We start from the raw sequence: 114,481 nt of genomic DNA on the forward strand, positions 1-114,481 counted from the left end.
CGTCATGGCGTCGTAGCCCTGCTCGCCGAACAGCCGCGCCGTGGCCTGGAGGATCGCCAGCCGGGCCGTCTCGGAGCGCACGGGCCCGCTGCGGGTCGAGGTCATGTCGTCGGGGGTCCTTTCGTGCGTGTTCCGGCCGTCACCATAGGCGGCCGAGCGTTGACGAGACGAAACGTCTCGTCTTAGCCTAGCCGAGGTCGCCCGCGTGCAGCGGGCTTTCGCATGTCGACACGGAGGAGCAGGGCGCACATGGCCGGATGGCTGTACGGGGTAGGGACGTTCGCCGCACGGCACGCCAAGGCGGTGCTCGGCGCCTGGCTGGCCGTGCTCGTGCTCGCCGGAGGGGCGTTCGCCGCCTTCGCCGGCACCCTCACCGGCTCCTTCGACATCCCCGACACCGCGTCGTCCGAGGTGATCGCCGAGCTCGAGGAGGAGCTGCCCGACCAGAGCGGCGCGACCGGGACGGTCGTCCTCCGCTCCGAGGACGGCTCCTTCACCGACGAGCAGATCGCGGCCGTCGCCGACCTCGGCGCCGACATCGAGGAGCAGGACGACGTCGCCGCCGTCGTCGACCCGTTCGTCACCCAGGGCGAGCTCGAGGGGCAGGCGGCCGAGCTCGAGACCGGCGCCACGGACCTCGAGACGGGACAGGCCGAGCTGGACGCCGGTGCGGCCGAGCTCGAGGAGGGGCAGGCGCTCCTGGACGAGGGCCGCGCCGCCCTGGACCAGGAGCAGGCGAGCCTCGACGAGGCGCGCGAGCAGGCCGAGGCGGCCGGCGCACCGACCGAGGAGATCGAGGCGGGCCAGGCCGAGATCGACGCCGGTCGCGCCGAGCTGGACGCCGAGCAGGAGCGGATCGACGAGGGCCGGGCCGAGCTCGAGTCCGGCCAGGCCGAGCTCGACGCCGGCCGCACCGAGCTCGAGCTGGGCACCGAGCTCCTCCAGCACGCCGAGGGCATCGGCGTCGTCTCGGACGACGCCTCCACCGCGCGCCTGACCGTGTCCTTCACCGAGCCGATGCTCGAGCTCGACGACGCCTCCCGCGAGGCGGTGGTCGACGTGGTCGAGGCCGCCGAGATCGAGGGCGTGGAGATCGTCCCGGCCTCCGACCTGTCGATGACCGTCCCCGAGGTCCTCGGCGTCGGCGAGGTGATCGGCGTCGTCATCGCCGCGATCGTGCTCGTCGTGGTGCTGGCCTCCGCGCTGGCCGCCGCCTTCCCCATCGTCACCGCGATCACCGGGGTCGGGATCGGCTCCCTCACCACCCTCGCCTTCTCCGGCGTCATCCAGATGTCGTCGGTGACGCCGGTCTTCGGCGTGATGCTCGGCCTCGCGGTCGGCATCGACTACGCGCTGTTCCTCATCAACCGGCACCGCACCCAGCTGCTCGAGGGCACCGAGGTGCGCCGGTCCATCGCGCTCGCGACCGGCACCGCCGGCACCGCGGTCGTCTTCGCCGGGTCGACGGTCGTGCTCGCGCTGCTCGCCCTCAACGTCGTCGGGATCCCGTTCCTCGGCGTCATGGGCACCGCCGGCGCGGTGAGCATCGTCGTCGCCGTGCTGCTCGCCGTCACCGCGACGCCGGCGCTCCTCTCGCTGGCCGGCACCCGCATGCTCGGCCGCAAGGGTCGCGAGCGCCGCGAGGCGGCGCTCGCGGCGGCGGCCGACACCGCGGCCGGCGCCTCCCCGGCCTCGACCACGCCCGGGCAGGAGCCCGCGCGCCCGATGTCGACGGGCTCCGCGATCGCGCGGGTGCTGGTCGGAGTCGTCGCGCTGCTCGTCGTCGCGATCCCGGCGCTCGACATGCGCCTCGGCCTGCCCACCGGCGAGAACGAGCCGCAGGAGTCCGACGCCTACCGCGCGCACCAGATCGTCTCCGAGGAGTTCGGCGAGGGGGCGAACGGGCCGCTGCTCGTCACCGCGGACCTGCCGGGCGACCTGGACGAGACCGAGCTGCTCCAGGCGCAGCTCGAGGTCGTGCGCGAGATCGCGGACCAGGAGGCGGTCGTCGCCGTCGCACCGATCGCGGTCTCCGAGGACGGCACGCTCGCCTCGTTCCAGGTCCTGCCGGAGGAGGACCCCAACGGCGAGTCGACGGCCGACCTCGTCCACGACCTGCGCTCCCTGCCGCCCGTGAACGGCGAGTACGAGCTCGGCGTCGCCGGGCAGTCCGCCATCAACATCGACATCTCCGAGGGCCTGTCCGACGCGCTGCCGGTCTACCTCGCCGTCGTCGTCGGGCTGTCGTTCCTCATCATGGTCACCGTCTTCCGGTCGATCCTCGTGCCGCTCGTGGCCACGGCCGGGTTCGTCCTGTCGCTGTTCGCCACCTACGGCGTGGCCACCGCGGTGTTCCAGTGGGGCTGGCTCGCCGAGCTCATCGGCGTCCACTCGACGGGGCCGATCCTCAGCTTCCTGCCGGTGATAGTGGTCGGCGTGCTGTTCGGCCTGGCGATGGACTACCAGCTCTTCCTCACCACGGGCATGCGGGAGGCGTACGTCCACGGCGCGTCCGCGCGGGTCGCCGTCGCCGAGGGGTTCCGCGCCGGGCGCCGCGTCGTCACGGCCGCCGCGCTCATCATGATCGCGGTCTTCGCCGGCTTCATCAGCTCGGACTCGGTGATGATCAAGTCCTTCGGCGTGGGGCTCGCGGTCGGCGTCCTGTTCGACGCGTTCGTCGTGCGCATGCTCATCGTCCCCGCGACCCTGCACCTGCTCGGCCGGTCGGCCTGGTGGCTGCCGAGGTGGCTCGACAAGGTCGTCCCGAACGTCGACGTCGAGGGTGCCGCGCTCGTCGAGCAGCAGCCCGCGCCGGCCGGTGGAGGGTCGACCGGCGGCAGGCACGCCGCGGGCGAGCCGGTGCACGAGGAGCAGCCGACGTCGTCGGGCTCCGGGCGGCACACCCGCTGACCGGCGGGCGCCGGGCTACGGCGTCAGCGCGTCCGGGATCTCCGCGCGCAGCCAGGCCCCGACCGCGTCGACGAGGGCGTCCACGGCGCCCGTGACGGAGCCGGGGTCGGCCGCGGCGGTGAGCACCGCGCCCGTCCGCTCGGCGAAGCCGGCCGGCAGCGACCCGCACAGCGCCGGCACGAGGGTGCCGAGCCGCTTCTCGCCGGGGTGGGTGCGGCGGTTGACCGCGAGCACCAGGTCGTGGACCATCGCGAGGAGCTCGGCGACGCGGTGGTTGAGGGCCACGAGGTCGCCCCGGGCCGCGGCGGTGGCGATCTGGGCCGGGAAGCTCGTGATCGTGCCGCGCAGCAACGGCCACCCGTGGGCGACGATCGCCGCGCGCAGCTCCTCGGGGTAGTCCGCCTGGGCCCGGCCCCGGAGGCGAGTGACGTGGCCGGCCGGGTCGGCCACCGGCAGCCAGTGCCGCACCGTGTGCCAGTGCGCCGTGGAGTAGCCGACGGACGGCTCGTGGCGCGTGAGGACGGCGTCGAGCCGGTCGGCGACCCAGGCCGTGTCCCAGTACATGACGTCGAGGTCCAGCCCGGAGGCGTGGGTCCACATGTCGGTGGTGTCCCAGTACCGCTGGTCGAGGTCGAGCCGTCGCGCGCCGCCCAGCGCGTCGACGACGGCGGCCCGGGTGGGCACGGGCGGGGGTGCGCCGTCGGACAGGACGTAGAGGTCGACGTCGGAACGGGCGTCCTCCTGGCCCGTGGCCAGCGAGCCGCCCGCGGCGACCCCGACCACCCCCGGCAGCGCCGCGTACGCCCGCGCGGCGGCGAGGACGAGCCGGGTGGTGGGGCCCAGGCCGTCGTCGGTCGGGCCGGCGTCTCCGGTGGCCCCGGCGCCGCCCGCGGTCCCGTCCGCCCCGGTCACAGCAGCATCCCCAGCACGCCGCTGCCGAGCGTGAGGCGTTCGATGCGCATCGGCGAGCGCTCCATCCGGTCCTCCAGCCCGGCTCGGTCGGAGGCGCGGGCGAGGTCGATCCCGACGAGCGCCGGGCCGGTCTCCCGGTTGTTCTTCTTCGTGTACTCGAAGTGGATGATGTCCTCGTCCCCGGACAGGGTGTCCTCGAGGAAGCTGCGCAGCGCGCCGGGCTCCTGAGGGAACGTGACGAGGAAGTAGTGGCGCAGACCCTCGTGGATCGCGGAGCGCTCGACGATCTCGGCGTACCTCGAGACGTCGTTGTTCCCGCCCGAGACGAGGCAGACGGCCGGCCCGCCGTCGCCGATCTCGACCACTCCGGAGGAGACCGCGGCCGTCGCGAGGGCGCCGGCGGGCTCGGCGATGATCCCGTCGGTCTGGTACATGGCGAGCATCTCGGTGCACACCGCGCCGGTGGGGACGGAGACCACCTCGTCGACGAGGTCCCGGACGATCTCGAAGGGGACGCGCCCCGCCCGTGCGACCGCGGCGCCGTCGACGAACGCGTCGACCTCGGGCAGCCGCACGGGACCGCCGGCCGCGAGGGCGGCCTGCATCGAGGCGGCGCCCTCGGGCTCGACGCCGACGATCCGCACCCCGGGTACCCGGTTCTTCAGGGCGAGGGCGACGCCGGCGAGCAGACCGCCACCCCCCACGGGCACGACGACGACTCCCGGCTTCTCGCCGTGCTCGGCACTCTGCTCGGCGATCTCGACCCCCACGCTGCCCTGGCCGGCGATCGTCAGCGGGTGGTCGAACGGGTGCACGTAGGTCAGGCCCTGCTCGGCGGCGAGCTCGCGGGCACGCGTGTCGGCGTCCTCGAACGGGCCGTCGACGACGACGGTGGTCACCCAGGGTCCGCCGATCTCGTCGATGCGGGCGCGCTTCTGACGGGGCGTCGTCCCCGGCAGCACGACCGTGCCGTGGATGGACAGGCGGGAGCACGCCAGGGCGACACCCTGCGCGTGGTTGCCTGCCGAGGCGCAGACGACCCCCGCGCCGCGCTCCTCCTCGCCGAGGGCCGCCATCACCGTGTAGGCGCCGCGGACCTTGTAGGACCGCGTGAGCTGCAGGTCCTCGCGCTTGAGGAGCACCCGGTGGTCGGCCCGCTCGGACAGCCGGGGGTTCGACTCGAGCGGCGTGCGGCGGACGACGGGCCGCAGCAGGTGCGCGGCGCGGCTGACCGCGGTGGCGGTGGGAGTCTCCATCCCCCCATCGTGGCACCGCCGCATCCGCACCGCGGCCGATGATCAGACCGTGCGACACGCCTCGGCGCGGGGCGAGGTGGGCCCGTCGCACGGGCCGGACCGCGCGACGTGCGACGGGTCCCGCGTCCCTGGACCCGTCTCAGACGGTGGCGTCGCCGTCGTCCTCGCCGCGGCCCTTGCCGTCCGCGCCGTCGCCGCGGTTGCGGACCGCGACGAACCACACGGCCGCGCCCGCCGCGACGACCAGGGCGATGCCGCCGATGAGCCATGCGTTGCGGCTGCCGGGCAGCCACGAGTCATCGTCGGACCCGGTGTCGTCCTCCGACGCGGCGGCGTCGTCGGCCCCGTCGTCGGACGTGCCGTCCTCGTCGGACGCGTCCGTCCCGTCGCCGGCGCCCTCGGCGGTGTCGTCCGTCGTCGCGTCGTCGTCGGAGCCGGCGGCCCCGGCGTCGTCGGTCGCGGCGCCCTCGGCGGTGTCCTCCGTCGTCGCGTCGTCGTCGGTACCGGACGTCCCGGCGTCGTCGCTCTGCGTCTCGTCGTCGCCGGAGGTCGTCACCGTGAACGGGATCTCGCCCTCGATGCGGTGGCCGTCGGAGGAGATGACCGACCAGACGAGGGTCTGCTCGCCGTCCTCGATCTCGGGAAGCTCCCAGATGGCGTCGCGCCCGTCGTAGGTGGGCTCGTCGAGCTCGGTCTCCTCGCCGTCGGGGCCCTGCAGCACGGCGACGCCGCCGCTCGGCGTGAGCTCGGCGGAGTACGTGAGGACCGCTTCCGTCGGTGCCTCCTCGAGGGTGTCCCCGTCCGCGGGGTCGGACTCGACGAGCGTGTCGTGCGCCAGGGCCGGGGTCGCGGTGAGCGCGAGGCCGAGCGAGGCGAGCACGGCCACCGCCGTGGCGCGTGCGCGCACGGCGGGCCGCCGGGCGGATGCGTCCCGGCGTCCGGCGCGCGGTGCGGTCCGGGCGATCAGGCGTGACATCGGTGGGGTACCTCCTCGACGACCCGGGCCCGGTCCTCCGGGCGGTGCCACCCACCATAGGACGGGTGCGCGCGGGCGCGGCTGCGCCGTTCAGTCCCGAGGACCGACCAGCGCGGCGACGGCGTACCCGTCCTCGTCCTGCACCACCTCGAAGTCCCACCCGGGGAACTCGCGCTCGGCGACGACCTCGACGTCCTGGTCGCCGGGCTCGCGACGCCACGTGTCGAGCACGACGGCGTCGGGCACCGGGTTGCCGTCGTTGCCGATCCAGTGCACGCGCGTGGTCGGGACCAGCTGGGCGAGCAGGAAGATGTCGGCGGCGACGACCGGCTCGTCGCCGTCGCGGGGCCGGACGGCGCTCGCGGCCGCGACGGCGTCGTGCGCAGCCTCGATGCGCGGGCTCGGCCGGGGTGCGCCGTCGGCGAAGGTCGTCACCAGCGGCAGGGTGGGCCACACGGCGAGCGTGCTCGTGACCGAGACCCCGACGGCGACGGCCCGGGCGAGCCGGGGACGCGCGGGCGACCGCACGACGTCGACGAGCGCGGCCACCACCACCGGCATGAGGATCGCCGAGTAGTGCCACTCCCACCCCCAGTAGTAGGGGACGTTCCCGACGAACCGCCAGGCCAGCGTGGGCAGCAGGAGCCACATCAGCGGGGAGCGGACGCCCAGGAGCCCGGCGGTGAGCGCGAGCAGGGCGAGTGTGACGACCTTGACGGGCGGCCACAGGATCGTCACCGCGGTGGCGAACCAGTCGGCGTGCTCCTCGCCGATGCGGTCGACGTAGTCGTAGGAGCCGCCCGGGTTGAGCAGCGGCAGGATGACCACGACGGCGAGGAAGACCCACACCACGCCCCACGCGGCCAGCGCGGCCCCGATCCGGCCCGCCCTCGTGGCGAGCGCCTCTCGCCACAGGGGTCCGGTCGGGAGGGTCTCCGCGGGCGCCAGGCCACCTGCGGGCGCGTGGTTGCCGGCGGTGGCCCGGGCCGGTGTCCTGGTGCGTGCCGGCGCGGCGCGCCAGACCATGACCACCCCGAGCGCCGCGACGGTGAGCCCCAGGTCCTCCTTGACGAGGACGAGGGGCGCCGCCCACAGCGCGGCCGCCAGCGGGCGGTCGCGCAGGAACGCGGCGAGCGACAGGGCGAGCAGCGGCACGGCGAACGCGATCTCGTGGAACTGGGCGAGCACCGCGCCCTGCAGGCCCCACGAGAACGCGTAGCCGACGCCGAGGACCGTCCCGGCGGCCCGCCCGATCATCTGCCGGGCGACCGACGTGATCGGCACCGCGCTGAGCGCGAGCAGCACCGCCTGCGTGACGAGCAGCGTCCAGCCCGACGGGTGCAGCCGGTACAGCGGCCCGAGGGCGACGAGGATCGGATGGAAGTGGTCGCCGAGCAGGTTGAACCCGGGCCCCTTGATGTCGACGACCGGTGGCCCGCCCTCGCTGTACGCGCGGGCGAGCTGGGTGAAGATGCCCAGGTCCCACGACGGCGTCGCGACGTCCCGCCAGCCCGGCCAGGCGAGCGCGACGTACGCGATCCCGGCGACGGCCGCCACGAGCCACGGCACGAGCAGGTCGTCCCAGCGGCGCGGGCGACCCGTCCCTGTGCGCCGCCGCCTTGCGCGTCGAGGTCGTGCCTCGGATGGCGAGATCGTGCCTCGCACGCACGACCTCGACGCGTCGGGCACGACCTCGACGCGCGGCCGAGGGTCCGGCCTCGTCACACGAGGTTCTTCCGGCGCAGGTAGGTCAGAGCCGCCCAGCCGATCGGTACGCGGCCCCACATCGTCAGCAGCCGGTAGAGCAGCGCGACGGACAGCGCGGTGGCCGGCGAGACGCCCGCGACCGTCAGGCCGCCGGTGAGGGCCGCCTCGACCGGGCCGATACCGCCGGGCGAGGGGACGAGCGCGCCCACGGAGTTCGACACGAGGTAGGTCAGCGCGAGCGTCGTCAGCGGCAGGGACTCTCCGTACGCGGCGAGGCAGAGCCCGAAGGTCGCGACGTAGAACGCGGTGAGCAGCAGGTTGCCGGAGACGCCGACGATCAGTCGCTGCGGGCTCGAGACGAGCCACATGATGCGCGGCCCGATCTGCCTGAGGGTCGGCGCGGCCTTGGACCACACCCAGCGGCGCACGGGCCGCACGGCGAGCGCGACCGCCACGACGACGACCACGGCGGCCGCCACCCACATGACCGTCCCGCTGGGCAGGCTCAGCGAGCCGACGGACCCGGTGGTCAGGCCGACGATGACCAGCAGCAGGATCGTCGCGACGAACTGGAAGACCTGGACGAGGGCGACGGAGGCGACCGCGAGCGGGGTGGCCACCTTGTGCTTGGCCAGGAACCGCATGTTGACGGCGGCCGGGCCGATGCCGGCGGGTGCGACGAGCGCGACGATCGCCCCCGCAGCCTGGGCGAGCACGGTCTGCCCGAACGGCAGGCGCGCCGGGGAGAACGCCATGAGCGACATCGCGGCGCCGATGTAGGTGGCGAGCCCGAACACGTAGGCGATCGCCATGAGCGTCGGGTCCGCCGAGGTCAGGGTGGTCCAGACCTCCTGGAAGTTGAGCGAGGTGATGAGGACGTAGACGACGACGAGGAGCAGCGTCGTCATCACCACGCGCGAGACCGAGAACCGGGCGAGGGGGATCGGGGGGACGTCCGCCGTCGGGACGAGGGCGACGAGCGTGTCCCGCAGCGACCCGAGGAGCTGGGGGCTGCGTCGGACGGCCTGCCGGGTGGACACCGGCAGCGCCACCCGCTGGAGGACGGGTGCGATCGCCGCCATCTGCTCGCGGGTGAGCGCCCGACCGGCCGACGCGAGCGAGCGCTCCGCGCCGGCGACGACACCGAGCAGCGCGAGCGTCTGGGCGAGGTCCATCCGCCGCGAGAGCTCGGTGGCGGCGACCTCGCCGCTCTCCCAGCCGACGAGCCACACCGCTCCGGACCCGTCGACGAGGACGTTGGCGGTGGTGAGGTCGCGGTGCGTGAGACCGGCGGCGTGGGCACGACGGAGCTGGCGCCACACGTCGTCGAGCACGTCGTCCTGGAGGTCCTCCGCCGGCACCTCGTCGATCGGGACGAGGTCGTCGACGTGGTCCTCGACGACGAGCACGGAGGCGCGCGCCGTCGTCACCGAGGACATGGCCGGCGTGCGTACGCCCGCGGCCGTGGCGGCCAGCGACATGAGCGACGTGCGGGCCGCCGCGTCCTTCAGCGAGGTCACCGGGCGGCGGTCGATCCCGCGCAGGCGGATGGCCTCCCAGATCGAGGAGAGCAGGCCGACGACCTGCCGGTCGCCGTCGAGGAGCCTGAGGTCGCGGCGCTCGCCCGCCGCGTCCCACACGGCGTACAGGCGCCCGGGCGCGGCCTCGCCGGGGTCGTCGGGGTGCGCGGCCGAGCCCACGCGGGCCAGCAGGGCGGGGACGTCGGTCACCGGGTCGGGCCGGATCGTGTCGCTCCCGGCCGCGTCGACCGCGGCCATGAGCGACTCGGCGCTGGGCGGCTCGTCTGCGTCGAGCATGCTGCCCGTGGCCGCGGACGGGTCGTCGTCACCTCGCGACGCCGGGGGCAGGTCCACGCCGGTGCGGCGCGGGCCGGCAGGCTCGATGTATCCCAGCGGCGCCTCGGTGGTCACGGTGTAGGCCACCACGGCGGAGCGGTTGGGCCGGTCCATGCGCACCACCGAGACGGCGTCGATCCCGGCGCGCCGCAGCCCGCGCACGAGCGAGGTGCCGTCCGCGCGGTCGTGCACGACGCCGTCCACGTACCGCACCGCGTAGCCGGCGATCGCGCCGAGCAGGACCGCGATGATCGCGCCGGGCAGCGTCTGGGCGCCCTGGATGATCTCGAGGGCGAGGACCACCCACAGCAGGTTCCACGACCAGCGGGCCACCCGGTTGGCCGTCGCGGGCCCGACGGCCGTGAGCACGCCGGCGAGGCCCGCGATGAACGGGGACATGACGACCGTGGCCCGACCGACGCTGGTGATCGTCAGCGAGGTGAACAGCTCGGAGCCCGTCAGCGCGTCGAGCGCCTCCAGCGAGCCGAGGGCGAGGCCCACCCCGAGCGCGCCGGCGGCCAGGCCCTGCGACGCGGAGCGCCATCGTCGCTGCCAGGCCCGCTCGACGAGCACGGCGATCGGGACGACGAACGTGAGCAGGCTGCCCAGCGCTGTGACGGGGAGCTGGAACAGCTGGCGGAAGAATCCCGTGACGGCGTCCTGGACGTCCTCGGTGACGGCGAGGGTCGTGCCCCGCGCGTAGACGGCGAGCAGCAGCACGAGGGCCAGGCCCAGGACGGCGGTGAGGAGCCGGACGAGGTCGACCGGTCGGCGGACCCGCTTCTCGAGGGCGTCGACGAGGAGTACCTCGCGGCGAGGCGCGCGCGCCGCGGGGAGCGGCAGGGGCGTGCGCGGGTAGATCGTGCGGCCGCTGACCGGGTCGACCTGCGGACCGTCGTCCGCCTCCTCGGGCGTGACCGCGGTGATCGCGGTGCGGTCGCGTCCGCCGTCCGCGGGGCCGGGGAGCACGACCTCGGCGGGGTCGGGACCCGAGGTGCCGGCGGAGGTGCCGGTCCCGGCGGGGGTGGGACGGGCCGCCTCCTCGGGCACAGGGGTGCCCGGCTCGTCGGCCCGTCCGGTCATGCGGGGAGTCTAGGGCTCACCTGCCACGACGGTCCGGCCCGGCCGGTCACGACGACCGACCGCGACCGTTCTCACCCGTGGAGCGCACGTCGTCGATGTCCACCCCGACCCTGCGCTCGTCCGCCTGCCGCTCGTCCCCGGACCGGCCGGACAGCACGGACTGCGCGACGGCGGCCATGTCGTCCAGATCGCCCCGGTCGGGGGCGGTCCGGCCGGTCGCCCGGTCGGTGCGCGCGGCCCGCCGTCCGCCGTCGTCCATGCCCGGCAGGATCTGCGCGAGGAGCAGCGTCGAGAGCGCGGAGGTGTCCGTCGAGGCCCCGTCCGTGCGCACGATGACCGGCCGCGGCGCGTGCGAGGTGAGCTCGGAGCCGACCTCGAGGCGACGCCGGGCCAGCTCGTAGCCGAGGACGGCACGGTTGTCGCGGTAGGACGTGGCGAGTTGCTCCTGCGCGCGGGCCTCACCCTGCGCGGCCACGAGGTTCGTCCGGCCCTTGGTCTCGATCTCCCACTTGACCTTCTGCGCCTCGGTCTCCTGCTCCTCGAGCTTCTGGGCCACGTTCTTGCGGGCCTCGTTGAGGGAGGCGTTGACCTCGACGACCTTCGCGTCGCGGACCTTCTTCGACCGCTCGATGTCCATCAGCAGGGTGTCGATCCGCCGCTTGCGCGTCAGGTCCCACTCCTTCTCGTACGCCTGCAGCTCCTTGGAGACCCGCTCGCGGGTGGCGATGTGCTGCTGGTACTGCTCGGGCAGCCGGACGTCGGGGATGTTGCAGCCCATGATCTGCACGCCGTAGCGGGCGAGCTGACGGTTGAGCAGCGCCTGCATGTCGGCGACGTCGGAGCCGCGCAGGTCGTGCGCCCGCTCCGTGCGCACGAGCCGCGAGCGCTGCCGGATCGCGTCCTGGACCGCGTTGGACAGCACGAGGTCGAAGTTGCCGGCGCCGATCGTGCGGACGAACTGCACGGCGTCGTGGATGCGGAACTTGAGGAAGAACTCGATCGAGCGCAGCGGGACCGACTCGGCGGTCGGGCAGGCGAGCACCGGCGCCGTGTAGGGGATCTCGGTGCTGACGTCGACGACGTAGTCCACGCGGGTCCACGGGTGCCACAGGTAGTGGCGCCCGGGCTTGAGCGGTGCGGACGTGATGGCACCGAACCTCGAGCGGACACCGACGGTGCCCTCCTCGATCTCGATGATCGAGGTCCGCCACCACCACACGGCGGACAGCGCGACGACGAGGCCCCCGACGATCCACAGCCACATCGCGCGCGTGCCGTGGCCGTCGGCAGCGGTGAGCACGCCGCCGACGATCAGCCACAGGCCGATCCCGGCCAGGAACAGCCAGCGCAGGCCGCGCTGGTCCCGGGGGATGACGACGGGCACGAGCGACCCGCCGTCGCCGCCGCGCAGCAGCTGTGCGACGTCGCTCCACGAGGCCAGGGACTCCTTGATCGACGACATCGACCGGGCGATGGGTGCCTCAGACATCGCGGTTCTCCTCGGTGGTCGGGTGCGGCGGGAGGTGGGTCATGTCCGGCGGCGGGTCCGCCGGGGCGTCGGCCGGTTCGGCGGGTGCGGTCGGCTCGGTGGTCGGCTCGCCGGGTGCGGTCGGCGCCGGCTCGGCCGGTGCGGTGTGTGCCCCCCGGGCCGCGGGCGCGGCGGGGTCAGCGGGTGCGGCGGGCTCCGCGGGGGCCGAGGGTGCGGCGTGCGCGCCGGGCGTGGTTCCGGCGTCGTCGTCGATCTCCTGGGCCACGGAGCGGCGGATCTCCTCGAGTCGGTCGGCGCCGGGGAGCTCGTCCTCGTCCGACGGCGCCACGATCGCGACCTCGGTCTCCTCGGGCGGCTCGAGCAGCTCGGCGATGCGGTCCTGCCGCTCGGCGACCCGGGTCTCGATGGCCGCGGCGCGCTCGCGGATCTGGCTGAGCTCGGACTCGGAGAACAGCTCGAGGTCGGTCCCGCCGACCAGCTCGGAGGCGATGCGCAGGAAGTCGACGCCGCCGCCCTGCTCGCCGACCTGCACGATCTGGGGCAGCGACTCGGCGACCTGCTCGAGCCGGTCGAGGAGGTCCTGCTGATAGCGGAACGAGAGGATCTCGGGGGCGTTGGCGGCCGAGAGCGCCCGGATGTCCAGCGCCTGGGCCTCGAGCAGGGCGGCGTTGGCGTGCGCCGTGGACTCCGACTCGACGAAGCGCTGGCGGGCCATGGCGTCGGCCCGGTTCGTCTCGCGCTCCAGGGCGGTGTCCATCTGCGCCTGGTACTTGGCGATGTCCGCCTGGATCGAGCTCAGCGTCTCGCGCAGCGAGGCGAGGTCCTTGTTGAGGTCACCCTCGTTCTGCTCCTTCTTCAGCTGGAGCTCGTACTCGTAGGTGTAGGCCTCCTTGGCCACGCGGATCATCTCGGGCGCGCCGAGGTCCGCGCGGTACTCGTCGCTGGAGGGCTCGGCATGGGTGATGTTCGCGTGCGTGAGCTCCACCGCGGGCCGGAACTGCTCGTTCAGCTGGTCGAGCAGGACCTGCGTGGACTCGCCGACGAGGTCGTAGATGTCCGCCGCCTCCTGCTCGTAGATGAGCGAGCGGGTGGTCTCAGAGATGGCGTTGTTCAGCTTGTCCTGGAAGCCCTGGACGGCGCCGAGGACGAAGATGAACTCGCGCGGGTCGTCGATGCGGAACTGGAGGAACAGGTCGACCGAGGCCTGGACGCCGGAGCGTGTGGGCGCCTCGTGGATGGGCGCGTTGAACGGGTACTCGCGCGTGGTGTTGACGATGTAGGAGACCCGGCGCCACGGGTTGAGCAGCGTGACGAGGCCGGGCCCGACGACGCGCTCGACCTTCCCGAACCTCGAGATCAGCGCCTGGCAGCCGTCCGGGACCATGACCATCCCGGCCCGCCACCACAGGAAGCCGGCGAGCACGAGCAGCAGCACCCAGTAGTGCACGCCGAACAGGGCGGTGGCCAGGCCGCCGGTGAGGCCGCCGTCGCCGGCGATCCGGGTGACGTCGACGACGTTGGTCGCCGAGAGGATCCAGTAGCCGACGGCGCCGACGATCGCGAGGATCACGACGGGGATCAGCGCACGGACGCGGCCGCCGCTCGGCATGACCATCGGCGTGATCACGTGGACCGGGCCGTCGGAGCCGTTCTCGTACTCGGAGCGGTTGAGCTTCTGGCCGGCGTCGCTCAGCGAGGAGCGCTGGGCGACGATGCGGGTGCCGACACCGCCCGTGCTCTTCGCCGTGCTGAACGCCGCCACGTCCACCCTGAACGCGTCCGAGCCGTCGCCGACCGACCCGCCGCGCAGGTCGTCGATCGTCTCGAGACCCTGCTGGGCCTTCTGGGCCAGGCCTCGGGCACGCCCGACCCAGCCGGTGTCCTGTGACATGGGGTACCTCTCGATGGGGGAGTGGCGGCCGAGACGTCGGCGACCGCGCGGCCAGTGTCCCAGGTGACGGGCGACACGGAGAAGTTCCCGGCGGGGAGTTGAGCCCTCCCCGGCCCCGAGCACGCCCGATTCGTCGAGCGTGCGGTTCTCGGACCTCGAGCGTGCGGAGCGGCCCCCGGTCGTCGAGCGTGCGGAGCGGCCCCCGGTCGTCGAGCGTGCGGTTCTCGGACCTCGAGCGTGCGGGCGGCCTGTCCGTCAGCCCGCCGAGCGCAGGCGCAGCGAGTTGAGCACGACGATGACCGAGCTCGCCGCCATCGCGGCCGCGGCGATCCCTGGGTTGAGCAGGCCGGCGGCCGCGAGCGGGATCGCCGCCACGTTGTAGGCGAACGCCCAGAACAGGTTCTGCTTGATGACCCGCAGCGTGGCGCGCGAGATGCGCACGGAGGTGGGGACGGCGTCCAGCTCGGTGCGCACGAGCGTGAGGTCCGCGGCCTCGATGGCGATGTCGGTCCCGGTGCCCATCGCGAGCCCGAGGTCCGCCTGGGCGAGGGCGGCGGCGTCGTTCACGCCGTCGCCGACCATCGCGACGACGCGCCCGCCCGCCTGCAGCCGCTCGACGACCGTGACCTTGTCCGCGGGCAGTACCCCGGCGGTGACGTTCTCGGTGGCGATGCCGACCGTGGCGGCCGCCTGGCGTGCCGCCGCGTCGTTGTCCCCGGTCAGCAGGTGGGCCGTCAGGCCGAGCCCGCGCAGCTTGGCGACCGCCTCGGCGGCGTCGGGGCGCACGGTGTCCCGTACGGACAGCACGCCCCTGGCGGACCCGTCCCAGGCCACGACGACGGCGGTCGCCCCGGTCTCCTCGGCAGCCGCGTGGGCGGCGGCGTGCTCGCCGAGGTCGACGCCCTGCTCGGCGAGCCAGCTAGGCCGACCGACGAGCGCGGTGACGACGTCGGCGTCCGGCGCGGTGGCGCGGCCGGCGTCCGCCGGAGCCGCACTCTCGAGGTCCGGGAACCGCACGCTCGACGAATCAGCGGAGGTGCCCGGGGACGCGGGGGCGACGCGGGCGCTGACTCCGCGGCCCGCGTGGTTCTCGAAGTCCTCGACCGCGGGCAGCGCCGCCCCCTGCTCGGCGGCGGCCTCGGTGATCGCGCGCGCCACGGGGTGCTCGGAGCCGGCCTCGACGGCGGCGGCCACGGCGAGCGCGTCCGGCTCGCCGGAGACGTCGACCAGCGCGATGCGCCCGGCCGTCACGGTGCCCGTCTTGTCCAGCACCACGGTGTCGATGCGGCGCGTCGACTCGAGGATCTCCGGCCCCTTGATGAGCACGCCGAGGTTCGCGGCGCGCCCGGTCCCGACGAGCAGCGCGGTCGGGGTGGCCAGGCCGAGCGCGCACGGGCACGCGATGACGAGGACCGCCACGGCGGCGGTGAACGCCTGCTCGACGCTCCCGCCCGCGAGCAGCCAGCCCGCGAGGACGGCGATCGCGATGCCGATGACGACGGGGACGAACACCGCCGAGACGCGGTCGGCGAGCCGCTGGACGGGTGCCTTGCCGGTCTGCGCGCGCGTGACGAGCCGGCCGATCTGGGCGAGCGTCGTCTCCTCGCCGACCCGGGTGGCGCGCACGAGCAGCGAGCCGGAGGTGCTGATCGTCGCGCCGGTGACCGCGTCGCCGGGGCCGACCTCGACGGGGAGGGATTCCCCGGTCAGCAGCGCGGCGTCGACGGCGGAGGCCCCCTCGACGACGACGCCGTCGGTCGCGATCTTCTCGCCCGGGCGGACGACGAACAGCTCGTCCACGGCGAGCCGCTCAACCGGGACGCGCTCCTCGGTGCGCGTGCCGTCGTCGGCGATGTGCACGCGCGCCACGTCCTTCGCACCCAGCTCGAGCAGGGATCGCAGGGAGTCCCCGGCCCGGTGGCGGGAGCGGGCCTCGAGGTAGCGGCCGAGCAGGAGGAAGACGACGATGAGCACCGCAGTCTCGAAGTACAGGTGCGGGGGCGCGTGGCCGCCGTCGTGGCCGCCGGCGGCCGGCCACAGCGTCATCTCCATCCGCATGCCGATCTCGCCGGCGCCGCCCAGCGTGATCGCCCACAGCGACCAGAGGGTCGAGGCCACGACGCCGAGCGAGACGAGGGTGTCCATCGTCGACGCGCCGTGCCGGGCCGCGCGGACGGCGGCGGTGTGGAACGGCCAGGCGCACCACGTGGCGATCGGCAGGGCGAGCACCATCACGACCCACTGCCAGCCCGCGAACTGCAGCGGCGGGACCATCGACAGCACGCCGACGGGGACACCGAGCACGAGCGCGACGAGGAGCCGGCGGCGCAGGTCCGCGGCGCGGCGCTGGGTGGGCGTCGAGGTGTCGTAGGTGTCGGAGTCGTCGCCGAGCGGGGAGTGGTCGTGCCCGCCGTGACCCGCGGCGTCGTGCTCCGCGTGGCCGCTCGCGTCGTGGTGCGCGTGCTCACCCGAGTCCCGGACCGGCTCGGGCGCGCCGAGGCGGGTACGGGAGGTGACCTGCCCGTCGTACCCGGCGGCCCGCAGGGCGGCGACCAGGGTGTCGTCGTCGACGTCGGCGCTCAGCTCGACGTGCGCGGAGTCGGTGGCGAGGTTGACGGTCGCGGCGACGCCCTCTACCGCGTTGAGCTTCTTCTCCACGCGGCGCACGCAGCTGGCGCAGGTCATGCCCTCGACCTCGAGCTCGGCCTCGCCGAGCAGGTCGGTGGCGTCGATCAGGTCCGTGGGGGCGCGCCGGGAGTTCTTGTCGTCGGGTCGTGCGGAGGTGGTCATCGTGGGCCCTTCTTCCGGATCGGTGGGGCCGCGGGGGTGGGTGCGTCGCGTGGCGCGATCGGGTCGCGGGACGACGACGTCGCGCCGAGCGGTCGTACGGGTCGTGCAGGTTGTGCGGTGACGCTGCGTGCGCGGGGCGGGTCGTGCGGTGACGGTGCCCGGGGAGGCCGTGCGGCGTCGTCGGGGCCGCGTCAGGCGCGGATCGCGGCGACCTCGTAGCCGGCCTCGTCGATCGCCGCGCGGAGCGCCGACTCCTCGAGCGGGGCGTCGGAGGTCACGGTGACCGGCGAGGTGCCGCCGGCGTCGAGCGCGACGTCGACGTCGGTGACGCCGGCGATGGCGGAGAGCTCGGAGGTGACGGCCTGCGCGCAGTGGCCGCAGGTCATGCCGGTGACGTCGAGGACGGTGGTGGTCATGGGTGCTCCTTCGTGGTGGCTGAGGTGGTGCTTCGGGCGGCTCGGGTGCCGGTGCGGTCAGACGCGCAGCAGGCGGGCGGCGGCGGTGGTGGCCTCGGCGACCTTGGCCTCGCCCTCCTCGGGGGAGGACTGGGCGGCCTGCACGACGCAGTGGCCGACGTGGTCCTCGACCAGCGTGAGGCCGACGGTCTGGAGGGCCTTGGTCACCGCGGAGATCTGGGTGAGGACGTCGATGCAGTACGTGTCCTCGTCGACCATGCGGGCGATGCCGCGGACCTGGCCCTCGATGCGGCGCAGGCGCCGGGCGATCGCCTCCTTGTCCTTGGCGTATCCGTGCACATCGGCCTCCTGGTGGTGCGTGCTCACGACGCGACTCTACCCCCTGGGGGTATCACGGCGATACCCCCAGGGGGTGATATGCCGCACCGCGGCCGGCCCGGCCCGCTCAGTCGGTCGTCAGGTGCTCGCGCCACCAGTCCGGGATGTTCTCCGGCGCGCGCGGGTGCCGCTGGAGCTCGACGGTGTAGTCCTTCTCGGCCGGCTTCTTGCGCCACGTGGGCTGGATGTCGTGGTCGGTGGCGAGCTTGACCGACCCGGCGGGCTCCACGCTGATGACCGCAGTCAGCCAGGCGCCCTTGCCGCCGTTGTCCGCCGAGTCCGCGCGCAGCTTCGCCACCGCCTGCGCGACCTCCTTGCCCAGGCCCTGGAGGGTGACCTCGGTGCCGTCCGCCGTCGTCGCGCCGGCGCGGATCTCCCCGCGGGTGCCGAGCATGACGGCGACGAGCCGGGCGCGGGTCCAGTCGGCGGGCACGACGTCGACCATGCCGCGCACGATCGCCTGCAGCTCCTCGCGGTGCTTCACGGCCGGGTGGGACTCGTCGGCGCCCTCGGGCGTGCCGAGCGAGAGCGTGGCGCCCGAGCGGTTGGCCGTGTGCGGGGCGGGCGCGGTCGTGGTGCCGTCGGCGCGCGAGCGCTGGTACTCCTCGCCCTTGGCCAGCTGCTCCTCGGTGGCCCACTGCTTGGGCACGCGCTGGGCGTAGACGACGTCGCTCAGCTCCTCCCACAGGACCGTCTTCTCGTAGACGCCGGCGTCGATCTTGTCCATCTTGTGCCGCTCGTTGACGTTGGCGTCGCGGGCGATCGAGAAGATTCTGGCGCGGCGGGTGCCCTGGGGGTCCATCTGGTCGTCGACGACCCGCACGGGCACGCCGTTCCAGCGGGCGGTGCAGTGCATGGCGAACAGCTCGTCGATCTCGGAGCGGACGACCTGCTTGGCCCAGGTGCCGGCCTCGGTCATCGTGAAGCCCTGGCTCTCGGAGTCCTTGCTCGGGGAGACCAGGGTGATGAGCGAGGGGCGACCGTCGTCGTCGAGGCGGACGTCCGCCGCCCACGTGGCGCCGTCCGTCTTGGCCACGTAGCCCACGAGCTTCGAGGGCACCGCGGTGGCGAAGAGGTCGCCGGCCGCGTGGTTCTGCCAGCCGTACGCGGGGCCGTGGTAGGTCCCCAGGTGCTCGGGCTCGGCCTGGCCCGGCAGGAAGCGCCACAGGCGTGCGCCGACGGTGAGCCGGTCGTGCTCGATCCAGGCGAGCGGCGCACGGACGTCGCCGACCTGGCTGAACCCGGACCCGTCGAAGGGCTCGCGGTCGAGGATGTTGCCCTTGACCTTGGCGCGCTCGGCCTCGGTGCGGCCGCCGGTCGCGGGGACCATCTGCCAGGTGGGGGACAGCGGGACGTGCAGGACGTCGATCGGCTGGTCCGGTGCGAACGGGGTGCCGGTGAAGCTCAGGCCGTGCAGCTTGTAGAGCTCCTCGGTGGTGCCGAGCGTGGCGACCTCGGCGGCGGGGACGACGTAGCCGCTCACCCGGTCCAGGCCCTTCTCGAGGTAGACCTTCGCCATCGCGGGGGTGACGGCCTTCTGCAGGACGAGCTGGGACATGGGGGCCTTCCGGGTCGGGATCCTGACGCCAACGGTACGTGAGTCGGCGAGGGCCGCTCGGGGCGTGGCGGCGGCGGGGCTCGCGGGGACGGTCGGGGAGGTGGGTGCTGATGCGTCGGTCACGTCCTGGGGGCCCAGCGCATCAGCTCTCGCATATATCACCACTAAGTGATAGGAATGTGCCCGTGGACACCTTCGCCCTCGTCGCCGACCCGGTCCGACGCCGGATCGTCGAGGCGCTCGCCGACGGCGAAAGGGCGGCCGGCGACGTCGGCGCGCTCGTCCAGGGCGAGTTCGGGATCAGCCAGCCGGCCGTGTCCAACCAGCTGCGTGTGCTGCGGGAGTCGGGGGCCGTCGAGGTCGAGGCCCGTGGGTCGCGTCGGATCTACCGGCTCCGCCCCGGCGCCCTCGACGAGGTGGACGCCTGGGTCGAGCGGTACGCGCGCCTGTGGCCCCAGCGCCTCGACGCGCTCGAGTCCGAGCTCGCGCGGGGGAGGCGGGCGGCGCGGGACGCGACCCCTGAGGGCTCCGTCGGCCGGACCGCCGCGCCCCGTCGATCACCCGTCCCCCGGACCGCACGCACCGCGAAGGAGACCGAGCATGGACGCCACGATCGTCAGGGCACTGACCGGACCGCGTGACCACCCCGTCCTCAGCATCGTCCGGGTCTACCGCGCGGAGGTGGCCGACCAGCGCGACGCCTGCACGGACACCGCCCGGCTCGCACGCTGGTTCGGCACGGTGACCGGCGACCCCGCCCGGGTCGGTGACACCTTCGGGGCCGCGCTCTCCGACGACCCGGACGACCGTGCGACCGGCCGCGTGCTGCGGTGCGCGGATGACGAGGTCGCCGTCGAGTGGTCGTGGCAGGGCGAGGCGACGAGCGTGATCTCCGCCCGCTTCCGACCGGTCGACGACAACCGCACCGAGCTCACGCTGCGGCACGAGCTGGCGGAGCCGGATCACGCCGTCGGGTACGGCGGCGGCTGGGAGCAGGTCCTCCAGTCGCTCGCCCGCGCGCTCGGCGCCGCGAGTCCGGACGCGCCGGGTGACGAGGACAGCGAGGGGGGCGCCGCCGAGGTCTGGCTGACGATCACGCGCGCCCCGCTCGAGCTCGAACGCACCCTCGACGCTGACGCTCAGCGGGTGTGGGCGGCGCTGGCCACCGAGGAAGGACTGCGGTCGTGGTGGTGGAAGCACTGGGACGACGTGACGATCGAGGCCGACGTGCGCCGCGGTGGCGCCTACCGGATCGAGGCGCCCGGCGCGGGCATCGTGCTCGACGGTCGGTACCTCGACGTCGTCCCCCCGGCCGGCGGCCGGGCCGGCCGGCTGTCGATGACGTGGCGCTGGAGCGACGCCGACGGGACCAGCGCGGACGAGGCCGTCGACATCCACGTGCACACCGGTGGCGGAGCGGCCGACGACGCGCCGGGCGCCGGCGCTGCGAGCGGGACGCGCGTCGTCGTGCGGCACTCGGGACCGTGGGCCGACGACGCCCCGGCCGAGAGCTACCGCCAGGGCTGGGAGTTCACGCTCGGCGCGCTCGGCGACGCACTCTGATCGGCGCACCCCCCATGGACGCACTCTGATCGGCGCACCCCCCATGGACGCACTCTGATCGGCGCGGTCCGACCGGCCGCTCGCGAGCCCTGGGGCGCCGGCGCCGTGGTGTGTTGGGTCACGTCGGGACGCTACGGTGTGCGGATGCGCCTGGGAGTTCTCGACGTCGGGTCCAACACCGTGCACCTCGTGGTGCTCGACGCCGTGCGGGACGCCCGCCCGGACCCGGAGTCCTCCGACCGGTCGACCGTCCGGCTCATGCAGTACCTCACCGACGACGGCACGATCGACGACGACGGCGTCAAGGCACTGAAGAAGGCCGTCAAGCGCGCGAGGAAGGCTGCGGAGAAGTTCGGCTGCGAGGAGCTCGTCGGCATGGCGACCTCCGCCATCCGGGAGGCGCGGAACGGTCCGGAGGTCGTGGCCAAGCTCGAGAAGGCCGCCGGCGTCCCGCTGCGGGTGCTCAGCGGCGACCAGGAGGCCGAGCTGACGTTCCTGGCGGCCAGGCGCTGGCACGGCTGGGCGTCGGGCCGCCTCCTCGTGCTCGACATCGGCGGCGGCTCGCTGGAGGTCGCGCTCGGCATCGACGAGTCGCCCGAGTTCCGGGTGTCCCTCCCTCTGGGGGCCGGTCGGCTCACCCGGCACTTTCTCACCTCCGACCCGCCCGAGAAGAATCAGATGGCCACGCTCCAGCGGCGCGTGGACAAGCTCCTCGCGCCGGTCGCGAAGGAACTGGCCGACCTCCCGAGCCCGGACCACGTGGTCGTCACGTCGAAGACCTTCCGCTCGCTGGCCCGCCTGGCCGGGCACTCGCAGGCCGTCATCGGGCCCGAGGAGCGGCGCCGGATGGCACTGCGGGATCTCCAGGACTGGGTGCCCCGGCTTGCGCGCATCCCCGCGGAGCAGCGCATGGAGCTGCCGGGTATCACGCCGGAGCGCACGCACCAGATCGTGGCGGGTGCCGTCGTCGCGGAGTCGGCGATGCGGCACCTCGGTGTGGACCGGGTCGAGGTCTGCCCGTGGGCGCTGCGCGAGGGCGCGATCCTGCGCCGCATCGACCACATGTCCGGCCCGGACAACGGGGACAACCTCGCACCCGTCGGCGCCGGGGCCCCGGCGGGCGGCCCGCCCGGGGGCGCGCTGCGCTCGTCGTTCGTCTGAGGTTCGTCTGAGCCCTGCGCGTTCGAGTCGGCTGCGTGGGGCGGCTGCTCGCCCGGAGGGCTCGTCGAGTGGCAGAGGGACCCATCGAAGGCGCGGTGTGCGTGCCGAAGACGCGGTGGCCGCGCCGAGTGGAGGGTCGGCGGCTGTCCTCTCTGCGATAGACCGCGCCCTCGACGACAACCCGCACCCTCGACGCGCGCTGGGCTGCCGTCGGCGACGGCTCAGTCCTCGCGAGCAGGCTCCTCGGCCCCGCGGGCCGGGCGGAGCAGGCCCCAGAACTCCGGCAGCCCGTCGGCCCTCTCGTGCGCCACGACCTCGAATCCGAACCGCTCGTAGATCGCCACGTTCCGTTCGGCGTTCGTCTCGAGCCACACCGGCGCGCCGGTGCGGTCGGCGCGCGCCAGACCGTGCCGCAGCAGGGCCCCCGCGTGCCCCTGGCCCTGGTGCTCCGGGTCGACGGCGAGGAACGCGAGGTACCAGGCGGCGGACTCCGGGTCGTGGTGCCGGTGGGCGGCCTGGGCCTGCCGCTCGGCTGCGGCGAGCCGGCGCACGTCGCCCGGGCGCAGGCGCAGCAGTGCCCCGAGGGCGCCGCCGCGCAGCTGGTCGAGCATCCGCGGGGTGTGGCCGGGCGCGTACCAGACGGCGACCGACCCGCCGTCGACTGTGTCGACGACGCCGTGCGCCAGACCAGTCCGCACGCTGGCGACCGCCCAGGCGGGCAGGCGCCGGTGCCGGCGCTCCCGGTCGGGCACGGCCCAGGTGAACAGCGGGTCGTCGTCGAAGGCGGTCGCGATGAGGGCGCCGAGCCCGGTGATCTGGTCCTCGCGCGCGGAGGAGACCTCGGGGGCGGTCACAACGCGGGGTCCGTGGTCGAGGTCGGGCCGCGCCCGTCGTCGGAGGTGGAGCCCGCGCGACGGGTCGGTCGTGCGTCTCCGGAGGCGGCCGCGTCCTGCTGGGTGGGGCGGGTGTCGTCGATGGTCGCCGGGCGTGCGGATGCGCCGTCGCCACCGGCCGCGCCACTCTCGCCACCGGCCTCGGTGCCGGCGGCGGCGCGCGCGCGACGCTTGCGCAGGTGCGCGACGACGAACCAGACGAGCAGGAGGAGCACCGCGGCGATGACGACGTACTGCAGCCAGCTCGTGTACTCCTCGACGACGTCCCAGTTCTCGCCCAGGTAGTAGCCGGCGAGGATGAGGACGGTGTTCCAGACGAGGGAGCCGATCGTCGTGAGCAGGCCGAACATGAGCAGCGACATCCGCGTGATGCCCGCGGGGATCGAGATGAGGGAACGGAAGATCGGCAGGCACCGCCCGAGCAGGACGGTCCAGTGGCCGTGCTTGTCGAACCAGTTCTCGGTCTTGGTCACGTCCTCGACGTCGACGAGCGGCAGCCAGTTCATGATCGCCCGGGTGCGCTCGCGGCCGAGCAGCGCGCCCACGCCGTAGAGCGCGTAGGCGCCGAACACCGAGCCGGCCGTGCACCAGATGATCACCTCGACGAGCCCGAACGTCTGCCCCTGGGAGGCCGTGAACCCGGCGAGCGGAAGGATGATCTCCGACGGGATCGGCGGGAACAGGTTCTCGATCGCGATGAGCAGCGCCGCCCCGAACCCGCCGAGGGACTCCATCATCGACACGGCCCAGCCGGCGATGCCGGTCAGCCCCTCGTCGGGGACGGAGGCTGCGATCGGGGCGCCGGGGGCGTGGGCCGCGGCGGTCGCGTGGGCGAGGGCTGAGGTCGTCACCGCACCAACCTATGGGGCGGTGGACGAACGCGGGCGGCGGCGTGTCCGTGAGATGCCCGACGACGCCGGGCCCCCTCCCGGTCAGCCCTCGGCCTCGACGGTACGGGCCAGCTGTGCGGACAGCCCCGTGTAGGTCGCGGGGGTCAGGGCGATCAGCCGCTCCTCGACGTCGGCGGGGAGCCCGAGCGAACCGATGAACTCGCGCATTGCCGGCCCGTCGACCTTGCGGCCGCGCGTGAGTTCCTTGAGCCGCTCGTAGGGGTCCTCCATGCCCCTGGCGCCCGCGACCGAGGCGGCGCGCATCGCCTGCTGGACGGCCTCGCCGAGGACCTCCCAGGCGTCGTCGAGGTCGCGGGCCATCGCCTCGGCGTCGACGTCGAGGCCCGCGAGCCCCCGGCTCACGTTGTCGATCGCGAGCAGCGAGTGCCCGAACGCGGTGCCGATGTTGCGCTGCGTCGTCGAGTCGGTGAGGTCGCGCTGCAGGCGGGAGGTGACGAGCGTCGAGGCGAGGGTGTCGAGCAGGGCGCAGCTGATTTCGAGGTTCGCCTCGGCGTTCTCGAACCGGATCGGGTTGACCTTGTGCGGCATCGTCGAGGAGCCGGTCGAGCCCTGCGCCGAGAGCCGCTGGGTGAAGTAGCCGAGCGAGATGTACGTCCACACGTCGGTCGCGAGGTTGTGCAGGATCCGGTTGAACCGGGCGACGTCGGAGTAGAGTTCCGCCTGCCAGTCGTGCGCCTCGATCTGCGTGGTCAGCGGGTTGAAGGAGAGTCCGAGGCCGGTGACGAAGCGCTCCGCGACCGCCGGCCAGTCGGTGCCCGGGACGGCGACGCTGTGCGCGCCGTAGGTGCCGGTCGCGCCGTTGATCTTGCCGCGGTACTCGGTCGACGCGACCCGGTCGAGCTGGCGGCGCAGGCGCGCGACCGTTACGGCGAGCTCCTTGCCGAGCGTGACGGGCGTGGCCGTCTGACCGTGCGTGCGGGCGAGCATGGGGACCTCGGCGTGGGCGAGCGCGAGCTCGGCGAGCTGGTCGGTGACCGCCGTTGCTGCGGGCAGCCACACGTCGACGACGGCGGCGCGCACCGTGAGCGCGTAGGAGAGGTTGTTGACGTCCTCCGACGTGCAGAAGATGTGGACGATCTCGTGCGCGCCCGGCAGCGACGTGTCCGGGCCGAGGGCGTCCGCGGCGGCGTCCAGGCGGCGCTTGAGCAGGTACTCCACGGCCTTGACGTCGTGCCGGGTCTCGGCCTCGATGGCGGCGTGCTCGGCGATGTCGTCGGCGCCGAAGCTGTCGACGACGCCGCGCAGGTAGGCGCGCTCCGCGTCGGTGAGGGTCGGCGCGCCGGGCAGAGACCCGGTGTCGCACAGGTGGATGAGCCACTCGACCTCGACCTGGAGTCGCGCCCGGTTGAGCGCGGCCTCGCTGAGGTGGTCGACGAGCGGGGCGACCGCGGACCGGTAGCGGCCGTCGAGCGCCCCGAGGGCGATGGGCGGGGTGATCGTCGAGAGGTCGGTGCGCGCAGTCACGGGGACGATTCTCCCCCAGGTCGCGGCGACCGCGGTCAGCCGGCCGGCGGCGCCGCTTCCGCCGCCACGCGGGCCGCCGACGGCAGGGCGTCGACCACCCGGGCGAGAGCCTCGTCGTCGTGGGCCGCGGTGAGGAACCATGCCTCGAACGCGCTCGGCGGCAGCAGCACGCCGGCCGCCGCCATGGCGCGGAAGAACGCCGGGTACCGCCAGGTCTCGGAGGCCTTGGCCCCCGCGTAGTCGCGCACGCCGCCCGCCGCGGACTCGCCGAGGAAGACCGAGAACAGGTTCCCCGCCCGGCTCACCGTGTGCGCCAGCCCGACGGCGTCGAGCGCCTCGCCCGTGGCCGTGGCAACGGCGTCGGCGGCGGCGTCGACCGCGGAGTACACGGCGTCGTCGGCGAGGCGCAGCGTGGCGAGCCCGGCGGCGGTCGCCAGCGGGTTCCCGGACAGCGTGCCCGCCTGATAGACGGGACCGCTCGGGGCGAGCTCGTCCATCACAGCCGCCCGACCGCCGAGGGCGGCGAGCGGCATCCCGCCGCCGAGCACCTTGCCGAACGTGAAGAGGTCGGGCGCCCAGCCCTCGGTCGCCCCCTCGAGGCCCCACCAGCCGCCCGGTCCGACGCGGAAGCCGGTGAGCACCTCGTCGAGGACGAGCAGTGCGCCGTGGCGTCTCGTCAGCTCGCGCAGCGCCCGGTTGTACCCGGGCTCGGGCGCGACGACGCCCATGTTCGCGGCGGCGCCCTCGACGATCACGGCCGCCACCCGGTCGCCATGGGCGCCCATGACGGCCTCCATCGCCGGCAGGTCGTTGTACGGCACGACGACGGTGAACGCGGCGATCTCCTCGGGCACCCCGGGCGTGCCGGGGATGCCGAGCGTGGCCACGCCGGAGCCCGCGTCCACCAGGAGCGAGTCGGAGTGCCCGTGGTAGTGGCCGGCGATCTTGACGATCAGGGGCCGACCCGTCACGCCGCGGGCGAGGCGGACGGCGGTCATCGTCGCCTCGGTGCCCGAGCTGACGAACCGCACGCGTTCGGCCGGGGCCACCCGGGCGGTGACGGCCTCGGCGAGCTCGGTCTCGGCGACCGTCGGTGCGCCGAAGCTGAGGCCGGACGCGGCCGCCTCTCGGACCGCGCCCACCACCTCCGGGTGGGCGTGCCCGAGCAGCGCGGGCCCCCACGACGCGACGAGGTCGACGTACTCGCGCCCGTCGACGTCGGTGACGTACGGGCCGCGGGCCGAGGCGAGGAACCGGGGCGTGCCGCCCACGGACCCGTAGGCCCGGACGGGGGAGTCCACCCCGCCGGGGATCGCCGCCCGCGCGGCCTCGAACGCCGCCTCGCTCGCCGGGCCCGCGGACCAGCTGCCGGGTGACGCCGTTCCGGGAGATGCCATGGCTGTCGTGTCGCCGGAGGAAGCCGCCGTACCCGGCGCGGATGCGTCTCGTTCGTCGCTGCTCGACGATCCTGCTCCAGTCGATCCGTTCACCTGCGTCATCGCCTCTCTCACCTCTCCCGCAGCCAGCCGGCCGCCTCGGTCGCCCAGTACGTCGCCACGATCCCCGCCCCGGCCCGGCGCACCGACAGCAGGGTCTCGAGGATCGTCCGCCGCCGGTCGATCCAGCCGCGCTCCGCGGCGGCCTCGACCATCGCCATCTCGCCCGACACGTGGTAGGCCGCCACCGGCACGTCGACGGCCTCCGCGACGTCGCCGAGGACGTCGAGGTAGAGCGTGGCCGGCTTGACCATGACGACGTCGGCACCCTCCTCGACATCGAGGAGCGTCTCGCGCAGCCCCTCCCGACGGTTGGCCGGATCCATCTGGTAGGTCCGCCGGTCGCCCGTGAGCTGCGAGTCGACGGCCTCGCGGAACGGCCCGTACATGGCCGACGCGTACTTCGCCGCATAGGCGAGCGTGCCGACGTCGGTGCGTCCGGCGTCGTCCAGGGCCGCGCGCACGGCCCCGACCTGGCCGTCCATCATCCCCGACAGCCCGAGGAGCGACGCTCCCGCCTCGGCCTGCGCGAGCGCCATCTCCGCGTAGCGGACCAGCGTGGCGTCGTTGTCCACCCTCCCGTCGGCGGCGAGCACGCCGCAGTGGCCGTGGTCGGTGAACTCGTCCAGGCACAGGTCGGAGACGACGACCATCGACTCCCCGACCTCCTCGCGCAGCAGGCGCAGCCCGACGTTCGCGATCCCGTCCGGGTCGGTCGCCCCCGTCCCGGTGGCGTCGTGGGTGGCCGGCACGCCGAAGAGCATGATCCCGCCGACGCCGGCCTCCGCCGCCTCGGCCGCCGCCCGGCGCAGGGAGTCGGGGGTGTGCTGGAGGACCCCGGGCATCGACCCGATCGGCCGCGGCTCGCTGAGGCCCTCGCGCAGGAACACGGGCAGCACGAGGTCGGCCGGGTCCATGCGGGTCTCGGCGACGAGCCGCCGCAGCGCCGGCGAGGAGCGCAGCCGGCGGGGACGGACGGTGGGGAACTGGCTCATGGTGTCCTCCGTGGTGGTGCGGTACCGCCGGGCCCGACGCCGGAGCGCGGGTCCGCGGGGCGGGTGACGGTGGGTGCGTGGTCGGGTCGGGCGCGGTCGGTAGCAGCCGCCTCTTCGACCGCGGCGACGATCGCCTCCGGGGTCGGCGCCCCGGCGACGGACGAGACGTCCAGGCCCGCCTCGCGGATGGCCGTGGCCGTCGTCGGACCGATGGCGACCAGGGCGGTCGACGTCGGAGGGCGGCCCGCGGTCTCGAGCAGCGCGCGCAGGGTCGAGGGCGAGGTGAGGGCGACGACGTCCGGCCACGGGCGCGTGGCGGCCCGGGCCTCGTCGGGCTCCGCGGTGACGGTCGTGTAGACGGGGACCGCGTCGACGCTCCAGCCGGCGCCGGCCAGCCGCCGGGCGGTGGCCGGGTCGGCCAGGGCGCTCGCCGGCAGGAGGACGCGCCGCCGGCGAGGGTCCCCGGGGCGGTCGACGACGTCCAGCAGCGACGCGGCCGTGCCCGCCGGCGCCTCCGCGTCGACAGTGATGCCGACGCCGGTGAGCGCGGCGGTGGTCGCGGGTCCGACAGAGCCGATGCAGGTGCCGTCCGCGCGGGCGGCCGCGACGGCGGCCGGCCAGGTGCGCGGACCGTCGTCGAGCCGCACGCCCGCGAGCCTGACGTCGGCGAGTCGGGCCACCGTGCGCGCCGAGGTGACGAGCACCCAGGCGGCACCGGCCGGGTCGACGGCGCCCGGGTCGACGTCGAGCTCGACCGTGCGCGTGAGCGTCACCGGCACCACGTCGGCGCCGGCCTCCCGCAGGGCCCGGGCGATCTCGAGCGACCCTGCCGGGACGAGGACTCGCGCGCCGGCCAGGCTCACGCGTCCGCCATGAGGTCGGCGGCGCCGGATACGAGCAGGTCGTCGGCGAGGTCGCGCCCGACGGTCGCGGCGAGCGTCGTGTCGGCCGGGTCGATGCTCGCGTGCGCCGCGCGCCGCAGGTGCAGGGCGCCGTCCGGTCGGGCGACGACGGCGGCGAGCTCGAGGTCCTCGCCGTCGAGGGTGGCCAGTGCGCCGACCGGGGCGGCGCAGCCGGCCTCGAGCCGGCCGAGCAGGGTCCGCTCGGCGACGACCGCGGCCGCGGACGGCGCGTGGTGGATCGCTCGCAGTGCGGCGGCGAGACCGGGCAGCTCGGAGTCGACGTCGTCGCGGGTCTCCACGGCGAGGGCGCCCTGGCCGGGGGCCGGTAGGAAGCTCGGCGGGCCGAGGATCTCGGTGGCCCGGCCCTCGAGGCCGAGCCTGCGCAGGCCGGACAGTGCGAGGACCACGGCGTCGAGGTCGTCCTCGGTCCGCGCGAGGCGAGTGGGCACGTTGCCGCGGATGTCGACGATCTCGAGGTCGGGCCGGGCGATGAGCAGCAGCGCGGCGCGGCGGGGGGAGCCGGTGCCGACTCGGGCGCCGGCGGGCAGGTCGGCGAGCGTGAGCCCGTCGCGCGCGCACAGGGCGTCGCGCGGGTCCTCGCGCGGGGGGACCGCGGCGATCGTCAGTCCGGGGTGCGGCGCCGTGGGCAGGTCCTTGAGGGAGTGCACGACGACATCGACCTCGCCGTCGAGCAGCGCCGCACGCAGGGCGCCCGCGAAGACGCCGGTGCCGCCGAGGGAGGCGAGCGAGGCGGTGGACACGTCGCCCTCGGTGCGCACGACGACCAGATCGAGCGCGCCGGCGCCCGCGGCGGTCAGTGCGTCGGCGACGTGGCTCGACTGCGTGCGGGCGAGGTCGGAACCTCGCGTGCCCAGGCGCCAGGGCCGCGCGGCGGTGGCTGAGGTCATGCCGTCATTCTCGCACCGACCGCCGTCGAGAATGGTTCTAATATGCAAGTGCGGCGTAACGAAAATGCGAAAACTGGACATCTGTGAAATCGACCTGACGAACCGTCAGGACCATTCTTTGGATATGACGACGAGTCGTCATAAAGCATATTCAGTCGCACGTGCTGCCTCATTCAGAACACGTGTATGTCACATGATGTACGCAACATCCGACAGGTGGGCCGGTGCGGGCACGGACCGTGCCCGGGTTATCTCACACGAGGCGCCGGGCCAGCCGACGGGCGTGGGCGACGACTGCGGGCAGCCCCGTCCCGGCGACCCACGCGCCCGCGAGGTGCAGGTCCCGCTCCGCCGCCGTCGCCGCCAGGTCCGTGACGGTCTCCCGCATGCCCGGGGTCTGCGGCGCGAGCGCGCCGCCGTGCGAGATCGGCGCCGTGGCGAGCAGCTGGGCCGCGGTGAGATCGACGCCGAGCAGCGCCGCGGCGTCGGCCAGTGCCTCGTCGACCCCGGGCAGGCGCGGCTCCTCGCCGGGGCGCCCGTAGGAGAGCCGCACGGCGTGCCGGCCGCCCAGCGCCGCGGCCACCCAGGGCCACTTGGCGCTGGAGTGGGTGAGCGCCTTCGCGCGGACGGCGCGCCCGCCGGGCTCGGCCCCCTCGCCGACGATGACGCCCGATCCTCGCGGCGCCCGGTCCAGGGCCGGGGCGTCGAGGATCAGCGTGCGGTGCTCCACCGGCGCGCCGGGGACGAGCCGGACCTCCCGGGCCGTGGGGAATTCCGGCTCGACCATGCGCAGCGCCTCCGGGCCGGGAACCGCCAGCACCACCTCACGCGCGCGCAGCGTCCCGCCGGGCGCGACCTGGAGCTGCCAGGCTCCGCCGTCGCGGACGAGCCGCTCGACAGCCGCGCCCGTGCGGATCTCGGCGCCCGCGGCGACGGCCGCGCGGGCGAGCGTTGCGGGCAGCAGGTGCATGCCGCCGCGGACGGTGGCCACGGCCGGTCCTTCGCCGACGAGCGACGCGACCGCCGTGCTCAGCGACCCGGACTCGGCCAGGGCCGCGCGCAGGCCGGGCGCGACGACGTCGATCGCGAGCTCCTCCGGGTCGGACGCGTGCAGCGCGCCGGCGATCGGGCGGACGAGGCGCTCGAGGACGTCCTCGCCCATCGCGTACCGCACGACGTCGGCGAGCGAGGCCGAGCCTGGCAGCGCGCCGGCTCGCCCCGCGGAGTCCGCCTCCGCCGCCCGGCGCGCCGCGCGCTCCCCGAGGATCTGGGCGACGAGCGGATGGGCGAGGTCCGAGGGGACGCCGAGCAGCGACCGCGGCGGCACGGGCCGCGCGGGGCCGGCCGCCGGCTGCACCCACGAGCCCGCGGCGGGCCGCTCGATCGCGAGCCCCAGCTCCTCGGCCAGCTCGATCGCCGCCGGCCGCCGCGTGCCCATGGCCTCGGCCCCGCCGTCGAGGAGGACCGGACCGGTGCGGACTCCGCCGTCGGCACCGCCGTCGGCACTGCCGGACCCGCCGACGAGCGAGAGCGAGAGCGGCGAGACGAGCCCGCCGACCCGGCCCGACGCCTCCAGCAGGACGACCGACCGGCCGGACCGGGTGACGTCGTGGGCGAGCGTGAGGCCGGCGATCCCCGCCCCGATCACGGCGAGGTCCCAGGTGGTGCGGTCGGGGGCGGGGACCTTCCGGCCGGGGTCGTGCGAGGTGGCTGCGCCGGCCGCGGGATCCGGCCCGGTGGAGGTCGCTGCGCCGGCCGCGGGGTCCGATCCGGTCACAGGGAGTGGACGAGCTCGACGATGCGCGTGAGCACCGCCGGGTCCGTGGTGGGCGGGACGCCGTGACCGAGGTTGACCACGTGCCCGGGCGCCGCCCGACCCGCCTCGACGACGGCGCGCACGTGCCGCTCGAGAACCTCCCACGGCGCGGTGAGCAGCGCAGGGTCGATGTTGCCCTGCAGCGGCACCTCTCCGCCCAGCCGCTCGTTCGCGACGTCGAGCCGGAGTCGGTGGTCCACCCCGACGACCTCGGCGTGCCCCGCCATGACGGTGAGGAGCTCGGACGTGCCGGTCCCGAACGAGACCCGCGGCACCCGGTCCGCCACGTGGTCCAGCGCGCGCGCCGAGTACGGGGCGGCGCGCGCGGTGTAGTCGTCGACGGACAGCGAGCCGGCCCAGGAGTCGAAGAGCTGGACGGCGCGGACGCCGGCGTCGACCTGCGCGGCGAGGAACGCGCCCGTGAGGTCGGCGGTCCAGGTGAGCAGCCGGTCCCAGGCGGCGGGGTCGGCGTGCATGAGTGCGCGGGCGGCCAGGTGGTCGCGCGAGGGGCGGCCCTCGACGAGGTAGGCGGCCAGGGTGAACGGGGCGCCGCCGAAGCCGATGAGCGGGGTGTCGCCGGGCCCGTCGCCGGTGCCGAGCTCGTCGGTCACCGCGCGGACGGCCGCCGCGATCGGGGCGTGGTCGCCGGGCTCGTGGGCGGTCAGGCGCGCGACGTCGGCCGGGGTGCGGACCGGGTCCGCGATGACGGGGCCGACCCCGGGGACGATCTCGACGTCGATGCCCGCGAGCCTCAGCGGCACGACGATGTCGGAGAAGAGGATCGCGGCGTCGACGCCGTGCCGGCGCACCGGCTGGCAGGTGATCTCCGCGGCGAGCTCGGGCGTGAGGCAGGCGTCGAGCATCTCCGTGCCCGCGCGCACCTCCTTGTACTCCGGCAGCGAGCGACCGGCCTGCCGCATGAACCAGACCGGCAGGCGCTCCGGTCGCCGTCCGGAATAGGCCTCGAGCAGGGCGGGCGTGCCGGCGCTCACGGAGGCGGCCGTGGAGATGTCGGAATTCGTCACGCAGCCATTGTGCACGGGCGGGAGAAACTTCTTCGCGTCGAATTGCTAACCTGTCTCGGTGCCGCTCACCCTGCTTTCCGCCGACCACCACTCGGTGACGCTCGACGACCTCGAGCGGCTCAGCGTCGGAGTCGACTCCCTGCCCACCCTCCTGGCCGACCACCCGGCCGTCGACGGCGCCGTCGTGCTCGCCACCTGCAACCGGGTCGAGCTCTACCTCGAGGCCGCCGACCCGGACGCGGCGCTCGACGCCGCGCGCGCCGCCCTCGCCTCGACCAGCGGCGTGGACCCCCTCGAGATCGACGACCTCACCGGACGCACCGACGGCCACGACGCCGTCCGGCACCTCTTCGAGGTCGCCTCCGGCCTCGACGCGATGGTCGTCGGCGAGCGCGAGATCGTCGGTCAGGTCCGGCGCGCACTCGAGGACGCCCGCGCCGCCGGCGCGACCACCCCGGCCCTGGAGGACGCGCTGCAGCGCGCCTCGCGCGCCTCGCGCCGGATCGCCGTCGACACCGACCTCGCCGCCGCCGGCCGCTCCGTCGTGGCAGTCGCCCTCGACCTCGCAGGCACGGTCCGGGCGCGCCCGGCGTGCCCCCGCGACGACGAGGCCTGGACGCCCGAGTCCGGTGAGCTGCCCCGCAGCTCGTGGTCCGGCGCCCGCGCCCTCGTGGTGGGCACCGGCGCCTACGCCGGCGCCACCGTCGCCGCGCTGCGCCGCCGGGAGTGCACGACCATCGCCGTGTGGTCGGCCAGCGGCCGGGCCCGCGGCTTCGCCGACGCCGAGCACGTGCGTGCCGCGGGCGACCTGGCCGAGGAGCTCGCGCTCGCCGACGTCGTCGTCGCCTGCCGCGGCACGGGCACACCGGTCGTCGACGCCGACGCGATGTCGTCCGCCCTGGCGGCCCGGCGAGCGGCCGGGACCACGGAGCCGCTGGTCGTCGTCGACCTCGCGCTGCGCCACGACGTCTCGGCGGAGGCCGCCGCGCTGCCCGGCGTCGTCGTCGTCGACCTCGACACCGTCAAGGCGCACGCGCCGGCCGCGACCGAGGGGCAGGTGCGCCACGCCCAGGAGGTCCTCGCCGAGGAGGTGCGCGTCGTCGTCGAGACCCGCGCCGAGCGCGCGATGGACGACGTGGTGGTCGCCGTGCGTGACCGCGTCGGATCCGCGCTGGAGGACGAGCTCACCCGACTTCCCATGGCGGGCACCGTGCCCGCCGACCAGGCGGCGCAGGCCCTGAGGCGCCTCGCCGCGCGCCTCGCCCACCCACCGACGGTCGCGGCACGGGCGGCCGGGCGCGACGGCCGGGGCGAGGAGTTCGTCCGCGCCCTCGAGCTCGTCACCGGCATCGCCGTGGCCGACGAGACCGCGGGCGCCGGCGCCGGACAGGGCCGCCCACCCGCAAGGAGGACCGCCAAGTGACCGTGACGACCGGCCGACCGACGACCGGGGAGCAGGACCCTCCGCGGGGGCAGGACGCTCCGGGCGGTTCCGCACGGACCGCGCCCCCCGTGACGGCCGGCGCCCTGGCGCCCTACGACGCCGTGCTGCTCATGTCCTTCGGCGGCCCCGAGCGGCCCGAGGACGTCGTCCCGTTCCTGCGTCGCGTCACCGCCGGGCGCGGCATCCCCGACGAGCGGCTCGAGGAGGTCGGCGAGCACTACTACGCGTTCGGCGGCCGCAGTCCCATCAACGACCTCAACCGCGACCTCCTCGCCGCCCTGCGTACCGAGACCGCCGCGCGCGGGATCGACGTGCCGGTGGTCTGGGGCAACCGCAACTGGGACCCGGACGGCATCGACGTCCTGCGCGAGCTCTACGACGCCGGCGCCCGGCGGGTGGCCATGGTCGCCACCTCGGCGTACGGCTCGTACTCGAGCTGCCGCCAGTACCGCCAGGACGTCGGGCGCTACGTCCCGGCGCTCGTGGCCGAGGGGCGCCCCCTCGTGGTCGACAAGGTGCGGCCCTACTTCAACGACCCCGGCTTCGTCTCGGCCAACGCCGACGCGGTCGAGGAGTCGATGCGGGCCCTCGGCGGCGAGCCGCACCTGATGTTCGTCACGCACTCCATCCCCACGACGATGGAGGTGGCCTCGGGCCGGCGGACCACGGCGACCTACGCCGAGCAGCACGAGGAGGTCGCCCGGCTCGTGTCGGCCGAGGTCGGGCGGCGCCTGGGCCGTGAGCTCGACTGGTCGCTGACCTACTGCTCCCGGTCCGGCGACCCGCGCACCCCGTGGCTCGAGCCCGACGTCAACGACGCGCTGCGCGACCTCGCCACCACCGGCCGGGGCTCCGTGGTGCTCAGCCCGATCGGGTTCGTCTCGGACCACATGGAGGTCGTCTACGACCTCGACACGGAGGCCGCCGAGACCGCCGAGGAGCTCGGCCTGCGCCTCGCCCGCGCGGCGACGGCCGGAACGTATGCCCAGTTCGTGGCGGGACTTGCCGACCTCCTGCTCGACCGCGCCGCCGAGGCGCGGGGGGTGCCGGCCGGTGCCGAGGGCCGGCGCGCGGTCGTCGGCGACCTGCCGGCGTGGGAATCGGCCTGCGCGGTCGCCTGCTGCGCGGTGCGCGACGGGGTCGACGACGGGCGGCTCGCGCTGTGCGGGCAGCCCGACGACGTGGTGACGGCGATCGAGGAGAGCGCGTGAACGACGGGACGACGGGTGCGACGGACGCCGGAGGTGTGATCGGCGGCGGGGCCGGGTCCGCGAACGACCTGACCGAGCACGACGCCGAGGCGCTCAACGAGCGCATCCGCTACACGATGTGGTCGGTGTTCGCCACGACCCAGCCGCTGCCGACCGGCGCCGCTGAGCGGGACGCGCTCGCGGCCGACGCGGAGCGGGCGGTGCGCGCGACCGGCGTCGAGCTGCGTGGCTGGTACGACGTCGCGGGCCTGCGCGCCGACGCCGACCTCATGGTGTGGTGGCACGCCGAGACCATCGAGGAGGTCCAGGCCGCCTACCACGCGCTGCGCGCGAGCGACCTCGGGTCCGCGCTCGAGCCGGTGTGGTCGGTCGTCGGCCTGCACCGCGCGGCCGAGTTCAACCGCCGCCACGTCCCGGCGTTCCTCGCCGGAGAGCCGGCGGGCGACTACATCTGCGTCTACCCGTTCGTCCGGTCCTACGAGTGGTACGTCCTCCCCGCGGAGGAACGCTCCCGCATGCTGCGGGAGCACGGCATGGCCGCCCGCGACTACCCGGACGTGCGCGCCAACACCGTCTCCGCGTTCGCGCTCGGCGACTACGAGTGGATCCTCGCCTTCGAGGCCCCCGAGCTGCACCGCATCGTCGACGTCATGCGCGAGCTGCGCGCCGTCGACGCGCGACGGCACGTGCGCGAGGAGATCCCGTTCTACACGGGACCGCGCGTCGAGCTGGCCGACTGGGCCGCCAGGCAGCCGCTCGCGGCCGACTGATCCACGCCTGACCTGCCCCGCGCCTGACCTGACCCGCGCCTGACCTGACCCGCGCCTGATGGGCGCCGCCGTCCCCACGGGCCGACTGATCCACGTCTGACCGGCGCCGCCGTCCCCACAGCCCGCCTCCCGGTGCCGGTGCCCACAGGTGCCGCCGATCGCCGCTGCCCTCCGCCAGGGACGCACCTAGCGTGCCGGGCAGGAGAGAGGGGGCGTGATGCTCGACCAGATCGAGGCGGACCTGCAGCGGGTGCGCGCGCAGGTCACGGCGGTGGAGGGCGTGCGGGACAGACTGTCGTCCTGCGTTCCGATGCGCTGGACGGGTGAGGCGGGCGCGGCGGCCACGGAGTCGCGAGAGGTGCTCCGCGGGGACGTCGACTCCGCGATCGGTGAGCTGCGCGGGTTGGAGGGACGGCTCCTCGGCCTCACGCTGCGGATCGATATCCAGGGCGCGCCCGGCGTGGGGGCGGTGCGATGGGTGGGCTGATCCGACCCGTCGCCGGTGACCGGCCCGACCCCCCGGTGCCGCCCGATCCCGTCGCGCGGGAGCACGTCTCCTCCTCGGCCGACGGTATGGACGTCGACACTGCCGAGGTGCGCCGGATGGCGAGCGAGGTCGACGAGGTCGCGGCGGGGTTGAGGGCGGCCGCCGGGCCGCTCCGGCTCGTCGGCTCGAGCCCGCAGCACGGTGGCCGCCTCCTCGTCCCGGTCCCGAACGCCGCCCACGACCCCGCGCTCGCCGCCGAGTTCGCGGCCGCCAGGGCGTCCGCGCAGGCGGTGGCGGACACGCTCGGCGCCGTCGCCGGGCGCGCCGAGGATCTCGCGAACGGCCTGCGCGGGTGGGCGGCGCGGATCGAGCACGCGGACGGCACCGCCGGCGCCCTCTTCCACGTGCTCGGCGCCCTGTCCAACGCCACCGGCCCGCCGCGTCTGATCCCAGGGCGTGTGGTCGCCTCTCGCAACCCGGCCACCTGGGCCCTCCCGGGGTACGGGATCCTCACGAGCCCGGGCTGGGCGGCCCGGCCGGGCGGCGCGGGTATCGCCGCGGAGCTCGACGCCGACGTGGCCGCGGCCGGTGGGCTGGTCGATGCCGCGGTCGGTGCCGTGGGGCGGGGGCCCCTCCTCGCCGCCGTCGACCGGGACGCGGCGGACGGCGAGATGGCCGCGCTCGCGGCCCTGCCCCTGGCGCGCGGCCTGCTCGCCGGTGTACCGGGTGGGGCGCGCGCCGTGCTCGACCCCGAGCCCGTCCCGGGCCTCCCGGCGCCGGTCGCCGGCGTGGCCGGTCTGCGGTTCGGCGCGCCCCGGGACCTGTCCGCACCGGGCTCGCTGCTCTCGCGCCGACCGGCCTCCGACCGTGGTCCGGAGCCCCTCGCCGGGACCCGGCCCGGCTCCGTCGGCGACCTCATCGACCGGATCGACCCGCTCCACGCCGAGTCCGGTCGAGCCGACCGCCCGCACCTGGAGGTGCTGCGGACCGAGCACGCCGACGGGTCGACGTCGTTCGTCGTCGTCATCCCCGGCACCAGCGCGGACGCGACGGTGGCCGACCCCGACAACCTCATGGACAACGCCTCGAACATCGAGCTCGCCGCCACCGGCAGCTCCGCACTGCTCGAGGGCATCTCGGAGGCGCTCGAGGTCGCCGGGGCCCGGGACGGGGACGCCGTCGGGATGATCGGGCACAGCCAGGGCGGGCTGGGCGTGGCGCACTGGGCGGCGGGGGACGACGCCCGCCGGTACGACCTGCGGGCGAGCGTGGCGCTCAACGCGCCGATCGCGCACGCGGGCGCACCCGTGGCCGGTCACCACCTGAGCATCGACGTCGCTGACGACGCCGTGTCCGGCCTCGACGGCGCACCCGTCCCGCACGTCGCGCCGAACGCCGAGACCGGGAGCCGGAGCGCCTACACGGTCGACACCTCCACCCGCCCGCGCGACCTCGGCGACGTCTTCCCGTTCGAGGGGCACTACCCCGAGCACTCCGCCGCCGCATGGGACGGCGTCCTCGAGCACCGCGGGCACGAGTACGACGTCGCCCACGTCGACGACGAGTTCCGTCGCCTGCTCGGAGTGGGGGAGGAGGGGGCCGTGACGACGTCGGTGGTCGTCGAGCTCGAGCGGGACTGACGGGGCGGCCGAGCGGGCGGGTGGGGGCCGCCGGGCCGGACTGCGCCGCGCTGGGCCGACCCACGCCGGGCCATGACGGGCGGGCCTCCGCCCGGAGCGAACGCCTACCGGGCGGGCTCTCCGGTTCCCACCGGCTGGGAGAATGGGACGGGTGTCGTCGTCAGTGCGTCGGCACCGGACCCGCACCCGGTACGACAGGAGACGACGTGACGACGACCGACGCGACGACCACGCCCTGGGGGCCGCCGCCTTTCCCGGAGCCCCCGGAGCGCGGGGAGGTCGACGTCGTCGCCGGCCGGACCGTGGTCTGGGCGCCCGGGACCGTGCTGCGGGCCGGCCGGGTGGTCCTGGGAGGCTCGCCGTTCTCCGTCACCGTGGTCCCCGAGGAGTTCCGGGACTTCGCCACCCGGGTCTGCGACGCCGAGGAGCACGGCGCCGAGGCGGCGGACGACACCGAGCGCGCCGCCGCACGGTTCCTCCTCGACCTCGGCATCGTCCACCCCAAGCCGGTCGCCTACGGCGAGGTCACCGACGTCGAGGTCGTCATCCCGATGTACGGGGACCCGACCCTGCTGGACCCCCTGCTGGCCTCGCTCGCCGTCGAGGGGCACCCGGTGACCGTCGTCGACGACGCCACCCCCGACCCGGAGCACGCGTCCCGGATCGCGGCGATCGCCGACCACTACGGCGCACGACTCATCCGGCACGACGTCAACCAGGGGCCGGGCGGCGCCCGCAACACCGGCTTCGCTGCGACCAGTGCGCCGTTCATCGCGTTCATCGACTCCGACGCGCGCGCGAGCGACGACTGGATCGCCCGCCTGCGCCCCATGCTCGACGACGAGCAGCTCGGCGCGGTCGGTCCTCGCGTGCGCCCGCGGTTCGACGGGGACAGCGCCATCGAGCTCTACGAGGACACCCGCTCCGAGATCGACATGGGACCGGTCCCCAGCCGCGTCGTCCACGGCGTCATGGTCGGCTGGCTGCCCAGCGCCGCGGTCCTCGTGCGGCGCTCCGCCGTCACCGACCCGCCGTTCGAGCCGGGCCTGCGCATCGGCGAGGACGTCGACCTGTTCTGGCGAATGGACGAGGCGGGCTGGAACGTCCTGTACGCCCCGGACGTTCAGGTGTTCCACGAGGTGCGGACCACGTGGCGGGCCTTCATGGGCCGCCGCGCCGGGTACGGCAGCTCCGCCGCGCTTCTCGAGCAGCGGCACCCGCTCCGCCTCACCCCGGCCTCGCCGAGCCTGTCCGGCCTCGCCGTCATCGGGCTGGCCTCGACCGGGCACCGGTGGCTGGCCGCCGGCGTCGCCGGCTACGAGCTCGCCCGCCAGCGCGCGAGCCTGCCCGACGAGGTGCCGCTGAGCGTCGTCGCCGAGATGGCCGGCCGGCAGATCTGGTCCGACGGCTTCTGGACGGGACACCTGCTGCGCCGCGACTGGTGGCCGGTCGGCTGGGCCGTCCTCGCGTCGACGCCACGCTCCGGGCTTGCGCGCGGGGTGGCGGCAGCCATGATGTGGGAGCCGGTACGTGACCACATCCTCCGGCCCACGCGTCTCGGGCCGGTCAAGAGCCTGGCCATGCGGTTGCTCGACGACGCCTCCTACGGCACGGGCGTCATCACGAACGCGATCCGGGAGCGGGTCCCGAACGTCGTCACCCCGCGCCCGCGCATCCCCTGGTGGCCCCGCGGACGCTGATCCTCGCCCCGCGTCCCCCGCGTCCCCCGCGTCCCCCGCGTCCCCCGCGTCCCCCGCGCTGACCTCGCACGGTGGGAGGGCCGCTCCGTGACCCTGTGCCCCGCGCAGGGGTGGGGCGGGGCATGCTGGACCGATGGCCAGCACGTTCCCGCCCAGCCCCGCACACCCCGCCGATCTCCTGCGGGCCGACATCGCGTCGCTGCCCGCTTACGTCCCCGGCGAGCGCCCCGCGCAGGACCGGCCGGTCGCCAAGCTGTCGTCCAACGAGATGCCCTACCCGCCGCTGCCCGGCGTGGCCGAGGCCGTGCTCGCCGCCGTCCAGGACTCGGGGCGCTACCCCGACATGGCTGCCGTGGACCTCGTCGAGGCGCTGGCGACCCGGCACGGCGTGGCGCCCGAGCAGGTGGCGCTCGGCGGCGGCTCGACCGCGGTGCTCGAGACGATCCTGCGAGCGACCTCCGGGCCGGGGGACGAGGTCGTCGCTCCCTGGCGCAGCTTCGAGGCGTACCCGATCGCCGTACAGGTCACCGGCGCGTCCATGGTGCGCGTACCGGTCGATGCCGAAGGGCGCCACCGCCTCGACGCGATGGCCGAGGCGGTCACCGACCGCACCCGCGTGATCCTGCTCTGCTCACCGAACAACCCGACCGGCACCGCGCTCACGCGGGGGGAGGTAGAGCAGTTCCTCGCCGACGTCCCGCCGACGGTGCTCGTCCTCCTCGACGAGGCCTACATCGACTTCGTCACCGCGGACGACCCGACCGACGGTCCCTCGCTGCTGCCCGCGCACCCGAACCTCGTGGTCCTGCGGACGTTCTCCAAGGCCGCCTCCCTCGCCGGTCTGCGCGTGGGTTACGCCCTCGGTCATCCCGACGTCGTGGCCGGCATCCGCGCGGCCTCGACCCCGTTCGGAGTCTCCAGCCCCGCGCAGGCGGCGGCGCTCGCGGCCCTCGACGCCGATGCGGAGATCCGCCGGCGCGTCGCCGAGGTCGTCGCGGAGCGCGAGCGGCTCGTGGCGGGGCTGCGCGCACTCGGGCTCGAGATCCCGGACACCCAGGCCAACTTCGTGTGGCTGCAGCTGGGCGACGGCGCGGCGCCGTTCGCGGACGCCGCCCGCGAGGTCGGCCTGCTCGTCCGGCCCTTCCCCGGCGACGGGGTGCGGATCAGCATCGGGACGAGCGAGGACACCGACGCCGTTCTCGCGCTCGTGGCCGAGCGCATGGGCTGAGCGCTCGCTGAGTGCATGGGCTGGGAGCGCGGAGCGCGGTGCCCTTCGTCGGACATGCGGTCGGAGCTCTGCGACGTCGGGCACGCACTCGATCCCGCCCGTGCGCGGCCGCGAGCCGGGGGCCGTTCGGGCCTGGCCCTCGTCGTCGAGGCGAGCTCAGCCCTCGTGGCCGATGAGCCACCGCACCCCGTAGCGGTCCACCAGGGTGCCGTCGTGGTCGCCCCACGGCCGCGCCTGCAGCGGGTCGATGACGCGGCCACCTGCGGAGAGCGCGTCGCACCAGGCGGCGAGGGTGCCCGGTCCGGCCGTACCGAGCAGCGAGAGGAACATGCCGGTCATGGCCACGCCGTCCTCGTTCGCACCGGCATCCGCGCCGGCGATCTCGACGGGGCCGACCAGCATCGCGTGGGCGACCGCGTCCGGCGGCCCGTCGTGCCGCCCGGCTTCCCCGTAGTCGACGACCGTGAGCTCACCGCCGAACACCGCCCGGTAGTGCTCCATCGCCTCGCGGGCGGTTCCCGGGAACAGCAGGTACGGGACGAGTCCGCTCATGCCGCGATGGTAGGGGCGTAGTGCCGCGAGGTGGCAGGGCGGCCGGCCCTGTCGGTGAGTCAGTGAGGTAGGTATCGAGTCAGTGCCCCCGGTCGATTGACTCGGTACCTACCCGATTGCCTGGGTGACGGCTCAGGGTGTGGGGCAGGCCACCGCGCGGCGCGCTCGCGCTCGAACCTACACCTGTGTAGCCTACACAACCGTAGGTAGCTTGCCGGGCCCGCACGTGCTGATCCACGAGCGGTGCCCGACGGCTCGGACGAGGTGCGCCGATCGCGCGCAGAGTCTCGCCGGCCGGCCGCGCAGATCGCGTGGCCGGCCGGGCACGGGCCGGGGGCAGGAGCAGGATGGTGCCGCGCCGGGCGAACCGCCGGGCCGGCCGGCACGACGACGTCCGGGCCCGAACCAGCACCACAGCGTCGGACGACCGAAGGAGGACCACGTGTCCGTTCCCACGACGAACGCCCCGCACGCATCGGCCGGCCCGTCGGCCGCGGGCGGCGAGGCAGCCGCAGCCCCGGACGGCAGCACGACGCCGAACGGCACCGCCCCGAACGGTCCCGACACCCAGAACAGCCCCGCGGCCCCGCACGGCGCCTCGCTCGACCCGGACGACGCCGTCGTCCAGCTCCTCACCCCGGCCGGCGAGCGCGTCGACCACCCCGTCTACGGCCCGCTCGTCGACGAGCTCACGCCCGACACGCTCCGCACGATGTACCGCGACATGGTCCTCACCCGCGCGTTCGACGCCGAGGCCACGCTGCTCCAGCGCCAGGGCGAGCTCGGCCTGTGGGCGTCCAGCCTCGGCCAGGAGGGCATCCAGATCGGCTCCGCCCACGCCCAGCGCCCCGCGGACATGGTCTTCCCCAGCTACCGGGAGCACGGCGTCGCCCACGTCCGTGGCCTGCCCCTGACCGACCTCCTGCCGGTCATGCGCGGGACCCGCCACGGCGGGTGGGACCCCCGCGCGCACAACTTCCAGGTCCAGACGTTCGTGATCGCCGCCCACACGCTGCACGCCGTCGGCTTCGCGATGGGCATCCAGCGCGACGGCGACGTCGGCACCGGGACCGACCGCGACCGGGCCGTCGTCGTGTACCACGGCGACGGCGCCACCTCGCAGGGCGACTTCAACGAGTCGCTGGTCTTCGCCGCCTCCGCCCAGGCGCCGGTCGTCCTCATCTGCCAGAACAACAGCTGGGCGATCTCGGTCCCCACCCGGGTCCAGTCGCGCGTGCCGATCGCCCGGCGTGGCCCCGGCGTCGGTATCCCCGCGGTCCGGGTCGACGGCAACGACGTCCTGGCCTCCTACGCGGCGACGACCGAGGCCCTGCGCCGGGCCCGGGCCGGCGAGGGCCCCACGCTCGTCGAGGCCGTCACCTACCGGATGGGTGCCCACACGACGTCGGACGACCCCACCCGCTACCGGGAGCGCGCGGAGGAGGAGGAGTGGCGGGCGAAGGACCCGATCGACCGGCTGCGCGCCCACCTGCTCGCCACCGGCCTCGCCGACGACGCCTTCCTCGCGGCGGTCACGGCCGACGCCGAGGCCCTCGCCCGCGAGACCCGCGCCGCCTGCCTCGCCGACCGTGCCGGCCGGCCCGAGGAGATGTTCGACCACGTCCACGCGCTCCCGCACGCACAGGTCGAGGCCGACCGCGCCGCGATGTCGGCTTTCGAGGCCGGGTTCGCCGACGCGGACACCGCGGACACGGCCGGCACCACCGGCAACACCACCGCGGACACGACCGGCACCACCGCGTATGCGCAGGAGGCCCGCTGATGCACCCCGCCCCGCCGGCCACGGCGACCACGCTCCCGCTCGCGCGCGCCATCAACGCCGGGCTGCGCGCGGCACTGACGCACGACCCCACGGTCCTCGTCATGGGCGAGGACGTCGGCCCCCTCGGCGGCGTCTTCCGGGTGACCGACGGCCTGCAGGCCGAGTTCGGCGCGGACCGGGTCGTCGACACGCCGCTGGCGGAGTCCGGCATCGTCGGCACGGCGGTCGGGCTGGCGATGGCCGGCTACCGTCCCGTGGTCGAGATCCAGTTCGACGGCTTCATCTTCCCGTCCTACAACCAGATCACCACGCAGCTCGCCAAGCTCAGCTACCGCACGTCCGGCGCGCTGAGCATGCCGGTGGTCGTGCGTGTGCCCTACGGCGGCCACATCGGGGCGATCGAGCACCACAGCGAGTCGCCCGAGTCGCTGTTCGCCCACACGGCCGGCCTGCGGATCGTCAGTCCGGCGAACGCCGCCGACGGCTACGCCATGATCCAGCAGGCCATCGCCTCCCCGGACCCCGTGCTGTTCCTCGAGCCGAAGGCCCGCTACTGGGAGAAGGGTCCCGTCGAGCTCGACGCCCCCGTCGACCTCAGCCCCGGGGCGCTCACGAACGACCTGCACGCCGCCCGCGTGGTCCGGCCCGGCACGGACCTGACGATCGCCACCTACGGGCCCGGCGTGAAGGTCGCACTCCAGGCCGCGGAGGTCGCCGAGCAGGAGGGCTCGAGCCTGGAGGTCATCGACCTGCGCTCGATCTCCCCCCTCGACGTCGATGCCGTGGCGGCCTCCGTCCACCGCACCGGCCGGCTCGTGGTCGTCCACGAGGCGCCGACGTTCTTCGGGCCGGGCGCCGAGCTGGCCGCCGCCGTCCAGGAGCGCTGCTTCTACGAGCTCGAGGCGCCGGTCCTGCGCGTGGGTGGGTACCACACGCCGTACCCTGCCTCGACGCACGAGTCCGTCTACCTGCCCTCCCTCGACCGGATCCTCGACGCCGTCGAGCGTTCGCTCGCCGCCTGAGCCGTCACGACAAGGAGCCGAGATGAACGACCAGCGTCACCGGACCTTCCGCCTGCCCGACGTGGGGGAGGGGCTGACCGAGGCCGAGATCGTCAGCTGGTCGGTCGGCGTCGGCCAGCGCGTCGAGGTCAACCAGGCGCTGTGCGAGATCGAGACGGAGAAGTCGGTCGTCGAGCTGGCGAGCCCCTGGTCGGGTGCCGTGCGCGCGCTCCTCGTCGAGGAGGGGGCCACCGTCGAGGTCGGTGCGCCGATCGTCGAGCTGGACACCCGCCCCGACGAGCCCGACGACGACGCCGCCCCCGAGCCGGCGGCCACCGCCGCCGGCGACGCGAGCGCCGAGGCGGGCGACGGGTCCGGCGCCGTCCTCGTGGGGTACGGGACGCGTCCCGGTGCCGCGCGCCGTCGGCCGCGGGTCGCCACCCCGGCCTCCGGTCCCGCAGGGTCGGGAGCCACCGGGTCCTCCGGTCCTGCACTCTCGACCGCCACGCCGTCCGCCGCGCAGGTGCCCGCCACCCCGGCCTCCGGTCCCGTACCCGCCACCCAGGGGGCGGGCCCCTCGACGGGCGCCTCGAGTGCCACCGGCCCGACCCCGCTCGTCTCGCGTCCTTCGCCGGCCGGCACGCGCGTCGCCCCCGGGAGGCCCCGCCCCGCGCCCGGTACCGCGTCCTCGGCCGACCCGACGTCCGGCCCGGCTCGGCCGGCCGTCCCCGCGCGCGGCGGGTCGAGCACGCGGTTCGTGCCGACGTCGGGCGGACCGACCCGGGCCAAGCCACCGGTCCGCCGGCTCGCGAGGGATCTCGGGGTCGACATCGACTCGGTCCACGGCACCGGGCCCGGCGGGATCGTCACGCGCGAGGACGTCGTCGCGCTCCACGAGCGGTCCGACGTGCAGCAGCTGGCCACGTGGTCCGAGGACGAGCCGTGGCTCGAGGGCGGCTCGGTGTCCCCGGACGGCCGTCGCACGCGCGTGCCCGCCCGGTCGGTGCGCCGCCGGACGGCCGAGGCGATGGTCCAGTCCGCCTTCACCGCCCCGCACGTCACCGAGTTCCACACGATCGACGTCACGCGGACGATGGACCTCGTCGCGCGGCTGAAGAAGGACCGGGAGTTCGAGGGCCTGCACGTCACCCCGCTGCTCATCGCGATGCGGGCGCTGCTGCTGGCCGTCAACCGGCACCCGGAGATCAACGCCTCGTGGGACGACGACACGCAGGAGATCGTCTACAAGCACTACGTCAATCTCGGCATCGCGGCGGCGACACCCCGCGGCCTCGTGGTGCCCAACGTCAAGGACGCCCACCGGCTCAACCTCAAGGAGCTCGCCCAAGCCCTCGGCGAGCTCACGTCGTCGGCGCGCGCCGGCCGCACCCAGCCGGCACAGATGGCCGACGGCACCATCACCATCACCAACGTCGGCGCCTTCGGCATCGACACCGGCACGCCGATCCTCAACCCGGGGGAGGCCGCGATCCTCGCACTGGGCGCCGTGCGGCAGCAGCCGTGGGTGCACGAGGGCGAGATCGCGGTCCGGTGGGTGACGCAGCTGGCGCTGAGCTTCGACCACCGCCTCGTCGACGGCGCGCTCGGCTCGTTCGTCCTCAAGGACATCGCCACGATCCTCGAGGACCCGTCGATGGCGCTGGTCTGGGGCTGAGCCCCGGCGCTCGACGACGACGAAGGCAGGCGATACCCGTGGCACGGTCCGACGACGCCCTCCACCCCGACGTGCAGGTCGGCATGTACTCCTTCCGGACGCCGGAGCCGGTCCGCCTCGCCACGTTCTGGGGCGAGCTCATGGGGCTGCCGATGGCGGACGGGGCATCGGATCAGATCGCCATGCTCGACCTCGACCACGAGGTCGGACCGATCACGTGGCTGTTCGAGCCCGACCTCCGACACCAGACCCGCGACCTCGGACCGGCGAGCGTCGACCTGACACGTGCGAACCGAGTCGCCGCTGACCTCGAGGATGAGGCGACTGGCGGAGAGTGCTGGACGGTCGACGGTGACCGTGGCTGACGAGGTGGTCGTGCCGGGCTGAGCGCCCGCCCCTCAGCGCAGCGGGACGAACACGTAGCCGCCCGGCGCTGTCTCCTCGTCCCACCCGTCCTCGGTCCTGTTCACCCGGACGAGCCTCCCGCCCGCCGGCACCACCATGACCCCGCCGACCGCGAGCTGTCGGGCGAGCCGCTCGGGAACGGCGTCCGACATCGCCGAGACGAGGATCCGGTCGAACGGCGCGTCCTCGGGAGCACCGAGCACGCCCTGCTCCGCGACGCGGACCTCGACCCGCGCCGACTCCTGACTGTCCAGCGCTGCGCGACTGTGTTCGACGAGCTCGGGCACCAGCTCGACGGCGAGGACCCGGCCGGCCGGGCCGACCAGGTGGGCGAGGATCGCCGTCGTCCAGCCGGACCCGCTGCCGACGTCGAGGACCCGCGCCCCCACGGGCACGTCCAGCAGCTCGAGCATCGCGGCGACCGTGGTCGGCTGGGAGCACGTGGCGCCGTGCCCGATCGTCAGCGGGGCGTCGGTGGCCGCGTACGGCCGCGTGGCGGGCGGCAGGAACCGGGCGCGCTCCGCCCTCTCCATCGCCTCGGCCACGGCCGCCCGGTCACGCACGTCAGCACCTAGCCCAGCAGGTCCGGCGTCGCGGGTGGTTCCTCGCCGCGCACGTGCTCGCCCAGGAAGCCGAGCACCACCTGGTACCAGAGCTTCGCGTGCTGCGGGGTGAGGATCCAGTGGTTTTCGTCGGGGAAGTAGAGGAACCGGTGCGGGGTCCGGCCCGCGTCGTCCATGGCCAGGGCCGACTCCGAGACGAGGGAGCGCCACAGCGACAGGCCCTCGCCGATCGGCACCCGGTAGTCCTTGTCGCCGTGGATGACGAGCATCGGCGTGGAGATGTCCTTCGCCGCATGGTGCGGGGAGTGCGTGGCGCGCATCTCGGGCGTCATCTCGCGCTGCCAGAACCAGCCGACGTCCGTGGTGCCGGCGAACGTCTCGATGTTCCACAGGGAGGCGTGCGTGACGACCGCGTCGAACCGGTCGGTGTGCCCGGCGATCCAGTTGGCCATGTACCCGCCGAACGAGCCGCCCATCGCGGCGGTGCGGGTGTCGTCGATCTCCGGCAGGGACGCGGCGGCGTCGGTGACGGCGAGGACGTCAGTGTAGGGGTTGGCGCCCCAGGTGCCCCAGCCCCGCGCGATGAAGTCCCACCCGTAGCCGGTCGACAGTGCCGGGTCCGGCAGCACGACGGCGTACCCCTGGGCGACGGCGATCCACGGGTTCCACCGCCACGACCAGGTGTTCCACGAGGAGACGGGCCCGCCGTGCACCCACAGGAGCAGGGGGGCGGGTGCCTCGGGGGTGGCGCCGTCGGGCACGGCGAGCCAGCCGCGCAGGGGGTGGCCGTCGGGCGCGAACGCCTCGATCTCGGTGAGGGTGCCGGGCAGCTCCGGCGCGTCGACGGGAGAGGGGACCTCGGTGACCTCGGCGCCCCCCAGGGCCGGCTCGCGCAGCACCGACAGGTCGAGGCGCACCGGTGCGGCAGGGGCTCCGTAGCTCGCCCGCAGCGCGTACGCGACGGTGCCCTCGGGCGAGACCCGGACGTCGGAGAACGCCCCGTCGGCGGTGAGCCGGGTGACGTCGGCACCGTCGAAGGGGACGTGGAAGACGGGTGCGCGGCCCCGGTCGTCGGCCACCGCGAGCATCCCCGAGCCGTCCGGCAGCACGACAGCCTCGTTGATCCAGCGGTCCCAGCCCGCGGCGATCTCCGTCCGCTCCCCCGTGGCGAGGTCGACGAGGGCGAGGGTGACGATCGGCGGCCGCTCCGGCGTCGAGGGCCGCTCGACGGCGACGACGGCGCGCGCCCCGTCCCGGGTGAGCGCGACCGGCGAGAACTCCAGGTCCGCCGACGGCTCGGCGACCCACCGGCGCTCGCCCGAGGCGACGTCGATGGCGACCACGCCGGTGCGGAGCTCGCCGCGCGCCGCCGGGAGCGACCAGGCCGCGAGGAGCGTGGTGCCGTCGTCGCTGAGCAGGTACGCGCCGTCGAACAGGGCGACGCCGGCGTCCGGCGTGAGGTCGTGCAGCGTGCCGGGGCCCTCGGCGCCGTCCGCAGGCGGGTCGACGCGGTAGAGGTGGGCGCGGCCCGGGCCGAGGTCGTGGTCCCAGAACCGGACCGGGTAGGCGGTGTGGAGGATCGCGGCGACCTTCTTCTCGGTGCGCGCCGTGCGCCGCTCGGTGTCGTCCTCGAGGTCGGACGAGCCGGGCAACGGGGAGCCGGCCACGACCACGGTGTCCGCGGCCCGGGCGGTGAGGACGGCCTCGACGCCGCCGGGGTGGTCGGCGAGCACGCGGGCCTCGCCGCCGCCGGCGGGCAGCACCCAGGCGCGGGCGCGCTCGCCCTCCTCGTCCGCGGGGTCGGGCCGCGCGGCGGTGAACACGAGGTCGCCCGACGCGGTGACGGTGGGGGCGGACTCGCCGCTCCCGCCCCGGGTGAGGCGCCGGGCCGGCCGCTCGCCGGCCGGGTCGAGCTCCCACACCGAGCTCTGGTACCGGGTGGCCTTGTCGTCGAGCGCGGCGACGGACGTGACCAGGCGGGTCCCGTCGGGGCTCAGCGCGAGTCCGGAGACGCGCCCGAGCGCGACGTAGGCGTCGAGGTCGTGGAAGGGGGTACGGGTCGCGTCGTCGTCGGTCACCGGTGCATCGCACCACGGCGTGACGGCCCGTGTCTGCCCGATACCCGCCGTGTTCGCGACGCGCGGACGGCGTGGCGACGCCGGCGCCGCGGCGGGGGACGTCCTCCGTGCGGCCCGCCCGGCGGCACCGCTCAGTAGGTCTCGAGCACCGACGGGCCGAGGCGGAAGCCGCCGCCGGACTCGGTCGACCAGCACTCGACGTCGACCCCGGTCACCGTGCACGCCAGGTCACCGTTGTACGCGGACTGGCCGTCCGACAGGAGCGGGTCGGCGTTCGCGGATCGGTTGCAGTTGACGCCGGCCTCGCCGTCGGAGCTGATCTCGACGCTGATCCCGCCCGGCAGGCAGCCCTCGGGGGTGTCGAGCGAGTGGTCGACGATCGTGCACACGACGTCGCTCCCGCTGAGGTTGCACGCCATGTTCGCGCCCTGCACCCAGAACCCGGGCATCTGCTCGGCGTCCGCCGGGATCTCGGGGACCTCCAGCCAGCTCATGTCGGCCTCGATCGCCGTACGAAGCGCCGGGTTCGTCCCGGAGTCGCCGAGGATCATGTCGACGACCGCCTCGGCGTGCTCCTGGCCGCACTCGTCCTTCAGCGCGATGAGGGAGTCGACGACGCGGTCGCCGTGCGCGGGGTCGCCCCAGGTCCCGTCGGGCGCCGCGGCGGAGGCGAACGCCTGGACCACCTCGGTGTCGGGACCGGCGTCGGAGCAGTCCGAGCGCGACGGCAGTGCCTCGAGGGCGGCGAGCGCCTCCGCGATCTCGTCGGTCGCCGGGCTCTCCTCGTCGCCCTCGCTCGGCGCCTCTGTCGTGGCCGGCGGGAAGTCCGGGTCGGGCTCGCCGGCGGTGGTGGGCTGCTGGTCGTCGTCGCCGGGCAGGTTGAAGATCCACAGGGCGCCCAGCACGATGACGGCGAGCGCCGCGGCGACGGCAAGGATGCCCGCCCAGGGTACCGCGCGGCGCGGCTCGTCGATCTGGCGCGGCGGCGCGTCCGGCGTGCGGGTGGTGGTCGGGGAGCCGTCCGGCGGAGTGACCGGACGGGCGGGGGACGCCTCGACGGCGGGTGACTCGGTCGTCGGGCGCCTGGTGCTGCCCCCCGCGGCGGCGCCGGCCGCCCCCGCGGCGCCGAAGCGCTCGGCGGTCGGACGGCGCACCGGCGCCGTGGCCGGCTCGTCCGGGTCGATGCCCGCCGTGCGCGCCCGCCGCTGGGCGATCGCCTCGTCGATCTCGCTGTCCCCGAGGTTGCCGAGCCACTCGAGCAGGCCCGGGTAGGTCGAGGGGTTGCCGGCGATCGCCGGGCGCAGCTCGGGGTGGTGCTCGGCGAGCTCCTGCAGGCGGGTGAGCGGGGTCGCCGGATCGGCCGCCTCGAGTGCGGGGTCGTTGCTGTCGTCGGTGCCGGTCACGGCCGTGTCCTCCATCGCGAGTCTGCCCGGGAGTGTACGCAGGGCGGCTGCCCGCCGCCGACCAGGTGTGGTGAGCGACGCACGGGTGCAGGAGCTCGTCGAGGCCGTCATCGAGGGGCCGATGGCGCTGGTCGAACGGGCCGGCACGGCGCGGCCGGCGCGTGGGCCCGTGACGGCACCGAACCGGACCGGCTGCGCGCCAGGGTCGTCGAGCCCGGTCTCGGGGGCAGGTCTGACCCCCGCCGACGGACGCCGCTCACCCTAGGGTTGTCGCGTGCTGCCCGGGACCTCCGACGACGACATGGACCGCTCGCCCGACCCCGTGGCGGATCCGACCGGGCCCCCGGGGACCGATGCCGCCGACGCGGCGCATCCCGAGTCCGATCCGGATGCGGCACATCCCGAGCCCGATCCCGACGTCCTGCCCGAGCCGGTGCCCGACGTCGTCGCCGAGGCCGGCACCGACCAGGGGTCGGAGCCCCCGACGGCGAGCACCGCACCCCGTGCGAGCGAGCCCGCGAGCGAGGTGCCCGAGCTCCCCGAGCACGGTGAGGTGGAGGCTCCCGGGTCGGCCACGTCCGCCCACGAGCGCGACACCGCCGAGCTCGACGGCGCGGGCGGTACCGCCGTGGTCCCGGTCGTCGAGGGTGGCGCCCCTCTCGCGTCGGACGCCGCGGCCGGGTCCGACGCCGGGCCCGGCGCCCAGGACGCCGGCGCGGTGGCCGATCCCTCCCCGCACGACGACCCCGACCACGCGCGTGCCGAGCACAGCGACCGCGACCCGGGCACCCCCGCGGCGCTCGCCGCCGTCCAGGGCGCGGCCCAGGCCGTGCGTGGCTGGTGGCGCCGGGCGGGCTCCGGCGTGGTCCAGCGCTGGGTGCTCTCGCTGGTGATCGCGTCGCTGGTGCTCGTCGTCGGACTGCTCGTCGCCGACCGCTGGGCCCTCATGCGGGCGCGCGCCGAGGCCGACGACGCGATCGTCTCCTTCACCCAGGAGGTCGAGAACCCGGACGTGCGGCTGGACGGCTTCCCCTTCCTCCCGCAGGTGGTCTCCGGCCGCATCGACCGCATCGATTTCACGGCCGACCGCATGGTCCTGCCGGACGTCGAGCTGATGGACGTCCGGGGCTGGATGACCGGCGTCGGGTTCCGGGCCCCGATCGAGGTGGCCCGCCTCGAGGCGAGCGGCACGGTCCCGCTCGAGCTGGTGCAGGAGCAGGTGGCGGAAGCGACGTTCGACGTTCCCGTCCTCGGCGAGCGCAGCTTCGAGGCGGACATCGAGGGCAACGAGCTCGTACTGACGACGAGCATCCTCGGCGGGGACATCCACGTCACCGCCGACGTCGCGCCCACCGACGACGGCCGCGGCATCCACCTCCACCTCGACCGGGGCACGCTCGGCGGCGTCAGCACCGAGCTGTCGTCGATCCCGCTGGTCGGCAGCCGGCTGCCGCTCGACCACTACGTGCCGCTCGAGGGCCTGCCCGAGGGGCTGGTCCTCACGAGCACGACCGTCGTCGGGGACGGGATCGCGGTGGGCGTCGAGGGCGACGACGTCCGGTTCTGACCCGCTGGGCTACCGGCCCCGGTCGCCCCGCGCCCGGGCGGCCAACATCTCGTTGTACGCGGCCAGCTCGGCATCGCCGTCGGCGTCGGCCCGGCGGTCGACGCGCCGGGCCTCCTTCTTCTCCGACCGCGCCCACTGCACCGCCACCCCGACGGCCAGCGCGAGCGTCGGGAACTCGCCGACGCCCCAGGTGATCGCGCCGCCGACCTCCTGGTCGGCCATCGCGTCCACGCCCCAGGGCAGGCCGAGCCAGCCGAAGTGGCCGGCGCCGAGCAGCGAGGTCGCCTGCATGACGGCGACTCCGAAGAACGCGTGGAAGCCCATCGTCGCGATGAGCAGGACGAGCCGCAGCGGGTACGGCGGTCGCGTCGGCCCGGGGTCGATGCCGATGAGGGCGTTGGCGAACATGTACCCGGCCAGGGAGAAGTGGACGACCATGAGGATGTGGCCCACGTGGCTGCCGAGCGCCAGGTCGAACAGCGGGGTGAAGTAGAAGACGACGAGGGAGCCCGCGAAGTTGGCCCCCGCGACGATCGGGTGCGCCCAGGCCTTCGCCCACGGCGACCCGACGAGCGCGAGCAGCCACTCCCGCGGCCCGCGCGACCCGTCCTGACGCACCGGGAGCGCGCGGAGCGCGAGCGTGACGGGGGCGGCGAGCACCACGAACAGCGGGACGAGCATCGTCAGCGCCATGTGCATCGCCATGTGGACGCTGAACAGGACGTCCCCGTAGACGGCCGGCGCCCCGATCGTGAGGTAGGCGAAGACGGCCATCCCCAGGTACCAGCAGATCGTCCGGCTCACGGGCCAGCGGATGCCGCGGCGCCGCAGCCGGAGCGCCCATCGTCCGTAGACGAGCACGCCCGCGCCGACCAGAGCCACGAACAACGGGTCCGGGCGCCACACGGTGAGGTAGGCGAGCGGGGTGGGGAACGGCGGGACGGGCGAGTTCGTCAGCACGTAGGTCGGCGTCGGGTCGGGCGGCGGCGCGATCGGCACCGGCGTCTCGCTGGACCCGAGCGCGACCGCCACCCCGACGACGGCGGACATGAGGACGACCTCGCCGAGCGCCAGGCGCGTGAACGCGCCGCGGGCACCGCGCGCGAGGGCGGGCAGGGTCGAGCGCCGGTGCCATCCGCCCGCGGCGAGCAGGAGGCCGGTGGCGATGATCTTCACCAGCAGCAGGCGACCCCAGCCCGTGGTGACGAGCTCGCCGAGGCCGTTGACGCGCAGGAGGGCGCTCGCCACCCCGGACAGGACGACGAGGATCGACGCCCAGGCCGCGATCGACGAGTAGCGCGGCGCCGCCCGCGAGAGGTCCGACGAGCCCAGGTGGCGGCCGGCGAGGAGCAGCCCGGCGAGGCCCCCCATCCACAGCACGACCCCGGCGAGGTGCAGCCACATGCCCGTCATCGCGACCTCGTGGTTCGCGGCCCCGTTGGCGTGGCCGGTGAAGCCGATCGGCGCGAGCGCCACGACGCCGAGCACGGCGGTCCACGCGGCGCCGGCCGGCCCGGAGGTCGAGACCGCGACCAGCCCCACGAGCAGCGCGAGCACCGATGCGCACACGAGCGTGACCCCGAGGTCGAGCTCGGTGACGAACTGCCGCAGCGAGGCGGTGTAGAGCTCACCGGTCAGCGGCTCGCCCACGACGGACGCATGCGTGAGCAGGAGGTGGGCGACCTGGGCGGGCCCCCACACGACGGCCGCCGCGGTCCCCGCGCGCACGACGGCGGTCCACGCCTTCGTCGGGGGCCTCGCCGCATGCCTGCGGTCGTTCCGGACGGGGGCCGGCGTCGACCCGGTGCGCTCGCCCGGGGCGGCCGCGGCGCGGGCGGCGCGCTCGCGTGCGCTGACCCTGACGGTGCGCGCCTTCGCGGGGCCGACGAGGACAACTGCGGCCACCGCGAAGCAGCCGACGGTCAGCGTCGCCGCGAGGTGCGTGACGACCGTGACCAGCGGGAGTCCCCAGCGGACGAGGGCGCCGGGGTCGGCGAGCAGCGCGGGCTCGGCCGCCCCGGAGGAGAGGAGCGCCAGGACCAGCGCCACGACGGCTGCGGCGCACACCAGGAGCCCGCCGGCGACGGCCCGTCGCGCGCCGGGGGTCACGGGCAGGCTGGGCACCCGGCCAGGGTACGTCGGCACCCTGCCCGGCCCGGGTTCGCCCGGAGGTGTGGACGGCGGAGGTGTGGACGAAGGGGTGCGCACGGCGGTGGGAAGCACTGCCCTGTGCGCACCACGTGCGGGCGGGTCCGCGTCGGTAGTCTGCTCGGGCCACCCCGCCGGAGTGGTACCGAGCATCGTGAGGGAGTACTCGTGCCTGAGTGGACCGCCCAGCCCGAGCAGCAGGCGAGGGCCCGCGTCAAGCGGATCAAGGACGACGAGGTCTGGCGCGCCACCGACCTCGTCCGCCAGGTCACCGAGGTCTTCAACACGCGGGTCGTCGGCCAGGACGACCTGCGCCGGGCCCTGCTCTCCACCCTCATGGCCGGCGGCCACATCCTCCTGGAGTCCGTGCCCGGCCTGGCGAAGACGACGGCCGCCCAGACGCTGGCGTCCGCCGTCTCGGGCTCGTTCCACCGCATCCAGTGCACGCCCGACCTCATGCCGAACGACATCGTCGGCACGCAGATCTACAACTACGCGACCGGCGAGTTCACGACCCAGCTCGGCCCCGTGCACGCGAACCTCGTCCTGCTCGACGAGATCAACCGCTCCTCGGCCAAGACGCAGTCGGCGATGCTCGAGGCGATGCAGGAGCGCCAGACCTCGATCGGCGGCGAGGTCTACCCGCTGCCCCGGCCCTTCATGGTGCTCGCCACCCAGAACCCCATCGAGGAGGAGGGCACGTACGTCCTCCCCGAGGCCCAGATGGACCGCTTCGTCCTCAAGGAGGTCCTCACCTACCCGACGCCGACCCAGGAGGTCGAGATCCTCTCCGGGATCGCGTCGGGCTCGCTCAACAGCCCGATCGACACGCAGCCGATCAGCCTCGAGGACGTCGAGCTGCTCCAGGACCTCACGTCGCGCGTCTACGTCGACATGTCGATCAAGCAGTACATCGTCGCCCTCATCAACACCACGCGTGGCGGCGGGCCCCGACCGCTGCCCGGGTTCTCCGACCACGTCCGGGTGGGCGCCTCCCCGCGCGGCGGGATCGCCCTGCTGCGCGTCGCGCAGGCGGTCGCCCTCCAGGAGGGGCGCACCTACGTCGTGCCCGACGACGTCAAGCTGCTGCGCCACGCGGTCCTGCGGCACCGGCTCGTGCGCACGTACGACGCGCTGGCCAAGAACGTCGCCCCCGAGGCGCTCGTCGACGCGGTCTTCGCCGCCGTCCCGACGCCGTAGGGGGCCCGGTGGATCGGTCGAGCTCCAGGCTGGAGCAGATCCGGGCGCGGCTCGAGCTGCCGACGGTGCGCCGCGCGAGCGGCCTCCTCGACGGCCGGCACCGCTCGATCTTCTCCGGGCACGGCCAGGACTTCGACGACCAGGTCGAGTACCACCCCGGCGACGACGTCAAGGACATCGACTGGAAGTCCTCGGCGCGCGCGGGTCATCCCATCATCCGGCGCTTCGTGCGCGAGTCGAACCTGTCGACCGTCCTCGCCTTCGACACCGGCGTGTCCATGGCCGCCACCAGCGCCTCGGGCATCTCGAAGAAGGACGTCGCGATGTTCGCGGCGGACATCATCGCCTACGTCGCCCGTGCCCGCGGCGACCTCGTCGCGCTCGTCGCCGGGGACGCCGAGCGGATGGTCCAGCGGCCCGCGCGGCACGGCACCGCGCACCTGGAGTCCGTGCTGGGCATCGTCGACGACGCGCTCACGCTCGAGGCGCCGCACTCCGACGTCGGACGGGTGATGGACCGCGTCCTCACCGGCTTCCCCCAGCGCTGCCTGGTCGTCCTCATCACCGACGAGGCCCGGCCGGGCCCCGAGCACGAGGACTCGCTGCGCCGGCTGCGCACCCGCCACGAGGTCCTCGTCGTGCGCGTCGGCGACGCGATGCCCACCGCGCAGGGCATCGGTCCCACCGCCGACGTCGACGGCTGGGAGCGCCTGCCGGCGTTCGTCCGGGACGACCACGTGCTCGCCGCGCAGGTCGACCAGGCGGCGGCCAGCCGCGCCACCTCAGCCACCCGGCTGCTCGACCGCCGCGGCGTCCACCACGTCGTCGCCTCGTCCGAGGACGAGGTCGTCGGCGCACTGCTCGACCTGCTGGGGAGGTCTCGACGTGTCCGCCGTTGACCTCGGCACCGACCTCGCCGGGCTGCGGGACTACCCCTGGTGGGTCCTCGTCACCGGCGTCGTGCTCGTGCTGGCCGCCGCCGCGTGGATCGCGTTCGTCCTCGTGCTCACCTCCGCACGGCGCGAGCGCGCCCGGACGGCCGTGCCGCTGACGATGGCCGACTCCGAGCGCGCCCGCTTCCTCGCCGAGGTCGAGGAGCACTACGCCGCCTACGAGGCCGGGGCGCTCGACCTGCGGGCCCTGCACCTCAAGCTCGCCCGCACGATGCGCGCGTTCGTCTCCGAGCGCGTCGGTCGCGACGTGCGCTCGTGGACGGTGCGGGACATCTCGGGCCACGACCCCACCGCTCGCGCCGGTTCGCTGCTGCGCGTGTGGGAGGAGCCGAGCTTCGCCCACCGGTCCGACGCCGAGGCCCGGGCCGCACGTGACGGCGCCGTGGAGGTGATCGAGCGATGGTGACTCCTTGGCTGTGGCCGGTCGCGATCGTCGTCGTGCTCGCCGCGGCGGCCCTGGGCTGGTTCTTCGCGGTCCGCGGCACCCGACGACCCGAGGACGTCACGTGGGTGGCGAACTCGAGCTTCATCCGGTCCCTGCCGCGCTACCAGCAGCGCATGCGGACGATGCGGATCCTCCTGGGCGGTGCCGCCGCGGTGCTCGCGCTGACCAGCGTCGCCGGCGGGGCGCTCGCCGCCCGCCCGGTCGACCGGGACGTCCGGCACGAGGAGCTGACCAACCGGGACATCGTGCTCTGCCTCGACGTGTCCGGCTCCATGATCGAGTTCGACGCCGAGATCATGGCGGAGTTCCAGGAGCTCGTGGAGTCCTTCGACGGCGAGCGCATCGCCCTCAACATCTGGAACTCGACCACCCGGGTGGTCTTCCCCCTCACCGACGACTACGCCCTGGTCAACGAGGAGCTCGAGCACGGCGCGGAGGTCCTCGGCTCCTACCTCGACTGGAGCAGCACGGACTGGGAGGAGATCGACTCCTACATGCGCGGCACCACGTCGACGAGCTCGATGTCCTCCTCGCTCATCGGCGACGGCCTCGCGAACTGCGTCAACGGCTTCGACCTCGACGACGACGAGCGCTCCCGCTCGATCATCCTCGCCACCGACAACGAGATCGCGGGCGACCCGGTCTACGAGCTGGAGGAGGCCGCCGAGCTCGCGCAGGAGCGCGGCGTGACCGTGCACGGTCTGTACGCCTCGACCCTCGGCTCGGCCGGTGGCCCCATGCGGGACGAGTACGAGAGCGTGGTCACGGAGCACGGCGGCGTGTTCTACGAGCTCGGCGACCCCGGAGCCGTCCCGGCGATCGTCGAGCAGGTCCAGGACCAGCAGGAGGCCGAGCTCGACGCCGACCCGACGGTCGTCGTCACCGACCGCCCCGACCGGTGGCTCGGCTGGCTCGTCGCCGGTCTGACCGGGTTCCTCGTCGTCGTCTGGCGGGTGCGCTCATGACGCTGCGCTGGGCCTGGGACTGGTGGATCGTGGCACTGGTCGCGCTCGTCCTGCTCGCGATCTGCGTGCACGGGCTGCTGCGCGCCCGCTCCTCGGACGAGGGCACGCAGTGGTCCTGGGTGCGGCGCACGGGCATGGTGCTGTGCGTCGTCGTCGTGGGCATGGCGCCCGCGATCCCCGCCGAGGAGACCGAGGTCGGCACCAACGCCGACGTGTTCTTCGTCGTCGACCGCACCGGGTCGATGGCCGCCGAGGACTACGAGGACGCCCAGCCCCGCCTGGCCGGTGTGCGCGCCGACATGGCCGAGATCGTGGAGTCGATGCCGGGCGCCCGGTTCTCGATCGTCGCGTTCGACTCGCAGGCCACCCGCGAGCTTCCGCTGACCAGCGACGCGCGCGCCGTCGGGACCTGGGTCGACACCCTGCGGCAGGAGGTCACCTACTACTCCGGCGGCTCGTCCATCGACCGGCCCCGCCAGAGCCTGACCGAGGCCCTGGCCCGCGCCGAGGAGTCCAGCCCCGGCAACGTCCGCCTCGTCTTCGTCCTGTCCGACGGCGAGAACACCGCCGGCGACACCTCCCAGCAGCAGCTGCCGGGCGCGTGGTCCGACTCGGCGCCGTACATCGACGGCGGCGCGGTCCTCGGCTACGGCACCGCCGACGGCGGGCAGATGCGTAGCTATGACGGCACCGAGCGCACGGGGCCGGGCACCACCGCGCCCTACATCATCGACGACTCCACCGGAGAGCCCGCGATCTCGACGATCGACGAGGCGAACCTGCGGACGGTGGCCGAGGAGCTCGGCGTGGGGTACGAGCACCGCACCCAGCCCGGCGGCCTGGACCAGCTGGTCGCGGGCATCGACGTCGAGGCCATCGCCCGGGTCGACGGTCGCCAGAACGTCGACGTCTACCGGGACGTGTGGTGGCCGGCGATGTACGTCCTCGTCGCCCTGCTCGCCTGGGAGGCCTTCGAGCTCGCCCGGCGGATGCGCGCCACCTTCGACACGGAGGCGACCCGGCGCGCGGCGCTCGCCGCGCGTGCGGGCTCCGGCGGGCGGGGTGGTCCGGGTGCGGGCGGCGGAGCGGCCGGTGGTCCGCGAGCCTCAGGAGGTAGGTCATGACCCTGACGACAGGCGACGACGCGCGCCCCGACGAGGCCGGGCGCGGCCTTCCGGAGCGGCTGCGACGCAGGCGCCGCATGCTCGCGTGGTCCGCCCCGCTGCTGGGCATCGCGCTCACGGCGGGACCGTTCCTCATCGGGATCGCCCTCGCCGACGACTCCCACCGGTCGACCGCGGAGGAGAATCCTGCCGCGGCGATCGACGGATATGCCGCCCTGGCCGACGACACCCGGTTCGGACCGCGCCCGTGGATCGCCGTCTACAACACGGGTACCTCCGCGCTCATGGCGGAGCAGGCGGCGACCGCCGTCACCGAGCTGACCGAGGCTCTCGAGCTGGTCCCGGAGGGGACCGAGGGTGACGACGGTGAGGTCGACCCCGAGCTGCCCGAGTGCCTCGTGCGTCGCAACCTGTCCCTGTCCTACGAGACCCTGGCGGACGAGGCGCTCGCCGCCGAGGACCGGCCGATGGTCGAGCAGTACCTCACCGACGCCCTCGAGGCGCTGGGCCCGTGCACCACCGAGCCGATCGAGGACGAGCCGTCCGAGAGCCCGTCGGACAGCCCGTCCGACGACCCCTCGGAGAGCCCGTCGGAGAGCCCGTCCGAGAGCGAGTCGCAGGACGGCGGTGAGGACCCGTCGCAGGACGAGCCGCAGGAGGGCGACGAGGACTCGTCGCAGGACGGCGAGGACGGTGAGGACGAGTCGCAGGACGGCGAGAGCGGCAACCCCAACGACGAGATCCAGCGCCGGCAGGACGAGAGCCGCGAGCAGAACCGGGAGGCCCAGCGCCAGGAGGAGGAGGGCTCCGAGGGGGACGACGGCGAGGACCCCTCGGACGACGGTGAGGGGGGCGAGGACGGCGAGGAGGAGTCGAGCCTGTCGCCGCAGGAGCAGGAGCTGCAGGACCGCAACGCCGAGGCCGAGCAGGACCAGCGCCAGCAGGAGCAGCGTGGCGGCGGCGGGTACGGGGGCGGCCAGAACTGGTAGTCGGGCCTCAGTCCGCCGAGGTCTGCGGGGGCGGTACCGGGCTCGACCAGATGGCGAGTCGCTCGGCGATGTCCGGTAGTGCGAGCTCGCCCGCGATGATGTCGAGGAGGAGCTGTTCGCCGGACTCCGTGGACGGTGCGCGCAGCGCGACGTCGTTGAACCGCAGGAACAGCTTGGTCGCCGCCCACGCCATGCGCTTGTTGCCGTCCACGAGGGCGTGATTCCGGACCAGCGACTGCATCAGTGCCGCTGCCTGGGCCGACAGTGTCGGGTAGGCCGGTTCACCGAATGCGCTGGCCCGCGGTCGCATCAACGCGGAGTCGAGCAGGCCGCGGCGTCCGTGATCAGAAGGTCTGCACCTTCCTCGGCCATCATCGCGATGCCGAGCTCGGTGACGTCCTCCAGGGTGAGGAAGTAGGTCACTGTGCGAGACGGTGCAACAGCTCGCGGTCCTCGTCGAGGATGTGCCGGATGAACCGAGCGCGTTGCTCACCGTGGAGCATCTGCCGGATCCCGTCGACGGCTGCCTGCTGCATCGACGTGTTGTGCTCGGCGGCATAGGCGCGCAGGGCTTCTGTGTCCTCGTCCGTGAGCCGCAGGTTCATCGCCATGCACCAACGGTACCGCAAGCGGTACTACTGCCTCGAGCTCCTCGCGCGTCGATCTAGGCGAACGCCGGCGCGGCCGGTATCCGCACGCCCACCGCGCGCAGGACGAACTCCTGCGTGGCGATGATGAACTCCTCGCGCTCGGCCTCGTCCGTGGGCAGGCGGCGACCGGACAGGCAGGCGTGGACGAGCTGGACGGTGACGTCGAAGTCGCTCTCGCCGATGAGCTCCTGCGCGCGCGCCTGGGCGAGGATCCCCCGCAGGAGGAGCTCGACCCGGCCGACGTGGGCGCGGAGGTTCTCGGCGGCGTCGCGCGAGATGATCTCCTTGAGCGCGGGCCCGGGGGCCGAGTGGTAGGAACGGTCGAGCTGGAGCTGCTCGCGGACGTAGGTCCGCAGCTGCTCGACCGGGTCGTCGATCGCGGCCAGCCGCGCGGTGAGCGCCTCGGTGAAGTCGGCGGTCTCCTGCTCGATGAAGCCCAGCAGCAGCGCCTCCTTGTCCGCGAAGTGGTTGTACACCGAGGTACGGCCGACGCCTGCGTCCTGGGCGATCTCCGCGAGCGAGAGCGCGTCGAACCCGCGCTCACGCATGAGCCGGTCGAGCGAGGCGAACAGGGCGCGGCGCGTGAGGTCGCGGTGCTCCGCGAGCGAGCCGCCGATGATCCGAGGCATGCACAGATGATGCCATGTTCTGACGCATACGGGGAATCTGTCTGATCGAACGACCCGGGCGGTGGGCCCGACGGGACCGGTAGGTTGATCCGCGGAGAGGGGGCCGCCTTGCGCGACGACGACGCACGACCCGGCACGCCGGCCACTGCCGGCGCGGCCGCGGTGCACGTCGGCGACGGTGCGCACGGGACGCCGTCCCTCGACGCCACCGGGGCACGCGCCGACGACGACGCCGACGCCGCCAGGTCGCGGCGCCGCCGGACGACCGTGATCGTCGCCGCGGTGTGCCTGGTGCTCGTCCTCGTCATGACGATCATCGCCGCCGTGCTCGTCGGACCGCGCCGCCCCGCGGAGTACGGGGACTGGCTGCCGCTGGACCGGCTGTGGGACGAGTGCGCGGCGGGCGACGGCGCGGCCTGCGACGAGCTGTTCGTCGAGTCGCCGATGCGCAGCGACTACGAGCGGTTCGGTAGCTCGTGCGGCGACCGGTTCCCCGGCGCCACCCTCTCGTGCGTCGACCTCATGACCAACCGTCCCGACGAGCGGCAGCAGTAGCAGGGGCGGCAGCAGGAGGGGTCCGGCCGAGCCGGGCGCGCATGGCGGCTGCGATCGGCACGTCGCCGTCGAGCCAGTCGAGGTCCTGCAGGCCCGCCGGGCCGACCCATGCCAGCTCGTCGTGGTCCTCGAGCGGCGCCGGTGTGCCGGCGGTCAGCCCGGCCCACCACACGCGCATGACCATCCCCTCGACGATCGGCCAGTCGCCCGACTCCGGCCCGGGCAGCAGCTCGCCGAGCTCGACGCTCACGCCCAGCTCCTCGGCGAGCTCGCGGTGCAGGGCCTCCGCGGGCTCCTCGCCGTGCTCGACCTTGCCGCCGGGCAGCTCCCAGCGGCCGGCGAGGTGCTCGGGCGCCGAGCGGCGGGCGCACAGCACGAGGGGGTGTCCGCCGTCGTCGTCGACGATCGCGGCGGCGACGACGAGGCGCGGGCTCACCACTGCTCACCCCGCTCGGCCCGGGCGACGAGATCGGTCAGCTCGGCCTGGTCGACCGGCCACAGGTCGACCCCGACGTCGAGGGTGGAGGAGCCCTCGTCCCGGTAGACGATGCCGGACAGCGGCGAGACGTCCCGGAAGTCGCGGCCCCACCCGAGGACGACGTAGCGCGAGTCGACGAACTGGTCGTTCGTGGGGTCGAGGTGGACCCACCCGCCGCCGGGGACCCACACGGCCACCCAGGCGTGGGTGGCGTCGACCCCGCGCAGTTTCTCCCGTCCGGGCGGCGGCCGCGTCTCGATGTACCCGGACACGTAGCGGGCCGACTGCCCGACCGCGCGCAGCGCGGCCACCATGAGGTGCGCATAGTCCTGGCACACGCCCCGGCGACGCTCGAGGATCTCCTCCAGCGTGGTGCGCACCGTGGTGGTGCCCGGCGCGTACTCCAGGTCGGTGAAGATGCGGTGGCACAGGTCCCAGGCCGCGGCGACGAGCGGCCGGTCCGGGGCGAACGACTCCGCCGCGTAGGCGAGGACGGACTCGCCCGGGCTCGCGTGCTCGGACGGCAGGCTGTGGTCGACGATCGACATCACCGAGCTCGCCCCCTCGCCGTGCTCCGCCTGCCCGGTGGCCCGCATGACGGCGACCTGGGCCGCGGACTCCTCCCACGCCACGTGAGGCAGCCGCGCCGGGTCGCTGCGGCGGTCGATCGTCAGCAGCGACCGGGCGACGACCTCGAGCTCGGTGTGGTCGCTCGTGACGTGGAAGTACGTCACCCGGTTGCCGTGGACGTCGAGGTGCTCGGCGATCTCGCCGGGCTCCGGCGTGACGGTCAGGGACGTGGCGTGCACGTGCTGCCCGCCCACCTGCCGGGGCAGGATGAGCGCCCGCCCGTAGCTGCTCGTCACGGTCGTCTCGTACGTGTAGGTCGTCCGGTGCTCGAGCCGGTAGTACGACGTGGTCGGCACGGTCACTGCTCCCACCGCCCCTCGGTCCAGCGCGAGGCCGGCGTGCGCCGGAAGTGCACGGCGGTGATCTCGCCGGTCAGCTCACGCAGCCGCCACGAGATCGACGTGAGGATCTCCTCCAGGTGCGTGCGGGTGCCGTCGTCCCGCACCTCCTCCGCGCGCTCGGTGCGCAGCTCGGCGAGCAGCTCGCGGACCTGGGCGAGCAGCTCGTCGCGCTGACCGGTCGTGCGGGCCAGGGCCGGCAGCTGCTCGAGGTGCTGCTGGAGGGCGGCGACCTGGAACGCGAGCGCGCGCGGGTTGGCCTCGTCGAGCAGGAGCAGCTCGAGCGCGGCGCCGAGCCCGCCGGCCGGGTAGCGGCGGCGGAACGTGATGACCGAGTCGTGGGCGGTGAGCACCGACTCCAGGACGAGCTCCTCGGCGCCCGCCGCCCGTCGTCGGCTGAACGGCTCGAGCGCCCGGACCACGCCCTGGGCGCGCTCGAGACGCCGACCCACGTCCAGCAGGCGCCAACCGATGTCCCGCACGAGGGACTCGGTGAAGATCCCGTGCAGGGCCATGAGCGACTCGAGCAGGCGCGAGAGCGTCGACTGCACGCCCGTGAGCTCGTCGGTGGCCCTGCGGCGCTCGCGCCCGATCACCCGCTCCAGGCTGGCGATCACCGTGAGGACCTCGGGCGGAAGGTTGTCGCGCACCCCGCGCGCGTCGCGCTGGATGCGCTGCACGCACCAGGCGACCGAGCCCGCGAGCGACCGGTCCGTGACGAGCGCCCCGAACGCGGGGTCGTCCGGAGTGAGTCCCAGCGCGCGCACGAGGACGTCGAGGGCGTCGTGGCCGGACCCGCCGGGGCCGGCCGGCTCGTCGTGGTTGGTTGTCTCGTCCTGCGCGTCCGCCTCGTCCGGCCCGATCGCGGTCCCCGGCTCGTCGTCCGGGCGGGAGCGGAAGTCGTCCCAGCGGTCGGTGGCGACCGCCAGCATCCGCACCGTCGCCTCGGCGCGCTCGGTGTACCGGCCGAGCCAGAACAGGTCCTCGGCCGCGCGCGGCGAGACCGCCGTGTCGGGGAACCGGCCCGGCAGGGCGTCCAGCCCGGCGGCCCCCGAGGCCGTCACCGGCTGCGGGCGGTGGGTGATGACCCAGACGTCCTTGGCGCGTCCGTCGAGCGAGCCGCCGAGCGGGGTGGACCGGTCGTCGGCGGCGGACGTCCCGACCGCGCCGGACATCACCTGGTAGTCCGCGCCGTCGACGACGGCGAACAGACGCAGCGACGTGGCGCGCGGGTTCAGCGTGCCGGCGTCGACGGTCGGCGTCGTCGAGGCGTCGACCGGCTCCTCGCCCACCCACCAGCCCGGCCGCTGCGAGATGCGCGCCGCGAGTGCCGCCCGCTCGGCGACGGTGAGCTCCCAGCCCCGCACCGCGCGCTCGGGCCCGGCCACGGGACGGACGACGAGCCGGTGGAGGTTGGCGATGACGTGGTTGCACATCGACCGGTCGCCGCACCAGTAGGTCACGGCCGTGGGGAGCTCGAGGTCCCCGAGGCCGAGGTACCGGGCCGCGCGCGGCAGGTGCGCCCGCACGGCGGGCGACTCGAGCACGCCGGAGCCGATCGGGTTGAGGACCGCGACCGAGCCCGACCGCAGGGCGTGCAGCAGGCCCGGTGTGCCCGCCCCGGCCGAGGACCGGATCTCGAGGGGGTCGACGTCGGCGGCCGGCACGTGGCGCAGCAGGACGTCGACCTGCTCCTCGCTGCCGAGCGAGCGCATCGTCAGCCGGCCGCCGTCGACCCGCAGGTCGGAGCCGTGCACGAGCTGGAGGCCGAGCATCCCTGCGAGGTAGGCCTGGTCGAAGTAGGTGGGGTGCTCGGGGCCGGGGGAGAGGACCGCGACGTGCGGCTCGTCGCCGGCGCCCGCGGGCGCGGCCTCCTGCAGGGACCGGAGCAGCGTCTGGAAGTACGGGCCGACGCGGCGGACGCGGGAGCGCCGGTACACGCCGGAGAGCACCTCGGACACGACGCGGCGGTCCGCCATCGCGTACCCGGCGCCGGCCGGTGTGCCCGTGCGGTCCATGAGGACGGTCCACGTGCGGTCGGCGTTGCGTGCCACGTCGACGGCCAGGTGGAACAGGCGGTGCTCCCCGTGCAGGGGGAGACCCAGCGCGTGGCGGGAGTACCGGGGGTGGGCGAGCACGACCTCGGGCGGGATCGCGCCGGACGTGAGCAGGCGGCGCTCGCCGTAGATGTCGTCCAGGACGAGGTCGAGCAGGTGGGCACGTTGGGCGAGGCCGGACTCCAGGGGCTGCCAGCCGTCGTCGTCGACGAGGACGGGCACGGGGTCGAGGTTCCAGCCGTCCGTGCTGTCCGGCTCCCCGTAGGTGACCGACTGGTCCTGGAGGAGGTCGACGACCTCGTCGGCGACGGCCGTCAGTGCGGCGGGGTCGGCGCCGAAGGGGCGGGTGAGGATCTTCGTCCACGCCCGGCGGTGGTCGGGGTGGGAACCGAGCATCTCGTCGTGGGCGGTGGCTCGGGCACGGTAGTCGTCGACGAGGTCGCTCACGGTCCTCCCGTCGCTCGTCTCCCGCCCGGACCAGGGCGCCCCCGAGGTTACCCGGCCCACCCCGAGGGTCTGCTCACAGTCCGGCGGGCGTGACGTACCCAGGGGTGAGGGTCACAGTCCGGCGCACGTGACGCACCCAGGGGCGCGGGACGGGTACAGTGGTCGGGCGCTCAGGCGCGACGCGGGTGTAGTTCAATGGTAGAACTTCAGCTTCCCAAGCTGACAGCGCGGGTTCGATTCCCGTCACCCGCTCGGATGTGATGTCCCAGGACGTCGTGAACGGCTGGATCCCCGGTGTCGGGGGTTCAGCCGTTCGTCGTCGGTGGCCGTGGCTGGAGCCCGTGGGTGCGGGCGGCCCGGCACCGACGCGCCCCGGTCGACGGGGCCTGGTGCCTGCCGCGGGACGCCCCGCGCGCAGGGCTACCCGGCGTCGACGACCTCGACGGTGATCTCCGCGGGCTCACCGCGCTCGCCCGCGCTGTCGACGCCCGCGTAGGACACGGTGTGCGAGCCGGGCTCGTCGAGGACGATCGCGTCCGCATAGGGCTGCCACTCGCCACCGTCGAGGGAGTACTCGATCGAGTCGACGTCGTCCTGGTCGGCCTCGAGCACGACGCTTGCCGGCGCGTCGAACGCCGAGAGGGGCGCACAGGCGATGGGAAGTCCGGGCGCCTCGAAGTCGTGGATCATCATCGACAGGGGCTGGACGCGCGGGAGCCAGTCCGCGCCCCCCTCTCCGGTCGCGAATCCCGTCGGGCTGGGTTCGAGCGACCCCTCCGGGTCGCCCGTGGAGGACAACCAGATCTCGTTGGGCGGAGACATGGGACCGGTGGGGTCGTCGCCGTAGTGCCCGCCGAAGTCCGCGCACGATCCGTCGTGCAGATGGGCCGGATGCGCCTCGCCGGAGAGCAACCCGTTCGCCTCCGTGGTGATCTCCGTGCCGGACTCGGTCATCACCATGGTGGCCGTGCCCTCGACGACGAGCGTGTTGGTCGGGCTGCCGAGTCCCTCCGCGAGCTCGACGTACTCGCCCGTCGAGGTGCCGAGGATGCGTGCGACCACCGGCCCCTCGTCCACCGGTTCCGCGTCGGGGTCGGCGTCGTCACCGTGCCCCTCGTGCGCGCCGTGCGCGTCGGCCGACCCATGGTCGTGCGAGCCGTGGTCCTCGTGCTCGTCGTCGGCGAGGCCGTCAGCCTGGTCGTCGGAACCGACCTGCGCCCCGTCGGACTCGGCAGCGGGTTCCGGGCCGTCGGGCTCGGAGCCGTCGTCCGAGCACGCCGAGATCACCAGGCCGGAGCCCAGCAGGACGGTGGCGAGTCGGGTCCGTGTGCGCATCGTTGCCCCCAGGTCGTGGTGGCGGCCGTCGTTGCCGCCCGAAGGAGCGTAGTGGAACGCGAGGTGCGGGGGTCGCCACGCTGTACGAGGTCGCGCCGCGTGGACGCGTCTCGCCGCGCACCGACGGGCATGCGTGTCTACGCTGTGGCTCCGAACATCCTCGTCATTACGGAAGGCGTCAGAATGAACCGCGCACCCGACCCCTCCGCCGGCGAGCCCACGGCCGCCGGGTGGCCCGTCGACGACGGTCGGTCGGCGGAGAGCCACGGCGAGTACGTGCCCGGCGACCGGGAGCACCCGCCCGGGACGACGGCGCGGCCGCCCGCGACCACCTCGACCGGTCCGCGACCCGGGGCGGGTTCCTCCCAGGTCCAGATGCCCGCGCGCCAGCGCCCCGGTATCGCCGTCAGCACGTGGGTCGCGCTCATCCTCGGCGCGGTGATCCTCGTGCTCGTGCTGGTCTTCATCCTGCAGAACAACGTCCCGGCGGACTTCAGCTTCCTGGGCTGGAGCTTCGAGCTGCCGCTCGGCATCGCGATGCTGTTCGCGACCATCGCCGGTCTGCTCGTGATGGCGTTGTTCGGCTCGGTGCTGCTCGTCCGGGACGCGCGCCGGGTGCGCAGGCTGGAGAAGGAGCTCGCGGCGCTCCGGCAGGGTCGCTGACCGGCACAGCCTCACCGGCCGCCGCCTGACCAGGGACCAGGTCGCCGTCGCGGGCCGTCGTGGTTCCGGCCCTCGATGAGCCCGCCCCGGCCTATCCCGCCCGGGTGGGTCCGGCCACGGCCGCGTCTGCGCCGGCCCCGGCCCGTGCCGCACGGATCGCGGAGATGTTGATCAGCAGCGTGAGCGTGAACGCGATCGTCGCCGAGGTGAGCATCGCCAGCACCATGCCGAGGGCGTCGGTGGCGACGAACGGCACCGCCACGGCGGGAAGGTACGCAGTGGCCTCGACCCCGAACAGCCCCACCATGCCGCCGCCGACCGTGGCGGCGAGCAGGGCGGTGCCGAGGACGCGCCGGTCGCCGAACATGAACGGGTAGGACGCCTCGACGAAGGTGCCGAAGAAGAAGTTGACCGCGCCGCCCGAGCCGGCCAGGGCCCGTTCGCCGGAGGTCCTGGGGCGGACGACGTTCGCCAGCGTGATGCCGAGGGAGACCATCACCAGCGCCACCATGTCGACGGCGCCGAAGAAGCTGTGCCCCTTCTGTCCCATCTCCAGCAGCACCAGCGGCAGGATCACCGAGTGGTACACGCCGGCGATGATGGCCGGCCACATCACGGCCCCGGCCAGCGCGCCGGCCAGCAGCGGGTTGACGTCGACGGCCCACTCGATCGACAGCTGCACCCACTCGCCGAGGAGCCGGGTGAGCGGCGCGAGCGCGAAGTACACGAGCAGACCGGGCAGCAGGCCGGCGACGGCGCCGGTGGTGATGTTGGCGGTGGTCGCCGGGAACCGTCGGGCCAGCGTCCACCGCAGCAGGAACGACGCCGCGAGGCCGGCGAGGATCCCGCCGACCAGCCCGCCGAGGATGCCGCCGGGCGCCGAGAGGATCCCGGCGATCGCCCCGGTCACGAGACCGACCTCGTCCAGGCCGCTGACCCGGCGCGCGGCAACCGCGGCGACCACGATCGGCAGCGCCGCGATGAGCATGTCGAAGACCGGGGTGAGCGCGTCCGCGCCCGGGATCCTCGAGACGGCGAGGACGAGCGCCAGCGCGATGAACGCGGGGATGGAGCCGACCATGATCCCGCGCAGGCTGATGCGCCGCCACGCCGGCCCCGAGGCGCCGGCGCTCGAGCCGGCCACGCCGGCGGACCCGCCCAGCGCGGGTCGGTACGGCACCTTCCAGTGCCGGGCGAGGCCGGACACGTAGGACACCGCACGGGTCGAGCTCGTGGTGCCGGTGGTCCCCGACACGGAGACCAGGTCGAGACCGAGGCGCTGGGCCGTCGCGATCGAGGTGCCGCCCGTCCCGGCGGCGGGGATGCCGGCCGCCACCGCCGCCTCGACCGTGCGCCGGTTGGTGTCGGTCGGGTCGGCGCTCATGAGCACGAGGCCGTCCACGTGCCCGCCGCTCACGAGCGCGGCCGACCGCTCGTCCATGGCGCGGGCCTCCACGTTGACCTCCTCGAGCGTGCCCGCGCGCAGCACGGTGGGCTCGCCGTCGACCATGCTCCACAGCTCGGCCGCGGTGGACGGCGAGATCCCGTCCATCGACGTCGCCGCGGCCACGAGCTGGACCGGACCGACGGCGAGGCCGGCGGCGTCGAGCTGGCGGGCGACGTCGCGCAGCAGCCGGGCGGGGTCGTCGCCACCGTGGCTCCTCAGGTTCCCCCCGCTGCTGCCCAGGACGGCGACGGTGCGGCTCCGCGGACGTGGGGTCTCCTGCGGTGCGTCGGGCATGGCGGTGGGCCTCTCGGGGCGTGCGGACGGGTCACGGCACAGTAGAGGTGCGGCGCCGACGGCGCGCGCCCGTCCGGTCCCCGGGCCCCTCCCCGGGCCCCTCCCCGGGCCCCTCCCCGGGCGGAGGTCGGGCTCGCGCGCCCTGCCGCCGGGGCGCGTGGCCGGTCGGGGCCGGTCCCCGCCCGGGCACCCGTGCCAGGCTGGGTGCATGACGACCCGCGCCCAGCTCCGTAAGGCGGCACTCGCGCTCCCGCAGGTCGAGGAGCGCGGCACGCGCGCCGACGCCGCGTTCCTGGTCGACGACGAACGGTTCGCCGCGGTCGACGGCCCCTGGGCCGTGCTGCACCTGGACCAGGCGGACGCCGACGAGGTGCTCCGCTCGTACCCCACGGCCGAACCGCTCGACGAGGAAGGCGCCCCAGCGGGCGTACGGGTCCGGGTCGCCGACATCGACGGCATGGCGCTCAACCACTGGGTGCGTCGCGCCTGGACCTCCCGCGCCCCGGCGCGCGTGAGCGCGGACGCCGAGAGCGCCGCGACGGCGGAGCCCGGTGAGGTCGGCGACCTCCCGCGCAGCATCGGGCGGCCCGCCACGCGCGCCCTCGCCGCCGCCGGGATCACCACGCTGGCGCAGATCGCCGAGACGACGGACGACGACCTGCTCGACCTCCACGGCGTGGGACCCCGGGCGGTGACCCTCCTGCGGGAGGCCGTCGCCGAGGTGCCTGGACAGCACGGCTAGTCGGGGCTCCCGAGCCCCGACCCGAGCCCCGCCCCGCGCCCGTACCTACGCGTGCGCCCGTGGGTGGAGGCCCGTCATCCTCCGGGCGGATCGCGGGCGGGCACTTCTACCCGCAAGAGGGACGCCCTCCGGCGCCCTGCCGCGCCATGCTCCTGCTATGACCTCGACGCCGCCCGCCGCCACGCGGCACCCGCGCGCGCCGTCGAACCGGAGGGGGCGCGTCATGACCATCGACGAGCGGACCCGGAGCAGGCGCCGTGCGCCCCGGCTCCCGCAGCTGCAGCCTCGTCCGGCGAAGGTCGCCCAGGAGCCGACCGAGCCCGAGCGAGCCCACGTGACCACCATCGACCCCACGACCGGGCCGGCCGACGAGTCCGCCCGCCGCCCGCCCGCCGCGACGCGCGTGCGGGCCCGCACCGGTCGCCGCCTCTCCCTCGCCGTCGGGCTCCCCCTGGGTGGCGCCGTCGTCGGTGCGCTCCTGGCCCTCGTCGTCGAGCTCGTCGCGCACCTGACGGCGTTCGGCGGCGTGCTCGGCTACGGCGACCGCCTCGGCGAGCCCGTGGCCCTGCTCGTGGGGGTCGGGCTCGGCGTCGTGCTCGGCGCCGTCGTCGCGGCCGCCGCCCTGCGCGAGACGATGCGCGCGGAGGTCTCCGACCGCTCGCTGTCGATCACCTGGGACGACGCCCGCGTCTGCGTGCCGCGCGCGCTCGTCGGGACGATCGTCCTCGGCGAGGACCTCGTGGTCCTCGGCCGCGGCGGGGTCGAGCTCGCCCGGCTCCCGCTCCGGCTGTCGGAGGAGCCGCTGCGCCGGGCGCTGGTGGAGCACGGCTACCCCGAGCCGCAGGACGACGACCCCCACGAGGACGACTTCCGCACCTGGACCGAGGGCGACGCGCTCGACGACGCGACGGCCCGCCTGCTCGCCGCCCGGGCCGCCGCCGTCCAGGACGGTCAGCACGGCGACGCCGAGCTTCTCCGCCGCCAGCTCGCCCGCCGGGGCGTCATGGTCCGCGACCGGGGCTCGCGCCCCGCGCAGCAGCAGTGGCGTCGCGTCGTGGGCCGCGGGACCGCCGCCGCGGCCTAGCGGTCCGGGTCGGCGTCCGACGTCCGGCATCCGGCCCGCCGGCCCGTGCGCGGGCCCTCGGTCGGGGACGGACGCCGCCGCCCCGCGATGGCACAATCGATCCGTGCTGCTCTCCGACCGCGACATCCGCGCGCAGATCGACGCAGGGCGCGTGGGCCTCGAGCCGTTCGACCCGGCCGCCGTGCAGCCCGCGAGCATCGACGTCCGGCTCGACCGACGGTTCCGCCTCTTCGACAACCACCGCTACGACGTCATCGACCCGTCCGCCGACCAGCCCGACCTCACGCGGCTCGTCGAGGTCGGCCCCGACGAGCCCCTGGTGCTGCACCCCGGCGAGTTCGTACTCGGCGCGACCTTCGAGCAGGTCACCCTCCCCGACGACGTCGCCGCCCGTCTCGAGGGGAAGTCCTCGCTCGGGCGGCTCGGCCTGCTCACCCACTCCACGGCGGGGTTCATCGACCCCGGCTTCACCGGGCACGTGACGCTCGAGCTGTCCAACACGGCGACGATGCCGATCCGGCTGTGGCCGGGCATGAAGATCGGCCAGCTGTGCTTCTTCCGCCTCACGTCCGCCGCCGAGCGGCCGTACGGGCAGGGCGCGGACGGATCGCGCTACCAGGGTCAGCGCGGGCCGACGGCGTCCCGGTCCCACCTGCGGTTCAACCGCGTCGACGTGTCATGACCACCCGCCGGGCCCGCCGCGAGGCGGAACGCGAGCTCGAGCGTGCGCGCGAGGCGGACGGGACCCCGGCGCCAGGGGGTCCCGGAGACGGCACCGCGCCGCCGCGTCGCCGGCGCCGCGACCGTCGGGCCGAGGGGCCGGCGGAGACCTCGGACGCCGCGGGGGGCGCGGTGGACGCCTCCGGACAGGTGCCCGGCGGCCCGACGTCGACCGCCCCCTCCGGGCCGCGCACCCGTCGGCTCGACCGCTCCGTCGCGACGAACCACCATCTGCTCGTGCTCGAGCGGCACACCAGTGCGAGCGCGCTCGCGGGCGTGCTCGTCGAGCGGCTCCCCGACCTGCGCACCCGGCGGGACGACGAGATCATCCTCGGCCCGGGCGCGGTGCTCACGGGCCCGTGGGAGGTGACCCCGGAGCTGGCCGCCGACCTCGACCTGCCCGGGGCCTGCGCGTTCGTGCTGCGCGTGCGGCCCGACCGCGGCGAGCCCGCCCCGCCCGAGCTCAGGGGCCTCGCGCCGCTCGAGGACGCGTTCCCCGACGGCACCCCGCAGGGCGACGAGCTGCGCGCTCTGGAGAACGTCCAGGCGCTCGCGCGGCGCCTCGGCGGCGCGGTCCGCGTCACCGGCACCGGCGCCGTCGTGGTCCCCGACCCGGCCTCGGTGGTCGACCGTCTCGTGCGCAGCGAGGTCGAGCTCGGCGCCACCGAGCTGGCGGTCCTCCTCGACCGGTTCCTCGACGACGTCGTCATCCTCTCCGACGACATCTGGGGCGGCGGCTCCTCGTCCGTCGGCGGACGGATGGTGGGCGACGGGCCGGAGTGGGCGCGGGACATGGTGACGATCGAGGTGACGACGGTGGCTCCCGTCGTCGAGCTCCCGGCGATCCGCCCTCGAGCGACCACCGGAGGCGACGGCGCCCTCCCGGTGCCGCCGCTCGAGCCGCCGGTCCTGGGCCAGGGCGGGGCGGGCCGTGGATCGCTCGCCGAGCACTCCGACGACGCCACCCCCGACGCCGTGCCCGGCTCCCGGCCGGTCCTCACCTACGAGGTGCGGTTCCGCCCCGGGCGCCCGTACGAGGTCCTCGGCACCCACCCGACGCGCGCCGGACGGCGCTCGAGGCGCGAGGGCCGCCGCGTCGTGGACGGTGTCGCGGCGGACCTCGTCCGGCTCATCGGTGGCCACGTGGTCGACGACGACGGTTTCGTCCGCTCGACCGACGGCGCCGAGTCCGGCGACTGAGACGCGGCCGCGGGGGGTCGGTCGCCACGGCTCGGCCCCTCCTATCCTACGGACCGATATCCGTTGCACACCGGTGGAGGAAGAGGATCCCCATGAGCACGTACAGCCCACTCCTGCAGAAGGCCACGCTCGCCGACGTCTCCCCCGACGTGCACGGCCGGATCTCGAAGCGCACGGCCGAGCTCGACGGCGTCTCCGTCACCGAGGTGACGTTCGATGTCGGCGCGAGGTGGTCCGAGGACCTGAAGCCCGACGCGGGCACCGAGCTGTGCGAGCTCCCGCACGTCGCCTACGTGACGGCAGGCGTGCTCCGGGTCCTCGACGCCGGCGGGACCGAGGTGGACTACGCGGCGGGCGACGTCATGCTGCTTCCGCCCGGGCACGACGCCTGGACCGTGGGGGACACGGCCGTGACCTTCGTCGAGTTCTCGCGCGGGAACGACTACTACGCGGCCTAGGCCCGCCGCAGCCTGGCGGCCTGCACGAGCACGATCGCGAGGAACGGGAGCGTCGCCAGGCACAGCGTGTGGAAGCCGGCGAGCGCCACGACCGGGCCGGACAGGATGGCCCCGACCGCGGCGACGGCGTTCATCGCCATGTCGCCGGCTCCCTGGACGACGGGTCGCTGACCGGCGGAGACCGCCCCGGTGAGCATCGCCGCAGCGGGCACGGTCACCACCGACCAGCCCACGCCGACGAGGAACAGCGCGACGCCGACCACCGGCCGGGAGGGCCCGGCCACCGCGCCGATCACCGCGCCGACCCCGAGCACGAGCTGGCCCGCGACGATGACCGGCACCGGGCCGAGCCGGTCCGACGCTCGGCCGACGAGCGGGGCGAGCCCGAACATCCCGAGCACGTGCACCGAGATGACGAGCCCGACGACGCCGACGTCCGCCCCGTGGTGGTCGAGGTGGATGGGGGTCATCGTCATGATCGCGACCATGACGAGGTGCGCGAGGACCTGGGCTGTCAGCGCGAACCGGGCCCGCGGGACGGTGGCGACGAGACGTAGCGCGGCCCGCACCGTCGTCCGGCGCGCGGGCGGGGCAGGCTCCGCGGGCAGCTCGGCGGTCGTCCCCTCCGGGGAGGTGGGGGGAGCAGCCTGCGTCCGCGTCCCTTCCGGGGAAGCCGCCTCCGGCAGCGTCCCACCCGGGAAGGCCGGGCGAGCAGGCGCCGCCCGCGTGCTCCGGTCGACCCGGGCGGCGCGCAGCCGGATCGAGAGCAGGAGCGGGTCGGGCCGGAGCAGGACGAGGAGCGCGACCCCGGCCAGCGCGACGAGTGCGCCGCCGATGACGAACGCACCGGTGTACTCCGGCAGTCCCCAGCGCTCCTCGAGCACCTCGCCGGGCAGGCCGAGGTTCGGCCCCAGCACGGAGCCGAGCGTCCCCACCCACACGACGAGCGCGATCGAGCGCCCGCGGTGGTCGGCGTCGGCGAGGTCGGCGGCGGCGAAGCGCACCTGGAAGTTCGCGGCGGTGCCGCAACCCACGAGCATCATCCCGAGCACCAGCAGCGCCGTGCTCGAGGCGACGGCGGCGACCACGAGCAGGCCGGCGCCGATCGCGGCGGCGCCGTAGGCGGAGGCGAGCGCGCCCCGGCGTCCCCACCGCAGCGCGAGCGTGCCCAGGGGGACGGCGGCGAGGGCGGCGCCGATCGTCGTCGCGGACCGGGCGACGCCCGCCCACGTCTCGGAGTGGACGACGGCGCTCGCGAGGAGGATGCCGATGCTCGGAGCGGCCCCCGCGCCGAGGTTGCCGAGCACCTGGGCCAGGGAGAGCGTGGCGAGCGTCCGGCGTCGGGTCCGGTCGAGGTCGGCGCGCTGCACCCGGTCAACCTAGCCGCCGTCGCCCCGCACCTGCGTCCCCGGCCCCGATTCCTGCGTCGCTCCGCATCCCCGTCCCGGCCCGATGCCGGCCCCGGCGAGAGCATTACCACCCGGACGGCGGGCGTGCGGCCCGCCTCGCCCGCTTACACTGGCACCAACCCCCGTCGGCCGGTAGCTCCGGCCAGTGCCGTCGCCCGCGTCCTGGTGCGGTCGTGCGCCCGACAGGCCGGGGAGGACGACGGACCGCGACCGGATGGGAGACAGCCCGTGATCGAGCTGCTGACTCTCCACGCCGTCGTGGCCGTCGCAGCTCCACCTCTCGTCTCGCGGTTCGGTCGCCGCATCTTCCTGCTCCTCGCGCTCGCCCCGGCGTCGGCTGCCGTGTGGGCCCTGTGGCACACCCGCGAGGTGTTCGACGGAGACGCCCCCACGCAGTTCGTCAGCTGGGTCCCCGGGTTCGACCTGCACCTCGACTTCCGGCTGGACGCCCTCGCCTGGCTCATGACGATCGTCGTGGGCGGTGTCGGGGCCCTGGTGCTCGCGTTCTGCGCGGCCTACTTCTCGAAGACCGCCGCGGGGCTGCCCCGGTTCGCCGGCGTGTTCGTCGCCTTCGCCGGCGCCATGCTCGGCCTCGTCACGACCGACAGCACGCTGCTGCTGTACGTGTTCTGGGAGCTGACGACGGTCTTCTCGTTCCTGCTCATCGGCCACTCGTTCGACCGCCAGTCCGCCCGACGCTCGGCCGTGCAGGCCATCCTCGTCACGACCCTCGGCGGCCTCGCGATGCTCGCCGGCTTCATCGCCCTCGGTGAGATGGACGGCGGCTCGTACCGCCTGTCCGGGCTGGTCGAGTCCGGCGCCGCGGGCCGCCTGGCCGAGGGCCCGCTCCTCACCTCGGCGATCGTCCTCGTGCTCGTGGGCGCCCTGAGCAAGTCGGCGCTCGTGCCGTTCCACTTCTGGCTGCCCGCCGCGATGGCCGCCCCGACGCCGGTCTCCGCGTACCTGCACGCCGCGGCGATGGTCAAGGCCGGCGTCTACCTCGTCGCCCGCCTCGCACCGGGACTCGCCTGGGAGACGTCCTGGCAGATCATGGTCCTCGGCTTCGGGCTCGGCACCCTGCTGATCGGCGGGTACCGGGCGTTGCGCCAGCACGACCTCAAGCTCGTACTCGCCTTCGGCACGGTCTCCCAGCTCGGCTTCCTCATCGCCCTCGTCGGCCACGGGCAGCGCGCCGTCGCGCTCGCGGGCCTCACCCTCCTGCTCGCCCACGCCCTGTTCAAGTCCTGCCTGTTCCTCTCGGTGGGCATCATCGACTGGACGGTCGGCTCCCGCGACCTGCGCACGCTCTCCGGACTGGGCAGGCAGATGCCGGTCCTCGCCGTCGTCATGGCGATCGCCACGGCGTCGATGGCGGGGCTGCCGCCCACGCTCGGGTACCTGGGCAAGGAGGCCGCCCTCGAGGCACTCGTGCACGGGTCCGGGTGGGTCGACGTCGTCACCCTGGTCGGCGTCGTCGTCGGTTCGGTCCTCACGCTCGCCTACGGGTTGCGCCTGTGGTGGGGGGCGTTCGGGACCAAGAAGGGTGTCGAGCGCACCGAGGTCCCGCACCGGTCGATGCTCATCATGGCGCCGCCGATCGTCCTGGCCGCGGCCTCGTTGGTCGCCGGCCTCGTCCCCGCACGGCTCGAGCGGTTCCTCGCCCCGCACGCGGACCTGCACCCGGGCGAGCCAGGGCATCTGGTCCTGTGGGCCGGTGTCACACCCGCGTTCCTGCTCACGGTCGCCGTGGTCGTGGCCGGCATCGCGCTCTTCACGCTGCGCCGCCAGGTCGAGCGCGCGCAGGACCTCCTGCCCAACCATGCCGGCGCCGAGGGCGTCTACCGGCGCTCGCTCGTCGCGCTCGACCACTTCGCGGCGGACGTCACCGCGCTGACCCAGCGGGGATCGCTGCCCGCCTACCTCTCGACGATCTTCGTCGTTGTCGCCGCCGGCGCGCTCTCTGCGCTCGTGCTCGTACCCGGCGGCGCCCCGGCCGACGTCCGCGTCGCGGACTCCGCGCTCCAGGCGGCGGTCGCCCTGCTCGTGTGCGTGTCCGCGGTGCTCGCCGCGCGTGCGCGACGCCGGCTCAAGGCCGTCCTCCTGCTCGGCGTCGCCGGGTACGGGGTCGCCCTGCTGTTCGTGCTCCACGGGGCACCGGACCTCGCGCTCACGCAGACCGTGGTCGAGACCGTCACTCTCGTCGTGCTCATCCTCGTGCTCCGCCGCCTGCCCGCGTACTTCTCCAACCGGCCGCTCGCCGCGTCGAGGTGGACGCGCCTGGCCATCGGCACCGCGGTGGGCGCCACCGTCGCCGTCGGTGCGCTGTTCATGACCGGGGGCCGGATCCACCCGCCCGTCACCGTCGACTTCCCCACGGAGGTCTACGAGTACGGCTACGGCCGCAACATCGTCAACGTCACGCTCGTGGACGCCCGTGCCTGGGACACGTACGGCGAGGTCTCGGTGATCGTCGCGGCCGCCACCGGCATCGCCTCGCTGCTGTTCGTGCGCGGCCGGTTCGGGCGGGTCGAGCGCCGCATCGAGCCGAAGAAGGGTTCGCCGGGCGTGTGGGCGGAGTTCCCGGACCCGGCCGCAGCCGTCCGCAAGGACCGCCAGCGCAAGCGCCTCGCGTCGAACGCGTCGCTGCGCGACCCCCAGCGGGGTCAGCGCTGGCTCGCCGCGAGCGCGACGCTCGCCCCGGTGCGCCGCTCGGTGATGTTCGAGATCGGTGCGCGGCTGATCTTCCACACGCTCATCATCTACTCGCTGTTCCTCCTCTTCTCCGGGCACAACGCGCCGGGCGGCGGGTTCGCCGGCGGCATCGCGGCAGGCATCGCGCTCATCGTCCGCTACCTCGCGGGCGGGCGGTTCGAGCTCGCCGAGGCGATGCCGCTCCACCCGGGCCACCTGCTCGGTGCCGGCCTGGTGACCATGACCCTCGCGGCCACCGCCCCCATGCTGTTCGGCGGCACGGCCCTGCAGAGCGCGGTCTTCGACTTCACCCTGTGGCCGTTCGGCGACGTCCACCTCGTCACGACCCTGATCTTCGACGTGGGCGTCTACCTCGTCGTCATCGGGCTCGTGCTCGACATCCTGCGCTCGCTCGGCGCCGAGGTCGACCGGCACGGCGAGCTCGAGGGCGCGCAGGCCCCGGACCTGTCCCACGACGACCCGGCCCGCGCGTCGGACGACCGCGTGGTCGGCGTCGACCGCCGGGACGACGTGGCCGACCACCTGCAGGGCGCCGCAGCCCCGACGCGGCGCACCGGACCCGACGGAGCGCCGGGACGGGGGAGCCCGTGATCGACGTCAGCCCCTCCCTCGCCCTCCTCCTCGTGGTCGCCGTCCTCGTCGGCGCCGGCGTCTACCTCGTGCTCGAGCGGTCCCTCACGCGCGTCGTCATCGGCGCGGGCCTCATCACGCACGGCATCAACGTGCTCATCCTCGTGGCCGGCGGCCGGGCCGGCGAGCCGCCACTCATCGGGTCGAGCGAGCCCGAGGACATGTCCGACCCGCTGCCGCAGGCGATGATCCTCACCGCGATCGTCATCAGTCTCGGCATCACCGCGTTCCTCCTGGCGCTGGCCTACCGCTCGTGGCAGCTCAACGGCCACGACGAGGTGCAGGACGACCTGGAGGACCGCCGTATCGCCCGACGCGCCGCCCGCGACGAGCTCGATGCCCGCTCGACCGACGACTCCGGCTCGACCCTCGAGGAGGAGGCCGCCACCACGTTCGACGAGACCGACACCGGTGACGACCGACGGTCGAGCAAGTCCCCGCCGCCGCCGGGACACCGGTCCACGCGCGTGGGCACCCGGGGCGTCCCGCACTCGGCCACCGCGACCGAGCAGGTCGGCCACCCGGACGAGGACCGGCGCAACCGCACGGCGGACCACGACGACGAGGGGGGGCGTTCATGAGCTGGCTGCTCGCCGTCCCCGTCCTGCTCCCGCTCCTCGGCGCGGGCACCTCGCTCATGCTCGCCAGGTTCCGCCGCGCGCAGGGCATCATCTCGGTGGTCGTGCTCGCCGCGGTCCTCGCCGTCGCCATCGTGCTGCTCGTGGCCGTGGACTCCGGCCCGATCGTGCTCAACATCGGCGGCTGGTCGGCCCCCGTCGGGATCGTCCTGGTGGCCGACAGGCTGTCGGCCCTGCTCCTCGTGGTCTCCGTGGCGGTCACGCTCGCCGTGCTCGTGTACTCGTTCGCCCAGAACGTCGCGGACGGCGACGAGGGCGCTCCGGTGACGATCTACCACCCGACGTTCCTCGTCCTGTCGGCGGGCGTGTCGAACGCCTTCCTCGCGGGCGACCTGTTCAACCTGTACGTCGGGTTCGAGATGCTGCTCGTCGCGAGCTTCGTCCTCATCACGCTGGGCGGCACGCGCGACCGGATCCGCTCGGGCACCGTCTACATCATCGTCTCCTTCATCTCGTCGTTCATCTTCCTCGCCGGGATCGCCTACGTGTACGCGGCGGCGGGCACCGTCAACATGGCCCAGCTCGCGCAGCGGCTGCCGGAGATCGATCCCAGCGTGACGGTCGTCCTCGAGGCCGTCCTGCTCATCGCGTTCGGCATCAAGGCGGCGCTGTTCCCGCTGTCCGCGTGGCTGCCCGACTCCTACCCGACGGCGCCCGCGCCGGTGACCGCCGTCTTCGCGGGCCTGCTCACCAAGGTCGGCGTCTACGCGATCATCCGCTCCCAGGTCACCCTGTTCGGCGACAGCCGGATGAGCACCGTCCTCCTGGTCGTCGCGGCCGCGGCCATGATCGTCGGCATCCTCGGCGCGGTGGCGCAGGCCGACCTCAAACGACTGCTCTCGTTCACCCTCATCAGCCACATCGGCTACATGATCTGGGGCATCGGCACCGCGACGACCGACGGGCTCTCGGCGGCCATCTTCTACGTCGCCCACCACATCACCGTGCAGACCGGGCTGTTCCTCGTGGCGGGACTCATCGAGCGTCGCGGCGGCACGACGTCGCTCGTGCGGCTCGGGTCCCTCGCCCGGCTCGCCCCGCTCCTGGCCGTGCTGTACCTCGTGCCCGCGCTCAACCTCGCCGGGATCCCACCGTTCAGCGGATTCCTCGGGAAGGTCGGGCTCATGCAGGCTGCCGCGACCGAGGGGTCGTGGATGTCGTGGACGCTCGTCGGAGCCGGCCTGGTCACCTCGCTGCTCACCCTCTACGCCGTCGTCAAGGCCTGGAACATGGCGTTCTGGCAGGAGGCGCCGGAGGAGCTCGAGGGCCAGTCCACGCCCGCGACGATGACGCTGTCGGCCGGCGCGGTCATCGCCATGTCGCTCGGCATGACCGTGGCCGCCGGCCCGATCGTCGACTACGCGGACACCGCGGCCCGCGACCTCATGCTGCGCACGCCCTACATCGCCGCCGTGCTGCCCGGCGGCGAGCGGGGCGACGGCATCTCCGACGAGATCGCCGAGCGGGGCGAGCGCTCGGAGGAGATGCCGGTCGAGACGCCCAGCGAGGACCAGCCCGTCGGAGAGGAGGGTGTGCCGTGACCGACGAACTCGGACACTCCCGCGCCGGAGCGGTGACGCCCGCGGACCCGCGCACCGCCGGGCGCGCGGCCCGGGAGGGCCGGCCCGGCGGGCGCGCACGCTGGGGCCGCCGCCGTCGCGGCGCCCGTGGTGCGCCGCCCCGCCTCGCCCCGACGTCGTGGAAGCTCGTCGTCTGGCTGACCGTCGTCTGGGTGCTGCTCTGGGGCGACCTGTCCGTCGGCAACGTCGTGGCCGGCCTCGCGCTGGGTCTCTTCGTCACGATCCTCATGCCCATGCCGCGCGCGACGGGCCGGACCACCGTGCGCCCGCTCGCCGTCGTCGTGCTCGTGGCGGTGTTCGTGCGGGAGGTGCTGCGTGCCTCCTGGCAGATCGTCGTGCTCACGGTGCGGGGCCGTCCCCCGCGCGGCGCCGTCATCCGCGTCCAGCTGCGCTCCCACTCCGACCTCATCCTCACCGGCACCGGCGGGATGTGCTCGCTGGTCCCCGGTTCGCTCGTCGTCGAGGCCATGCGCCTGTCCGGGATGCTCTACATGCACATCCTCGACGTCGACATCGCGGGCGGTCTCGAGCGGGCGCACTCCGACGTCCTCGACCAGGAGGAGCGTCTCCTGCGGGCCTTCGCCACCGACGACCAGCTCGTCGACGCCGGCTTCCGCCCTGGCTGGTCCCGGCGCGCCGGGCGGCTGCCGTCGCCGTCCGTCGAGGGCCCGGCGGCCGAGGCCCCGTCGGAGGACGGCCAGTCGGCGGCCGGCCAGGTCGGTCCGTCCCCGACGACGGGGGGCGGTGCGTGATGGAGATCGTCGTCTACGCCTGCCTCGCCGTGGTGGTGCTCGCCGTCTTCACCGCGCTCGTGCGCCTGGAGCGTGGGCCGTCCACGCTCGACCGCGCGGTCTCCACGGACGTCGTCACCGCGTCCGTCGTCGCGCTCGTGGGCCTGCTCATCGCGTGGACCGGGAGCGCCGCGTACGTGCCGATGCTCGTGGTCATCACGCTCGTCGGGTTCCTCACCACGGTGACGATCGCGCGGTTCACCGCGGTCGAGAAGTCCGACGAGGCCCGCATCCTCACCAAGGAGGAGCTCGCCCAGGTCATCGCGCGCGAGCGCGAGCTCGACGACGACGACGCGCCCGTCCACGGTCCCGACTCGCCGCGCGTGACGGGCGAGGACACCTCGGGCCCGGAGGACGACGGCACCGGGGAGGGACGGTCATGAGCTGGTCCGACGTCGTGACGGTGCTCGCCGCGATCCTGCTGGTCGCGGGCTCGCTGCTGGTGCTCGTCGCCGCGGTCGCGCTCGTGCGCTTCCCCGACCTGTTCAGCCGGATGCACGCCGCGGCCAAGCCGCAGGTGCTGGGTCTCGCCCTGCTCATGGCGGGGGTCGCTCTCGAGGTGCGCGACCCGCGGATCGGGTGGACGCTTGTCCTCGTCGTCGCGTTCCAGCTCCTCACGGCGCCCATCAGCGCCCACATGGCCGGGCGCGGCGGCTACCGCACCGGGCGGGTGGACAGGTCCGCGCTCGTGGTCGACGAGCTGGCCGAGGACATCGAGGCCTCGGGCGGGGACGCGAACCACAAGCACACTGGGGCATGATCGTCCCGACGGACTGCGCGGGAAGGCCGGGCAGCCCGGGAGACCACGACCAGGGCGTCACGCCCTGACCACGGAGGGCACAGATGGACATCGGTTGGAAGATCGTGAGCACGGGCGCCGGCGTGGTCGCCGGCATCGCGGCGAACAAGATCCTCTCGAAGGGCTGGGTCGCGGTCACGGGCCACGAGCCGCCGGAGATCGTCGACGGTGACGACTCGGTCTCCCTTGTCGAGATCGTGGTGTTCACGGCCGTCTCGGGAGCCGTCGTCGGCCTGGTCCGCCAGCTGGCCATGCGCCAGGCCGCCAAGTGGTACAAGCCCGCCGAGCTGCAGAAGGTCTCGGACGACGTCTTCGACGACTGACGGCCGACGACTGACGGCAGGCGACCGGCGCCCGGGGTGCGAGGCGCGCCCGGCGCCACCGCCGGCCGCCGTCGCACTCCGGTGTCCGCGGGCCCGCACCACGCACGTGGCGCGGGCCCGCGTCGTGCCCGGCCGGCGGGGTAGCATGTCCGCGAACGACAGGGGAGCGCCGACCACGGCGCTGAGAGTGCGGCACGCCGCAGACCCTCGAACCTGATCCGGTTAGCACCGGCGGAGGTAGTCGGGACATCTCTCCGTCGTCGCGGTACCCGCCGCGGCGACGAACCCTGCGCACCCACGCAGGAGGTACGACATGCGCAGCACCATCACCGGCCCGGGCACCGGCTTCCGCCGCCCGGGCGCCGGCACGGACCACCCGGGCCCCCACCGCCGCGGCGCGCGGGCCCTCGGGCTCGGCACGGCCCTCGCCCTCACCCTCGCCGGCTGCTCGCTGGGCGGCGGGGACGAGGACACGGACGACTCCGAGAGCGCGGGCGACGCGGAGACGGCGGAGCAGGCGTCCGAGGGCGCGTCCGGCGGGTCCGGCGAGGCGCCGGCAGGCGCGGGCGGCGAGGTCGCTCTCGTCACGCACGACTCGTTCAACCTCCCCGACGAGCTGATCGAGCAGTTCGAGGCGGAGAGCGGGTACACGCTCGTCGTCACGGCGCCCGGGGACGCGGGCAGCGTCGTCAACGAGCTCCTCCTCACCGCGGGCAGCCCGTCCGCCGACGTCGTGTACGGCATCGACAACGCCTACGCGAGCCGTGCGATCGACGGGGGCGTGCTCGAGCCCTACACCTCGCCGGACCTGCCCGCCTCCGCGGAGGACCTGCTCGTCGACGGAGGGGACCAGCTCACTCCCGTCGACTTCGGCGACGTGTGCCTCAACGTCGACACCGCGTGGTTCGAGCGGGAGGGGCTCACACCGCCGCAGACGCTCGCGGACCTGACCGAGCCCGACTACGCGGACCTCACGGTCGTCACCGACCCGAACGTCTCCTCGCCGGGTCTCTCGCTCCTCGTGGCCACCGTCGCGGAGAGCGGCGAGGAGGGGTTCGCCGACTACTGGCAGAGCCTTCTCGACAACGGCCTGCGGGTCGTCGACTCCTGGTCGGACGCCTACTACGTCGACTTCACGTTCTCCGGCGGGGACCGCCCGATCGTCCTGTCCTACTCCTCCTCCCCGGCCGCGACCCCCACCGAGGACGGCACGGGCTCGACCACGGCGGCGCTGCTCGACACCTGCGTCCGGCAGGTGGAGTACGCGGGCGTCGTGGCGGACGCGAACAACCCCGAGGGTGCGCGCGCGGTGATCGACTGGTTGCTGTCCGCGGACGTCCAGGCCGCCATGCCCGACTCGATGTACATGTACCCCGTCGACGACGAGGCCCCGCTGCCCGAGGCGTGGTCCGAGTTCGCACCGCCCGCCGAGGAGCCGATCGAGATGCCGGCCGGCGAGATCGACGCGAACCGCGAGGAGTGGCTGCGCACCTGGGACGAGGTGGTCGGCGGTTGACGGCCCGCCGCCTCGCGCGCGCTCTCGCGGTCGGGGTGCCGGTCGCGTTCCTCGCGATCTTCTTCGTCGCGCCCGTCGCGGCGCTGGTGGTCCACGGGCTGCTACCGGGGGAGCGGATCCCCGGGATCCCCGCCGGCGACCCCGTGCTGGAGATCCTCGCGCGCAGGTCCACGCTCGACGCGCTCTGGCGCACCCTCGCGCAGGCGCTCGCCGCGACCGTCTGCGCGCTCGCGCTCGGGGTCCCGGGCGCGTACGTCCTGTACCGGACGTCGTTCCCCGGTCGCCGGATCCTGCGCGCGGTCGTCGCGGTGCCGTTCGTGCTGCCCACCGTGGTCGTCGGCGTCGCGTTCCGGGCGGTCCTCGCCCCGTCGGGCGTCCTGGGGTTCCTCGGGCTCGACCGGTCCCCGTGGGCGCTGCTCGCGGCGCTCGTGTTCTTCAACTACTCGGTCGTCGTCCGGGTGGTCGGGCCGGCGTGGGCCGCGCTGGACCCGCGGCCGGAGCAGGCGGCGCGCACGCTCGGCGCCTCCCCGTGGCGGGCGCTGCGCACGGTCACGCTGCCCGCCCTGGCCCCGGCGATCACCTCCGCCGGTGCGCTCGTCGCCCTGTTCTGCGCGACCTCCTACGGGATCGTCCGCAGCCTCGGCCCGCTCGGCTGGTCGACCCTCGAGACCGAGATCTGGCGGCTGGGCACCCGCAACCTCGACCTGCGCGGGGCCGCGGTGCTCTCGATCGTGCAGATCGCCGTCGTCGTGGCGGCCACCCTGCTCGTCGCGCGGTCCCGGCGCCCGGCCGGCCGGGCGCGTCCCGTCGCGACCCCGCCGCTCGACCTCCGCTCGCCCGGCACCCTGGGCGCCGCCGCGCTGACGGCCGCCGTCGTCGCCGGTCTGCTGATCGCGCCGATGCTCGGCCTCGTCGAGCGCTCGCTGCGCGCGGCCGACGGCTCGTGGACGCTCGACCACTACCGCGCGCTCGCGGGCGACGGCGGCGGGGCGCTCCCGCGCTCCGTGCTCGACGCCGCGGAGCTCTCCCTGCGGTCGGCCGTCGACGCGACCCTTCTCGCGCTCGTGGTGGGCCTGCTCGCCGCCGTCGTCATCGCCGGCCGGCCTGGTGCGGGGGAGCTCGTGGCGCGCGGCGGGGCCGGGCCGGGCGCGCATGGGGCGGCCGCGGCGCGGGCCGGTGGTGCGGACCGGGGCCGGGGCGCAGGGCGTAGGCCCGCCGGAGCCGGTCGTGGCCGCGCCCTGCTCGACACCCTCGTGATGCTGCCGATCGGCGTGTCCGCGGTGACGGTGGGCTTCGGTCTCGTGCTCCTGTCGGGGTGGTTGCCGGTCGACCTGCGTGGCTCGCCGCTCGCCGTCCCGATCGCACAGGCCGTCGTGGCGGTGCCGCTCGTGGTCCGCACCGTGGTGCCGGTGCTCAGGTCGGTTCCCGCCCGGCAGCGGGAGGTCGCCGCGACGCTCGGGGCGTCCCCGCGGCGGGTGCTGCTCACCGTCGACGGTCCTGCGCTCCTGCGCGCCGGCGGGGTGGCGACCGGCTTCGCGTTCGCGGTGTCGATGGGAGAGTTCGGGGCGACGAGCTTCCTCGCGCGCTCCACCGACCCGACACTGCCGGTGGCGGTCGTGCGCCTGCTCGGGCGGCCCGGCATCGACAGCCAGGGCACGGCGATGGCGGCCGCCGTGCTGCTGGCCGCGCTCACGGCCACGGTCATGGCGCTCGCCGAGCGCGCACGTGCGGAAGGGGATGCGGGATGGTGAACGACAGGCACGCGACGGTCACGGCGGACGCCGCCGGTGGCCTCGTCGTCGACGGGGTCTCGGTCGTCTACCCGGACGGGCACCGAGCCGTCGACGCGGTGTCGCTCAGCCTCGCGCCGGGTGAGGTCCTCGCGGTCGTCGGCGCCTCCGGGTCGGGCAAGTCCTCGCTGCTGCGTGCCGTCGCCGGGCTCGAGCCCCTCGCGTCCGGGGCGGTGCGTCTTGACGGTGCCGACCTCGCCGGGGTGCCCGTGCACCGGCGCGGGGTGGGGCTGCTCTTCCAGGACGGGCAGCTGTTCGACCACCTCGACGTCGCGGGGAACGTCGCGTACGGGCTGCGCTCCTTCGCCCGGGCCGAGCGGCCCACCCGGGCCGAGCGCGAGCAGCGGGTGGCCGAGCTGCTCGAGCTCGTCGGCCTCGCGGACCTGGCCGGCCGCGCCGTGACCACGCTGTCGGGCGGGCAGGCGCAGCGCGTGGCGCTCGCCCGCGCCCTCGCCCCGCGACCGCGGGCGGTCCTGCTCGACGAGCCGCTCTCGGCACTCGACCGCGCGCTGCGGGAACGGCTCGCCGTCGACCTCTCGGCGATCCTGCGCGCGGCCGGCGCCACCGCGCTGCACGTCACGCACGACCTGGACGAGGCGGCCACCGTCGCCGACCGGATCGCGGTGCTGTCGGCCGGTCGGCTGCGCCAGGTGGCGACCCCGCGGCAGCTGTGGTCGGCCCCCGCCGACCGGGAGGTCGCCGAGCTACTGGGACACGGGCCGGTGCTGCCGGCGTCCGCGCTCGGCCGCGGCGCGGACGGCGGGGACGGCGCGGACGGTGCGCACCGCGTCGTGGACGGCCCCGGCCGGGGCGAGGTCGCGCTGGCGCCCGGGGCTCTCGTCGTGCGTCCGGTCGGGAACGGGCCGGGCGGCCCGTCCGACGACGTCGCGGCCGTGCTGCCGGCCCGTGCCACGGGGGTGCGGCACGTGCGGGGCAGGACCTGGGTCGACGTCGTGCTCGAAGTGGACGGCGGCGTGCGGGCGCGGGCCCTCGTCCGCGGGGAGCCGGGCCGGGCCGCCGACGACGACGCTCCCGACCTGTCCGACGTGCGCGAGGTCGCGGTGCTCTCGGCGGGGATCGTCCGGATCGGCGACCCCGAGTCGTCGGCGCGCTGGTGAGGCGCGTCAGGCCGCGCGGGTGAACCGCGTCCGGAGGGTCTGAACGCCGGGGCCCTCGAGCCGGTCGAGGAACTCGGGGCGGCCGGCCATCGCCATGACGAGCTCGAGGGTGCGGCCGGAGACCCTCGGCCCCTCCCCGTACCGGAAGACGCCGTCGGTGGCGACGAGCTCGAGATCCTCGACCGCCGAGCTGGAGTTGACCGCCCAGTCCTTGGCGGCGTAGCTCAGCGCCACCTGCTCGACCGCGTCGTGGTCCGGTTCCGAGGAGATGCCGAGAGGTACGCGGACGTCCATGCCGTGCACCACCACCTCGCCGAGCCAGGCCCACGTGGTGCGGGTGGGCTCGATGCGGCTGGGGATCGTCGTGCGGAAGCGCCGCAGCGTCTCGGCGGGGGAGTCGCCCATGTGCTGGGCGAGGAGACGGGCGTTGTGGACGTCGGTGCGGAAGCGCGAGCCGACCATGCTCCGCAGCCAGGCGATCTTCCCCGTGCTGCCGGCGGCGGTGAGATGGGCGAGCGTCTCCTCGACGGTCCAGGCGCTGCTCAGGGAGGTGGTGCGCCACTGCTCGTCGGTGAGTCCCTCGAGGTCCTCGGCGAGGCGCGTGCGCTCCGTCTTGATCGCCTGCCACAACCGGTCCCGGTCCCAGGTGTCCACGGCATCCTCCGCGTGTCGGGAAGGTCAGGTTCTCACAGCCCGTCCACGGGCGGGAGGGGCCAGGTCACACACGTGGTCCGCAGGGACCGCAGGCGGGGCCGGACCCGGACGGCGGCCGCGGTACGCGGCCCTGGTCGCGCTGTGGGGCCTGGGCCGCGGTGCGCGGGCCGGGTCGCGGTGCGGTCAGGGCCCCGCGGGGGCCCGGCCGACCGAGGCGAAGGTCCCCACGAGGGTCTCGGCGTCGTCGGCGATGATCCCGTCGACCCCCTGGTCGAGCAGGCGACGCACGTCGTCCGGCGCGTCCACCGTCCAGGCGACCACCCGGAGCCGGAGGTCGTGCGCCATGCCGACCAGCCGGTCGGCGACCCGTGGGTTCGCCATGAGGGCGAGCCGGCCCAGGCGCCAGGCGGCGTGCGCGAAGTCGCCGCCGGCAGCGATCTCCCGCGGCGGGCGCACCCCGGACATCGCGCACAGGTAGAGCCGGAGCAGGGCCCGCCAGCCGAGCGCCGAGGCGACCCCCGTGCGGTCACGGATCTCGGCGAGCCAGCCGTCGAACCCGCCCGCGACGCAGACCCGGTCGGCCGCCCGGGTGCGGCGGACCGCGTCGACGAGCGGGCCGATGGCGGCCGCCTCCTTGACGTCGACGATGAAGCGCGAGTCCGGGAAGCGGGCGAGGAGGTCGTCGATGCGGGTGATCGGCTCGGCGCCGAGGACCCGGGCGGTCGCCAGCTCGACCCACGTGCGCGCCCCGACGGGTCCGACGAGGTCGGTGACGCGGTCGAGCGTGGCGTCGTGGAAGGCGACGGGCACCCCGTCCGCGGTCACGCGCACGTCGGTCTCGAGGTAGGTCAGTCCGGCGTCCGTGGCCCGGGCGAACGCGGCGACCGTGTTCTCCGGGGCGTTCGCCAGGCCGCCTCGGTGCGCGATCGCCCAGGGGCCGGTGCGCTGCCCGTACGGCACCGCGACGCGCGGGTACGGGGCGGGCAGTGGCTCGATGTCGAACATCGACCAGGCCGGGGACGGCGCGGAGGGGTGACCGGTCGTCGTGGCTCCCGGCAGGGGCGGGGCGCCCAGGTGTGCGGGCGACGTCGCCACGGGTACGGGTGCGGCGAGGTCGCTCGGCGGGAGGGTGGTGAACGACGTCCCGGGGTCCACGAGGATGGCCACGGCCCCATCCTGGGGCGGCCGGCGGCGCGATCCCCGCGACCTGGCTCACGATCACGAAGTGTTCACCGAGCCGCCGCCCGGGTGTCGTCGGGGGGTTGCCGCGACGTCGCTCGACCGGCCGGGCGCCGGGGTCCGGCCCCGCCGTCGTCAGGCGTGGCCGAGCAGCGCGACGAGGAAGTCCGAGGACGGTCGCAGCGCGCGCAGGTCCCACGTCCCCAGCAGGAGGTCGGGCGTGAGGCCGGCGGCCCGGGCGTCGGCGAGGAAGTCGTCGACCGGGTAGCCGCGGTCCGGCCCGAAGCCGACGGCGACGCGGCCGTCGGCGGCGAGGTGCCGGGCGAAGCCCGCCAGGGTGGGGCGCCTCTCGGCGTGGGAGAGGAAGGTGAGGACGTTCCCGGCGCAGACGACGGCGTCGAACGGCTCGTCTGTGCCCGTACGGGCGTCGAGCGCGCGATCGAGGTCGGCGATGTCGCCGACGAGCCACTGGGGACCGGGGTGGACGGCGCGGGCCTCCTCGACCAGCTCGGGGTCGAGGTCGACGCCGACGACGACGTGGCCCGCCGCCGCCAGCCGGCCCCCCACGCGGCCGGTGCCGGCACCGGCGTCGAGGATCCGTGCGCCGCGGGGGACCATCGCGTCGACGAGGCGGGCCTCGCCGCCGAGGTCCACCTCGTTGTCCGCCATGCGCCGGAACCGGTCGATGTACCAGCGCGAGTGGCCGGGATTCTCTGCGAGCATCGCGGTCCAGCCGTTGACGTCGTCCACGTCCCGACAGTAGCCGCGGGGTGCGCACCGGTGGCAACGGTGCGCGCGGGGAAGGGGTCACCCGTGGGCGACAATGGCCCGGACATGACGACTCCACCTGGCTCCGGCCCCGTCCCGGCTCCCGACTCCGAGCCGATGCCGCGGGAGATCTGGTTCCTCGTCGTCGCCTCGTTCATCGTGGCGATGGGCTACGGGCTGGTCGCGCCCGTGCTGCCGACGTACGCGCGGTCGTTCGGCGTGGGCGTGACGGCGGCGACCGTCGTCGTGTCCGCGTTCGCCTTCATGCGACTGGTGTTCGCCCCCGTCGGCGGGAGCCTCGTGGGTCGCCTCGGACCACGGGTCGTCTACGTGACGGGGCTCGTCGTCGTGGCGCTGTCGACCGGAGCGAGCGCGTTCGCCGGCGACTACTGGCAGCTCCTCACCTTCCGCGGGCTGGGTGGCATCGGCTCGACGATGTTCACCATCTCGGCGGCCTCCCTGGTCATCGCGCTCGCGCCGGTGGCGAAGCGGGGGCGGGCCTCGGCGCTGTTCGGCTCGGGCTTCCTGCTGGGCAACGTCCTCGGCCCCGTGCTGGGCGCCGCGTTGTCCGGGCTGGGCCTGCGGGCGCCGTTCATCATCTACGGGGTCGGGCTGCTCGTCGCCGCCGCCCTCGTCGCCGTGTTCGTCCGCCCGTCCCGGGCCGCGCGCGAGGCGGCGAAGGCGCGCGTGGACGCCCCGCCGACCCAGCCGCCGATGCGGGTGGCCGAGGCCATGCGGGACCCGGCCTACCGGGCGTCGCTCGTCTCCGGGTTCACGCACGGCTGGGCGAACATGGGCGTGCGGATGGCGATCATCCCGCTGTTCGTGGTCACCGTCGCCGGTGCGGGCGACTGGTCCCCGGGAGTCGCGCTGGCGAGCTACGCGATCGGCACGCTCGTCACCCTCAGGTGGAGCGGGCGGGCGATCGACCGCGTCGGACGCCGACCGCTGCTCATGGGAGGGCTGGCCTTCTCCGCCCTCACCGCCCTGCTGCTCGGACTCTCCTTCCACGTGGTGATGGTCCTCGTGCTGTGCGTGCTCGGCGGTGTGGCTGCGGCGGCCATCCAGCCGGCCCAGCAGGCGGTGCTCGCCGACGTGGTGGGACGCGAACGGAGCGGCGGCCCGGTGGTCGCGCGCAGCCAGATGGCGATGGACACCGGCACGATCCTCGGCCCGATCGTCTCGGGCGTGCTCGTGGACTCGGTCGGCTACGCGTGGGCCTTCGGCGTGGCCGGCGTGATCCTGCTGGTCGGACTCCTGCCGTGGCGGACCGCGCCGGAGACCCTGGAGCGCACGCGGCCCGACCATCCGTGACGAGTGAGGGGATTTTTTCCTGGCGAGTGAACGCGGCGGTTCAGCTTGGAGAGTGCGTGCGGGTCCGCCCGACCGACCGGCCCTTCTCCGCCCTGGCACGATGGCGGTCGACCTGACGGAACGAACCCGGGAGCAACGGTGACCGAGATCCAGCTGGGGGACATCCGCGCGCGCTGGTGGGGCGCCGAGCCTGCCGACGCCGAGGTGGCCGTCCTCGCCGTCCACGGCCGCGGACAGACGACCGACTACATGACGGCGGTCCTCGACCGGTTGCCGGGCGGACTCCCAGCCGTCGCTGCACTCCTGCCGCAGGCGGCGGATTGCTCGTGGTACCCCGAGCGGTTCGTCGCGCCGATCGAGCAGAACCAGCCATGGCTCGATGACGCGCTGGCCACCGTGACGCGCGGACTGGACGCTCTGGCCGAGGCGGGTCTGCCCCGGCAGCGCGTCGTCGTCCTCGGGTTCTCGCAGGGGTCGTGCCTGCTCTCGACGTTCCTCCTGCAGGAGAGCGGCGCCGCGGGTCTTGCGGGCGCCGCACTGTTCGCGGGCGGGTACGTCGGGCCGAGGGGCATGGCTCCGCCGACCGGCGACGCCTCGCTCGACGGTCTGCCCGTGCGTATGGCGCTCGCCGAGGCGGACGATCTGGCGCCGCTGTTCCGCACCGAGGAGACCGTGCGGGCCCTCGTCGAGCGCGGGGCCGAGGTCCGGCTGGACGTGCTTCCCGGTGAGGAGCACGTCGTCGCCGACTCGCAGGTCGAGGCGCTCGCCGAGCTCGTGCGGGACGCCGCGGCAGGTTGACGCGGGGGCTGCCGGCAGACGCGGCTCGACGGGTGCGGGCAGACGGAGAGCCTCGTTGGGAGCCGAGCCGAGCCGAGCCGAGCCGAGCCGAGCCGGGGCGGGGCGGCGGGCGAGGGGTTCGTCGTCGTCGGCTTGACCCGATCCGCCACGGCGGGCCGGGCGACGGGCGGCTCGCGGCGAGCCGGATCTAGCGTCGACATCGAGCGGCACGGAGCCGTGCCCGGCGCCGCACCACCCAGGTCGACGAGGAGCGAAGGAGCTTCCCATGCCCCACATCAACGGTTCCCACCACGTGACGCTGTCCGTCGGTGACGCGCAGGAGGACGTGGACTTCCACGTCAAGGTCCTCGGCATGCGCTTCATCAAGAAGACCGTCCTGTTCGACGGTGGCCTGCCGATCTACCACCTGTACTACTCCAACGCGGCGGGCGACCCGTCGGCCGTCATCACCACCTTCCCCTGGAAGCAGGCGGGTCTCGAGGGGCGCCGAGGGACCAACCAGGCTCGGGAGAACCAGCTGGCGGTGCCGGCGGGGTCGCTCAACTACTGGACGGACCGTCTGGGGTCGTTCGGCATCGAGACCCGCGACCTCGAGGCGCTGGGCACCCGCCGCCTGGCCTTCGACCACCCCTCGGGCATCAACTACCAGCTCGTCGAGGTCGAGAACGACCCGCGGGTCGGCTACCCCAAGGGGGGAGTCGGGGGCGAGCACGCGATCCACGGCATCTACGGGGTCGGCATCCACGTGCAGAACCCGGAGAACATGGTCGAGTTCCTGGGCGACTCGTTCTACAGCCGTGACGTCAAGGAGGAGGGTGAGCGGTTCCAGCTGGCCGTCGGCACCCCCGAGCACGGGAACAACGTCGAGCTCGTGGTCAACCGGACGGAGGAGCCGGGGACCTGGCGGTACGGGTCCGGCACGTTCCACCACTTCGCGTGGAACATGGACAACCTGGAGAACCAGGCCGAGGTGAAGTTCGACCTCGAGGGCATCGGCTACACCGACGTCTCCGACCTCAAGGACCGCACGTACTTCAAGTCCAACTACATGCGGACCCCCGGTGGCGCGCTGTTCGAGCTGGCCGTGACCCACGAGGAGGGCGGCTGGACCTGCGACGAGTCGCCCGAGGAGCTGGGCAGCAGGTTCATGCTTCCCCCGCACTGGGAGGACAAGCGGGACGAGATCATGCAGAAGCTCGACCCCGTGACGATCCCGACCAACCCCACGGACGCGACCCGGCCCACCACGCTCTGAGCGGCCCGATCTCAGCTACTCGCGCCGAGCCGGCGGTGCGGGTGGAGCCCTCCAGCGGCATCCACTCGCCGCGTCAAGGCTCCGCTCGCGGTGTGGGCTGCGTCGTGCGGGGCACGGCGTAGCCGCCGGACCGCGGCCGGTCCTCCCGCGGGGAGACACCGAACCGGTCCTTGTAGACCCGGGACAGGTGGGCGGGTGAGCCGAGTCCCCAGCGGCGTCCGAGGTCGGCCGCCGACACGTCGGCGAGTGCAGGGTCCTGCAGGTCGCGGCGAGCACGGGCGAGGCGACGGTCGGTGACGAACCGGGGCGCGCTCGTGCCCTCGGAGGCGAGCACCCGGGACAGGTACCGCTCGGAGATCCCGATGCCGGCGGCGACGCTGACCGCGCCGAGGTCCGGCTCGGCCAGGCTCCGGTCGACGAGGTGGCGGGCGAGCAGGAAGTAGCTGCGCAGCGAGGGCGCGGCCCCCGGTACGCACAGGCGCAGCGCCTCGAGCACGTCGGCCGGCCGCCACTCCCCGCCGGGGAGGAGCTCGGCGGGCGCGTCGTGCCAACGCGCGCCGCGCAGCATCGTCGAGGTCAGCGTGGCCACCCGCGGGTCCACGAGGCCGCCCGGGCGGGGCTCGAGCACCCGGGAGACCGCGGTCGTCGCAGTGACGGCGGTGAGGAAGTCCTCGCGCGGGACCAGCCACATGAGCAGGTGCATGCCGCGGTCGTACGCGCGCCGGAACGGGACGTCCGCGTCGAAGACCATGACCTCACCGGTGGCGACCGACCGGTGGGGACCGAGACCGTCGCCGTGCGCGGCCGGGCCCAGCTGCGCGGCGATCGCCACCGCTCCGGTCGGCCAGTGCTCGACGTCGCCGGTCGACCGGCCGACGACGTGGCTGCGTGCCTGCACCTCCGCGACGACGGAGTCCTCGGCCCGGGTGGAGCGGATGCGCGCGTCCATCGGTCGACGACCCGGTGTGCGCACGGAGATCTTGTGGAGGAGGTGGGCGCTCGCGGCCTCCCAGGACTCGTTGCGCACCGCGGGCTCGACCAGGGTGGTCGAGAACTCCCGGACCTCGGTCATGACGCGCTCCTTCGGGCGGTGCAGCGGTGCGGCGCCCTCGATGAGGATGCATGGGCGATCGGGGGGCGTCAAGGACGCGCGGTCCGTGTGCGCCGCCGATCGGGAGCCTGCCGCGTCCGTACCTCCGGCCGTCTTGTCTGGATCGGCCACGTCGGTCCGTTGGACGGACTTCCACGTGGTTCCGGCCTCACGTCGGGACGAGGATGAGGACCGGTCGGGGCCGCCGGGCCTCTCGGCGACCCGACGGGTCGGCGACGGCCCATGTCGACCGGTCGAGACCGTCGTCCACACGGAGGTGGAACAGATGACCAGCACGTCCAGCGTGTACGTCGCGCACGCCCAGCGCGTCGTCTCCGGCCCCGGTGCCGCGCGTACCGCGCTTGCCGGCGAGATCGAGGCGGTCGGGGGCGGGCCGGTGCTGCTCGTGGTCTCCGAGCGGGAGCTGGGCATCGCCGAGGCGCCGCTCGCCGCGCTCTCGGCGGCGGGCGTCGACGTCGCCGCGACGTTCCCCGACGTGCGCCCGCACGTCCCGGCCGACGCCGCGGAGGCCGCCCGCGCCGTCGCGCGCGACCACGGGGTTCGCACGGTCGTCGCCCTGGGCGGGGGCTCGACGACGGGGCTCGCCAAGGCGATCGCGCTGACCGACGACGTGCGGATCGTCGCGATCCCGACGACGTACGCGGGCTCCGAGGCGACGGTCGTCTGGGGGGTCACGGAGAACCAGCGCAAGACGAACGGGTCCGATCCGCGGGTCCTGCCGGCGTCGATCGTGTACGACCCGGAGCTGACCGTCACCCTTCCGGAGTCACTGTCGGTGACCTCCGGCCTCAACGCCATGGCTCACTGCGTCGACTCGCTCTGGGCGCCGTCGGAGTCCGCGGTCTCCACCGCCTACGCGACCGAGGGGATACGCGCCCTCGGACAGGGGCTCGCCCCCGTCGTGGCCGACGGCGCCGACCTCGCCGCGCGCGGTCGCCTCCAGGACGCCACCTACCTGGCCGCCGCTGCCTTCTCCGCGGCCGGCTCAGGGATGCACCACAAGATCTGCCACGTGCTCGGCGGCCGGTTCGACCTCGAGCACGCGGCCCTCCACACGGTGGTGCTGCCGCACGTGCTGGCATTCAACGCGCAGGCCGCACCTGACGCCGCGGCAAGGGTCGCGACCTCGCTCGCGGTCGCGGGGTACGGCGACGGGACCGACGCCGTCGGTGCGCTGCTGCACCTGTACGACGCGCTCGGCGCGCCGCGCGCCCTGGCCGACCTGGGGCTCCGGACGGAGGACCTCGACGAGGCCGCTGAGCTCGCACTGGAGAAGGTCCCCGCGTCCAACCCCCGCCAGGTCGGGACCGAGGATCTTCGCGCGCTCCTCGGACGCGCCCAGGCGGGCGAGGCCCCCCGCGGATGACCGCCGACGAGAGGTGCGCCCGACGCCGGGCCGGGGTCTCCGACCTGGCAGTGGCCCGACGCGGCCGCACCAGCACGGCGCCGGCGAGACGCGGTGCGACGGATCTGAACGATCAGCAGCCAGAGACACGGAGGTCATGACATGGCGAAGGTGGTCCCGGCCCCGGAGCCGGGTTCCGAGCAGGAGCACCGCGAGGCCCAGGTCCTCGAGGAGGTGCTCGCCAGCTTCGCGGGCACGCCCGACGCCCGCCTCCGCGAGGTGATGGAGAAGCTCGTCACGCACCTGCACGCGTTCATCCGCGACACACGCCTGACTCAGGACGAGTGGGACACCGCCATCGCGTTCCTGCGTGCGGCGGGCGACATCACCTCGGACGTGCGCCAGGAGTTCATCCTGCTCTCCGACGTGCTCGGCGCCTCGATGCTCACCGTGGCGGTCAACGAGCCGGCCCGTGGCGACGCGACGGAGGCCACGGTCTTCGGCCCGTTCTTCGTCGAGGACGCCCCGCACGTGGAGCTCGGCGGCGACATCGCCCAGGGTGCCGCGGGTACGCCCGCCTGGGTCTCGGGCACCGTGAAGGACGTTGACGGGAACCCGATCGCAGGCGCTCGCCTCGAGGTCTGGGAGGCCGACGACGACGGCTTCTACGACGTCCAGTACGAGGACGGACGCACCGAGGGCCGCGCCTACCTCATCTCCGGCGACGACGGCGACTTCCGGTTCTGGGGCGTACAGCCGACGCCCTACCCGATCCCGCACGACGGGCCGGTCGGCCAGCTCCTCGAGGCCACGCACCGCTCCCCGATGCGCGCCTCGCACCTGCACTTCATGGTCACCGCGCCCGGGTACCGGCGACTCGTCACGCACATCTTCGTGCGCGGGGACGAGCTGCTGACGTCCGACGCCGTGTTCGGCGTCAAGGAGTCGCTCATCAAGGACTGGATCCACCACGAACCCGGCAGCCCGACGCCGGACGGCCGTGAGATCGAAGGCCCGTGGACCTCCGCCGAGTTCGACATCGTCCTTGCGCACGCCGAGGACGGGGACGCGCAGGATCCGTCGGGCGCGGCCCCCAGCTCGTCGGCCCAGATGACGGGCCGGACCTGACCGGTCCGAGGTACGGCTGCGCGGTGCGGCAGAGAACGTGCCTACGGTCGGCCCATGGGTGCGGACGCGATCGCTGAGACGGGACGCGCCACCGAGGTGGTCGTCGTCGGTGCCGGGGCGGCGGGTTGTGCCGTCGCGGCGCGTCTCGCCGACGAGGGCCTGCGCGTGCTCCTGCTCGAGGCCGGCGCGCTCGGCGTGGACCCCATGATCAGCGTGCCGATGGGCTTCGTCCGCACGATGACCAGGCAGCCCCTGTCCTACCGGTACGACGCCGAGCCGGGGCCCGACGCACCGTCCGACGACGACCACTGCTCCGACATCACCTCCACCACCGACGACGACGGCACCAACGCGCACGGCTCCGCCGAGACCTGGTTGCGTGGTCGCGGTCCCGGCGGCTCGACGCTGATCAACGGCACGATGTATCTCCGCGGCGAGTCCCATCTCTACGAGGCGCTCGCGGCCGAGCTCGGACCGGCCTGGGCATGGCCCGAGTTCGAGGCGGCGTTCGCGCACGTCGAGCGCAGGCTTCCGGCGCCGGTGCCCGCCGCCGACCCCGGCGAGTCACCCGTCCTGCGCGCCCTCGCCGGCGGACTCGCGGCGACCGGTGCACCTTTCGTGCCGGACGTGCGCGTCGGGGGTGGCCCGCGTGCCGGCCGGACACCCGGCACGATCCGGTGGGGACGCCGCGTCACTGCCCTCGCGCTCCTGCGGCGTCACCTGCTCACCGGGCGCGTCCGGCTCGTCACCCGACGCCGCGCGGTCCGGGTCCTTCTGGAGGCGGGCCGTGCCGTCGGCGTCGTCGTGCGCACCCCGGACGGGCGGCATCTCGTGCACCGGGCCCGGGAGGTCGTCCTCGCGGCCGGCGCGCTCGAGTCGCCGCAGATCCTCGAGCGCTCCGGCATCGGAGACCCCGACCGACTGGCGAGCCTCGGCATCACGCCGCGCGTGACCTCGCGCGCGGTCGGGGAGGGGCTGCGCGAGCAGCGCGGCGCCACGGTCAAGCTGCGCATACACGACGGCCTCGGCATGAACGAGCGACTGCGCGGACCCGGCCTGCGCGGCACGATCCTCCGGTACCTGCTCACCGGGGCGGGACGCCTGGCGGGCGGCCCGTACGACCTCGTCGCATCCGTGGATTCGCGCGGTGGTCGGACGCCTGACCTGCAGCTTCTCCTCACCGAGGTCTCGACCGGTGACGACGGGCTGACGCCCGCCGAGCACGCCGGGCTCATGATCCAGGCTTTCCCGCTCGTGCCGCGCGCGACCGGTGCCGTGCACGCCACCGGACCCGATCCGGACGCCCGACCCGACCTCAGGGGCCCGCTCCTCGGCGACGTCCGTGACCGCGTCATGGCTGAACGCGCCCTCGCGGCGGCGCAAGCGGTGGCGGCGACGGACGAGGTCTCGCGCATCGCGATCGACGAGCTGGCCCCCGCGGAGCTCGCGCCCGCGGGTGATGTCGCCGCGGCCGCGCGCTACGTGCGGGACACGGGCGGCGCGATCTTCCACTCCGTGGGCACTGCCGCTGTCGGCGGACCGGACGCGGTGCTCGACGAGCGGCTGCGCGTCCGTGGCGTCCCCGGTCTACGGGTCGCCGACCTCTCGGCGCTCCCGTTCCACACCTCGGGCGGGACCCAGGCCGTCGCCATGGCGCTCGGGCACCTCGCGGGGGGCTGGATCGCGAACGACCTGCCCCACGGTCGCGCGCGCCCGGAGTGATCGGCGCGCTCGCGACGTCATCCTTTCAGTCGGCGAGTAGATCAGGCGTGATGTCCCACCAGGCCGGAACGCGCACGGCACTCCGCTACGCGACGCTCCGCGCGACGTCGTCGTAGGCGTCCAGAGCCAGCTCCACCAGGGCCGCGCGCATCTCGGTCCCGTGCTCGGCGGTGGCGTCCGTGGGATCCCCGAGGACACCGTTCGGGCTGAGCGCGCGCACCCCGCGCGCCCGCATCTCCTCGATGATCTCGCGGATCGGGGTCGTGTTCCCGGTCTCGGCCAGCTCCGTGCGCACGCGTTCGGGCGTCAGGTGCAGCAGCAGCGACGTCTCGGACCGGCCGGCGCGCGCATCCATGCCGGCCAGGCCGAGGTGGTGCCGGGCGAGCACGCGTCCCTCGGAGGCGCAGGTCTCGATCGCCGCACGGATCCCGGCCGCGTTCCCGCCGTGCCCGTTGATCGCGAGCACGGCGTCGAAGGTCGTTGCCGAGCCGCGGACGATCGCCACCAGCACGTCGCGCAGCGCCTCCGTACCGATCGAGATGGTGCCGGGGAAGTCGGCGTGCTCGTCGCTCGCCCCGTACGGCAGCGTCGGGGCGAGGACGGCGCCGGGCCGGGCCGCCACCACACCCTCGGCGACCGCCGTCGCCGTCGTGGCGTCGGTGTCCAACGGGAGGTGTGGCCCGTGCTGCTCGAGAGCGCCCACCGGGAGCACGAGGACGGTGGGCGTCCCGGACGTCCTGCCCTCGACCTCGGGCCACGTGGCGTCGGCGAGCCTCATCGGGGCCCCGAACCCGCGGCGCCCTGGTCCGTGGCTGCGGCGTCGGTGCGCGACGTCCCCGTCAGGCGTGCGGTGAGGCCCGCGGAGCGCTCGGCATCGAGGAGGTCGAGATGGTCGATCGCGCTGAACGCGGCGTCGATGCAGGTGGCGAGGTCGGCTGAACGGCGCGGGATCCACTGCCGGTAGGCGGCGATCGCCGTGGACAGTGCGACCTCCCCGAGGAGCTGCGGGCCGAACGCCGTGGCGTCCTCGCAGAGCCGGCGGCCGACGAACTCCGCGATCGCCCGGCGCCAGCCCTCGAACTTCAACAGGGAACGCGCGATGAGATCGGGCTCGGTGAGGATGAGCCGGAGCCGGGCCCGGTGCTGCGCCATGCCCTCGGGCGGCACCCGGTTGAAGTCGACGACGGCGATGCGCAGGGCCGCCATCATCGGCACGTCGTCGTCGACGTCGGCCAGGGTGGCGCGCAGGCGTTCGACCTCGGCGTCGAAGTCGCCCCAGACGACGTCGGCCTTCGTCTCGAAGTAGCGGAAGAAGGTGCGCCGGGAGACGCCGCCCGCGGCCGCGACCTGCTCGACCGAGACGTTCGCGTAGCCGTGCTCGGTGAAGAGGTCGACCCCGATCGTGGCGAGCGCGTCGTGCGTCGTCGCGCGCGGCCGACCCGGCGAACGGTCCGAGCCGGGCGTGCCCCGGTCGGCGTCGTCCGGGTCCGTCTCCGCGACGGAGTCCGGCCGGCCTTCCCCGCTGTCGTCGGTCCCACGGTCCGTCATCGGGCGTCCTCCCTCGGCGATCCGTTGCAGTGGCACACAGTGTCATATACGCTCACGAGAGCACTGTGTGGGCCAGCCCACACAAGGGTCCGACGTCCTGATGACTGTTCGAGGAGGAACACATGACCCAGTCCATCACGACGTCGCCCTGAGCCCGCTCCCGGCCCGCGACCTTCCCCGCGCGGACCTGGATCGACCGATCGACGTGGGGACCCACCTCCCTGGGCCCCTGCGTCACCGCACACAGACGTGAGGAGACAGCACATGGCAGGACGGCTCGAGGGCAAGGTCGCGCTCGTCTCGGGAGGTGCGCGCGGGCAGGGACGCTCCCACGCGCTGCGCCTCGCCGAGGAGGGTGCCGACATCATCACGTTCGACGTCGTCGCACCGATCGACGGCGTCGAGTACCCGGCGCCCACCGCGGAGGACCTCGCGGAGACCGTGGCGCAGGTCGAGGCGCTCGACCGCCGGATCGTCGCCCGCACCGCGGACGTGCGCGACTGGGCGGCGGTCAAGGCGGTCGTCGACGAGGGCGTCGCCGAGCTCGGCGGTCGCCTCGACGTCGTCTCCGCCAGCGCCGGCATCTTCACGTTCGGGACCCCCGCCGTCGAGGAGTCCGAGGAGTCCTGGGACACGATGCTCGACATCAACCTCAAGGGTGTGTGGCGCACGGTCAAGGCGGCCGCGCCGCACATGATCGAGGCCGGCAACGGCGGGTCCGTCGTGCTGACCAGCTCCACGGCAGGCCTGCAGGGGACCGCCAACGTCGGTTCCTACACCGCCGCCAAGCACGGCGTGGTCGGCCTCATGCGCACGCTCGCGCTCGAGCTGGGTACGCACAGGATCCGCGTCAACACGGTGCACCCGACCGCGGTCAGCACGCCGATGGTGCTCAACGACGCGCTGTACCGGCTTTTCGCGCCGGACCTGGAGAACCCGACGGAGGACGTGTTCCGCGAGCGCATCGAGGCGCTGCACGCCCTCCCGGTCTCAGCGGTCGAGCCCGTGGACATCTCGAACGCCATCGTCTGGCTGTCCTCGGAGGAGGCCCGGTACGTCACCGGCACCGAGATCAAGGTCGACGCCGGCTTCACGCTCTGACAGATCCGACGACAGGCCACCAACGATCACGACGAAGGAGTCACGCATCATGGCTGGACGAGTAGAAGGAAAGGTCGCGTTCATCTCCGGGGCGGCGCGCGGGCAGGGGCGCTCGCACGCCATCCGGCTCGCCGAGGAGGGGGCGGACATCATCGCCTTCGACATCTGCAAGGACGTGGAGACCAACGAGTACGCGGGCTCGACGCCCGAGGACCTCGCCGAGACCGTGCGGCAGGTCGAGGCCCTCGACCGGCGCATCGTCGCTCGTGAGGTCGACGTCCGGGACTACGACGCCGTCAAGGCGGTGGCGGACGAGGGTGTGGCCGAGCTGGGCCGACTGGACATCGTCGCCGGGAATGCCGGCATCACCGGTGAGCTCAACCCGACCGAGGACCAGTCCGAGTTCGGGTGGCAGACGATGATCGACGTCAACCTCACCGGCGTGCGTCATACGGCCAAGGCGGCCATCCCGCACATCAAGGCGGGCGGGAACGGCGGAGCGATCATCCTCACGAGCTCGACCGCCGGGATCAAGGGCTACGCCAACCTCTCCCACTACGTCGCGGCCAAGCACGGCGTCGTCGGGCTCATGAAGGCGCTGGTCCTCGAGCTGGCCGGGGACAGTATCCGGGTCAACACCGTGCACCCCACCCAGGTGGATACGGACATGATCCAGAACGACTCGCTGTACCGGCTGTTCCTCCCGGACAAGGAGAACCCCACGAGGGAAGACTTCGCGGCGGTCTCGCGTGGCATGCAGGCGCTGCCGATCCCATGGGTCGAGGCCCGTGACATCTCGAACGCCCTGCTCTTCCTCGCCTCCGACGAGGCTCGGTACATCACCGGCCAGCAGCTGAAGGTCGACGCCGGCCAGACCAGCCTCTGACCCCGTCCCCGATCCATTGCTGAACGCACGACGAAGGAGTCACGAATCATGGCTGGACGAGTAGAAGGAAAGGTCGCGTTCATCTCCGGGGCGGCGCGCGGGCAGGGGCGCTCGCACGCCATCCGGCTCGCCGAGGAGGGCGCGGACATCATCGCGTTCGACATCTGCAAGGACGTGGACTCGGTGCCGTTCCCGGGAGCGACGCCCGAGGACCTCGCCGAGACCGTGCGGCAGGTCGAGGCGCTCGACCGCCGGATCGTCGCCCGCGAGGCGGACGTGCGGGACTTCGACGCGGTCAAGGCGGTCGCGGACGAGGGCGTGGCCGAGCTCGGACGGATCGACATCGTCTCGGGCAACGCGGGGATCTCCGGTGAGCTCAACCCCGCCGCCGTGATGTCCGAGGTGGGGTGGCAGGAGATGATCGACATCAACCTCACCGGCGTGTGGCACACGGCCAAGGCGGCCATCCCGCACATCCAGGCCGGCGGCAACGGCGGGGCGATCGTCATCACCAGCTCCGTCGCCGGGCTCAAGGGGATGGGCAACATCGCGCACTACGTCTCGGCGAAGCACGGCGTCGTCGGACTCATGCGGGCGCTCGCCATCGAGCTGGCCCCCGACAACATCCGCGTCAACTCCATCCACCCCACCCAGGTGGACACCCCGATGATCATGAACGACACGATCAAGGGACTGTTCACGGGCAACGAGAACGCGTCGGACGAGGAGTTCGCCGGTGTGTCGCAGGCGATGAACACCCTGCCGATCCCGTGGGTCGAGGCTCGTGACATCTCCAACGCCCTGCTGTTCCTCGCGTCCGACGAGGGCCGTTTCATCACCGGTGTGCCACTGCCCGTCGACGCCGGCGCGCTGCTCAAGTAGCTCGACAACCAGTACGAGAACCCACGAAGGAGTCACGAACCGTGGCAGGACGTATGGAAGGCAAGGTCGTCTTCATCACCGGCGCCGCTCGCGGCCAGGGGCGCAGCCACGCGCTGCGTCTCGCGGAGGAGGGGGCCGACATCATCGCCATCGACATCTGCGAGTCGGTGCCAGGAGTCGTCTACGACGGTGCGACCTCGGAGGACCTTGCCGAGACCGTGCGGCAGGTCGAGGCGCTCGACCGCCGGATCGTCGCGCGGGAGGCCGACGTGCGGGACGAGGACGCCCTCGCCTCCGCGGTGGCGGACGGCGTGGCCGAGCTCGGCCGTCTCGACGGCGCCGTGGCGAACGCGGGCATCGACATCATCAAGCACTGGCAGGACTTCACCAAGGACGACTGGGACAACACGATCGGCACGAACCTCACCGGCGTGTGGAACACGGTCCGTGCGGTCGCGCCGGCGATCATCGACGGCGGCAACGGCGGGTCGATCGTCCTCATCTCCTCGGCCAACGGCATCAAGCCCGGACCGTTCAACGCCCCGTACAACGCGGCGAAGTTCGGCGTCACGGCGCTGTCGAAGTCGTTCGCCATGGAGCTGGGCAAGCACCGCATCCGGGTCAACAGCATCCACCCCGGTGCCGTCGAGACCCACATGGGAACGGGCGCGGCGGGCAACATCGGGGAGCTCGACAAGGAGAACCCGGGTCTCCTTCAGATGCTCAACGGGTGGTTCAACAACGACGACGGAAGTCTGAACTTCATGCAGCCGCGCGAGATCTCCAACGCGGTCCTGTACCTGCTGTCCGACGAGTCCCCCTTCACGACGGGGCTCGCGATGAACGTCGACGGCGGGATGGCGTCCTACTGACGGCCCCCGGCCCGGCAGCGCGACTCTCGGGTCGCGCCGCTGAGCCGGCCCCGCCACATCCTGCGCTCCCGAGGAGCGCGACCTCCCGGCCGACCACCAACCGCACGCTCGATGCTCACCAACCGCACGCTCGACGACCACCAACCGCACACTCGGCGAACGAGGGTGACCAGAGCTTCCCCACGAAGGCGAGAAATGACCACGCAGTCCACCGGCACCCGAGACACCGGCTACGTCACGCGCATGCGCGAGCGGGTCGGTGAGCGCGTCGTCGGGCGCGAGCACGAGCTGGACCTCGTGCTCGCCGCCGTCGCCGCGGGTCGGGACATCCTCCTCGAGGGCCCGCCGGGGACCTCGAAGTCCACTCTCCTGCGCGCCATCGCGGAGGAGTGGGGAATCCCGTTCGTCCTGGTCGAGGGCAACGCCGACCTCACGCCGAGCAAGCTCATCGGCGGCCACGACCCGGCGCGCGTGCTGCGCGAGGGGTACAAGGACGCGAACTTCGTCGACGGCCCGCTCGTGCGGGCGATGCGCGAGGGCGGGTTCCTCTACATCGAGGAGTTCAACCGCGCCCCCGACGACACCCTCAACACGCTGCTCACCGCGATGGCCGAGCGTGAGGTGACGGTCCCGCGCGTCGGCACGATCGGCGCACAGCCGACGTTCCGGATCATCGCCTCGATGAACCCCTACGACAACGTCGGCACCACACGGCTCTCGTCCTCGGTCCACGACCGGTTCAACCGGCTCGTCGTCGACTACCAGGACGACGCCGCCGAGCGCGAGATCGTCGCCCTGCGCACGGGGCTCGCCCCGGACGCACACGACGACGTCTCCCCGGCGCTCGCCGAGGCGCTGGTCGCCGACGCCGTGGCGCTGACCCGCGCCACCCGCGACCACGAGGACACGCGCCAAGGGAGCTCGGTGCGCGGCGCGATCGACCTCGCGCTCGTCGGTGCCCAGCTCCTCGCGATGCGTGGCATCGACACCCCCGGCGAGGGGCGGATCACCACGGAGGACTCCCCGCGCCGCAGGTACGCGGAGTCGATGCGCGACGCCGCGCTGGTCGCCCTGTCCGGCCGGCTGCACGTCGATGCCGCCAGCGCGACCACGCCCGAGCGCGTCGTCCAGGAGATCTGGGAGGACCACTACCTCCTCCAGCCCGCGGCGGCTGCCGGTGGTTGAAGAGAGGTCGCGGCCGACTCCCCGGTCCGGCGCAGGTCGGACACGTCCAAGGGGCGTCGTCGCCCGAAGGTCCTCGACGAGGAGCCGACCGTGTTCGAGCCGGCCACCGGCGAGGGCGGGGGACAGGTCCTCGTCGCCACCGGCGACGGCACCAAGGGGCCCGGCGCGCGCACCCGCGGGTCGGCCGCACCCGGCGAGACCGGGGAGGAGGGCGAGGTCGTCGACCTCGCCGATCTCGACGACGAGGCCGACGCCGACGCGCTGCGCCGCGCCCGCGAGATCGCCGCTGCCCTCGCGATCCCGCAGCCGCCCAGGCGCGAGTCCGCAAGGCGCGGGCTCGGCGAGCTCGAGTCCCTGCCCTACGTGGGCGCCGCGGACGACATCGACCTCGAGGCGACCGTCGACAATCTCGTGGCCCATCCCGTGCCCGACCCGCGCGACGTCGTCGTGCGCGAACGTATCCGGCAGCGCCGCGCCGTGGTGCTCGTCGTCGACGTCTCCGGCTCGATGCGGGGCGAGCGCATCCGCTCGGCCGCCGCGGCCGTCGGCGCCCTCGTCGGCGAGCTCGTGCGGGACGACCTCGCCGTCGTCGCCTTCTGGTCCGACGCCGCGATCCTGTCCCCGATGGGGCGCACCGCCACGTCGGGCGAGATCCTCGAGCTGCTCGTGCGCATCCCCGCGCGCGGGCTCACCAATCTCGAGCTGCCGCTGCGGCTCGCCCGCGACGAGCTCGCGTCCGTACCCGGCTCCGAGGGCCGGGTCCTCCTGCTGTCGGACTGCGTGCACAACGCCGGACCCGACCCGCGCAGCGTCGCCGCGGCCCTCCCGCGCCTAGACGTCCTGCTCGACACCACCGGCGAGAAGGACGTCGACCTCGGGCGCGACCTCGCCCGGCTCGGCCGCGGGACGCTCGAGACCGTGCGCTCCCACCGCGACCTCCCGGCCGCGCTCTCCCGGATCCTCGCGTCGTGAGCGATCCGTGCCCACCGGACCAGGCCCGCGGCACCACGCCGTCGGGCACATCGGCGCGATCACCGCGCCCTGAGAAGTAAGGACAGCAAGCCCATGGCCAACCCGTGGTTCGAAAGCGTCATCGAGGCGCAGCGCCGGGCGCGCAGGCGCCTCCCGAAGTCCGTCTACATGGCCCTCGTGGCCGGCTCCGAGCGGGGCACGACGGTGCGCGGCAACATCGACGCCTTCTCCGAGCTCGGCTTCGCTCCGAAGATCACGAGCAACCCGATGAACCAGGACACCTCGACGACGATCATGGGCGTCCCCGTCGACCTGCCCGTGATGATCTCGCCGACCGGTGTGCAGGCCGTCCACCCCGACGGCGAGCTCGCCGTGGCTCGCGCCGCCCACAACCGCGGGGGCGCGATGGGGCTCGGCGCCTACTCGTCGAAGCCGATGGAGGACGTGATGGCGGCCAACCCCGGCCGCACGTTCTTCCAGATGTACTGGTCGGGCGGCCGCGACCAGATGCTCGCCCTCGCCGAGCGGGCGCGGGCAGCGGGCGCCGTCGGCCTCATCGTCACCCTCGACTGGACCTCCGGCTACGGCCGCGACTGGGGCAGCCCCGAGATCCCCGAGCAGATGAACATCAAGACGATCCTCAAGTACATTCCCGAGATCGTCGCCGGAGGCAAGTTCGACTACGCGCTGGACTGGGCCAAGACCCTGCGCCCGCCGGAGCTGTCCGTGCCCAACGCCGTCCTCAAGGGCGAGCGTGCGCCGGGCTTCTTCGAGGCCATGGGCTGGTGGCGCCAGACCGAGATCCCCTCATGGGAGGACATCGCCTGGCTGCGCGAGCAGTGGGGCGGTCCCTTCATGGTCAAGGGCATCACCCGGGTCGACGACGCGAAGGCGGCCCGTGACGCCGGTGCCACCGCGATCTCCGTGTCCAACCACGGCGGCAACAACCTCGACACCACGCCGGCCGCCATCCGCCTCCTCCCGGCCATCGCCCAGGAGGTCAGCAGCGAGGTCGAGGTCCTCATGGACGGCGGCGTCCGCCGCGGTTCGGACGTCTACAAGGCGATCGCGCTCGGTGCGCACGCGGTGCTCATCGGCCGCGCCTACCTGTGGGGCATGAGCGCCAACGGGCAGGGCGGCGTGGAGAACGTCCTCGACATCATGCGCGACGGGCTGAAGGCCGCGATGATGGGCAACGGTCACGAGACGCTCGACCAGATCTCGGTGTCCGACCTCGTCATCCCGCCGCACTTCGCGATCACCGCCGGCGGCGAGGACGGCAACGTCTGGGGCGCCCCCGAGCTGCGCAGCGACGTGGCGATCGACCAGGAGCGCGCGGCGGAGCACCGGTAGTCGGTCCGGGAGCGGACCGGGACCTCCCGACCGCCGCGCGGGCTCGCTCCCGACGGCCACGCGCGCTCTCGGGGATCGCGCCCCCCGCTCCCGACGAGTGGGTGGCAGCCGACCCGGATTCCACCGTTTCTGAGTCGATCGCCACCCGCTCGTCAAGGCACCGGGAGTCCCGGCGCCTGGTCGAGGAGCTGGACCGCCGGATCCTCACCGTCCAGGCCGACGTCCGCGACGCCGCAGCACTCAAGGAGGCCGCGGCCCGCGCGGTCGCCGAGCTCGGCAGTCTCGACATCGTCGTGGCCAACGCCGGCATCTGCGAGCCCGCCAAGTGGGAGGACATCACCGCGGACTCGTGGAAGGACACGATCGACATCAACGTCACGGGCGTGTGGAACACGATCACGGCGGCAGCCCCGCACATGATCGAGGCCGGCAACGGTGGCGCCGTCGTCATCACCTCGAGCTACGCCGGCAAGAAGGTGCAGCCGATGATGATCCACTACACGACCTCCAAGCACGCCGTGGTCGGCATGACGCGCGGCTTCGCGGTCGAGCTGGGACTGCACAACATCCGCGTGAACTCCGTCCACCCGGGCGGCGTCGCGACCCCGATGGGCAGCCCCGGCGTCATGGCGGCGATCGAGTCCTCGACCAAGGAGAACCCCAAGGTCAACCAGATGGGCCAGCCGTTCATCGGACCCGGCTGGATGGAGCCCGAGGCGATCGCCGACGCCGTGGCGTTCCTCGTCTCGCCCGCGGCCGCCAACATCACCTCCGAGCACCTGAGCGTGGACCAGGGCATGCAGTACTTCTGACCGGTCCGGGTCGCACCCGCGACCCCCACCCGGCACGACGACGGCGCCGGCACCTCCCGCAGGTGCCGGCGCCGTCGTCGTGGATGGGCGCCGGTGACCGTCGTCCGGCGCGGTGACCGCGCCGCCGGGGGGTCGTAGCCCGGTGCGGTGAGAGACGGACGGTGAGCGGTCAGGGGCCGAGGAGTGCGATCGCCCCGTCGGTGGTATTCGCACGGCCCCAGTGCCGGGCGATCCGGGCCACGGCGGACTCGTGGGCGGCCTGGTCGTACGAGGCGCAGGCGTCGGTGACGAGAACGACCCGGAAGTCGCGCTCGACGGCATCGCGCAGCGTCGTCTCGACGCAGATCTCGGTGGCGACCCCGCAGATCAGGAGGGTCTCGACGCCCAGGTCGCGCAGCGCCCGGTCGAGGCCCGGGGAGGTGAAGCCCGAGTAGCGGTGCTTGACGTGCACGAGCTCGCCGGGCGCCGCGGTGACCACGAACGGTTCGGCTCCCCACGTGCCGGTGCGGCAGTTGCGCGCAGGAGGAGGCGTGCCGGCCGGCAGGGAGTACCGCTCGTCCCAGGCCGCGGAGTCGACCTGCTCGTCGTGGGCGGTGCGGACGTGGACGACCGGGACCTGGGCGTCCCTGGCCGCGTCGACGAGCCGTACGACGCGACTCACGGCGGCCGGGATCGATGCGACGTCGAGGCCGCGTGCGGCCATCGTGCCGTCCGGCGAGCAGAAGTCGTTCTGCACGTCGACGACCACCACGGCGAGCCTCGCGCCCGCCCTCATGGCCGGATGTCCCGGCGACCGTTGCCGGGAGCCTCCTTGCGGACGCCCCGGCGCCCGACCTGGGGCGCGGGCGTCGTCGTGCGGCACGGTGGGGGCGTCACTGCTCGCCGACGATCGATGCCACGTCGATCTCCTCGCTCACGTATCCCTCCGCGCGCATGCGCTCGGAGAGGAACTCCAGGGACTCCACGTCGATGTCGGTGTGGTACTCGGGCAGGATCATGGCGTCGGCGACCTCGGGGTCGAGGTCGGGCACCGCCGAGCGGAACGCGTCCGGATCGCTGTCGACAAGCTCGATCGTGGCCGCGAGGCCCGCCCGGAACGCGTCGATCACCTCGGGGTTCTCCGCGGCGTACTGGTCGGACGCCAGGAACGAGCCGACCTGCAGCCCCGGGTAGGCCTCGACGTACGGGTGGGACACGACGCGGTCCCCGGCCTCGAGGGCGAGCGTCCGGAAGGGCTCGATCACCCAGGCCGCCTCGACCTGACCGGAGTCGAGTGCAGGGAGCATGTCCGGGAAGCCGAGCTCGACGTACTCGATGGCGGACGGGTCCGCGCCGGCGTTCTCGACGCTCGTGGAGATGGTGATGTCCCCGATGTTCTGCAGCGTGTTGACGGCGACCTGACGGCCGGCGAGGTCCGCGGAGGTCTCGATGTCCGAGTCGGCCGGCACGACGACCGCCGAGAAGTCGGACTCGGGGTCCTCGGTCGCGAACGTCCCCGGCGCGATCATCGTGATCGGCAGACCCTGGTCCGCCGCGAGCAGCACGCTGACCGTGTTCGACCCGGCGATGTCCAGCGTCCCGCCCACGACACCCGGGATGGCGGCCGCACCGCCGGCGGAGGTGTCGACCCGGACGTCGAGCCCCTCGTCCTCGAAGAGCCCCTGGTCGACGCCGTACTCGAGGAACGCCGAGGGGATGCCGGCGGTCTCGCCGACGCGGACCTCGGTGAGACCGCCGTCGCCGCCGCCCCCACCGTCCCCGGTCTCGTCCGAGTCCCCGCCGCACGCGGCGAGCACGAGTGTCGTGGCGAGCGCGATGGTCGACACGATGACTGGACGCGAACGCTTCATGGGTCCTCCCGGGGCTGCGGACGCTGCGACGCGTCCGAGATCTGTGCGGGTCGGCCCTCGACCCGGCTGGAGGAGACGGTAGGCCCCGCTCGCCGCAGTGCGATGGGTGACGGAACCGATTCGACATGGTGGAATTCTCGGCGGGGTCAGCCATGCAGAACCGGCATGCACCCCCGAACCGTTCGAGACTGCGGAATCGCGTCGCTGCGGCGGGAACGGTCCGGCCCGACCTCCCTAGCATCCCCGCAAGGACCGGCCACGGTCGACGCGGGCCGAGCAACCGGTGCCGCGAGGAACAGCCCAGGGGAGATCCACGCATGAAGGTCGTCATCGCAGGGGCCGGCATCGGCGGCCTGACCCTCGCCCTCTCGCTGCACGAGGCAGGCATCGACTGCGAGATCCACGAGGCCGCCCCCGAGATCACCCCGATCGGCGCCGGCATCAACCTGCTCCCGCACGCGATCAAGGTGCTCGACGGCCTCGGCGTGCTGCCCGCGCTCGAGCGCGTGGCGGTCGAGACCCGTGAGGCAGCCTTCTTCAACCGGCACGGGCAGTTCGTTCACAGCGAGCCGTCCGGGCGGTTCGCCGGCTACGCCCATCCCCAGCTGTCCATCCACCGGGCCGACCTCCAGCTCACTCTGCTCTCCGCGGTGCGCGACCGCCTCGGGGAGGGGGCCGTGCACCTCGCCAGCCGCGCGACCGGGTTCACCGACGGTGACGGCGCGGCGGTCCTGCACACGATCGACGCCGCCGGACGCGAGGTCGACGTGGCGGGAGACGTCGTCGTGGGGGCGGACGGCGTGCACTCCGCGGTGCGCGCCCAGCTCTACCCGGACGAGGGTGCGCCGAGGTACTCGGGCGTGACGATGTGGCGCGGCGTCGTCGAGTGGGACGGGTTCCTCACGGGCGCGTCGATGACGCGGGTCGGCTGGCTGACGAGCGGGAAGATGGTCATCTACCCCGTGCGACCCGCCACGGACGACGGGCGCCAGCTCGTCAACTGGGTGGCCGAGGTCGAGCGCCCCCGCCCCCAGCGCCGCGAGTGGAACCGGCCCGGCCGGCTGGAGGACTTCATCGACGTCTTCGAGGACTGGAGCTTCGACTGGCTCGACGTCGCCGGCATGATCCGCGCGACCGGGACCGTCCTCGAGTACCCGATGGTCGACCAGGACCCGCTGCCGCGCTGGTCGTTCGGACGAGTCACCCTGCTCGGCGACGCCGCACACCCCATGATCCCGCGCGGGTCCAACGGTGCCGGCCAGGCGATCCTCGACGGGCCGGTACTCGCCCGGTACCTGGTCGCGGGCCCTGATCCCGCCGCGGCGCTGACCGCCTACGACGACGAGCGCCGCCCGGCCACCTCCCAGGTGGTGCTCACCAACCGGACCAACCCGCCGGACACGATCCTGCGCGAGGTCTACGAGCGCACCGGGGACCAGCCGTTCGACCGCATCGAGGACGTCATCTCGGCCGAGGAGATGACCGCGATCAGCGACCGGTACAAGAAGGTCGCGGCGTACGACCGCGACCGGCTCGCCTCGTCGTAGGGAGCTCGTGGACGAAGCCCCTGCGTGCTGTGCCGCACGAACATGTATGCGATCGCTGTGGACCGGAGATGCGGCGGCACCTCACCGGAACTGACGTACGAGAGATCGATGGATGGAGCAGCAATGGACGCTGTGCAGGAGCGGTACGTGCCCATGGAGCACCAGGAGGTACCACGACGGGTGGTGGTCACAGGAGGTGGGAGGGGGATCGGAGCCGCGCTGGTCAGTGCGCTCGCGGAGTCCGGCGACCGAGTGGTAATCGCCGATCTGATCGACGACGGCGCGCAGCTCGCCGACGAGCTCACCACCGCGGGTCGAGACGTCTCGTTCATCCGGACCGACATCGGCGACGAGTCGTCGGTGGCGGCGCTCGCGGACCACTGCCGCAGCGCCCTGGGGGCGGTCGACGTCCTCGTCAACAACGCCGGCATCTACCAGTCGCTCGGGGCCAAGGTCCCGTTCGAGGAGATCTCGCCCGACGCGTTCCGGCGCGTGCTCGACGTCAACGTCACCGGGACCTGGCTTGTCACGCGCGCGATGCTTCCCCTCCTCGAGAACGGTAGCGATGCGCGGATCATCTGCACCGCGTCGTCGACGGTCCACATGGGTGTTCCGTACTTCGCGCACTATGTCGCGTCCAAGGGGGCCGTGATCGCGCTCGTCCGGGCGCTCGCGCCGGAACTGGGCAAGAAGGGCATCACGATCAACGCCGTCGCCCCCGGTCTCGTCGACACCGAGGCCACGCGGATCCTCAACGGCAAGGAGTACCTCCCGACGGCCGCCCAGCGCCGCGCGATCCCTCGCACGATGGTGGCCGACGACCTTGTCGGTGCCGTGCGTTTCCTCGGTGGACGCGACTCGGGATTCATCACCGGACAGACCCTCGTCGTCGACGGCGGCGTGGTCTTCCTATGAGCATGAGCGACGGAAGGACAGGCATGCACGACACGATCCTCGACAAGGCGACGGGCGCCACCCTCGGCGAGGTCACCCTCGACGACGCGGCATCAGCCGACCGGACGATCGCCACGGCGGACGCGGCGTTCCGGAGCGGACCGTGGCGCTACGACGCCAACCTCCGGCAGGTCGCGCTCGCCGGCTGGGCCGACGAGCTGGAGCGCCACGGCGACGAGCTGGCCGCGATCATCCGCGGGGAGACGGGCAAGGTCCGCCGCGAGTGCGATCGCGAGGTGGCGATGGCGATCGACGCCCTGCGCTTCAACTCGGGTGCTGCGCGTTCCGTCGCGGGCACGGCCCACGAGCTGCCGGACGGGAGTGCCGGTCACCTGGTCCGCGTGCCGGTCGGTCCCGCCGCGTTCGTCACTCCCTGGAACTGGCCACTCTTCCTCCTCCTGCGGGACATGGCTCCTGCCCTCGCGGCAGGCGTGACGGCCGTGATCAAGCCTGCCCCGCTCACTCCGCTGGCGACGGCCCGCGCGATCGAGCTGGCCGGCGGTCACGTGCCCGCGGGCGTCCTCAACATGGTCCGCGGTGGCGCCGACATCGGACAGCTGCTCAGCAGTGACGAACGCCTGAAGGTTGTCGCCTTCACCGGCTCCACGCAGGTCGGACGCGACGTGGCTCGTACGGTCTCCGGCCGCCTCGGCCGTCCGTTCCTCGAGCTCGGCGGCAAGGGCGTGAGCGTCCTCCACGACGATGCCGACCTCGACGCCGCGATCGACACGATCTTGACGTTCGGGTTCATCACCGCCGGCCAGATGTGCATGGCGAACTCCCGCGTCCTCGCGCATCGCTCCGTGGCCGACGAGGTCCGCGACCGACTCGTGGACCGCGTGTCCCGACTGGTTGTCGGACATCCGGACGACCCCGCGGTCGACACAGGGGCGATCGTCTCCACCACCCAGGCGGAGAAGATTCGGGGCTACCTCGAGATCGCGAGGAACGACGGCACGCTCCTGGTCGGTGGCGAGCAGCCTGGCGGGCTCGACCTTCCGGGCGAGTTCATCACCCCGGCACTCGTGGCGGGCGACCAGATCGATACGCGCCTGCTCAAGGAGGAGATCTTCGGCCCCGTCGTCACGCTCGAGACCTTCGACTCCGACGCGGACGCGGTCCGGATGGCCAACGACACGGACTACGGCCTCGCGGCCGCGGTGTGGACGAACGACCTCCGGCGCGCGTGGCAGTCCGCGCGGGCCCTCGACTTCGGGACCGTCTGGCTCAACCGGTACAACCGCACGTTCTCGGAGGTCCCGTCCGGAGGGATGAAGGCCTCCGGAGTGGGCCGGACGCGTGGGTTCGACGGGATCCACGAGTTCATGGAGCTCAAGCACATCAACTTTGACGTCGGGCACCTCGCGGTGTGAGACGGCTGCCTCCCCCCTACGAAGAAAGGACGACAGGAATGCGGAAAAGATTCACGGTCGCATGCGCAGGAGCCCTCCTGGTGCTCACAGGCTGTAGCGGCAGCGACGATGGCGATACAAGTGCCGAGGGAGATGACTCCGGCAGTGGCTCAGGTCTGACCGAGGTGACCATCGGCGTCATGCCGATCCTCGACGTGGCCCCTCTCTACCTCGGTGTGGAGCAGGGCATCTACGAGGAGCACGGCATCGACCTCAGCTTCGAGAGCGCGCAGGGCGGCGCCGCGATCGTGCCGGCGGTCGTCTCCGGCGAGTACGACTTCGGCTTCTCGAACACCACCTCGCTCATGCTCGCGCAGACCACCGGGCTCGAGCTCGAGGTCGTGAGCCCGGGCGCCTCCTCGACCGGGAACCCGGAGGACGACTTCGGCGCCATCCTCGTCCCGGAGGACAGCGATCTCGAGTCGGTCGAGGACCTCGAGGGCCACAGCGTGGCGATCAACACGCTGAGCAACATCAACGACACGCTCATCCGTGACGCGGTCGACCGTGCCGGAGGGGACTCGTCCGCGGTGGAGTTCGTCGAGATCGGCCACGCTGACATGGTGGCCGCGCTGGAGAGCGGTCAGGTCGACGCCATCTGGGAGGTGGAACCCTTCCTCACGATCGGCCGCGACACCGGATTCCGTGACTTGTACAGCCTCTACGCGGAGGCGACGCCAGACCTGACTGTCGCCGTCTACTTCACCACGGCAGCGTTCGCCGAGGAGGACCCGGACACGGTCGACGCGTTCATCGAGGCGACCGCCGAGGCGCTTGACTACGCAACGGAGAACCCCGATGAAGCCCGGGGCGTGCTCACCGACTACACGGAGATTGATCCCGAGATCATCCCCGAGCTCACACTTCCGGCCTTCCCGACCGAAGTGAACCTCGAGTCCGTCGAGTTCGTCGCCGACGCCGGCGCGCACTACGGGGTGTTCGCCCGCGACGAGGTCGACCTCGAGGCACTGTTCCCGCGGGCCCAGTGACGTCGGGTCCGGCCGGGCCGCCTCGCGTCGCCCGGCCGGAGCCGCCGTCCGTGGGAAGGGGCGATACGTGGCGGATGATGCTCCGATGAGCGACCAGGCGGACGAGCGGCGGACCTCGGTCGAC

The 114,481-nt window shown here is 74.0% G+C and carries 101 protein-coding genes, 1 tRNA gene and 1 riboswitch (2 of these 103 cut by a window edge); of the genes, 59 read left to right on the forward strand and 43 right to left on the reverse strand.

Translation table 11 applies throughout. The annotated features are described in order from the left end of the window. Window positions 1-105, reverse strand: partial view of a TetR/AcrR family transcriptional regulator gene (locus tag ACPYO4_RS01355; RefSeq protein WP_425707403.1) — the beginning only. It extends 480 nt beyond the left edge of the window; only the first 105 of its 585 coding nucleotides appear in the window; it begins with the start codon at window positions 103-105; its stop codon lies beyond the left edge, outside the window. A 144-nt stretch (window positions 106-249) separates the two neighbouring features. Here ACPYO4_RS01355 and ACPYO4_RS01360 point away from each other — a divergent pair, with 144 nt between their 5' ends. Continuing rightward, window positions 250-2,910: an MMPL family transporter gene (locus ACPYO4_RS01360; RefSeq protein WP_425707404.1), complete on the forward strand. Its 2,661-nt coding sequence runs from the start codon at window positions 250-252 to the stop codon at window positions 2,908-2,910. A 15-nt stretch (window positions 2,911-2,925) separates the two neighbouring features. Here ACPYO4_RS01360 and ACPYO4_RS01365 read toward each other — a convergent pair whose 3' ends face one another. From ACPYO4_RS01365 to ACPYO4_RS01415, 11 genes are all read right to left on the reverse strand, one after another. Beyond that, the gene (locus ACPYO4_RS01365; protein ID WP_425707405.1) at window positions 2,926-3,822 is read right to left on the reverse strand and encodes a DUF4037 domain-containing protein; all 897 of its coding nucleotides are present in this window, start codon (window positions 3,820-3,822) and stop codon (window positions 2,926-2,928) included. After that, on the reverse strand, window positions 3,819-5,078 hold the full coding sequence (ilvA, locus tag ACPYO4_RS01370) for a threonine ammonia-lyase IlvA (RefSeq protein ID WP_425707406.1): 1,260 nt from the start codon (window positions 5,076-5,078) through the stop codon (window positions 3,819-3,821). The genes ACPYO4_RS01365 and ilvA overlap by 4 nt, the downstream gene beginning before the upstream one ends. Before the next feature lie 139 nt (window positions 5,079-5,217). Continuing rightward, window positions 5,218-6,054: a copper resistance CopC family protein gene (locus ACPYO4_RS01375; protein ID WP_425707407.1), complete on the reverse strand. Its 837-nt coding sequence runs from the start codon at window positions 6,052-6,054 to the stop codon at window positions 5,218-5,220. A gap of 90 nt (window positions 6,055-6,144) precedes the next feature. After that, entirely contained in the window at window positions 6,145-7,623 is a 1,479-nt protein-coding gene (locus ACPYO4_RS01380; RefSeq protein WP_425707408.1) for a DUF2079 domain-containing protein, read from the reverse strand. 152 nt (window positions 7,624-7,775) lie between these two features. Continuing rightward, on the reverse strand, window positions 7,776-10,700 hold the full coding sequence (locus ACPYO4_RS01385) for a lysylphosphatidylglycerol synthase domain-containing protein (RefSeq protein ID WP_425707409.1): 2,925 nt from the start codon (window positions 10,698-10,700) through the stop codon (window positions 7,776-7,778). Window positions 10,701-10,746: 46 nt separating this feature from the next. Next, window positions 10,747-12,189, reverse strand: a complete 1,443-nt coding sequence (locus tag ACPYO4_RS01390) for an SPFH domain-containing protein (RefSeq protein WP_425707410.1) — start codon at window positions 12,187-12,189, stop codon at window positions 10,747-10,749. Further along, window positions 12,182-14,080, reverse strand: coding sequence for an SPFH domain-containing protein (locus ACPYO4_RS01395; protein ID WP_425707411.1), 1,899 nt, complete (start codon window positions 14,078-14,080; stop codon window positions 12,182-12,184). Before ACPYO4_RS01395 ends, ACPYO4_RS01390 begins: the two co-directional genes overlap by 8 nt. A 255-nt stretch (window positions 14,081-14,335) precedes the next feature. Next, the gene (locus ACPYO4_RS01400) at window positions 14,336-16,870 is read right to left on the reverse strand and encodes a heavy metal translocating P-type ATPase (RefSeq protein WP_425707412.1); all 2,535 of its coding nucleotides are present in this window, start codon (window positions 16,868-16,870) and stop codon (window positions 14,336-14,338) included. Window positions 16,871-17,061: 191 nt separating this feature from the next. Next, the gene (locus ACPYO4_RS01405) at window positions 17,062-17,286 is read right to left on the reverse strand and encodes a heavy-metal-associated domain-containing protein (RefSeq protein WP_425707413.1); all 225 of its coding nucleotides are present in this window, start codon (window positions 17,284-17,286) and stop codon (window positions 17,062-17,064) included. Window positions 17,287-17,343: 57 nt separating this feature from the next. Continuing rightward, a complete protein-coding gene (locus ACPYO4_RS01410; protein WP_425707414.1) occupies window positions 17,344-17,652 on the reverse strand; it encodes a metal-sensitive transcriptional regulator in 309 nt (102 codons plus the stop codon). Between the two features lie 79 nt (window positions 17,653-17,731). Continuing rightward, window positions 17,732-19,222, reverse strand: coding sequence for a hypothetical protein (locus tag ACPYO4_RS01415; protein WP_425707415.1), 1,491 nt, complete (start codon window positions 19,220-19,222; stop codon window positions 17,732-17,734). 185 nt (window positions 19,223-19,407) lie between these two features. On the opposite strand from ACPYO4_RS01415, the gene ACPYO4_RS01420 reads away from it, so the two are divergent. The 3 genes from ACPYO4_RS01420 (at window position 19,408) to ACPYO4_RS01430 (ending at window position 21,946) form a co-directional block, all read left to right on the forward strand. Beyond that, a complete protein-coding gene (locus tag ACPYO4_RS01420) occupies window positions 19,408-19,863 on the forward strand; it encodes an ArsR/SmtB family transcription factor (protein WP_425707416.1) in 456 nt (151 codons plus the stop codon). Continuing rightward, the gene (locus ACPYO4_RS01425) at window positions 19,823-20,785 is read left to right on the forward strand and encodes an SRPBCC family protein (RefSeq protein WP_425707417.1); all 963 of its coding nucleotides are present in this window, start codon (window positions 19,823-19,825) and stop codon (window positions 20,783-20,785) included. Before ACPYO4_RS01420 ends, ACPYO4_RS01425 begins: the two co-directional genes overlap by 41 nt. Before the next feature lie 144 nt (window positions 20,786-20,929). Beyond that, a complete protein-coding gene (locus tag ACPYO4_RS01430) occupies window positions 20,930-21,946 on the forward strand; it encodes a Ppx/GppA family phosphatase (RefSeq protein WP_425707418.1) in 1,017 nt (338 codons plus the stop codon). Window positions 21,947-22,167: 221 nt separating this feature from the next. Here the strand turns inward: ACPYO4_RS01430 and ACPYO4_RS01435 are convergent, their stop codons facing one another. From ACPYO4_RS01435 to hemE, 9 genes are all read right to left on the reverse strand, one after another. Beyond that, on the reverse strand, window positions 22,168-22,800 hold the full coding sequence (locus ACPYO4_RS01435; RefSeq protein ID WP_425707419.1) for a GNAT family N-acetyltransferase: 633 nt from the start codon (window positions 22,798-22,800) through the stop codon (window positions 22,168-22,170). Continuing rightward, the gene (locus ACPYO4_RS01440; RefSeq protein WP_425707420.1) at window positions 22,797-23,690 is read right to left on the reverse strand and encodes a DedA family protein; all 894 of its coding nucleotides are present in this window, start codon (window positions 23,688-23,690) and stop codon (window positions 22,797-22,799) included. The genes ACPYO4_RS01435 and ACPYO4_RS01440 overlap by 4 nt, the downstream gene beginning before the upstream one ends. A gap of 81 nt (window positions 23,691-23,771) precedes the next feature. Continuing rightward, on the reverse strand, window positions 23,772-25,355 hold the full coding sequence (purB, locus tag ACPYO4_RS01445; RefSeq protein WP_425707421.1) for an adenylosuccinate lyase: 1,584 nt from the start codon (window positions 25,353-25,355) through the stop codon (window positions 23,772-23,774). Beyond that, window positions 25,250-26,611: a glutamate-1-semialdehyde 2,1-aminomutase gene (gene hemL, locus ACPYO4_RS01450; RefSeq protein WP_425707422.1), complete on the reverse strand. Its 1,362-nt coding sequence runs from the start codon at window positions 26,609-26,611 to the stop codon at window positions 25,250-25,252. Before hemL ends, purB begins: the two co-directional genes overlap by 106 nt. A 110-nt stretch (window positions 26,612-26,721) precedes the next feature. After that, window positions 26,722-27,705, reverse strand: coding sequence for a porphobilinogen synthase (gene hemB, locus ACPYO4_RS01455; RefSeq protein WP_425707423.1), 984 nt, complete (start codon window positions 27,703-27,705; stop codon window positions 26,722-26,724). Continuing rightward, window positions 27,702-28,568 (reverse strand): uroporphyrinogen-III synthase, encoded by an 867-nt coding sequence (locus tag ACPYO4_RS01460; RefSeq protein WP_425707424.1) that lies wholly within the window; start codon window positions 28,566-28,568, stop codon window positions 27,702-27,704. The genes hemB and ACPYO4_RS01460 overlap by 4 nt, the downstream gene beginning before the upstream one ends. Then, window positions 28,565-29,515 (reverse strand): hydroxymethylbilane synthase, encoded by a 951-nt coding sequence (hemC, locus tag ACPYO4_RS01465; RefSeq protein WP_425707425.1) that lies wholly within the window; start codon window positions 29,513-29,515, stop codon window positions 28,565-28,567. Before hemC ends, ACPYO4_RS01460 begins: the two co-directional genes overlap by 4 nt. A gap of 253 nt (window positions 29,516-29,768) precedes the next feature. Beyond that, window positions 29,769-31,292 carry a protoporphyrinogen/coproporphyrinogen oxidase gene (locus ACPYO4_RS01470; protein WP_425707426.1) on the reverse strand — a complete coding sequence of 508 codons (1,524 nt, stop codon included), beginning with the start codon at window positions 31,290-31,292 and terminating at the stop codon, window positions 29,769-29,771. Further along, window positions 31,289-32,356 carry a uroporphyrinogen decarboxylase gene (hemE, locus tag ACPYO4_RS01475; RefSeq protein WP_425707427.1) on the reverse strand — a complete coding sequence of 356 codons (1,068 nt, stop codon included), beginning with the start codon at window positions 32,354-32,356 and terminating at the stop codon, window positions 31,289-31,291. The genes ACPYO4_RS01470 and hemE overlap by 4 nt, the downstream gene beginning before the upstream one ends. Window positions 32,357-32,414: 58 nt before the next feature. On the opposite strand from hemE, the gene ACPYO4_RS01480 reads away from it, so the two are divergent. The 7 genes from ACPYO4_RS01480 (at window position 32,415) to hisC (ending at window position 40,836) form a co-directional block, all read left to right on the forward strand. Further along, window positions 32,415-33,779, forward strand: a complete 1,365-nt coding sequence (locus ACPYO4_RS01480) for a glutamyl-tRNA reductase (protein ID WP_425707428.1) — start codon at window positions 32,415-32,417, stop codon at window positions 33,777-33,779. A 2-nt stretch (window positions 33,780-33,781) separates the two neighbouring features. After that, entirely contained in the window at window positions 33,782-35,011 is a 1,230-nt protein-coding gene (locus tag ACPYO4_RS01485) for a ferrochelatase (RefSeq protein WP_425707625.1), read from the forward strand. 68 nt (window positions 35,012-35,079) lie between these two features. Further along, on the forward strand, window positions 35,080-35,781 hold the full coding sequence (gene hemQ, locus ACPYO4_RS01490) for a hydrogen peroxide-dependent heme synthase (RefSeq protein WP_425707626.1): 702 nt from the start codon (window positions 35,080-35,082) through the stop codon (window positions 35,779-35,781). Between the two features lie 217 nt (window positions 35,782-35,998). Further along, complete coding sequence (locus ACPYO4_RS01495) at window positions 35,999-36,268, forward strand: hypothetical protein (protein ID WP_425707429.1); 270 nt, start codon at window positions 35,999-36,001, stop codon at window positions 36,266-36,268. Further along, window positions 36,256-37,908 (forward strand): hypothetical protein, encoded by a 1,653-nt coding sequence (locus ACPYO4_RS01500; RefSeq protein ID WP_425707430.1) that lies wholly within the window; start codon window positions 36,256-36,258, stop codon window positions 37,906-37,908. Before ACPYO4_RS01495 ends, ACPYO4_RS01500 begins: the two co-directional genes overlap by 13 nt. A gap of 206 nt (window positions 37,909-38,114) precedes the next feature. After that, window positions 38,115-39,608: a mycofactocin biosynthesis glycosyltransferase MftF gene (mftF, locus tag ACPYO4_RS01505; RefSeq protein ID WP_425707431.1), complete on the forward strand. Its 1,494-nt coding sequence runs from the start codon at window positions 38,115-38,117 to the stop codon at window positions 39,606-39,608. A gap of 133 nt (window positions 39,609-39,741) precedes the next feature. Beyond that, a complete protein-coding gene (hisC, locus tag ACPYO4_RS01510) occupies window positions 39,742-40,836 on the forward strand; it encodes a histidinol-phosphate transaminase (RefSeq protein ID WP_425707432.1) in 1,095 nt (364 codons plus the stop codon). Window positions 40,837-40,992: 156 nt separating this feature from the next. On the opposite strand, the gene ACPYO4_RS01515 is transcribed toward hisC, so the two are convergent. Further along, window positions 40,993-41,388 carry a VOC family protein gene (locus ACPYO4_RS01515; RefSeq protein ID WP_425707433.1) on the reverse strand — a complete coding sequence of 132 codons (396 nt, stop codon included), beginning with the start codon at window positions 41,386-41,388 and terminating at the stop codon, window positions 40,993-40,995. Between the two features lie 442 nt (window positions 41,389-41,830). Here ACPYO4_RS01515 and pdhA point away from each other — a divergent pair, with 442 nt between their 5' ends. From pdhA to ACPYO4_RS01535, 4 genes are read left to right on the forward strand one after another with little or no spacing between them, the layout of a single operon-like run. Next, window positions 41,831-43,171 carry a pyruvate dehydrogenase (acetyl-transferring) E1 component subunit alpha gene (gene pdhA / locus ACPYO4_RS01520; RefSeq protein ID WP_425707434.1) on the forward strand — a complete coding sequence of 447 codons (1,341 nt, stop codon included), beginning with the start codon at window positions 41,831-41,833 and terminating at the stop codon, window positions 43,169-43,171. Then, window positions 43,171-44,193: an alpha-ketoacid dehydrogenase subunit beta gene (locus ACPYO4_RS01525; RefSeq protein WP_425707435.1), complete on the forward strand. Its 1,023-nt coding sequence runs from the start codon at window positions 43,171-43,173 to the stop codon at window positions 44,191-44,193. The genes pdhA and ACPYO4_RS01525 overlap by 1 nt, the downstream gene beginning before the upstream one ends. Before the next feature lie 22 nt (window positions 44,194-44,215). After that, entirely contained in the window at window positions 44,216-45,847 is a 1,632-nt protein-coding gene (locus ACPYO4_RS01530; protein WP_425707436.1) for a 2-oxo acid dehydrogenase subunit E2, read from the forward strand. Between the two features lie 38 nt (window positions 45,848-45,885). Further along, a complete protein-coding gene (locus tag ACPYO4_RS01535; protein ID WP_425707437.1) occupies window positions 45,886-46,212 on the forward strand; it encodes a hypothetical protein in 327 nt (108 codons plus the stop codon). Window positions 46,213-46,245: 33 nt separating this feature from the next. On the opposite strand, the gene ACPYO4_RS01540 is transcribed toward ACPYO4_RS01535, so the two are convergent. The 3 genes from ACPYO4_RS01540 to ACPYO4_RS01550 form a co-directional block, all read right to left on the reverse strand. Further along, the gene (locus ACPYO4_RS01540) at window positions 46,246-46,815 is read right to left on the reverse strand and encodes a protein-L-isoaspartate O-methyltransferase family protein (protein WP_425707438.1); all 570 of its coding nucleotides are present in this window, start codon (window positions 46,813-46,815) and stop codon (window positions 46,246-46,248) included. Between the two features lie 8 nt (window positions 46,816-46,823). Continuing rightward, on the reverse strand, window positions 46,824-48,893 hold the full coding sequence (locus ACPYO4_RS01545; protein WP_425707439.1) for an alpha/beta fold hydrolase: 2,070 nt from the start codon (window positions 48,891-48,893) through the stop codon (window positions 46,824-46,826). A gap of 131 nt (window positions 48,894-49,024) precedes the next feature. Further along, window positions 49,025-50,296 (reverse strand): hypothetical protein, encoded by a 1,272-nt coding sequence (locus tag ACPYO4_RS01550; protein ID WP_425707440.1) that lies wholly within the window; start codon window positions 50,294-50,296, stop codon window positions 49,025-49,027. Between the two features lie 274 nt (window positions 50,297-50,570). On the opposite strand from ACPYO4_RS01550, the gene ACPYO4_RS01555 reads away from it, so the two are divergent. Continuing rightward, window positions 50,571-51,863 (forward strand): LmeA family phospholipid-binding protein, encoded by a 1,293-nt coding sequence (locus ACPYO4_RS01555; RefSeq protein WP_425707441.1) that lies wholly within the window; start codon window positions 50,571-50,573, stop codon window positions 51,861-51,863. 9 nt (window positions 51,864-51,872) lie between these two features. Here ACPYO4_RS01555 and ACPYO4_RS01560 read toward each other — a convergent pair whose 3' ends face one another. Next, complete coding sequence (locus ACPYO4_RS01560; RefSeq protein WP_425707442.1) at window positions 51,873-53,987, reverse strand: cytochrome c oxidase assembly protein; 2,115 nt, start codon at window positions 53,985-53,987, stop codon at window positions 51,873-51,875. Window positions 53,988-54,179: 192 nt separating this feature from the next. Here ACPYO4_RS01560 and ACPYO4_RS01565 point away from each other — a divergent pair, with 192 nt between their 5' ends. Genes ACPYO4_RS01565 through ACPYO4_RS01590 form a run of 6 tightly spaced genes read left to right on the forward strand, consistent with a single transcriptional unit; the run spans window position 54,180 to window position 59,687 of the window. After that, complete coding sequence (locus tag ACPYO4_RS01565; protein WP_425707443.1) at window positions 54,180-55,211, forward strand: AAA family ATPase; 1,032 nt, start codon at window positions 54,180-54,182, stop codon at window positions 55,209-55,211. Between the two features lie 8 nt (window positions 55,212-55,219). Beyond that, window positions 55,220-56,110 carry a DUF58 domain-containing protein gene (locus ACPYO4_RS01570; protein ID WP_425707444.1) on the forward strand — a complete coding sequence of 297 codons (891 nt, stop codon included), beginning with the start codon at window positions 55,220-55,222 and terminating at the stop codon, window positions 56,108-56,110. After that, complete coding sequence (locus ACPYO4_RS01575; protein ID WP_425707445.1) at window positions 56,097-56,570, forward strand: hypothetical protein; 474 nt, start codon at window positions 56,097-56,099, stop codon at window positions 56,568-56,570. The genes ACPYO4_RS01570 and ACPYO4_RS01575 overlap by 14 nt, the downstream gene beginning before the upstream one ends. After that, window positions 56,564-57,574 (forward strand): vWA domain-containing protein, encoded by a 1,011-nt coding sequence (locus tag ACPYO4_RS01580; protein ID WP_425707446.1) that lies wholly within the window; start codon window positions 56,564-56,566, stop codon window positions 57,572-57,574. The genes ACPYO4_RS01575 and ACPYO4_RS01580 overlap by 7 nt, the downstream gene beginning before the upstream one ends. Beyond that, window positions 57,571-58,698, forward strand: coding sequence for a vWA domain-containing protein (locus ACPYO4_RS01585; protein ID WP_425707447.1), 1,128 nt, complete (start codon window positions 57,571-57,573; stop codon window positions 58,696-58,698). Before ACPYO4_RS01580 ends, ACPYO4_RS01585 begins: the two co-directional genes overlap by 4 nt. Further along, on the forward strand, window positions 58,695-59,687 hold the full coding sequence (locus ACPYO4_RS01590; RefSeq protein ID WP_425707448.1) for a hypothetical protein: 993 nt from the start codon (window positions 58,695-58,697) through the stop codon (window positions 59,685-59,687). The genes ACPYO4_RS01585 and ACPYO4_RS01590 overlap by 4 nt, the downstream gene beginning before the upstream one ends. Before the next feature lie 7 nt (window positions 59,688-59,694). Here the strand turns inward: ACPYO4_RS01590 and ACPYO4_RS01595 are convergent, their stop codons facing one another. From ACPYO4_RS01595 to ACPYO4_RS01605, 3 genes are all read right to left on the reverse strand, one after another. Beyond that, window positions 59,695-60,015, reverse strand: coding sequence for a type II toxin-antitoxin system death-on-curing family toxin (locus ACPYO4_RS01595; RefSeq protein WP_425707627.1), 321 nt, complete (start codon window positions 60,013-60,015; stop codon window positions 59,695-59,697). 91 nt (window positions 60,016-60,106) lie between these two features. Further along, entirely contained in the window at window positions 60,107-60,298 is a 192-nt protein-coding gene (locus ACPYO4_RS01600; RefSeq protein WP_425707449.1) for a DNA-binding protein, read from the reverse strand. Window positions 60,299-60,351: 53 nt separating this feature from the next. Next, a complete protein-coding gene (locus ACPYO4_RS01605; protein WP_425707450.1) occupies window positions 60,352-60,966 on the reverse strand; it encodes a TetR/AcrR family transcriptional regulator in 615 nt (204 codons plus the stop codon). 108 nt (window positions 60,967-61,074) lie between these two features. On the opposite strand from ACPYO4_RS01605, the gene ACPYO4_RS01610 reads away from it, so the two are divergent. Next, on the forward strand, window positions 61,075-61,521 hold the full coding sequence (locus ACPYO4_RS01610; protein WP_425707451.1) for a hypothetical protein: 447 nt from the start codon (window positions 61,075-61,077) through the stop codon (window positions 61,519-61,521). Here the strand turns inward: ACPYO4_RS01610 and ACPYO4_RS01615 are convergent. The 3 genes from ACPYO4_RS01615 to ACPYO4_RS01625 are packed head-to-tail and all read right to left on the reverse strand — an operon-like array spanning window position 61,487 to window position 65,471. After that, window positions 61,487-61,957, reverse strand: a complete 471-nt coding sequence (locus ACPYO4_RS01615; protein ID WP_425707452.1) for a (deoxy)nucleoside triphosphate pyrophosphohydrolase — start codon at window positions 61,955-61,957, stop codon at window positions 61,487-61,489. The two genes, ACPYO4_RS01610 and ACPYO4_RS01615, sit on opposite strands and share 35 nt — an antisense overlap. Then, complete coding sequence (locus tag ACPYO4_RS01620) at window positions 61,954-62,925, reverse strand: transglutaminase family protein (protein WP_425707453.1); 972 nt, start codon at window positions 62,923-62,925, stop codon at window positions 61,954-61,956. The genes ACPYO4_RS01615 and ACPYO4_RS01620 overlap by 4 nt, the downstream gene beginning before the upstream one ends. A gap of 2 nt (window positions 62,926-62,927) precedes the next feature. Next, on the reverse strand, window positions 62,928-65,471 hold the full coding sequence (locus tag ACPYO4_RS01625) for a circularly permuted type 2 ATP-grasp protein (protein ID WP_425707454.1): 2,544 nt from the start codon (window positions 65,469-65,471) through the stop codon (window positions 62,928-62,930). A 181-nt stretch (window positions 65,472-65,652) separates the two neighbouring features. Here ACPYO4_RS01625 and ACPYO4_RS01630 point away from each other — a divergent pair. Then, window positions 65,653-65,723, forward strand: a tRNA-Gly gene (locus tag ACPYO4_RS01630). 168 nt (window positions 65,724-65,891) lie between these two features. Here the strand turns inward: ACPYO4_RS01630 and ACPYO4_RS01635 are convergent. Next, entirely contained in the window at window positions 65,892-66,806 is a 915-nt protein-coding gene (locus tag ACPYO4_RS01635; protein ID WP_425707455.1) for an OmpL47-type beta-barrel domain-containing protein, read from the reverse strand. A gap of 183 nt (window positions 66,807-66,989) precedes the next feature. On the opposite strand from ACPYO4_RS01635, the gene ACPYO4_RS01640 reads away from it, so the two are divergent. Beyond that, window positions 66,990-67,469 (forward strand): LapA family protein, encoded by a 480-nt coding sequence (locus tag ACPYO4_RS01640; protein ID WP_425707456.1) that lies wholly within the window; start codon window positions 66,990-66,992, stop codon window positions 67,467-67,469. Between the two features lie 91 nt (window positions 67,470-67,560). Here the strand turns inward: ACPYO4_RS01640 and ACPYO4_RS01645 are convergent, their stop codons facing one another. Then, a complete protein-coding gene (locus tag ACPYO4_RS01645) occupies window positions 67,561-69,210 on the reverse strand; it encodes a hypothetical protein (RefSeq protein WP_425707457.1) in 1,650 nt (549 codons plus the stop codon). Window positions 69,211-69,418: 208 nt separating this feature from the next. Between ACPYO4_RS01645 and ACPYO4_RS01650 the strand changes: the two genes are divergently transcribed. From ACPYO4_RS01650 to ACPYO4_RS01670, 5 genes are all read left to right on the forward strand, one after another. Beyond that, window positions 69,419-69,952: a hypothetical protein gene (locus ACPYO4_RS01650; protein ID WP_425707458.1), complete on the forward strand. Its 534-nt coding sequence runs from the start codon at window positions 69,419-69,421 to the stop codon at window positions 69,950-69,952. A 157-nt stretch (window positions 69,953-70,109) separates the two neighbouring features. Next, window positions 70,110-71,036, forward strand: a complete 927-nt coding sequence (locus ACPYO4_RS01655; RefSeq protein WP_425707459.1) for a YqeB family protein — start codon at window positions 70,110-70,112, stop codon at window positions 71,034-71,036. 103 nt (window positions 71,037-71,139) lie between these two features. After that, window positions 71,140-71,718, forward strand: coding sequence for a dCTP deaminase (dcd, locus tag ACPYO4_RS01660; RefSeq protein ID WP_425707460.1), 579 nt, complete (start codon window positions 71,140-71,142; stop codon window positions 71,716-71,718). Then, a complete protein-coding gene (locus ACPYO4_RS01665; RefSeq protein ID WP_425707461.1) occupies window positions 71,715-72,956 on the forward strand; it encodes a hypothetical protein in 1,242 nt (413 codons plus the stop codon). The genes dcd and ACPYO4_RS01665 overlap by 4 nt, the downstream gene beginning before the upstream one ends. 92 nt (window positions 72,957-73,048) lie before the next feature. Then, window positions 73,049-73,414: a hypothetical protein gene (locus ACPYO4_RS01670; RefSeq protein ID WP_425707462.1), complete on the forward strand. Its 366-nt coding sequence runs from the start codon at window positions 73,049-73,051 to the stop codon at window positions 73,412-73,414. On the opposite strand, the gene ACPYO4_RS01675 is transcribed toward ACPYO4_RS01670, so the two are convergent. Beyond that, window positions 73,411-74,784, reverse strand: coding sequence for an MFS transporter (locus ACPYO4_RS01675; protein WP_425707463.1), 1,374 nt, complete (start codon window positions 74,782-74,784; stop codon window positions 73,411-73,413). The two genes, ACPYO4_RS01670 and ACPYO4_RS01675, sit on opposite strands and share 4 nt — an antisense overlap. A 267-nt stretch (window positions 74,785-75,051) precedes the next feature. Here ACPYO4_RS01675 and ACPYO4_RS01680 point away from each other — a divergent pair, with 267 nt between their 5' ends. From ACPYO4_RS01680 to ACPYO4_RS01725, 10 genes are all read left to right on the forward strand, one after another. Then, window positions 75,052-78,126 carry a Na+/H+ antiporter subunit A gene (locus ACPYO4_RS01680; protein ID WP_425707464.1) on the forward strand — a complete coding sequence of 1,025 codons (3,075 nt, stop codon included), beginning with the start codon at window positions 75,052-75,054 and terminating at the stop codon, window positions 78,124-78,126. Next, on the forward strand, window positions 78,123-78,746 hold the full coding sequence (locus tag ACPYO4_RS01685; RefSeq protein WP_425707465.1) for a Na(+)/H(+) antiporter subunit C: 624 nt from the start codon (window positions 78,123-78,125) through the stop codon (window positions 78,744-78,746). The genes ACPYO4_RS01680 and ACPYO4_RS01685 overlap by 4 nt, the downstream gene beginning before the upstream one ends. Continuing rightward, on the forward strand, window positions 78,743-80,344 hold the full coding sequence (locus ACPYO4_RS01690) for a Na+/H+ antiporter subunit D (protein WP_425707466.1): 1,602 nt from the start codon (window positions 78,743-78,745) through the stop codon (window positions 80,342-80,344). Before ACPYO4_RS01685 ends, ACPYO4_RS01690 begins: the two co-directional genes overlap by 4 nt. Then, the gene (locus ACPYO4_RS01695; RefSeq protein WP_425707467.1) at window positions 80,341-81,135 is read left to right on the forward strand and encodes a Na+/H+ antiporter subunit E; all 795 of its coding nucleotides are present in this window, start codon (window positions 80,341-80,343) and stop codon (window positions 81,133-81,135) included. Before ACPYO4_RS01690 ends, ACPYO4_RS01695 begins: the two co-directional genes overlap by 4 nt. Further along, on the forward strand, window positions 81,135-81,557 hold the full coding sequence (locus ACPYO4_RS01700) for a monovalent cation/H+ antiporter complex subunit F (protein WP_425707468.1): 423 nt from the start codon (window positions 81,135-81,137) through the stop codon (window positions 81,555-81,557). Before ACPYO4_RS01695 ends, ACPYO4_RS01700 begins: the two co-directional genes overlap by 1 nt. Continuing rightward, complete coding sequence (gene mnhG, locus ACPYO4_RS01705; protein WP_425707469.1) at window positions 81,554-81,934, forward strand: monovalent cation/H(+) antiporter subunit G; 381 nt, start codon at window positions 81,554-81,556, stop codon at window positions 81,932-81,934. The genes ACPYO4_RS01700 and mnhG overlap by 4 nt, the downstream gene beginning before the upstream one ends. An 83-nt stretch (window positions 81,935-82,017) precedes the next feature. Next, window positions 82,018-82,296, forward strand: a complete 279-nt coding sequence (locus ACPYO4_RS01710; protein ID WP_425707470.1) for a DUF4235 domain-containing protein — start codon at window positions 82,018-82,020, stop codon at window positions 82,294-82,296. 150 nt (window positions 82,297-82,446) lie between these two features. Beyond that, window positions 82,447-82,553, forward strand: a riboswitch (TPP riboswitch). Between the two features lie 56 nt (window positions 82,554-82,609). Further along, window positions 82,610-83,812 carry a thiamine ABC transporter substrate-binding protein gene (locus ACPYO4_RS01715; protein WP_425707471.1) on the forward strand — a complete coding sequence of 401 codons (1,203 nt, stop codon included), beginning with the start codon at window positions 82,610-82,612 and terminating at the stop codon, window positions 83,810-83,812. Then, a complete protein-coding gene (locus tag ACPYO4_RS01720; protein WP_425707472.1) occupies window positions 83,809-85,563 on the forward strand; it encodes an ABC transporter permease in 1,755 nt (584 codons plus the stop codon). The genes ACPYO4_RS01715 and ACPYO4_RS01720 overlap by 4 nt, the downstream gene beginning before the upstream one ends. Next, a complete protein-coding gene (locus ACPYO4_RS01725; RefSeq protein ID WP_425707473.1) occupies window positions 85,557-86,720 on the forward strand; it encodes an ABC transporter ATP-binding protein in 1,164 nt (387 codons plus the stop codon). Before ACPYO4_RS01720 ends, ACPYO4_RS01725 begins: the two co-directional genes overlap by 7 nt. Window positions 86,721-86,726: 6 nt before the next feature. Here ACPYO4_RS01725 and ACPYO4_RS01730 read toward each other — a convergent pair whose 3' ends face one another. The 3 genes from ACPYO4_RS01730 to ACPYO4_RS01740 all read right to left on the reverse strand — a co-directional run bounded on the left by ACPYO4_RS01730 (window position 86,727) and on the right by ACPYO4_RS01740 (window position 89,303). After that, window positions 86,727-87,374, reverse strand: coding sequence for a maleylpyruvate isomerase family mycothiol-dependent enzyme (locus tag ACPYO4_RS01730; protein ID WP_425707474.1), 648 nt, complete (start codon window positions 87,372-87,374; stop codon window positions 86,727-86,729). Window positions 87,375-87,557: 183 nt separating this feature from the next. Next, entirely contained in the window at window positions 87,558-88,541 is a 984-nt protein-coding gene (locus ACPYO4_RS01735) for a glycerophosphodiester phosphodiesterase family protein (RefSeq protein WP_425707475.1), read from the reverse strand. A gap of 147 nt (window positions 88,542-88,688) precedes the next feature. Beyond that, window positions 88,689-89,303, reverse strand: a complete 615-nt coding sequence (locus ACPYO4_RS01740) for a class I SAM-dependent methyltransferase (protein ID WP_425707476.1) — start codon at window positions 89,301-89,303, stop codon at window positions 88,689-88,691. Between the two features lie 84 nt (window positions 89,304-89,387). Here ACPYO4_RS01740 and ACPYO4_RS01745 point away from each other — a divergent pair, with 84 nt between their 5' ends. The 3 genes from ACPYO4_RS01745 to ACPYO4_RS01755 all read left to right on the forward strand — a co-directional run bounded on the left by ACPYO4_RS01745 (window position 89,388) and on the right by ACPYO4_RS01755 (window position 92,688). Next, complete coding sequence (locus ACPYO4_RS01745; protein ID WP_425707477.1) at window positions 89,388-90,635, forward strand: MFS transporter; 1,248 nt, start codon at window positions 89,388-89,390, stop codon at window positions 90,633-90,635. A 138-nt stretch (window positions 90,636-90,773) separates the two neighbouring features. Beyond that, window positions 90,774-91,433, forward strand: coding sequence for an alpha/beta hydrolase (locus tag ACPYO4_RS01750; RefSeq protein WP_425707478.1), 660 nt, complete (start codon window positions 90,774-90,776; stop codon window positions 91,431-91,433). A 265-nt stretch (window positions 91,434-91,698) separates the two neighbouring features. Beyond that, window positions 91,699-92,688: a VOC family protein gene (locus ACPYO4_RS01755; RefSeq protein WP_425707479.1), complete on the forward strand. Its 990-nt coding sequence runs from the start codon at window positions 91,699-91,701 to the stop codon at window positions 92,686-92,688. A 73-nt stretch (window positions 92,689-92,761) separates the two neighbouring features. Here ACPYO4_RS01755 and ACPYO4_RS01760 read toward each other — a convergent pair whose 3' ends face one another. Continuing rightward, on the reverse strand, window positions 92,762-93,760 hold the full coding sequence (locus tag ACPYO4_RS01760) for a helix-turn-helix domain-containing protein (RefSeq protein WP_425707480.1): 999 nt from the start codon (window positions 93,758-93,760) through the stop codon (window positions 92,762-92,764). 304 nt (window positions 93,761-94,064) lie between these two features. On the opposite strand from ACPYO4_RS01760, the gene ACPYO4_RS01765 reads away from it, so the two are divergent. The 3 genes from ACPYO4_RS01765 (at window position 94,065) to ACPYO4_RS01775 (ending at window position 97,994) form a co-directional block, all read left to right on the forward strand. Continuing rightward, window positions 94,065-95,165, forward strand: coding sequence for a maleylacetate reductase (locus ACPYO4_RS01765; RefSeq protein ID WP_425707481.1), 1,101 nt, complete (start codon window positions 94,065-94,067; stop codon window positions 95,163-95,165). 141 nt (window positions 95,166-95,306) lie between these two features. Further along, the gene (locus tag ACPYO4_RS01770; protein ID WP_425707482.1) at window positions 95,307-96,272 is read left to right on the forward strand and encodes a dioxygenase; all 966 of its coding nucleotides are present in this window, start codon (window positions 95,307-95,309) and stop codon (window positions 96,270-96,272) included. Between the two features lie 54 nt (window positions 96,273-96,326). Beyond that, a complete protein-coding gene (locus tag ACPYO4_RS01775; RefSeq protein WP_425707483.1) occupies window positions 96,327-97,994 on the forward strand; it encodes a GMC family oxidoreductase in 1,668 nt (555 codons plus the stop codon). 85 nt (window positions 97,995-98,079) lie between these two features. Here ACPYO4_RS01775 and mftE read toward each other — a convergent pair whose 3' ends face one another. Beyond that, window positions 98,080-98,772 (reverse strand): mycofactocin biosynthesis peptidyl-dipeptidase MftE, encoded by a 693-nt coding sequence (gene mftE / locus ACPYO4_RS01780; protein WP_425707484.1) that lies wholly within the window; start codon window positions 98,770-98,772, stop codon window positions 98,080-98,082. Then, complete coding sequence (gene mftR, locus ACPYO4_RS01785; RefSeq protein WP_425707485.1) at window positions 98,769-99,542, reverse strand: mycofactocin system transcriptional regulator; 774 nt, start codon at window positions 99,540-99,542, stop codon at window positions 98,769-98,771. Before mftR ends, mftE begins: the two co-directional genes overlap by 4 nt. 264 nt (window positions 99,543-99,806) lie before the next feature. On the opposite strand from mftR, the gene ACPYO4_RS01790 reads away from it, so the two are divergent. From ACPYO4_RS01790 to ACPYO4_RS01825, 8 genes are all read left to right on the forward strand, one after another. Beyond that, entirely contained in the window at window positions 99,807-100,643 is an 837-nt protein-coding gene (locus tag ACPYO4_RS01790; RefSeq protein ID WP_425707486.1) for a mycofactocin-coupled SDR family oxidoreductase, read from the forward strand. Between the two features lie 49 nt (window positions 100,644-100,692). Further along, complete coding sequence (locus ACPYO4_RS01795; protein WP_425707487.1) at window positions 100,693-101,529, forward strand: mycofactocin-coupled SDR family oxidoreductase; 837 nt, start codon at window positions 100,693-100,695, stop codon at window positions 101,527-101,529. Window positions 101,530-101,577: 48 nt separating this feature from the next. Next, a complete protein-coding gene (locus ACPYO4_RS01800) occupies window positions 101,578-102,411 on the forward strand; it encodes a mycofactocin-coupled SDR family oxidoreductase (RefSeq protein ID WP_425707488.1) in 834 nt (277 codons plus the stop codon). A gap of 41 nt (window positions 102,412-102,452) precedes the next feature. Beyond that, complete coding sequence (locus ACPYO4_RS01805) at window positions 102,453-103,283, forward strand: mycofactocin-coupled SDR family oxidoreductase (protein ID WP_425707489.1); 831 nt, start codon at window positions 102,453-102,455, stop codon at window positions 103,281-103,283. Window positions 103,284-103,478: 195 nt separating this feature from the next. Next, entirely contained in the window at window positions 103,479-104,468 is a 990-nt protein-coding gene (locus tag ACPYO4_RS01810) for an AAA family ATPase (protein WP_425707490.1), read from the forward strand. 90 nt (window positions 104,469-104,558) lie between these two features. Continuing rightward, the gene (locus ACPYO4_RS01815) at window positions 104,559-105,440 is read left to right on the forward strand and encodes a vWA domain-containing protein (RefSeq protein ID WP_425707491.1); all 882 of its coding nucleotides are present in this window, start codon (window positions 104,559-104,561) and stop codon (window positions 105,438-105,440) included. Window positions 105,441-105,533: 93 nt separating this feature from the next. Then, a complete protein-coding gene (mftD, locus tag ACPYO4_RS01820) occupies window positions 105,534-106,793 on the forward strand; it encodes a pre-mycofactocin synthase MftD (RefSeq protein ID WP_425707492.1) in 1,260 nt (419 codons plus the stop codon). 101 nt (window positions 106,794-106,894) lie between these two features. Continuing rightward, window positions 106,895-107,605: an SDR family oxidoreductase gene (locus tag ACPYO4_RS01825; protein WP_425707493.1), complete on the forward strand. Its 711-nt coding sequence runs from the start codon at window positions 106,895-106,897 to the stop codon at window positions 107,603-107,605. 169 nt (window positions 107,606-107,774) lie between these two features. On the opposite strand, the gene ACPYO4_RS01830 is transcribed toward ACPYO4_RS01825, so the two are convergent. Together ACPYO4_RS01830 and ACPYO4_RS01835 are read right to left on the reverse strand one after the other, a co-directional pair. Then, the gene (locus ACPYO4_RS01830; protein WP_425707494.1) at window positions 107,775-108,380 is read right to left on the reverse strand and encodes a cysteine hydrolase family protein; all 606 of its coding nucleotides are present in this window, start codon (window positions 108,378-108,380) and stop codon (window positions 107,775-107,777) included. Window positions 108,381-108,477: 97 nt separating this feature from the next. Then, complete coding sequence (locus ACPYO4_RS01835; protein ID WP_425707495.1) at window positions 108,478-109,455, reverse strand: ABC transporter substrate-binding protein; 978 nt, start codon at window positions 109,453-109,455, stop codon at window positions 108,478-108,480. A 317-nt stretch (window positions 109,456-109,772) separates the two neighbouring features. On the opposite strand from ACPYO4_RS01835, the gene ACPYO4_RS01840 reads away from it, so the two are divergent. The 5 genes from ACPYO4_RS01840 to ACPYO4_RS01860 form a co-directional block, all read left to right on the forward strand. Further along, a complete protein-coding gene (locus tag ACPYO4_RS01840) occupies window positions 109,773-111,002 on the forward strand; it encodes a flavin-dependent oxidoreductase (RefSeq protein ID WP_425707496.1) in 1,230 nt (409 codons plus the stop codon). Window positions 111,003-111,125: 123 nt separating this feature from the next. After that, complete coding sequence (locus ACPYO4_RS01845) at window positions 111,126-111,917, forward strand: SDR family NAD(P)-dependent oxidoreductase (RefSeq protein ID WP_425707497.1); 792 nt, start codon at window positions 111,126-111,128, stop codon at window positions 111,915-111,917. Between the two features lie 23 nt (window positions 111,918-111,940). Then, the gene (locus ACPYO4_RS01850) at window positions 111,941-113,329 is read left to right on the forward strand and encodes an aldehyde dehydrogenase family protein (protein ID WP_425707498.1); all 1,389 of its coding nucleotides are present in this window, start codon (window positions 111,941-111,943) and stop codon (window positions 113,327-113,329) included. A 38-nt stretch (window positions 113,330-113,367) separates the two neighbouring features. Then, entirely contained in the window at window positions 113,368-114,357 is a 990-nt protein-coding gene (locus ACPYO4_RS01855) for an ABC transporter substrate-binding protein (RefSeq protein ID WP_425707499.1), read from the forward strand. Between the two features lie 85 nt (window positions 114,358-114,442). Continuing rightward, window positions 114,443-114,481, forward strand: the 5' portion of a protein-coding gene (locus tag ACPYO4_RS01860) for an IclR family transcriptional regulator (protein ID WP_425707500.1). It continues 735 nt past the right edge of the window; 39 of the gene's 774 nt are visible here — the first part of the coding sequence; the start codon lies at window positions 114,443-114,445; its stop codon lies beyond the right edge, outside the window.

The organism is Georgenia sp. Z1491 (genome assembly GCF_049856175.1).
Taxonomy (GTDB): domain Bacteria; phylum Actinomycetota; class Actinomycetes; order Actinomycetales; family Actinomycetaceae; genus JB111.

What these genes read in the sequence shown, in the direction of transcription:
- ACPYO4_RS01360 (WP_425707404.1), top strand. Translation starts at nt 250, where the DNA reads ATGGCCGGATGGCTGTACGGGGTAGGGACGTTCGCCGCACGGCACGCC.
- ilvA (WP_425707406.1), bottom strand. Translation starts at nt 5,078, where the DNA reads ATGGAGACTCCCACCGCCACCGCGGTCAGCCGCGCCGCGCACCTGCTG.
- ACPYO4_RS01375 (WP_425707407.1), bottom strand. Translation starts at nt 6,054, where the DNA reads ATGTCACGCCTGATCGCCCGGACCGCACCGCGCGCCGGACGCCGGGAC.
- ACPYO4_RS01385 (WP_425707409.1), bottom strand. Translation starts at nt 10,700, where the DNA reads ATGACCGGACGGGCCGACGAGCCGGGCACCCCTGTGCCCGAGGAGGCG.
- ACPYO4_RS01390 (WP_425707410.1), bottom strand. Translation starts at nt 12,189, where the DNA reads ATGTCTGAGGCACCCATCGCCCGGTCGATGTCGTCGATCAAGGAGTCC.
- ACPYO4_RS01395 (WP_425707411.1), bottom strand. Translation starts at nt 14,080, where the DNA reads ATGTCACAGGACACCGGCTGGGTCGGGCGTGCCCGAGGCCTGGCCCAG.
- ACPYO4_RS01400 (WP_425707412.1), bottom strand. Translation starts at nt 16,870, where the DNA reads ATGACCACCTCCGCACGACCCGACGACAAGAACTCCCGGCGCGCCCCC.
- ACPYO4_RS01405 (WP_425707413.1), bottom strand. Translation starts at nt 17,286, where the DNA reads ATGACCACCACCGTCCTCGACGTCACCGGCATGACCTGCGGCCACTGC.
- ACPYO4_RS01415 (WP_425707415.1), bottom strand. Translation starts at nt 19,222, where the DNA reads ATGTCCCAGCTCGTCCTGCAGAAGGCCGTCACCCCCGCGATGGCGAAG.
- ACPYO4_RS01425 (WP_425707417.1), top strand. Translation starts at nt 19,823, where the DNA reads ATGGACGCCACGATCGTCAGGGCACTGACCGGACCGCGTGACCACCCC.
- ACPYO4_RS01430 (WP_425707418.1), top strand. Translation starts at nt 20,930, where the DNA reads ATGCGCCTGGGAGTTCTCGACGTCGGGTCCAACACCGTGCACCTCGTG.
- purB (WP_425707421.1), bottom strand. Translation starts at nt 25,355, where the DNA reads ATGGTTCCTCACCGCGGCCCACGACGACGAGGCTCTCGCCCGGGTGGT.
- hemL (WP_425707422.1), bottom strand. Translation starts at nt 26,611, where the DNA reads ATGGCATCTCCCGGAACGGCGTCACCCGGCAGCTGGTCCGCGGGCCCG.
- hemB (WP_425707423.1), bottom strand. Translation starts at nt 27,705, where the DNA reads ATGAGCCAGTTCCCCACCGTCCGTCCCCGCCGGCTGCGCTCCTCGCCG.
- hemC (WP_425707425.1), bottom strand. Translation starts at nt 29,515, where the DNA reads ATGACCTCAGCCACCGCCGCGCGGCCCTGGCGCCTGGGCACGCGAGGT.
- ACPYO4_RS01495 (WP_425707429.1), top strand. Translation starts at nt 35,999, where the DNA reads ATGCTCGACCAGATCGAGGCGGACCTGCAGCGGGTGCGCGCGCAGGTC.
- ACPYO4_RS01500 (WP_425707430.1), top strand. Translation starts at nt 36,256, where the DNA reads ATGGGTGGGCTGATCCGACCCGTCGCCGGTGACCGGCCCGACCCCCCG.
- hisC (WP_425707432.1), top strand. Translation starts at nt 39,742, where the DNA reads ATGGCCAGCACGTTCCCGCCCAGCCCCGCACACCCCGCCGATCTCCTG.
- ACPYO4_RS01515 (WP_425707433.1), bottom strand. Translation starts at nt 41,388, where the DNA reads ATGAGCGGACTCGTCCCGTACCTGCTGTTCCCGGGAACCGCCCGCGAG.
- ACPYO4_RS01525 (WP_425707435.1), top strand. Translation starts at nt 43,171, where the DNA reads ATGCACCCCGCCCCGCCGGCCACGGCGACCACGCTCCCGCTCGCGCGC.
- ACPYO4_RS01530 (WP_425707436.1), top strand. Translation starts at nt 44,216, where the DNA reads ATGAACGACCAGCGTCACCGGACCTTCCGCCTGCCCGACGTGGGGGAG.
- ACPYO4_RS01580 (WP_425707446.1), top strand. Translation starts at nt 56,564, where the DNA reads ATGGTGACTCCTTGGCTGTGGCCGGTCGCGATCGTCGTCGTGCTCGCC.
- ACPYO4_RS01585 (WP_425707447.1), top strand. Translation starts at nt 57,571, where the DNA reads ATGACGCTGCGCTGGGCCTGGGACTGGTGGATCGTGGCACTGGTCGCG.
- ACPYO4_RS01590 (WP_425707448.1), top strand. Translation starts at nt 58,695, where the DNA reads ATGACCCTGACGACAGGCGACGACGCGCGCCCCGACGAGGCCGGGCGC.
- ACPYO4_RS01600 (WP_425707449.1), bottom strand. Translation starts at nt 60,298, where the DNA reads ATGGCGATGAACCTGCGGCTCACGGACGAGGACACAGAAGCCCTGCGC.
- ACPYO4_RS01605 (WP_425707450.1), bottom strand. Translation starts at nt 60,966, where the DNA reads ATGCCTCGGATCATCGGCGGCTCGCTCGCGGAGCACCGCGACCTCACG.
- ACPYO4_RS01635 (WP_425707455.1), bottom strand. Translation starts at nt 66,806, where the DNA reads ATGCGCACACGGACCCGACTCGCCACCGTCCTGCTGGGCTCCGGCCTG.
- ACPYO4_RS01640 (WP_425707456.1), top strand. Translation starts at nt 66,990, where the DNA reads ATGAACCGCGCACCCGACCCCTCCGCCGGCGAGCCCACGGCCGCCGGG.
- ACPYO4_RS01645 (WP_425707457.1), bottom strand. Translation starts at nt 69,210, where the DNA reads ATGCCCGACGCACCGCAGGAGACCCCACGTCCGCGGAGCCGCACCGTC.
- ACPYO4_RS01650 (WP_425707458.1), top strand. Translation starts at nt 69,419, where the DNA reads ATGACGACCCGCGCCCAGCTCCGTAAGGCGGCACTCGCGCTCCCGCAG.
- ACPYO4_RS01655 (WP_425707459.1), top strand. Translation starts at nt 70,110, where the DNA reads ATGACCTCGACGCCGCCCGCCGCCACGCGGCACCCGCGCGCGCCGTCG.
- ACPYO4_RS01665 (WP_425707461.1), top strand. Translation starts at nt 71,715, where the DNA reads ATGACCACCCGCCGGGCCCGCCGCGAGGCGGAACGCGAGCTCGAGCGT.
- ACPYO4_RS01670 (WP_425707462.1), top strand. Translation starts at nt 73,049, where the DNA reads ATGAGCACGTACAGCCCACTCCTGCAGAAGGCCACGCTCGCCGACGTC.
- ACPYO4_RS01690 (WP_425707466.1), top strand. Translation starts at nt 78,743, where the DNA reads ATGAGCTGGCTGCTCGCCGTCCCCGTCCTGCTCCCGCTCCTCGGCGCG.
- ACPYO4_RS01700 (WP_425707468.1), top strand. Translation starts at nt 81,135, where the DNA reads ATGGAGATCGTCGTCTACGCCTGCCTCGCCGTGGTGGTGCTCGCCGTC.
- mnhG (WP_425707469.1), top strand. Translation starts at nt 81,554, where the DNA reads ATGAGCTGGTCCGACGTCGTGACGGTGCTCGCCGCGATCCTGCTGGTC.
- ACPYO4_RS01710 (WP_425707470.1), top strand. Translation starts at nt 82,018, where the DNA reads ATGGACATCGGTTGGAAGATCGTGAGCACGGGCGCCGGCGTGGTCGCC.
- ACPYO4_RS01715 (WP_425707471.1), top strand. Translation starts at nt 82,610, where the DNA reads ATGCGCAGCACCATCACCGGCCCGGGCACCGGCTTCCGCCGCCCGGGC.
- ACPYO4_RS01725 (WP_425707473.1), top strand. Translation starts at nt 85,557, where the DNA reads ATGGTGAACGACAGGCACGCGACGGTCACGGCGGACGCCGCCGGTGGC.
- ACPYO4_RS01745 (WP_425707477.1), top strand. Translation starts at nt 89,388, where the DNA reads ATGACGACTCCACCTGGCTCCGGCCCCGTCCCGGCTCCCGACTCCGAG.
- ACPYO4_RS01755 (WP_425707479.1), top strand. Translation starts at nt 91,699, where the DNA reads ATGCCCCACATCAACGGTTCCCACCACGTGACGCTGTCCGTCGGTGAC.
- ACPYO4_RS01760 (WP_425707480.1), bottom strand. Translation starts at nt 93,760, where the DNA reads ATGACCGAGGTCCGGGAGTTCTCGACCACCCTGGTCGAGCCCGCGGTG.
- ACPYO4_RS01765 (WP_425707481.1), top strand. Translation starts at nt 94,065, where the DNA reads ATGACCAGCACGTCCAGCGTGTACGTCGCGCACGCCCAGCGCGTCGTC.
- ACPYO4_RS01770 (WP_425707482.1), top strand. Translation starts at nt 95,307, where the DNA reads ATGGCGAAGGTGGTCCCGGCCCCGGAGCCGGGTTCCGAGCAGGAGCAC.
- ACPYO4_RS01775 (WP_425707483.1), top strand. Translation starts at nt 96,327, where the DNA reads ATGGGTGCGGACGCGATCGCTGAGACGGGACGCGCCACCGAGGTGGTC.
- mftE (WP_425707484.1), bottom strand. Translation starts at nt 98,772, where the DNA reads ATGAGGCTCGCCGACGCCACGTGGCCCGAGGTCGAGGGCAGGACGTCC.
- mftR (WP_425707485.1), bottom strand. Translation starts at nt 99,542, where the DNA reads ATGACGGACCGTGGGACCGACGACAGCGGGGAAGGCCGGCCGGACTCC.
- ACPYO4_RS01790 (WP_425707486.1), top strand. Translation starts at nt 99,807, where the DNA reads ATGGCAGGACGGCTCGAGGGCAAGGTCGCGCTCGTCTCGGGAGGTGCG.
- ACPYO4_RS01795 (WP_425707487.1), top strand. Translation starts at nt 100,693, where the DNA reads ATGGCTGGACGAGTAGAAGGAAAGGTCGCGTTCATCTCCGGGGCGGCG.
- ACPYO4_RS01800 (WP_425707488.1), top strand. Translation starts at nt 101,578, where the DNA reads ATGGCTGGACGAGTAGAAGGAAAGGTCGCGTTCATCTCCGGGGCGGCG.
- ACPYO4_RS01810 (WP_425707490.1), top strand. Translation starts at nt 103,479, where the DNA reads ATGACCACGCAGTCCACCGGCACCCGAGACACCGGCTACGTCACGCGC.
- mftD (WP_425707492.1), top strand. Translation starts at nt 105,534, where the DNA reads ATGGCCAACCCGTGGTTCGAAAGCGTCATCGAGGCGCAGCGCCGGGCG.
- ACPYO4_RS01830 (WP_425707494.1), bottom strand. Translation starts at nt 108,380, where the DNA reads ATGAGGGCGGGCGCGAGGCTCGCCGTGGTGGTCGTCGACGTGCAGAAC.
- ACPYO4_RS01835 (WP_425707495.1), bottom strand. Translation starts at nt 109,455, where the DNA reads ATGAAGCGTTCGCGTCCAGTCATCGTGTCGACCATCGCGCTCGCCACG.
- ACPYO4_RS01840 (WP_425707496.1), top strand. Translation starts at nt 109,773, where the DNA reads ATGAAGGTCGTCATCGCAGGGGCCGGCATCGGCGGCCTGACCCTCGCC.
- ACPYO4_RS01845 (WP_425707497.1), top strand. Translation starts at nt 111,126, where the DNA reads ATGGACGCTGTGCAGGAGCGGTACGTGCCCATGGAGCACCAGGAGGTA.
- ACPYO4_RS01850 (WP_425707498.1), top strand. Translation starts at nt 111,941, where the DNA reads ATGCACGACACGATCCTCGACAAGGCGACGGGCGCCACCCTCGGCGAG.
- ACPYO4_RS01855 (WP_425707499.1), top strand. Translation starts at nt 113,368, where the DNA reads ATGCGGAAAAGATTCACGGTCGCATGCGCAGGAGCCCTCCTGGTGCTC.